Source organism: Adhaeribacter aerolatus, from assembly GCF_007991635.1.
In the GTDB taxonomy this organism is placed as follows: Bacteria; Bacteroidota; Bacteroidia; order Cytophagales; family Hymenobacteraceae; genus Adhaeribacter; species Adhaeribacter aerolatus.
Genome location: NZ_BJYS01000014.1, coordinates 1 through 115,343, shown reverse-complemented (window position 1 = coordinate 115,343; position 115,343 = coordinate 1). Strand labels below are relative to the sequence as shown.

Sequence of the window (115,343 nt, the reverse complement as noted above, 5' to 3'; positions counted from 1 at the left end):
TAATAACTGGTAAGCGCCAGGATGTGCCCTGGTGGTCGGGCTCATCCCGAGTTTACGCCTTGGAAAAAACCAAACCCCACATTACGCGTTTTGTACCGGGCCGCACTGGTCACGGCCTAACCGATGACCTGGCAGAGCTGACGGATAATATGAAAAAACAGGGACAAGTAGCCCTGGAACACAATTACGGCTTGTGGTACGAGCGCCGCCGCGACGACCACGAACGCATCCGCCGGATGGATGGCGAAGTTTGGCCGCCCTTTTACGAATTGCCTTTTGCCCGCAGTGGTAAAGAAACCGCCTGGGACGGCTTGAGTAAATATGACTTGACGAAACCAAATAATTGGTACTGGAGCCGCTTGAAAACCTTTGCCGACTTAGCGGACCAGAAAGGTTTGCTGCTGGTGCATCAGCAATATTTTCAGCATAATATTATCGAGGCCGGTGCCCATTACGCCGACTTCCCGTGGCGGCCAGCCAATAATATTAACGAAACTGGTTTTCCGGAACCGGTGCCTTATGCCGGTGACAAACGTATTTTCCTGGCCGAGCAGTTTTACGATGTAAACCACCCGCAGCACCGGGAACTGCACCGGGCTTACATCCGGCAGTGCCTGAATAATTTTAATGGCAATACCGGGGTGCTGCAATTAATCAGTGCAGAATATACCGGACCTTTACATTTTGTGCAATTCTGGCTCGATACCATTCGGGAATGGGAAAAAGAAACCGGCAAAAACGCGCTGGTTGGTTTAAGCACCACCAAAGATGTGCAAGACGCTATTCTGGCTGATCCAGCTCGGGCGGCAGTAGTAGATGTAATTGATATCCGGTACTGGCATTACCGCGAAGATGGCACCGCTTACGCGCCTGCTGGTGGGCAAAACCTAGCCCCGCGCCAGCATGCCCGCCTCGTAAAACCGGGTAAGTCTTCTTTTGCCCAGGTTTACCGCGCGGTGTACGATTACCGCCAAGCCAATCCCAGCAAAGCCGTCATGTACTCCGCCAGTAACTACGATCACGAGGGCTGGGCCGCTTTTTTGGCAGGTGGCTCTTTAGCCGAGATTCCGGTTGTGGCTCACCCGGGTTTCTTGCCGGCTGCTTCTAGCATGCAACCCTTGGATTTACCTAATCAACCTGCCGGACAATATGCTTTGGGTAATAAAAACGGGGAATATATTATTTACCAGGAAACAGCCGATGCAATTCCGGTCGATTTGAAAACGGCTAGGGGTAAGTTCCGGGTACGCTGGTTCGACCCGGCAACCGGTCAGCTCCAAAATGAAAAAAATAGTAGCAATGGGAAATTAACCGAAACAACAAACCTGCCGTCTGGTCCGGTGGTGGTGTGGATTTCCCGGCTTTAAGGCATACGCAAATATTTATGTGGTTTAAGACTAAAAGAATTTTGTTTGTTTGTTCCATTTGGGTGGTAAACTTATTAGTTGCAGCCTGTGCCTCGCAAAGGTTGCCTAATAAGTCTTCAAGCTTACCCAAACTGCGCATCTCCGAAAACAACCGTTATTTCATGACAGAAAAAGGCGAACCCTTTTTCTGGTTAGGCGATACAGGCTGGCTGCTACCTGCCAAACTTAACCGGGAGGAAGCCGAAAAATACCTCGAAAACCGCCGCCAAAAAGGCTTTAATGTGATTCAGATTAGTGTGCTGCATGGCATTGGTGCCGTAAATAGTTACGGCGATAGCGCTTTGATAGCCAGAAATCCGGCCAAACCTAAAGATACTGAAGGGAATAATTTTACCGACCCAGAACAATATGATTACTGGGATCACCTGGACTACATCGTGGATAAAGCCGCCGAAAAGAACCTTTACCTAGGCCTGGTACTTATGTGGGGCAACAATGTTAAAAGCAAGCAGGTTACGCCGGAACGCGCCACGCAATACGCTACTTTCCTGACGGAGCGGTATAAAGACCGGAATAATATTATCTGGTTAAATGGTGGCGATATCCGGGGCAGCGATTCGGTGCGGGTGTGGCAAAATATTGGGCAAGTCCTGCAAAAAACGGTGCCGGATCATTTGGTTACTTTCCATCCGCGCGGCCGTACTTCCTCCACGGCCTGGTTCCACCAGGAGCCCTGGTTAGATTTTAACATGTTCCAGTCGGGCCACCGCCGCTACGACCAGGATACCTCGGCCACCGACCTGCAATACGGGGAAGACAACTGGAAATACGTGCAGGTAGATTACCAGAAATCGCCCACCAAACCTACTTTAGACGGTGAGCCATCCTACGAAAAAATAGTCCACGGCTTGCACGATTTTACCCAACCCGTTTGGACCGACAGCGATGTGCGCCGCTACGGTTATTGGTCGGTGTTTGCGGGTGGAGCCGGGTATACCTACGGCCACAATGCCGTGATGCAAATGTTTAAACCCGACGATAAGAAAGGTGCCTTCGGGGTAAAAGATTTTTGGTATAACGGCATCGACGACCCTGGTGCCGGCCAGATGGTACACCTGAAAAAACTAATGCTTTCGCGGCCTTATTTCGAACGGGTTCCGGACCAAACCTTAATTGCCGGTGAGCAAGGCGAAAAATATGATTATGTATTAGGTACCCGCGGGCAGGATTACGCTTTTCTGTATACCTATACCGGGCGGTCCTTTAAAGTAAATATGGGAAAAATTGCCGGCCAAGAGGTAAAAGCATCTTGGTACAGCCCGCGTGATGGGCAGTTTACTGTTATTGGCACTTTCCCGAATACCGGGGTGCAGGAATTCAACCCGCCCGGCGAACCCCAAAACGGCAACGATTGGGTACTGGTTTTAGATAAAAAATAATGCTTCGGAAATTATTACCTGTTCTCTGCTTTTTAATATTTACCGCTTGCGGCAGCAAAGAAGTTTACCTATTTTCTTCTTTCCACGAGCCCGCGAACGAAGGCCTGCGCCTACTGTACAGCTACGATGGCTACAAATGGACCGACCTGAACAAAACTTTTCTGAAACCAGAAGCCGGCGCAAGTAAACTTATGCGCGATCCATCAGTGGTAAAAGGTCCGGATGGTACTTTCCACCTGGTCTGGACGACCGGCTGGCGCGGCGACCAAGGCTTTGGCTATGCTAGTTCAAAAGACTTGATTCATTGGTCGGAGCAAAAATTTATTCCGGTAATGCAGCATGAACCCACCACGGTTAATGTTTGGGCGCCCGAATTATTTTACGACGAGGACCTAAAGCTTTTTGTCATTATCTGGGCTTCTACCATTCCCGAACGCTTTCCGCGGGGCATCGAAGAAGAAAATAACAACCACCGGATGTATTACACCACCACGCCCGATTTTAAAACTTTTTCTGAAACTCGTCTTTTCCTCGACCCAGGCTTTAGCGTGATAGATGCGGTAATTGTAAAACAGGATAAAGGTAAATACGCCTTGGTGCTGAAAGATAATACCCGCCCCAACCGCAACCTGAAGATGGCTTTTGGTCCATCGGCTTTAGGGCCTTACACCGGCGTTACGGAACCCTTTACGGGTAATTTTATTGAGGGTCCTACGGTGGTAAAAATTAAAGACGAATGGCTGATATATTTTGATGTGTACCAGGAAAAAATCTACGGTGCCATGCGGACGAAAGACTTCAAAACCTTTACAGATATCACCAAAGAAGTAGACGTTCCCAAAGGCCATAAACACGGTACCATTTTTAAAGCTACTAAAAAACAATTGCAAAACTTACAGAAGGCAGCTGCCGCCAAGTAAATAAACCTGCAAACATAAATTTGTACCTGTTTTACTTTGATTATTTCATATATAAATATTATATTTATAAGTGATAAAACATTGATTAAATATTTTCCTTTGTCAGATTAACTTTTCATCCTCTTTAGAATGAAAATGGCAGTTTTCTTTAGGTATTGACAGAAGCTAATGATGCATATTTTCAAAAAGATTTCGGTAGTTGCTTGTTTAGGATTGGGTTTAATAACTGTGCAGGCCCAGGACACTGTGCGGTATACCGGCCAAACCTTATCTAACGTCGATTACCACCACGGACAACTTAGTCCGGCCGTTGGGGTGCATAATATTCAGGTATTTCGGGCCAACCGCGAGCACCCGGAACTGGCTGGCGGCCTGAACTGGACGTACAACCACGCGCCCATGCTGGCTTACTGGAATAATACTTTCTACCTGGAGTTTTTGAGTAACCCGGTAGGCGAGCACGTGCCACCCGGACAAACCTTATTGCTGACTTCCAAAGATGGTTATAGCTGGTCTAAACCCACGGTGATATTTCCGCCTTACCGCATTCCGGATGGCTGGAAAAAAGAAGGCTATCCCGGCGTTGCCAAAGATTTAGATGCCGTGATGCACCAGCGCATGGGCTTTTTTGTATCGAAGAAAAACCGCTTGCTGGCCCTGGCTTATTACGGCATAGCCATGGATGCCAAAGACGACCCGAACGACGGCAAAGGCATTGGCCGGGTAGTGCGCGAAATATTACCCAATGGAAAATACGGGCCTATTTATTTTATCCGCCATAACAGCACTTGGGACCAGAAAAAATCCAGCTATCCTTTTTACACCACCAGCAAAGACAAAGGCTTTGTAGCCGCCTGCAACGAATTACTGGCCAACCCACTCATGATGCAGCAGTGGGTAGAAGAAGCTGACCGCAACGATCAGCTTATTCCGCTGAAAAGAGAAATCAAAGCCTTTAATTATTACCATTTGCCGGATGGCCGGGTAGTAGGTTTGTGGAAACACGCCTTAACCTCCATCAGCAAAGACGGTGGTAAATCCTGGCAGTATAATCCCATCCGGGCACCGCATTTTGTAAACAGCAATGCCAAAATCTGGGGGCAAAAAACCTCTGATGGCCGTTACGCCACCGTTTATAATCCTTCGGAGTTTCGCTGGCCTTTAGCCATTTCTACCAGTGCCAACGGCCTGGATTATACCAATTTATTGTTGGTAAACGGCGAAATCACCCGCATGCGGTACGGTGGCAATTATAAATCTTACGGTCCGCAATACGTGCGGGGCATTGTAGAAGGCAACGGCACGCCACCAGATGGCAAAATGTGGGTGACCTACAGCATGAACAAAGAAGATATGTGGGTATCGTCGATTCCAGTGCCGGTAAAAGAAAAAGCCGAGGGCCCCGCCAACGAAGTATTTAACTTAATGCCGAACGGAAAAGAGTTAAAAGAATGGAATATTTACAGTGCTTTGTGGGCACCGGCTCAGATAGAAAAAACCGCGGATGGCACCAAAGCCCTGGCCCTGAAAGACTGGGACCTGTTTGAATACGCCAAAGCCGAGCGGGTGATTCCGGTTGCTAAAAAAGTTACCGCCGAATTTTCAATAACCCCGTCCCAAAACGACAAAGGTCAGTTAAATATTGAGTTTCAGGACGGCAAAGGTAATGCCGCAGTCCGGATGATTTTTGATGCCGACGGCAGCCTGAAAACCAAAGCCGGTTACCGCAATTCCAACCTCACGCAATACGAAGCCGGCAAGCAATACGATGTTAAGGTAGATTTAAACGTGGATACGCGCTCGTACGTGGTAACGGTAAACGGCAAAACCATTGGCACCCGCATCTTTTTTGCCCCGGTTCCTTCCATTGAGCGAATCGTTTTCCGTACCGGTGAAGTACGCCGCTTCCCCGATGCCGATACCCCCACCGACCAGAATTACGATGTGCCCAAAGCCGGCGAAAAAGACCAACTCGCTGCTTTTTACATCAAATCATTAAAAACCAGCGGGGCACCCTTGGAGACAACCTCCCGATAGCAACTTATTATTTTTGAATCAGGTGGTTTTTACAGATGCAACAGGGCTAAGCCAACGGAAATAAAAGAGGTAAAATGAATATTAAAATATACAAGAGCCGCAAATGGTTCGCTTATTTCGCTTTTGCTACCTTAATGGTAACAACCAGCAGCTTTAGCCCTAAAAGTTCAGCCGAAATCCTGCCGCTTAATATTGCAGTTCCGGTAGAAGGAGGAGAAAATATTCCGGTTAATCTAAAATGGTCGGAGCGGATGGCCCTCTCTACGGTTAAAAGAAATGCCTGGCTGCAGGATGTAAACAAGAACCCGGGCTGGGGCTACACGCAAGGCTTAATTGTTTATTCTTTTGAGCAAATCTGGAAGAAAAATCAGGATAAAAAATACCTGGATTATGTAAAAACCTACGGCACCCAAATGATTCAGCCGGATGGTACCATTAAAACCTACCAACCCGAAACCTATAATATTGATAATATAAACGCCGGCAAAAGTCTTTTTACCTTATACAAAGTTACCGGCGAGGAGAAATATAAAAAGGCTTTGCAACAACTACGGAACCAGATGAAAACGCATCCGCGTACCTCCGAAGGCGGCTTCTTTCACAAGCAAAAATATCCTTCGCAATTGTGGCTCGATGGCGCTTATATGGCAAGTCCTTTTCTGGCGCAATATGCTCAGGTATTTAATGAGCCTCAGCTTTTCGACGATGTAGCGCAGCAACTAATATTAATGGAGAAGCACCTCCGCGATGCCAAAACCGGCTTGCTTTACCACGGTTGGGACGAAAAGCGGGTGCAACCCTGGGCCGATCCGGAGACCGGCCGGTCCCGCAATTTCTGGGGCCGGGCTATTGGCTGGTATGCCATGGCTTTGGTAGATGTCCTGGATTATTTGCCTCAATCGCATCCGAAAAGAAAAGAATTATTAACCATCTGGCAGCGCCTGGTACCCGCCCTGCAAAAATACCAGGATACCGAAACCGGTTTGTGGTACCAGGTAGTGGACCAGGGTAACCGCGCGGGTAATTACCTGGAGGCTTCCGGCTCGTGTATGTTTGTGTACGCGATTGCCAAAAGTGTAAATAAAGGTTACCTGGAGGCAAAATATAAGCCAATAGCCCAGAAAGGTTTTAAGGGAATTATAGAGAAATTAGTCGAAGTAAAACCAGATGGTGAAATAAACCTGTTGCAGGTGTGCGAAGTGGCTGGCCTGAGCGATGACCGGAACGGCTCTTTTGCATATTACGTGAAAGAGCCCATTCGCATCAACGACCCTAAAGGTGTGGGGCCTTTTATTTTGGCCAGTCTCGAACTGAATAAATAATTTACTTTTAAAAGCTATTCCTATGAAAAAATTATGGCGTGCGATACTGGTGTTAAGCCTGCTTGTTGTTTACAGCGCTTCGGCCCAGGCCCCCAAATTCAAAAAAGGCATTCAGGTTGATGAATTTATTTTCGAGAAAGCTTCTTTTCCGGAAAGCCACGCGGCTACCATTGCCGAAACGCCGAAAGGATTAATTGCGGCCTGGTTTGGGGGCACGAAAGAAAGAAACCCGGACGTAGGCATTTGGGTGAGCCGCCAGGTAAATAACAAATGGACCGCCCCCGTAGAAGTCGCCAATGGCATTGTAAACGATACGCTGCGCTATGCCTGCTGGAACCCGGTGCTTTACCAAGTGCCCGGCGGCGAGTTGCAATTATATTACAAAATAGGTCCGAATGTGGCGGGCTGGACGGGCTGGTTAAAAACCTCGAAAGATAATGGCTTAACCTGGTCAAAGGCCCGGGCTTTGCCGGCTGGCTTTTTGGGTCCAATCAAAAACAAACCCGTATTACTCTCCAACGGTACCTTAATCAGCCCCTCCAGCACCGAAGGCAACGGCTGGAAAGTTCACTTTGAAGTAACGAAAGATTTTGGGAAAACCTGGGAGAAAATCGGGCCAATTAATGACGGTAAAACCTTTAATGCCATTCAACCGAGTATTTTGGTACACCGCGATGGCAAGTTGCAAATTCTTTGCCGGAGCAAAGACGCCGCCATTATCGAATCCTGGTCTTCGGATAATGGCCGTACCTGGTCGCCGCTGGCTGCCAGTGCCTTGCCCAATGCCAACTCAGGCACCGATGCCGTTACCTTAAAAGATGGCCGCCATGTATTGGTTTATAACCACGTTAAGCCACCGGTTGGCGCCAAGAATAATAAAGGTGCCCGCACCCCGCTTAACCTGGCCGTTTCTAAGGACGGCAAAAACTGGTTTGCCGCCCTGGTGCTGGAAGATTCTCCTGTCAGTCAATATTCCTATCCTTCGGTTATTCAGTCGGCCGATGGGATGGTGCACGTGGTGTACACCTGGCGGCGCGAACGCATTAAATACGTGAAAATAGACCCGAGAAAACTGGAGCTGAAGGAGATAAAAAATGAGCTCTGGCCCGGAACAACTACCGCCCAGAAAGCAGCCAATACCACCAACCCGGATAAAGATTTATAAGACTTAAGGATGAAACATAAAGAGAATCCTAATCCGGTAGAAGAAGTTAATCAGCATAAAATCAATCGCCGGGAATTTTTAGGTGCGACTGCTTTGGCCGTAATGGGTGGTTTATTGCTGCCGCGCAGTTTTGCTTTAGCAGGGCCAACTTCCAAATATTTCCTTCCGGCTGCGGTAAATAATCAGCGGTACAAAATTGCGGTAATTGATTTAATGATTCTGAAGCGGCAGAAGTTGAGCGCTTTGCAGTTAACGAAAGATATTGGTGCCGATGGGGTAGAGCTAGACATGGGTGGCCTGGGCAACCGCGAAACTTTTGAAAACCAGTTAGCCAACCCGGAAATTCGTCAGCAGTTTATCGATAAGGCGAAAGAACTTAACCTGGTATTCTGCTCGCTGGCTATGACGGGTTTCTACGCGCAATCTTTTGCCGAACGGCCCACTTACCAGCGCATGGTTGGCGATTGCATCGAAACCATGAAGCAGATGGGCGTAAAAGTTGCTTTCCTGCCGCTCGGTATTAAAGGCGATTTGGTGCAGCATCCGGAATTACGACCAGCCATTGTGGAACGGCTGAAAGTAGTAGGCAAAATGGCCGAAGCGGCCGGGGTTGTTATCGGCATCGAAACGGCGCTGGATGCCACCGGCGAAAAGAAACTGTTAAAAGATATTGGCTCACCGGCTATTCAGATTTATTTCAATTTTTCTAATCCCCTAAAGGCCGGCCGCGACTTGCATCAGGAATTAAAAATATTAGGCAAAAAGCGTATCTGCCAGATTCATTGCACCGACGAAGACGGCGTTTGGCTGCAACACAATACCCGCCTGAATATGCCTAAAGTAAAGCAAACCCTGGATAAAATGGGCTGGAGCGGCTGGCTGGTAGTAGAACGCTCCCGCGATGCGAAACAACCCCGCAGTGTAAAAGAGAATTTTAGTGCCAATACTGCCTACCTCAAATCAGTTTTCCAGACCGGATAACCTCTAATAATAAATTTCCACCGCCCATTCCTGATGAACCTTCAAACTCATTTAGTAAAAACCATATCCGGTTTATGCCTGCTCTTTACATTATTAGTTATTAACCCGGCTCAAGCGCAGCAGGCCACCTGGATTTGGTACCCCGGCGATTATGAAATCTGGCTGGCGAATGACATGCAGAACCGGCGCACCGAACGCGGCGCTTTCTTTCCGCCTTTCTGGCGCATGGACAGCCATTACGTGCTGATAGATTTTCACAAAGAATTTAACCTGGCTAAACCCGAGGAAGTAGAGCTTTATGCCGAAGGCCAGTATAATGTAAAGCTGGATAGTAAAATGCTGCCCGGTACTCCAACCAAGGTTACCATACCGGCCGGTAAACACAAGCTTAATATTAAAGTACACGCGCAGGATAAGGTACCGGCCATTTTTGTAAAGGGACCAACCATTGTGTCGGATTCGACGTGGTTGGTAACTTTCGAGGATAAAGAATGGATAGATGAAACCGGCAAAGTTTCGGGACAATCCGGTACTGCCTGGCTCAAGGCCGGCTCCTGGAATTTTAACGATCCTAATAATCTGCCCTCAAAATTTAAATTAGCAACCGAACCCTGGAAAGCCGCTAAAGTTACGCGGCAGCCAGGTTCCATCCTCGTTGATTTTGGTAAAGAAACTTTTGGTTTTGTAAAACTGCAAGGCCTGAAAGGCAAAGGCAAAGTATCGTTGTATTACGGTGAATCGCAGGAAGAAGCCCTAGCTACCGAAACCGGCGAAACCCTTGATCATTTGCAGGTAGACCGGCCGCAAGCGGTAGATATGGTACTGCCAGGTTCCCGGGCTTTCCGGTACGTGAATATTCAGTTTGATAATACCGTTAATATCGGCGATGTCTCGATGTTGTACGAATATTTGCCGGTAGCAGATCGTGGTAAATTCCGGAGCTCCGACCCAGAGTTAAATAAAATCTGGGACGTTGCTGCCTACACGCTACACCTGAACACCCGCGAATTTTTCATCGATGGCATCAAGCGCGACCGCTGGATTTGGTCTGGCGATGCTTACCAGAGTTACCTGATGAATTATTATTTATTGTTCGATTCGCCATCGGTAACCCGCACCCTTTTGGCCCAGCGGGGCAAAGACCCGGTTACGAGCCATATTAACACCATCATGGATTATACTTTTTACTGGTTCCTGGGCATCAACGATTATTACCAGTACACCGGCGATAAGAGTTTTGTAAAACAATTTTACCCGCGCATGCAGAGCCTAATGGAGTTTGCCCTAAATCGCCGCAACAAAAACGGCATGGTAGAAGGTTTGGCCGGCGATTGGGTTTTTATTGATTGGGCCGATGGCCTGAGTAAACAAGGCGAAGTGAGTTTCGAGCAACTGCTGCTTTGCCGGAGCCTCGAAACCATGGCGCTTTGCGCAAATATTGCCCAGGACCAGGAAGGTGCCCGGCGCTACAACGAATTAGCCGCCGAACTAAAAGCCAAATTATTCACGACTTACTGGGACCAGAACAAACATGCCCTCGTCCACAGCCGGGTTAATGGCCAGCCCACCGATAATGTTACCCGCTACGCCAACATGTTTGCCATTTTCTTCGATTACCTCAATGCCGGCCAAAAACAGGAGGTAAAGCAACATGTGTTGCTGAACGACAAGGTGCAGAAAATTACTACCCCCTACATGCGGTTTTACGAGTTGGAAGCTTTGTGTGCCATGGGCGAGCAGGATTATGTGTTAAAGGAAATGAAAGATTATTGGGGCGGGATGCTGAAACTAGGTGCTACCTCTTTCTGGGAAAAATACGACCCTAATGAAAAAGGGGCGGAGCATTATGCCATGTACGGCCGTCCGTTTGGCCGGAGTTTGTGCCACGCCTGGGGAGCCAGCCCGATTTATTTATTAGGCAAATATTATCTGGGCGTTAAACCCACATCCCCGGCTTATGCCACGTATTTGGTAGAGCCGGATTTAGGCGGTTTGGAGTGGATGGAAGGCAGCGTGCCTACTCCTAAAGGCGATATAAATATATATTGCAGCCAGAAGCAGATTAAAGTGAAATCCGGTGAAGGCACAGGTACGCTTCGCTTCCAAAGCAAAAACAAACCTTCCTCTAAAGGCAACAAAATAACGGCCAAAGGCAATAATACTTACGAAATGTTTATTGAGAAAGGGAAAGAATACGTGGTAGCTTATACCGCTAAATAAAGGTGCCGGACGTTATACTTTAGCTTTAAGATTCTATGTAAGCGGCAAAATATTGCTTTCCTTTTTGGTTTAGCGTCGCTAAATCAATTTAGCCTTTCTCAAATTATTGAAAAAGTCCCCCTTTGGAGGGGATAGGGGGAGGATTTAAAGATTAGATTGACAACTTTGGAGATTTCAGTCTAATTTTTTTTAGCATGTTATTAATAAAAAACTTTAACCATAGCTGATTTTTAAAGCATAAAGTTATTCGTGAAAAAAACCTTCCCTTGGGCTTATTTCTTAACATTCCTTTTTCTATGCTCAGTCGGGATAGTGCCCACACAAGCCCAGAATGTTGACGAAACCAAAGTGGCGCCTTACACCTTGCCCGATCCGTTGGTTTTTCAGGATGGTACCAGAGTAAAAACGCCGCGACAATGGCGCACCAAACGCCGGGCAGAAATATTGAAACTTTGCGAAAATGAAATGTATGGCCGTTCACCGGGGCGTCCGGCCAGCATGACTTTTAAAGTTTGGGAGCAAAATACCACTGCTTTAAACGGAACTGCTACCCGCAAACAAGTTACCGTTTATTTTAATGGTAAACCCGACGGACCCCAAATGGAAATATTGCTTTATTTACCCAATCAGATAAAAGGCAAGGTACCGGTGTTCTTAGGACTTAATTTCCAGGGTAACCATGGCGTTCATCCGGATACCGCAATTCGTATTTCGCCTAATTGGGTGTGGGCCGGAGCGGCAGGGGTGGTCAACAACCGTTCCACCGAAAAGTCACGGGGTTCTACCGCCAGCCGCTGGCCTTTAGATTTAATCCTGGCGCGCGGTTATGGGGTGGCTACCGTTTTTGCCAACGATATCGACCCGGATTATTTCGATAATTTTCAGAATGGTGTGCATGCCTTGTACCCTGAATTGCAAAACCGCGGCGATAATTTCAGTACCATGGCGGCTTGGGCCTGGGGTTTAAGCCGGGCGCTGGATTACCTCCAAACCGATCCCAATGTGCATCCGCAAAAAGTAATGTTATTTGGTTTCTCCCGCATGGGCAAAGCCGCCTTATGGGCCGGCGCCCGCGACGAAAGATTTGCCATGGTCATCAGTAATGAGTCGGGTGGCGGCGGCGCGGCCCTCTCAAAACGCAATTTCGGGGAAGATGTGGAACGGCTGAACCGGGGCAATCCGCACTGGTTTTGTCAGAATTTCCGGAATTACAACAAAAACGAAGCCGCCTTACCCTTCGATCAGCACATGGTTATTTCTTTAATAGCGCCTCGACCAGTTTACGTGGCCAGTGCTGAACAAGACTTGGGAGCTGATCCTTACGGCGAGTTTTTAGGCCTGAAGGGAGCCGATCCGGTATACCGTTTCCTTGGAACCCAAGGATTACCCTTAACAGAATTTCCAAAAATTCATCAGCCAATCTGGGGCCGGTTGGCCTACCATATCCGGGCCGGCAAACATGATGTTACACGCTACGATTGGGAGCAATTTTTAAATTTTGCGGACTATACCTGGAAGAAAAAGCAACAATAAATTAATTTGAAATGCCCTCCTTTCCAAAAAGTATTTCCTTCATCATTAATATGCCATTGCCAACTGCCGGTTTAGCTTTCATCTAGGAATCCTTTGTTATGGTTTTATGATTAGTTGGCAATTCCTCTAAAAATATCTTCATTATTCTGGTTTATTTTAAATATAAATAATTAATTTACAAATAAAATAATTGCACAGATCTCTTATCTGTTTCAAATGTTCTATTTTCCTAATGGAAACACAAGAGCGGTTCTTTAAGCAGATTAGATTTTTATTCTATTTAATTTAGTTAACGGCCAAAAAGCCTAAACCATGGAAAGAATTAAGGCTACTTATTTTATTGAAACGCCTTTACCGGTGGAGAAAGCCGCCGCTGTTTTAGCCGGGGAGCAATCTTCCGGTACTTTTGTGGCTGTACCCGGCGAAACCGAAGAATTAAAACAGCGGTTTGCCGCCCGGGTAGAATCTATCACGCCCGTAGAAACCGTTTCGGAACCCGGTATACCGGGTTTAAAGCTAAATGGCAGCGCCTACCACCGGGTTAATGTCGAAGTTTCTTGGTCCATCGAAAATTTTGGGTATAACCTGCCGGCCATGATTTCGACGCTGCAGGGCAACTTGTATGAACTAACCCAATTTACGGGTTTAAAACTGATGGATTTGGAGGTGCCGGATTCGTTTGCCACCCAGTTCAAAGGTCCCCGTTTTGGTATTGCCGGTTGTCGCCAGCTTACCCAGGTATCGGACCGGCCTTTAATCGGCACCATTATTAAACCCAGTATCGGCCTTACGCCAATCCAAACCGCTGACTTGGTAAAAACTTTAGCTGAAGCCGGTATAGATTTTATTAAAGATGATGAACTGCTGGTATCTTCGGGTAATTCGCCTTTTGAGGAGCGGGTAGATGCTGTGATGCGTGTGATAAACACTCATGCGGATAAAACCGGGAAGAAAGTAATGTATGCCTTTAACATCAGCGACGAAATAGATGTGATGTTGCGGCGCTACGAATATATTCTGGCGGCGGGTGGCACTTGTGCCATGATTAGTTTGAACAGTGTGGGATTATCGGGGGTAAAGAAAATCTGCGACCAGGGCCAATTGGCGATTCACGGGCACCGTAATGGTTGGGGCATGCTGAACCGCCATCCTTTGCTGGGGATTGAGTTTCCGGCTTACCAAAAAATATGGCGCTTAGCCGGCGTAGATCAGATTCACGTAAACGGCATTCAGAATAAATTCTGGGAATCCGACGATTCTGTGGTGCGGTCGATAGAAGCATGTTTAAAACCAATGTTGGGCGGGTTTTCAATATTGCCAGTGGTTTCTTCCGGGCAGTGGGGCGGACAAGCTCCCGAAACGTACCGCCGGACCAAAACCACCAATTTACTTTACATGGCTGGTGGCGGCATAATGGCCCACCCGGACGGGCCAGCCGGCGGCGTAGTGGCATTGCAGCAAGCCTGGGAAGCCGCCGTAGGCGGATTGACTGTAGCCGAAGCTGCGCAAAAATATGCTGAGTTTGGCAATTCTGTTAAAAAATTCGGCGCTACCAAATGAGTAGTCAGTCGAAAAATCTGATGCTGGCCTATTACGGTGATGATTTCACCGGCTCAACGGATGCGCTGGAATTTCTAAGCCGGGCGGGAGCCAGAACCGTGCTGTTTATGAATACGCCAACGGCCGCACAGTTAAGTCGCTATTCAGGTTTGCAGGCCATTGGGGTGGCCGGCATGACCCGGGCCATGGCTCCCGCCGAAATGGAACAGGAACTACGGCCGGCTTTCAGGGCTTTGCAGGCCTTGGGCATTACGCATATTCATTACAAAGTTTGTTCTACGTTTGATTCGTCGCCTACTATCGGGAGCATTGGTAAAGCCATTGAGGTCGGAGCCGTAATATTCCAGCCAGCTTTCGTGCCCTTGCTGGTAGCGGCTCCGGCGCTGGGCCGCCATTGTGTATTCGGAAATTTATTTGCCCGACTGGGTATTGGCAGCCAAGGCAATATTTACCGCCTAGACCGGCACCCTTCTATGAGTCGGCACCCGGTAACCCCCGCCGATGAAAGCGACTTACGCCTGCACCTGGCCAAACAAACTACAAAACAAATTGGCTTATTTGATATTTTGCAGGTAGACCGATCGGTTGAAGAAGGACAGAAAGTATTAGCCCAAATACTAGACCAAGGAGCCGAGATAGTATTATTTGATGCTTTGTATTCGGAACAAATGCCTACAATCGGACATTTGCTCGATTACTATGCTACCCCGGAAAAACCCTTATTTTCGGTAGGCTCATCGGGCATTGAAATGGCCTTGGGCCAATACTGGACGGAACAGAACCGCTTGCCGTTAACGCCAACATGGCATAATCCTGAAAAAGCTGAGCCGTTGCTAGTTGCTTCCGGCAGTTGTTCGCCGGTAACCGCCGGCCAAATTAGCTGGGCCCTGGAACAGGGCTTTGCTGAAATTGCCCTGGATACGGCTGCCCTTGCTCAATCTGGTCCGGATAATACGGCTAACTTAATGCAAAAATATTTAACAGAGGCGCTGGCGTATTTAGGTAACGGGCGCAGCGTAATTATTCATACCAGCCGCGGAGCTGATGACGAAAGAATCGGAAGAACAGGGGTTGTTTTAAACCAGAGAGGATTTACTCCGCAGCAAATTCAAAGTAAAACAGCCCAGCTTTACGGTACAGCTTTAGGCAACCTGGTACGGGTTATTCTGGAAAACAATACGGTGCAAAGAATTGTAATTGCCGGCGGCGATACCTCCAGTTATGCCGCCCGGGCGCTGGGTATTGAAGCCGTAGAAATGATTGCGCCGCTCTCGCCCGGTGCCCCGCTTTGTCGGGCTTATGCGCCGGGTTCTCCCGTAGATGGCCGCGAAGTAAACTTTAAAGGCGGACAGGTGGGGCGGGAAGATTATTTTGGTTTAGTAGCGGCCGGAAAATAGATATAAATATTTTAAAAACTATATAGATTTAGATAAAAGCCCTTCAACCTCTTTATTTCTGTTGAGCCCATTTCTGTCATTCAGGAAGAACCTATTTAGCAGGTAGCCAAATAGGTACCTCCTGAATGACAAAGGTGAGTTGCTTGACCTTTTTATTATCAAATTATAAAATATTACCGCACATAATTATTATTCACCACCAAATAGTACCTCATGAAACAGAAAACTTTAGGACTAATACATACTTCCGCTACCCTGGTACCCATGTTTCAGCAACTTTGCCAGCAGCAGTTGCCAGGAGTAAATGTATTTAATATTGTAGATGATAGCCTGATAAAAGATGTAATCAATCGGGGCGAACTTACGGCACTTACGGCCCGCCGGGTGGTGGATTACGTGGGTTCAGCGGAAGCGGCCGGTGCTGATTTTATCATGGTAACTTGTTCTTCCATAGGTGCCGCCGTGGAAGCTGCCGCTGCCCTCACCAGCGTGCCGGTGTTGCGGGTAGACCAGCCCTTGGCCGACCTGGCGGTGCAAACCGGAACTCGCATTGGAGTAATTGCCACTTTGCCCACTACTTTAGCCCCCACCAGCGATTTAGTAAAGCGGCGGGCTGCACTTGCTGGTAAAGAAATTCAGTTAACCTCCCGGCTATGCGAAGGTGCTTTTGAAGCGTTAATGAGCGGCGACACTGCTAAACACGATACCATGGTGGCGAATGCTTTGCGCGAACTCTCAAAAGAAGTAGATGTTATTTTATTGGCGCAAGCTTCCATGGCCCGCGTGGTGGACAGCTTAGCCGATAGCGATAAAAGGGTACCCATCCTGGCTAGCCCGCCCCAAGCCATTAAACACCTGGCTTCTGTCTTAATCTAGCTTGGTTTATGGAAAATTTCCGAAAAATCTGTTTGGGCCTAAGTGGGTTGTGTCTGCTGCTGTTATTAGTCGGTCTCGTTTTGGGGCAAACTATGCTTTGGCAACCAGCGGCAGTAGGGTTATCGGTTTCCCTCGCCATTGGCTTAGGAGCAGTACCCGCCCTAAAAGGCTTTCAGTATACCGCCTGGATTATAACGGCAGTGGTAGCCGGCATGATTTATCCCGCTGCATTCCTCAAATGGGGCGATTTTGACCTACGGAATAAATGGCTGATTTTAATAGTAATCCAGTTGGTAATTTTTGGCATGGGGCTTCACATGGGCATTAAAGATTTTGCTGGTTTAAAAAAATCCTGGCGCGGTGTGCTCATTGGGTTGCTGTGTCATTTTTCGATAATGCCGCTGGTTGGTTTGTTGTTAACGAAGGTGTTTTATTTTGAACCCGAAATTGCCGCTGGTATTATCCTGATTGGTTCCTGTTCGAGTGGGTTGGCATCCAACGTCATGGTTTTTATTGCCCGCGCAAACATGGTTTTATCCGTAACGGTTACGGCTATGGCTACTTTGGTGGCACCTTTCATCACTCCTCTATTAATGAAACTGCTGGCCGGAACTTTAATCCAAATCAGCTTCCTGGATATGATGGCCGAGATTATCAAAATCGTAATTGTACCTATTGGCGCCGCGCTTTTACACGATTACCTTAAAAATGCTTCGGCTAGTGGTAAAAGAAAGGTATACCTAATTACCGGGGCCTGTTCGATCTGGTTTGCGGTACTTGCTTTTGGCGGCTGGCAATATTTGGAGGCAAACACCGCACCTACTGTTTTACCCATAGTAGAATTATTAAGCTTTATGGCCGGAGCAGCGGTAGTTAGCGTTATCTATCATTGGTTAACGCTGCAATTTCCGAAACTCGACAGCATTATGCCGTTATTTTCCATGTTTGGGATTGTTTATTTTACAACGGTAACCACTGCGGCGGGTCGGGAGAATTTGTTGCAGGTAGGTTTTTTACTTTTCCTAGCTTCGGTTATTCATAATGGGGCCGGATATTTTTTTGGTTATTGGCTGAGCCGGTTTTTTGGCCTAGATAAAAACTCTGCGCGCACGGTGGCTTTTGAAGTAGGCCTGCAAAATGGGGGCATGGCTTCCGGGTTGGCCGGGACCATGGGAAAGTTAGGAACCGTTGGATTAGCCGCTGCGGTTTTTAGCCCGTGGATGAATATTTCGGGGTCTATACTGGCCAATTATTGGCGGCGTAAACCGGTGCTTGACGCTAATGAGCCTGCTGAAAAGAGACTTGAGCCAGCACCACAAGTGCCTGTTTAATATTTATTTTTTGGTGAGGAAGACAGGTTAGCCAGAAATATTCAATTATTCTCTTCTGTATGCTGATAGGTTCAAGATTAATCTTGAACCTATTTTTTTTAAAAGAATTCCTAATCCGTTGCGGATTATCTTTTGAAAGATTTCATCTTTCAATGCACACGTGCTAACTTCATTTAAAAGCCTAAGTTTGCTCAAGGCCGCGAGGCCCCGTTTGGTCATTCGGGCTGCTCATCTTTCCTTTGCTCGTACCTCGCAATGCTGCGCACCGGAAACCTGAAAGGCCCTCATCGCCCAAACTGATGTCAGTTGCTTGTAGCTACTGGCTTTTCGCATTAATGATGTTTTAAGTTCTAAACTGATATTATTATCTATACTATTAGCATTTGAAGGGTTAGGGGATGATAAGGGTATATTTATGGCATAGGGTTTAAACCTTCCCATTTTACCTTCCAACTACCATCCTTTGGAAAGCCAGGATTGTTGCCTTTGGAACCGGTAAAGCCGGCGCACATCATAGCTACAGCTGACAGAATTCCGCCGTTGCCGGGTAAATAAATGGTTAAGCGTTTGTCTTGATAATTATGGCCGTTGGGTAAATAGGTGTTGGTTGTTTGCTTCATGAACAGGGCATCAATGGCGCGATTGGGCTTGTTTAAACGGGCGGCGGTCATGGCTACCATAGGGAAATCCCAACCCCAGGTATGGTCCCAGTGCCAAACTTTCCAAACTGTATCAAAGGTTTTGTTCATGATGGCCGGGCTTAGGTTGTGGCTGGCCGGAATGGTACTGAAGGCTGCGAGCACGGCTGGGTGATCGATGGTGAATTTGCTTTCGGGCGAGTAGGAGTCAAGCGTGCTTTCGGTGGCCAAATATACGCCTTCATTTTGGGGCAGGGAGGCCAGTTTAGCTAATACTTCATCCCATTCTTTTTTGCGGGGCATACCTAATCGGGTTCGCCATTCCTGGGCAACATTTAGCGCCCAATCCCAGTAAGCCAGCTCGTAGGTGGGGTTAAAAGTGTTAAGCGGGTCGAAACATTCCTGCGCAGGGATCAGGCCTTTGCCTAAGTTATAGCGGTCCTGCTGTTTGTCATAAGCCGGGTAAGAGGCCATAAAATCAGCGGTGGCAAAAAGTAAATCTTTGTACTTGTCCAACACCTTTTTATCTTTCCGATTCCGGTAAACGAGCTCAGCCAGGTAAATAAAATGAGGCTGCTGCCAAACTAGGAACGCACCTACTGAGGAAGGCGCTTCGCGGCCATCGTGGTCAACCATTTTCTGCCACCGGAGGCCTTCGTAGCCTTGCCTTTTGGCTAGGGCTTTAGCTTCTTTTTCGGCTCTAAAATACCAATCCAGGCTTTTCTCCAGCAGCTCGGTGCGGTTCCAGAGGGCAAAGTGGGCGGCGTGCCACCAGAACATTTCCAAATGGGGTTTGCCGTACCAGCTGTTGTAGGTTAAACCTGTTTCCTGGGGCGGGTAATTGCCGGCGCATTGCACCCGGGTTAAATATTGCGATAACACCACACGCCGCTCCAGTTCTTTGGCCCGAGGGTCGGTGCTGCCGGCAAAATCCACGGCACCACCCGATTGCCAGAATTTTTTCCAGGCAGTTTGGCTATTGGTTTGGGTAGATGTAAAATCAGGGACAATTTTTTCTTTTGCCTCCGGCGTAAACAACACACTGAAGCTGAAACTTTCAATTTTGGTGTCAGGGGTCAAGGTAAAATAATGTGGCCCTTTTTCTTTTAGCTCCGCATTACCTTGCCATTGACTTACCAGGTAATAGGTGGTCGTATCAAGCGCATGTTTAATAATGGCGCCGGTATTTACTTTTTCCGAAATAATAGATTGGTGTTTATCGGGGGAAGCATAATTATTGCCGACGTCTTTGAAAGCTCCATTAGGGTAGGGCAGGCGCATTTTAATTTTCAGTCGGCCTTGCCGGATTAAAGGCGAGGTAATTTTTGCCGCAATGGCATCTTTATCGGCGTGACCGTAGGTAATTACTTCAACCGGTACGCCTTCCACCTGGAAGTGGCTCATTATTTGTCCCTTCCACAAATTTAATTCCTGCTTACTATTTTTAACGTCTTTAATTTTAATTAATGAGCCATCTTCTTTTGTTATTTCCAGGCCAATATTGCCTAATTGCAGGCGGTGTTGGTTAATCCGGAAATAATCGGCAGCATCCTTTTTTCTTTTGGGTTCTTTTACCTGCACCGAATACGAAACCTTTTTACCGTTCAGGTTATAATCCTGAAGCGTCTCCTCGAACTTATAATTTTCAGTGTTCAGCCAACTATGCCAGCCCCACTCGGATTGTGTGCCCAAAGCAACCCCGCCCTGGTAATTTTCCGGAAAAGTTTGCAAACCCGTTACATCGGCGGTAAATGCAAACCGGCCATTACCAACCGTTAAAGAAGCTAAAGAATCAACCTTAGTAATTTTGATATGGTGCCGGGCGACTACCGCCTGACGATCTATTTTGCTTTGACCATGCGCGTTATTAAAAATATTGAGGCACAGCAATAAAATTAGTAAGGCAGGCTTCATGGGTTTTATTTTATTTTTTATGTTAAATATTTAAATGGTTAATATAAAATCTTAACAGTAGGAGATCCCTCTACTAAGAAGTTTTTTAAATAAGTATATCTGATAATCAACGTGCTTAAAGGGCCTTGTTGCAGCAATTGCAAATAATATTATTGTTGGCTTAATTTTCAATATTTATTAACTGCTAACATAAGATAAACACTCCTCCACCATGTTTTTACTACCGATAAAAATAGGAGTGCGCTGATGCAAACTGGTCGGATGAATATCGAGGATTTTTCCGGAGCCACTTTCGGCTTTGCCGCCAGCCATCTCGGTAATGTAACCAAATGGGTTGCACTCGTACATCAGGCGCAATTTTCCTTTGGGATTATCCGTGGTGAGGGGGTACATAAAAATGCCGCCCTTTATGAGAGTACGGTGTAAATCGGCTACCATGCTGCCGGTAAACCGTTGGGTTAAAGGGCCGCCATCGGCTTTAGTTTTGTTTTGCAGCAAATCAATATATTTCTGTACACCTTGATCGTACTGCCGGTAATAGCCGCCGTTTACCGAAAATATTTTTCCATCTGCCGGGCATTGAATATCAGGATGGCTTAAGCAATATTCTCCGATAGGAGGGTCTAAGGTAAAGCCGTTTACACCCAGACGGGTAGCATAAACCAGCATCGTAGACGACCCATAAACAATGTAGCCGGCGGCAATTTGCTGACTGCCAGGCTGTAGAAAATCTTCTATTGTGCAGGGCTTGCCCAATTCGGTTACCCGCCGGAAAATACTGAAAATGGTGCCGATGGAAATATTCGTATCAATGTTGCTGCTGCCATCTAGCGGATCGAACAGGACCACGTATTTACTTTTATTGCTTAGTTCATCGTCGAAGATTTGGATATTTTCTTCTTCTTCGCTGCAAATACCGGCACAGCTCATGCCGTTTTTTAAAACGTAAATCAATTGGTTGTTGGCAAAGTCATCCAGCTTTTTTACTTCTTCGCCCTGCACATTTTTCACGCCCATATCGCCTAGAATGTCCTGCAAACCGGCTTTATTTACTTCTACATTTATTCTTTTGGAGGCCAGGCCAATATCGCGCAGAAGCCGGCTTAATTCTCCAGTTCCGCCCGGCACCATTCTTAATTGCTGTATCGTAAATTCATCCAGACTCATGTACTTGGTTTGCATAACGCTTAGTTTTTGTATTTAATAATTTGATATTATTTTTTATAAAAATTATCGGAGAAAAATTTGATCAGCATGGTATAAAATGGCAGTCATCTTAATTTTTCGGCCATAGCCTTAATCAAAATTTAAAACGGTCCTTGAAAGCAGTAGTTGAAAGTATAAAACAATATAAGGATTTAATTAGCTCACCCCTGTTAGGTAGTAAGAAACTATTAGCAACCTTCTAAATAGTTTCTTACTGCCTAACAGGGGTGAACACCGTACCTTGTTTAGAGTTAAAATGAAAATCTTTATAAACAAATATTATAAATTAACTATTACGAAGGACAATTGCTAACTAGGCAATTAGTTAAATCTTGGCAAATGCCTTCTTAATAACCTTCGTTTTGCGCGATAGCCGGATTTTGCTGCCGCACGATTTCGGGAATCGGTAAAACTAATTTTGCCGGTGTTACAGCTTTGCCTTTAGCGGTTAGCACCGGCAGAGCCCGGTCAGTTCTTTTTAAATCGAACCACCGGTGGAATTCCAGCGCCAGTTCTACCCGTCTTTCGTGTTCGATGGCTAAATCCAGGGTAGGGTATTTATTCGAAGGGTAACCGGCAGTGCCAAAAGCAGGTAATCCGGCACGGGTGCGTACCTGGTTCAGGTAAGACGCATTACCAGTAGCTTCGGCTAACATGAGTAGTACATCGGCGTAGCGCAGCACCATAAAATTATTATTGCTCAACTCCCGGCCGCCTACTACCTGGGCGGTGCGGTCCATCCATTTTATCGGGAATTTTATCGGAATAAAAGTGCCTACTTTGTTGGTGTAGCCGGTAGAGATAGAAGCGTCGCGCCGCGGATCACCGGGTTCATATTCGTTGTACAAATCGTCGGTTACCTGGTTCATTCCCCCACCAAACTGGGTTAGCACAAAATTTTCGGTAGGGGCAAAGGCTGTCCAGTAGTTGCTATAAGGATTACCGGCGCCACCTTTGTACTGAATTTCGAAGATGGATTCCTTTGTGTTTTTATTCGTTACAACCCACAAGGAAGCGTAGCTGGGCAATAAATCGTACTGTTTGCTGTTAACTACTTCCTGCAATATTTGGGCTGCCGCCGTCTTGTTTTTCTGAGAAAGGTAAACTTTGCCTAATAATGTTTGGGCAGCGCCTTTAGAAGCTTTGCCGGGAGCAGTTACGGCTGAGGCCAATGGTAGTTTTTCTGCAGCATACTGCAAATCTTCGGTAATAAGCTTGTACACATCCGCTGCCGGCGACCGCAAAACTGCATAGCTTTCTTCGGAGCTGAGTGGTTTGGTCACCAGCGGAATATCGCCCCATAACCTTACCATGTTAAAGTAATACAAGCCGCGTAAAAAACGCATCTGGGCTTTTACCTGCTCTTTGTAAGCTTCGTCTACGCTGGCGGTTTCTATTTTATCCAGCACAATATTTATGCTGAACAAAGACTTGTAGTTTTCCTGCCAAAACCGATAAACTTCTACATTGGAGGTCCGGAGCGAATAATCTTTGAAAGCCCAGCGGTCAGCTTGAATACCCGCCACATTATAAAGCGTGGCATTATCGCTTAACTGTTCGGTATAGGAAACGCTGCTTTCGGGTGCATAAACCGTATACAGCGTAGCATAAGCGGCATTGGCAGCTAGATCGAAATCTTCGCGGGTTTTGTAAAAATTATTAGCGTTGGAGTTAGAGATAGGGGCAAGGTCCAGGAAATCTTCCTTGCAGCCAAAAGCCATTACCGAAAGGCAGCCAATAGCAATTATTCTTTTTATCTTATTCATTTTTCAGCTCTTTATAAATTATTAAAATTCAAAGCGGGCACCAAGGGTTACAATGCGCGGTACCGGGTAAGAACCATAGTCGACGCCCAGCATGGTTCCGGAAGGAATACCGGAAGCAGAAGTAGCGGTTGGTGAATAAGTGGTAGCGGGATAAGTAGTATTTTCCGGATCGTAGTTCAGGTATTTGCTGAATAAATGCACGTTCTCGGCGTTCAGGAATATCCGCGCTGATTTAACCGGCAAACGGGTCAGCAGATTGGAAGGCAGGGCGTAAGACACCCGTACGTTTTTAATCCGTACGAAAGAGCCGTCTTCTACCCAGTAGCTGGAGAATTTCTCTTGTAAGCCTCTTGGCGCTACGGTTGGTTTAAAGTGTTTGCCGTCGCCGGGATCACTTTCGGAGCGCCAGTAATTAGCTACTTCGGCGTAAGCATTGCGGCCACCGTTCCAGATACCGTTGTACCGGATTAATTGGTTGGCTACCTCGCCGCCAAAAGAGCCCTGCAGCATAAACGATAACTCCAGACCTTTATAAGAGAAAGTATTGGTTAAGCCCGAAGTAAAATTAGGCTGATAGTTACCAATGGTCGTGCGGTCGGCTTCGGTAATTTTGCCGTCCCCGTTTACATCCCGTACAATCGGGTCGCCGGGGGTAGTAGTTGGGTCGTGCGGCGAAGCATCAATTTCGGCCTGGTTTTTATATACGCCATCGAATACGTAACCATAATAATTAGAGAGCGGCTGACCAACTTCGGTTTTTACAGTTACCACAAAATCGGTGTAAACAATTGGGGCATTACCCGGGCCTAACTGCAATACTTTATTGCGGTTTACCGAAAGGTTAAAATCGGTGGTCCAGTTAAAGTTACCTACCAGATTCCGGGAGTTTAAGCCGAATTCAAAGCCGCGGTTCCGCATTTTACCAATATTGGTCAACTGGGTAGAGAAACCGGTTAAATCGGGCACCGGTACAAACAAAAGCAAATCGTTGGTAGTAGAGCTGTAAACTTCGGCGGTCAGGTTGAGTCGGTTTGAAAGTAAGCCTACATCTACGCCTAAATTTAACTGGGTAGTTTTCTCCCATTTTAAATCCTGGTTGGCAATATTGGTTACGTTTAAGCCATTGGCTAAATTATTGCCGTACACGTAATTCTGGTTGCCTAATAAACCAATCGGGCCGTAGTTCGGAATCTGGTTGTTTCCGGCTACGCCGTAGCTGGCGCGTAATTTTAAGTTGTTAATTAGCGTTACATTTTTCAGGAAGTTTTCGTCGGAAACCAACCAACCGGCTGATACCGATGGGAAGTAACCCCATTTGGTGTTAGTACCAAAACGCGAGCTACCATCGCGGCGGATAGTACCAGTTAAAAAATACCTATCCAGGAAATTGTAGTTAACCCGCGCCAGGTACGAGAGCATCGACCATTCGGAGGCCAGCGAAGTTCCGCCGTTAACCGTACCGGCATTCAGGGTTTGTACCAAATCGTTCGGGAAATTACCGGCCGTTACCGAAGAATATTCGTCACGTTGTTTTTGAGCGGTATAACCTACCAGGGCCGTTACGCCGTGGCTACCAAAGTGCCGGTCGTAGGTTAAGGTATTTTCAGTTAGCCAGTTCAGCATAAAGCTGTTGTTCACGTCGCCCCGCGCGGCCAAAGCCGAGGAGTACCCGAATTTCATGTCTTTGTTCTGGTAAGCATTATAACGGGTGTTATATAAATTACCGTTGATGCTGGTGCGGAATTTCAGGTCTTTGATAATATTGTATTCGAGGTAAGCCGTACCCATTGTATTAAAAGATTTGTTTTGCTTGGCTATTTCGCGGGTAAGCGAGTACGGGTGCCACAACTGCAAGTCGGTGTAAGTAGCAAAACGGTACCAGGTAGAGTTCGGGTCTTTAAAGCCTAAATTGCCTAATTCGTTGTAAACCGGGAAAATCGGGTCGCTTTGTACGCCCAAACTTACCACGTCGCTTTTGCCTTGTGTACCATCGGTGCGGTCGTAAATGCCCGTAAAAGCCAGGTTAGCGCCAATGGCAATTTTCTCCGATATGGTTTGCTTAATATTGGTCCGGAGCGATAAGCGTTTGTAATAGTTGCGGTCCAGTACGGCTTCTTGATCGAGGTAAGCGCCCGAAAACAAGAACTGGGTTTTATCGGTGCCGCCCGAAACGGAGAGTTGGGTATTGTGCGAAGGCGCGGTGCGGTACATTACATCCTGCCAATCGGTGCCTTTGCCAAATTGCTGCGGATTGGTAACAAAATCTTCGGGAATCCGGAATTGCGTGGGGCGTACACTGTTCGGATCGCTGGCTAAGCGACCCGGGCCAGAGGCGGTCCAGGCATTATTATGTGCATCTACATAATAGTTTACAAATTGCTGCGCATCCATTAAATCTATTTTGCGGGTTACTTCCTGCTGGCCAAATTCGTAGCTGGCGTTAATGGAAGTTTTACCAACTTTACCCAACTTGGTAGTAATAATTACCACCCCGTTCGCACCCCGCGATCCGTAAATAGCCGCCGAAGAAGCATCTTTCAGCACCTCCACCGACTCAATATCCTGTGGGTTAATATTATTCAGGTTGAAGTTTTCCATGGGCAAGCCATCTACCACGTACAGCGGGTTGGTGCCAGCCGTAATGGAGCTGATACCCCGGATGCGGATAATGGGCGATTGTCCCGGTGCGCCCTGGGCCTGGGTAATATTTACACCGGGTAATTCGCCGGCCAAAGCTTGGGTTACGTTACTGAAAGATCGGTCTTTAAACTTATCGTAACCCACCGAAGCTACGGAACCAGTTACGGCTCTTTTGGTTTGGGTACCGTAACCAATTACCACTACTTCGGACAAAGCTTTGGCATCCGGCAGCATGGCTACATCTACGGTAGTGCGGTTGCCTACCGCTACTTCCTGCGAGGTAAAACCAATAAAAGAGAATACCAGCGTAGCATTATCCGGCACATTTAACTGGTAATTGCCGTCGGTGTTGGTAATGGTGCCGTTGGTGGTGCCTTTCACCAGCACGCTTACGCCCGGCAAAGCGCCGCCTTCTTCTTTAGACGTTACCTTCCCCGAAATAGCTCTTCCTTGGGCAAAAGCAAAATCAACGCTTAGCAAGGTAAAGAAGAACAGGGTGGTTGTTAGCCGTAAAAGTTTGTTTTTCATGTGTTTGGGTTTGTGTAAGTTTAATATTTGGTGGAAGCAGGTAAGCAATGGGTAGTGCTGTTAATAAAAAAAAGCATTACCCATTCGGGGAAGAAAATTATCTAAAATCTTCAGGAACTTGGGTTTATTAGCTTGATATACTAATAAATAGAAAATTTATTCCTGAAAAAGAAAATTTATTTACAAGTATAGAGAAAATAAACGAAAAAAAAAGAAGTTAAAAGAAAAAAAATAACTCTTTTGTTAGGTGAGTTCTATAATTTCTTTTTAGAATCTATTATTAGGCAGGTAGAGAATGTATCGCCCCTTTCATTGCCAGGGTGCTTTAGCCTCGGGTTTTTGGTAACGCCTGACTGAAGTCAGGGGCAATTCAAGGTTAGGCGATTGAAAAAAAATCTAACTAACAGAACTAATGAAATTATTGCAAAACGAAATTTTAATGATGTAACTTTAAAGTATTAGTCTGATTTAGTCTGATTAAGATTACAGGTAAACAGCTAAATATTAAGAGAAGAAGTTCGTCGGGTATTATTTCAGCCAGGCAAATCTTTTGGCCCAGTCCTGCAGAAATGCTTCCCGGAAACGGCCTATGGTGAGGGCACCCTGGCTGGTACCCATAAATAGAGCAGGGTCGGGGTTGTCGCTCCACCACTTGTTAAGCGGCGCAATATCATCGGCGTGTTTCTGGCCGGGCCAGGGGCCAATGCTGGTAAACTGGCCCTTTTGCCCGTTTATGGCTGCTACCGGACTGCTAATTACATAGCTCCATTCGCCCACCTTTTTCGGAACAAAGCGGGCGCGGTACTTGCCGTTCCCTTCGTAATAACCTTCGAATTTTTGGTTTTCTGTTTCCAGCCACAATACGGGCTTGTCGTGCGCAGATCTCTGGTCCGGACCTTGCATTACCCATTCAACCACCGCATACACGGGCACCTGGTCGGCTAGCGTGGTTTGACGATTATAAATGCGGCGGGAACTGTGTTTTAATGGTACAAAACTGCCGCCCCAATTTGGATTAGCCGGTTTTTCAGGGTCGCCTTGCAGCAGGTAAGTTACCGTAGGGCTATCGCCCATTTTAAGGGAGCCTTTATAATAATTACCAAAGTCCTTGCCCATGGCGCCGTTACCCCGAATAAATTTTTCGTAAAAAGCTTCATTCCCCAAATCGCCTTCCTGGTTATTATCGAGAAACCAACCGCTGTAAGTTGAGTTGGCTTCTATCATCCAAAGGTTCGGAAAGTTCTGAGCCACGTACTGGTAAGCGTCGGCGCTCCATTTTTTATTTGGCCCAGCTATAAAGTAAACCCGCAGCTTATCTGTAATATCCGGGGCATCGTGTAAAGCCTGCGCTAAATCATCGATGCCGCCCCACACCAAAACCCACAACGGCTGAGAACTTTTGCGCCGGGCACATTCTATAATCCAACGAGATCCTTCACTCGGTTTACTCCAGCCTTTGCCAGGTGCCCGGTCTAAGGCTCCTTGTTTAGTTACCGCCCGTAATTCGTCGGCCGAAGGAAAGTCTTTTGTATGGGCTTTAAGTTTTGGATAATCTTGCTCGTACAAGTCCAGGATTTGCAGAATGTGTTTTTTGCGGCCTTCTCCGTACGGCGAGGAAATCAAGCCTTCGGTTTGGAACTTGTCCGCATACATCAGATAATGAATCAAAGACTGAAAATCATCCGGATCGGTGCCGCCAATATCGGTGCTAACGATAACCCGGGGTTTAGCGGCAGAAGTAGGAAAATAAATTGCCACCAACAAAAGAAAGGCAACAGCTTTTAAAACAAGATCCAGGGTTTTCATCTTTTCGAATTTTTTATAAATCCTGCTTTTTTGTAAATAATTATTCGATAATTAAGTAAATTTTACTAATAAATAATAAAATCATATTTTATATAAGACAATAATAATAAAATTTTAGAAAGTAAAAATTATTATTCGAAAATAATTTATTGTCTAAATCTTAAATATTATATAAAATATTGACTTTAGGTAATTAATTCGAAAAAAATAGAAAATAAACGTAAATGTTAATCTTTTTTATTTATATTTGAGGCGTTGGTTTAAAGCTTTTCGTTTGTTATGGTTTGTTTACTTTTGTCTTGATATTTATATATTAGATAAAAAATAACCGCTAAATTTTTGAAAGCCTATGATGGCGAAACAACGACGAGAAAAAATTCTGGAATTATTAAAAGAAGATGGTTCCGCGAAAGTAAATAATCTGGCCAAAATCTTTAAAGTAACCGAAGTGACTATCCGGCAGGACCTTGAGAAACTGGAGAAAGGTGGTTTGGTGGTGCGGGAACATGGTGGTGGCTTCTTAAAAGATATGGAAAACCAGGTGCGGGCTATTTCGCTGGTACACCAGGATAACCTGGATAAAAAAGAATTGATTGCCAAAAAGTGCTTAGAATTTATCCACAGCGGCGATACCATTATTCTGGATTCGGGTTCGACCACTACCGAGATTGCAAAGCAGATAAAAGGCATAAAGGACTTAACCGTAATTACCAACGCTTTAAATATTGCTTTGCTGTTGGGAGCCCAACCGGGAATTGAAGTTGTAATGACCGGCGGCGAATTTAAGCCCCCTACTTTATCGCTGACGGGCCAGAAAGCCGCTGATTTTTTTGAAGGGTTAAACGTGCAGAAATTATTCCTGGCTACGGCGGGTATATCGCTCAAAGCCGGCCTGACTTACCCGAGCATCAGCGATTTGGTAGTAAAAAAAGCCATGATTGAGGCAGCCGAAACTACTTACCTGGTTGCCGATTCAACTAAAATTGGCAAGAGTGCCTTTGCGAGCCTCGGTGCGCTTTCGCTCATTAATTATATAGTTACCGATACGGGCATTACCGATGAGCATAAAAATTTGTTTCGGGAGCACGATATTGAATTAATAATAGCAGATTAAAAAATTATCCTTCGCACAAATACAGGAGCAAACACATAGTATGAGCATTAGTTTAGGTGTCATTATTGGTAATCGTGATTTTTTTCCGGACAGATTGGTAGCAGAAGCCCGCGTTGAAATTATCGAAACGCTGCAAAAGTTAAATATCCGGCCGATTTTGTTGGATGCGTTAGATTCAAAATTAGGTGGGGTGGAAACTTTTCACGAAGCGCAGAAATGTGCCCGCCTGTTTAAACAGCACGCCGATGAAATTGCCGGGGTGCTAGTGGTGCTGCCCAATTTCGGCGACGAAAAAGGCGTAGCCGAAACGCTGAAAATGGCCGGCCTGAACGTGCCCGTTTTAATACAAGCTTACCCCGATGATTTAGATAAACTGGATGTGGCCCGCCGGCGCGATGCCTGGTGCGGCAAAATATCGGTTTGCAACAACTTATACCAATACGGCATTAAATATTCCCTTACCACCAAACACGTGGTGCGCCTGAACGACCTAACCTTTACGCAGGACCTACTCAACTTTGTGGCGGTTTGCCGGGTGGTAAAAGGTTTGCGCAACGTACGAATAGGGGCAGTAGGTGCTCGTCCGGGCGCTTTTAATACCGTGCGTTACAGCGAAAAAATATTGCAACGCCATGGCATTTCGGTTACTACCGTGGATTTATCCGAAATATTAGGCCATGCCAATCGCCTGACGAAAGACGATAGCATTGTAAAAGAACGGCTGGATAAAATTAAAGCTTATACTTCTACGGGCCTTACACCACCCGATGCCCTAATACAAATTGCGAAACTGGACGCGGTACTGGCGAACTTTATGGAAGAACACGCCCTGGATGCCACGGCTATTCAGTGCTGGACTTCGCTGCAGAAAAACTACGGCTGCAATGTGTGTACCAGCATGAGCATGATGAGCGAAAACATGCTGCCCAGTGCCTGCGAAGTAGACGTTACCGGCACCCTCAGTATGTACGCCATGCAACTGGCCTCCGGCTCGCCGAGTGCTTTGGTTGACTGGAATAATAATTACGCCGACGACGAAGAAAAATGCGTGCTGTTTCATTGCGGCAACTGGGCCAAATCTTTCCTGCCCGATATTCAAATCAGTAATGCGCCTATTCTGGGCACAACGGTAGGCGTGGAAAATACCTACGGCGCTTTGGATGGCCGGACCCCGGCTATGCCGCTTACCTATGGCCGCATCAGTACCGACGATACCAAAGGCATTATTAAAGCCTACGTAGGTGAAGGCATGCTAACCGACGACGATTTAAAAACCTTCGGCAACCGGGCGGTAGCCAAAATAGATAACCTGCAGGGTTTGATGCAATACGTTTGCCGCAACGGGTTTGAACATCACGTGGTAATGAATGCCTCTAAAACCGCCGACATTTTAAAAGAAGCTTTAGAAAATTACATGGGTTGGGAAGTTTATCAGCACACTAACTGATTTTTTCCGGATTGCCTTTTAATTAATATCGTAAATGACGCCAAAAGAACTAGCCTTAAAATCCATCGGGTACCGGAAAAATATTCTTAAATATATCTACGGGGCCAATGCCGGCCATACCGGCGGTAGCTTATCCTGTATCGATATTCTGAATGTGCTGTACAATCACACCCTAAACGTAGGTCCGGATAATTTTAAATCGCCGGACCGCGACCGGTACATCCAAAGCAAAGGTCATTGTGTAGAGGCTTTGTTTGTGGTACTGGCGGATAAAGGTTTTTTCCCGGAGTCAGATTTGGAAACCTTGTGCCGGTACAAGTCGCATTACATTGGTCACCCTACGCGCAAAGTAAACGGAGTAGAACAAAATACCGGCGCTTTGGGCCACGGTTTGCCCATCAGTGTGGGTACAGCGCTAGCCGCCAAAATGGATAAAAAAGCTTACCGGGTATTTACCCTGTTGGGCGACGGCGAATTGCCGGAAGGCTCGAACTGGGAGGCCGCGCTTACGGCTGCTCACTACAAATTGGATAACCTCACGGCCATCATCGACCACAACAAATTACAAATTACCGGCCGGACCAGTGATGTTTGCAATACCGACCCAATTGACCAGAAATTCGAAAGCTTTGGGTGGGCCGTGCGCCACGTAGACGGCCACAACTTTAAAATGCTGCAGGAAACCCTGGACGAATTGCCTTTTACGGAGGACAAACCCAGTTTAATTATTGCGCATACGGTAAAAGGCAAGGGCATCAGCTACATGGAAGATGAGCTCAAATGGCATCACGGTGTTCCGAACAAGCAGCAATTTGCCCAAGCTATTGAGGAATTAGACAATGCAGTAGCGGCTCTCTAAAAAAACAAGTCGTGTCGGGTTAAACAGCTTTCCATAGTAAATATTTAGGTTCAATAACCATCTAATTATGGCTGGCATTTAGCGTGGTCAACAGCCAAAAGTAAAACTTTTATAACGATTAAAGAGTGGGAGCAATTATTGATAACGTTTTAGTAAGCGATAAAGCCAACCTGGAGGTTTTTTCCGGCACGCTGCAAAACCTCGCAGAACTCGATAGAGATATTGTGGTGGTCACCAGCGATTCGCGGGGTTCCGGTAAGTTAGGGCCGTTCGGTCAGAAATATCCGGCGCAAATAGTAGAAATTGGCATAGCCGAACAAAACCTGGTGGGCGTAGCCGCCGGATTGGCCTCGGCAGGCAAAAAGGTATTTGCCGTTTCCCCGGCTTGTTTCCTAACGGCTCGGGCTTTAGAGCAAATCAAAAACGATGTCGCTTATTCCGATAACCCGGTTAAATTAATCGGTATTAGTGCCGGCGTGAGCTACGGCGCCTTAGGCTCCACACACCACAGCCTCCACGATTTTGCGGTTTTGCGCGCTGTAAATAATATTACCGTAGTGGCTCCCGCCGATAATTTCGAAACCGAACAAGCTATTGCCCAGGCCGCTACTAGCAATCATCCGTTTTATTTAAGGTTCGGCAAAAAAGTAATGCCAGCCCTACCAGCTGATATTGATAATTCTTTCAATTTTGGTAAAGGGCGGATTATTCGGGAAGGAAAAGATTTAACTATTATCGGCACCGGCGAAACGGTGTACCCAGCCTGGCAGGCGGCCGAAAAGCTGGAGCAGGATTATAATATTCAAGCCATGGTTATTAGTATGCACACCATCAAGCCGCTCGATTACGAGTTGCTGGCCCGGGTAGCTGCTAATGGAAATCCCATTATTACGGTAGAAGAACACAGTGTTTACGGCGGTTTGGGCGAAGCCTGCGCATCCTTCCTATTGCAGCATAACTACCACAATCCTTTTAAAATTATGGGCATCCCGGATGAGTATACGGTTACCGGTTCCCAAAACGAAATATTCAACCATTACGGCCTGTCCGAAAGTGGTATTGCCGATACCGCTTTGAAAATATTAAAGCAAAAGCATTAATCCTTTCCAAATATTAGTCCTATGAAATTTCTAGTCAGCACCTTTTTTCTTCTGATTGCTCTTTTCCCGGTTCTTACCAAAGCGCAGGGAACGGATAAGAAACTCAGGGTGCTGGTTTTAACCGATATCGAAAATGAACCGGATGATGCGCAATCGATGGTTCGTTTCCTCACTTACTCCAACCAGTGGGATATTGAGGGGCTGGTTGCTACTACCTCCGTGCACCAGAAAGACCGGGTTGCCCCGGAACGGATTAAAGAAATTGTGGCAGCTTACGGTCAGGTTCGGAAAAATTTATTATTGCACGAAAAAGGCTTCCCCGAAGCAGCTTATTTAAACAGCATTATTAAAAAAGGATATGCGGGTTACGGCATGGGGGCTGTGGGCCAAGGGAAAGATTCGGAAGGCTCGGAGCTGATAATTGCGGCAGTAGATAAAAAAGATGATCGGCCTATTTGGATACCTATTTGGGGTGGCGCTAACTGTCTGGCCCAGGCCCTCTGGAAAGTGAAAATGACCCGCACCCCCGCCGAAGTAGAACAGTTTGTCTCGAAGCTCCGGGTGTATACCATTTCGGATCAGGATGACACCGGCCCCTGGCTCCGCAAAACCTTCCCTAATTTGTTTTTTGTGGCTAGTCCGGGGTATCATGCGGCCGGGGCTTACCATTATGCTACCTGGAGCGGCATTAGCGGCGATAAATTTCACGGTCGTTTTGTGGGTGCCGATTTCAGTATCGTAGATAATCCCTGGTTAGATGAAAACATCCGCAAAAATCACGGACCGCTGGGCGCCCAGCATCCTTTTACCAAGTTTCTGATGGAAGGTGACACGCCGTCTTTTCTGGGTCTAATAAGCAATGGCCTGAGTAACCCGGAGCACCCGGATTACGGTAGTTGGGGCGGCCGTTACGAATATTATTTGCCCCGCACGCAAAAATGGTTTTACGAACCCGAAACCCGGCCTTTATGGACCGACGCGGTAGATGAAGTATTAGGCGTAGACGGTAACTACCATACCAGCAACAAGGCTACCATCTGGCGCTGGCGCGAAGCTTACCAAAACGATTTTGCCGCCCGCATCGACTGGACCGTAAAACCTTACAAAGAAGCCAATCATCCGCCCAAAGCAGTGCTGGCGCATGCTAACGAACGAAAAGCCAAAAGCGGCGAAACCGTTAATTTAAGCGCCCTTGGTTCTTCCGATCCGGATAAAAATACCTTAACTTATAACTGGATTTTTTACGGCGAAGCCGGGACCTACAAAGCCAAAGATGCCTTAGCCATCAAAGATAATAAGAGCCAGCAGGCCTCTTTCGTGGCTCCAAAAGTTACCCAACCCGATACGCTGCACATTATACTGGCAGTAACCGATAACGGTAAACCAGCGCTAACCCGTTACCAGCGGGTAATTGTGACGGTGTTTCCCTGATTAATTTTAAGCGGAAAATATGAGAAATAAATTAACCATCCTGCTTTCGTTGTTACTCACCCTTTTGGTGGTGGGAAGCTGTGGTAAGAAAAATGGGGGCGATGAGCCGAAGAAAATAGCCGTTATTATTTCTACCCTAAATAATCCTTGGTTTGTGGTACTGGCCGAAACCGCCGCCGAAAAAGCGCGCGCTTTGGGCTACGAAGCTAAAATATTCGACTCCCAGAATAACACCGCTTTAGAAACCGACCATTTCGAGAATGCCATTGCCTCCGGTTTTAGCGCCGTATTATTTAACCCTACCGATGCCGATGGTTCTATTGTAAATGTGCTGAAAGCGAAAGAAGCCGGGGTGCCGGTTTTTTGCATGGACCGGGAAGTAAATTCGCCGGAAGCCGCCACTTCTCAAATCTTATCGGATAGTTATTCGGGTTGCGTAACCATTGGGAAGTATTTTGTGCAGCAAATGAATAAAAAGGGCAAATACGTGGAGCTGTTGGGGCTGGTAGGCGATAACAATACCTGGGCCCGCTCCAAAGGATTTCACAGTGTGGTAGATAATTACCCCGACCTGAAAATGGTAGCCCAGCAAAGCGCCGACTTCGACCGGAACAAAGCGATGGAAGTGCTGGAATCTATTTTGCAGGCCAACCCCGATATTACTGCGGTTTTTTGCGGCAACGATGCCATGGCTATGGGCGCTTACCAGGCCCTGGTAGCGGCCGGACTGGCGAACAAAGTTAAAGTTTTTGGTTTCGACGGGGCCCAGGATGTAGTAGGTTCTATTAAGGAAGGAAAAATTGTGGCTACCGGTATGCAATACCCGAAAGTAATGGCCCAGACCGCTGCCACCTTTGCCGATGAATATTTTAAAGGCAAACGGGATTTCCCGAAAAAGATGCCGGTGGCTGTGGAAATGGTTAACCAGCAAAATGTTTCGGATTACCTGGAAGTAGCCAAAAACTAAGAGCTATGCAAAAGAAAGTAATAAAATATACCGTTGCTCTTATCCTGCTCCTGGTTGTTGGCTATAACTCGGTTTACATCAAAAAGCTAAGCGAGGTAAAAGCCGCTTCTACTGTCGGTAAATTTGATGCAGCCGCTTATGCCCAAACTTTCTGGAAAGAAAAACTAACCCCCGGCTTAACCAAAGCCAACAATCTGCCGGAACTGCTGACGCTGCTTAAATCCGAAAAAGAGAACGCTTTCAAAAATTATTCCCATGCTTTGGGCATCGGCAACCTGCGATACTTTTTAATAAAAGGCGAAGGGAAAATAACAGCTATTAATGAAAACGATATTTCTGTGACACTGCTTCCGGATTCGGTAGGCAAGGATGTGAAAATAGCCACCGAGTTTGTTTACGGCAATGCGGTACGGGATGCCCTGGGGATTTTGAGTATCAACGACTTCAGCAATACCATGGATATGAATAATGTTTCGGCCGAACTGAATAAGAAAATCCGCACCGAAATAATACCGCCGTTCCGGGCCCAGGCTAAAAAAGGCGACGTGGTAGCGTTTACCGGGGCTATTGAGTTAAACCAGGCCCACCTGCGGCTAGACGAGATTGAAGTTATTCCGGTTTCGCTAAAACTGGTGCGGGATTAAATTTATGGTGCTGCTAAAATAATTCAAATACAACGAAATGGCGCCTGAATAAAGGGATGGTAAAAGACAAATGAATATTTATGATTAGCTAGAATACCAAACAGACTAAAGCCACCACCACTACTTAAAATCACCACAAAAAAATTGTTAGTAGCAGAAAATATAACCAAAAAATTTTCGGGCGTGGTTGCGCTGGAAAACGTGTGCCTGGAAATTGAGGCGGGTAAGGTGACGGCCCTGATCGGCGAAAACGGCGCGGGTAAATCTACCCTGATGAAAATTTTGTCGGGAGTTTATCCGGATTACGAAGGCCGTATTTTGTTCCGGGGCCAGTTGGTTAATTTTGCTAATCCGCGTGAAGCGCAACGTTCCGGAATTGCCATTATTCACCAGGAGCTAAACTTGGTGCCGTATTTAAGTATCACCGAAAATATATTCCTGGGTCGCGAAATTATTACCAACTGGGGTACCCTTAACCAAAAGGAAATGCGGCGCCGGACCCAATTGCTGCTGCATAAATTAAAGCTGGAAGTAGCGCCCGACACGCTGGTTGGTGAGTTGAAAGTAGGGCAGCAGCAGGTGGTGGAAATTGCCAAAGCCTTATTGGACGAATCGGAGGTCATCATTATGGATGAACCCACCTCGGCCATTAGCGATAGCGAGGTAGAGGTTTTGTTTGGTATTATCGAGGACCTCAAACGCGAAAATAAAGCCATTGTTTATGTGTCGCATAAACTGGATGAGCTGTTCCGGATTGCGGACAGGTTTGTGGTACTACGTGACGGCCGGTGCATTGAAGCCGGCGAAATGAAGGATGTTTGCCAGGAACGACTTATCCAAAAAATGGTAGGTCGCGAAATTATTATCAGCCGCAAGAAAACAAACAACAACCAGGGAAAGGAACTGCTTACCCTGGAGAATATTTGTTTAAAGCACCCGGTCCGGAAAGACCAGAACCTGCTAAAAACAATTTCTTTTACGCTGCACCGAGGCGAAATATTGGGACTTTTTGGGTTAATGGGAGCCGGACGAACCGAATTGCTGGAAACTGTTTTTGGCTTGCACCCCAAACTTTCCAGCGGCCAGCTAACTATCTGCCAACAGCCGGTAAAGCTAAAATCGCCAGGCGAGGCCATCAAAGCCGGCTTGGCCCTGGTACCGGAAGACCGGAAAAAAGACGGATTAGTATTAGGTCTGGACGTGCAAACCAATATTTGCCTGACTACCCTGGCGGATTTAGAAGACGCGGGATTTTTAAATAATCGCAAAGAATTACACCTATCAGAGAAATATATCCGCGAGTTAAAAATCAAAACCTCATCGGAGAAACAAACGGCCGGTAACTTGAGCGGTGGCAATCAGCAAAAAATTGTGCTGGCCAAATGGCTGGCTACTAAACCCCAGATTTTATTACTCGACGAACCTACCCGCGGCATTGATATTAACGCCAAAAGCGAAATCTATAAGCTAATCCAGGAGTTAGCCGATGCCGGCCTGGGCATTATTGTGGTTTCTTCGGAATTGCCCGAAATATTATCGGTTTCGGACCGCATTCTGGTGATGGCCGAAGGCCGTTTGACCGCCGAATTCGCGATAGAAGAGGCTACTGAAGATGGCATTTTGAAAGCGGCCATTCCCAACACTATTTAACTAAGCCACCACTATGAGCCCTAAAGTTTTTGTAAAAGAGGAAAAAGCCCAGGTCCAGACCCCATCCCTAAAGGCTTCAGCCTTATCTAGTTCGTACAGCCAATACCTCGTAAAGTTTCAGTCTTTAATTGCCCTCTTTATTTTATGCCTGATTATTAGTCTGCTATCGGATAAGTTTTTGACCGTGGCAAACGGCTGGAATGTGATGCGGCAAATCTCCGTAAATATTTGTATTTCGGTTGGCATGACCTTGGTGGTACTCACGGCTGGTATCGATTTATCGGTGGGATCGGTATTGGCGCTTTGCGGGGCTATTACCGCAGGCTTACTAAAGTTTGGGATTGAGTTGCCGTCGCAGGATTTATTTATTGGCTTTACTTTGCTAGGGGCGGTGATGGCCGGAATGCTGACGGGTACTTTGCTGGGCACTTTTAACGGCTGGACCATTACCCGGTTTAAGGTTCCGCCTTTTGTGGCAACTTTGGCCGTGCTCACCATTGCCCGGGGTTTAACCATGTTGTATACAAAAGGCTTTCCAATCTCGGGACTAGGAGCTGATTTTGCTTACATCGGTACTGGTTGGTTGTTGGGTATTCCGGTTCCGGTCTGGATTTCCGGCGTAATTGTGGTGATGGCTGTTATTTTAACGAACAAAACCCGGTTGGGCCGCTACATATACGCCATTGGGGGCAACGAAAGTGCCGCCCGCCTTTCGGGTATTAACATAAACAAAGTAAAAACTACGGTGTACGCCATAGCCGGCGGCTTAGCAGCTATAGGGGGCATTATTGTTACTTCCCGCCTCGATTCGGCCCAACCCAACGCTGGTATTAGTTATGAGTTAGATGCGATTGCGGCGGTGGTAATCGGCGGCACGTCTTTGTCGGGTGGCCGGGGCAGTATTCTGGGTACGGTGCAAGGAGCCATTATCATCGGGGTCCTGAATAATGGGCTGGTGCTGTTAAACGTTTCGCCGTTCTGGCAGCAGGTAGTTAAAGGCCTAGTTATTTTACTGGCGGTAATTATCGATAAAGCCAATTCTAAATCAGAATAATTACTGCTTAATCCTTCTGAAATATTCTAAGGTTAACCAGACCTGTAATTTTCCGGTTGTTCTATTTACTAAAATAATGTCTCTCTATTATTATTTGGTAGGTGATATATAAATATCAAATACAATGAAAAGCTCTTATATCCTGGCCATCGACCAGGGCACCAGCAGTACCAAAACCCTGATATTTGATGTCGAAGGAAAAGTAGTTGCCCGTGGTTCCGAACCTCTGAAAACCTATTATTCAGAAGGAGGGCACGTAGAGCAACAACCCAAAGAAATTTACCGGAACGTTTTGCAATCGGTGGGGCAATGTCTTACGCAATTTACGGCGCAGGGAGAGGAGTTAAGTAATATTCAGGCGATTGGCATTTCTAACCAGCGCGAAACTTTTGTGGTATGGGACGAAGCCGGAACGCCGTTATATAATGCGGTAGTGTGGCAATGCAAACGTTCCATTAATATTTGTGAGCGCCTAACCCAACAGGGATTAACTGAGACAGTACGGCAAAAAACCGGATTAATTATCGACCCTTACTTTTCCGGCACCAAACTTATCTGGCTTTACGAAAATATTGCTGCTGTAAGGGAAGCCATAGATGCCGGTAAAGCTTTTTTTGGTACCATCGATACCTGGCTGCTCTACAAATTAACAGGAGGTAAAAGTTATTTAACCGATTATACCAATGCCTCGCGTACGCTGTTTTTTAATCTTTCGGAACTTACCTGGGATCAGGAGCTATTGGCGCAATTTGGCCTTTCCCGTCTGAATTTGCCCGAACCTAAACCCTCCGCTGCTCTTTTCGGAGAAACTGATTTTGGGGGCTTGTTGCCGGAACCAATAAAGATTACCAGTATGATTGGCGATTCGCACGCGGCGGCCTTCGGTGAGGGCTGTTTTGCACCCGGCACGGCTAAGGCTACCATGGGTACGGGTTCTTCTATTATGATGAATATTGGAGAGGAACCAAAGCTCTCGGGCCGGGGCATGATTACGACTATTTGCTGGAGCACCGAAGAGCGGGTTGATTATGCTTTGGAAGGCGTAATAGTAACCTGCGGCGCTACCATTGAGTGGCTGAAAAATGAGTTGGGAATATTATCCGATAGCCGGCAAACCGAAGCCATGGCGCAAGCGGTGCCGGATAATAACGGCGTTTACCTGGTGCCGGCTTTCAGCGGATTGGGCGCGCCGCATTGGGATATGAGCCGGAAAGCTTCCATTACGGGGCTTACTTTTGATTGTAATAAAAACCATATTGTAAGAGCCGCGCTGGAATCTATCCCGTACCAGATTAAAGATGTGATTCAGGCCATGGAACTGGATGCCGGCATTGATTTGGCCGCTTTAATGGTAGATGGTGGTATTACCACTAATAATTTTGTAGTTCAGTTTCTGGCTGATTTACTAGAAAAACCAGTGGTAAAAATAGTGATGCCGGAGGTGTCGGCGCTGGGAGCAGCGTATTTAGCCGGATTAAAAGCGGGTATTTTCCAGAATATTGAACAACTAAAAACCCTGAATACTACTAAAACCCAGGTTAACCCCGGCGAAATGCAACCCCAAGTGCAAAAATATTACTTGGGCTGGCAAAAGGCGCTGGGTAGCCATTCTGTTGTGAATCCTAAACCTAAGATTATGGTAGAACCAGCTTTGGCTAAATAGAAAATATTAGGCGTGCTCCTAAACCAAAAATGCCCGGTAATCCGGGCATTTTTGTTTAAATAAACTTAAAAATAAAGTAACTTCATTCCCATGACCAAGATTTTGTATTTAAGAAAGTAATAGTTTTTCATTTAGATAACCGTAATAGAAAAAAATTAGAATACATTCTTGCTGCTTTAGACATTTTGAAATTCTAAAAAGGGTAATACGGTAAAGTAATTAAAGATAATTAAATACATCTTCTGAAACCTTAGTTAAGTCACAGGCATTAAAATATTAGAACTTTAAAAATGGCCCTAAAACATTATGAATTAGAAGTAACCCCTGGGAATCCATTCTCAAATTGCAAGTTAGATAGGCAGAAGTATGCAAGTGTTTTAACTGATTTGATAGATTCTTATTCACAAGGGTTCGTTTTAGCAATAAACAATAAATGGGGAACAGGTAAAACTACATTTGTAAGAATGTGGGAGCAGGAATTAAAAGACAATAATTATCAAACAGTGTATTTTAATGCTTGGGAAAATGATTTTGAGAACAATCCTTTAACGGCTTTAATGGGAGAATTGAAAGCATTAACGAATGTATCAAATGAACCAGAATTTAAGAATACTTTAAAGAAAGCTGCAATATTATCTAAACACCTTGTTCCAATTATTGCCCAAGCAATTGCAGATAGATATATTAATACTGAAGGGATTAAAGATGCTTTTCTTGGTGTAACCAAGGGGATAGCAGACGTTTTTGAACATGATGTCAATGAATATGCAAAAAAGAAAAGAAGCATTTCAGAGTTTCGAGATAGTTTATCAAAGTTTATTGCAAATACCAATGAGGAGAAGCCATTAATTTTTATTGTGGATGAACTTGACCGTTGCCGGCCAGATTATGCGGTATCAATTTTAGAACAGATAAAGCATTTCTTTTCAGTCTCTAACATTATTTTTATTCTATCCATTGATAAAACGCAACTTGGAAATGCTATCCGGGGTGTTTATGGGAGCGATAGAATTGACGCTGACGAATATTTAAGACGGTTTATTGATATTGAATATTCGATTCCAGAACCTGAAAATGATCTATTTTATACCTACTTATATGAATACTTCGAATTCGATGAGTTTTTCAATTCTTCAGAGAGGAAAAAGTATCCCGAGCTAAAATCTGATAAAGAAAGCTTTTTAAGAATATGCAAGTTACTTTTTACGAATGCATTTATTCCTCTAAGACAACAGGAAAAGATTTTCGCCCTTGCAAGATTAGCTTTAAGGACTTTTAATATCAATAATTATGTTGTACCAACTGTATACCTGTTTTTAATTTATATTAAAATAATTCATAATAATTTTTATGAGAATTTAAAGTGTAAACAATTATCAATTTCACAACTTCAAGAAGAGTTCTTTAAAATAATTCAGCCTAATATTAGCAAAGAGGTAGAATGGGAGTTAATGGACTTAGAAGTTCATTTATTGAATTTTTATAATAATTATCTATATCCTCGCTTTAATGGAAAGAAATTTTATGATTTTGATGGAAAAACAGGAGAAGATAAACTTCTAATAAATTCAATAGTTAATAAAGATGCTGGAAGTAACTTTCTAGATATTTTAAAAGATTTTAATAAAGGGCGTAGTAATATAGGAAATTTAGAGTTAAAGTATTATTTTGATAAAATTGATTTATCAGTAAGAATGAAATTTTGAAGTTCTAAGCTAACTATTAATCTCCAATAGAAGGGTTTATGTTTTAATTACAAACAAAATATTTAATCATATAAAGTCCCTTTTTCGTTTTCTAATTTATATTTTTATTTTGCATAATATTGTTTATCAATAATTTATGCTACTTTATAATCCTCTGGCCGCTTTAAACAACCGGCTAAGTATTATGCACTAACGATAGCGGCCAGAGGCCGGCAGAAGAAGACACGGGCGAGGACGCCCGCGCCATATACCCTCCGAGGCTTAATTGCCTCAGGCGCAGAACTGAAGCATTATAGGTATTATTACCGGCTCAACGGCATCCAAACCGACATTTCAGAATGGCCCCGGTTTCCCCAGGTGTAGTAGGGTACTAATTTTAGCTGAGTGGTTTTATTATCCCGGCTTACTTCTTTGTACAACTGATTTTTCCAGTCACCCGTTTGTACCAATTTGGCGGTGCCTTCTAAACTCATCACGTCGCTGTTCTGGATTTTGGTTAGTTTAGGAGTAAGCTGAATATCGGCCGGAATGGTTACTTTGAAAATATCCTGACTACCCATGTCCACCGATTCAACGCAATAAACCACTGGGCCACGCTTTACGGCTACCTGATTGCGGGTTTCTTCTACCAGCGGGTTTGCCTCCAGCAGTTTTACTTCCATAGGTAAGGTTAATTCTATTTTATCACCTTTTTTCCATTTGCCATTCAACTCGGCGTATTCGCCGGCGGTAAATTTGGTTTGGGTATAAGGTTTGCCGTTTACCAGAATTTTGGCCCCATTGGCCCAGCCCGGAATCCGCATAAAAAGCGAGAATGCTTTATTAGGAACCTGCTCCAAGTTTACTTTAATATTGCCATCCCAGGGGTAATTGGTTTCCTGGGTAAGTTTTACCACCGAGCCATCTTTTAGTTTGGTGTTGAGGGTATTGCCGCCATACAGGTTAAAATAAACACCTTTATCGGCAATGCTGTAAGCGTAATTATTTAACTCGGCAATAGTGCGCACCACGTTGGGCGGGCAACAGTTCGATTTTTTAATATAGCCCACCCGGTCCTTCGACCACCGCTGGCTGAAAGGCAGTTTATCGGAGAAACTAAGGGGATTAGTATATAAAAACTTGGTACCATCGAGGCTAATACCCGACAATACGCTGTTGTAGAGGGCTAATTCCATTACATCGGTATATTTGGCCTGGCCGGTGAGCTGCAGCATCCGCCAATTCCAGAGCACATTGCCAATATTGGCGCAGGTTTCGTTATGGGCGGTTAAGTTAGGCAACTGGTAATCGCGGCCGTAGGCCTGGTGTACTTTCTGTACGGTATCGGGTTTGTAAGCGGTGCCGTCCGGCGATACGCCATCGTACAAAGAGCCCGTAGCACCGGTAACGTACATTTTCCGGTTCACCACGTCGTTCCACATCAAATCCAGCGTCGACAACAAGGTTTTGTCGCCGGTTTCAGCGTAAACATCGGCTACACCAGCAAACAAATAATTAGCTCTTACGGCGTGGCCCGAAACTTTTTTCATGTCCCGGAACGGAATGCGGTCCTGGTTGTCGTCGGTGCCAATATCGCCGGCGTGACCCCGGATATCAATGAGTTTTTTTACTAATTCCAGGTATTTAGGATCGCGGGTAGTGCGGTACATTTCTACCACACCCATGTAGTGCGACGGGCAAATGGCGTTGCGGGCATATTCCGGCGAGGCATTTTTGTAGAAGTTGTACAGGTAATCGGTGGCTTTTTTGGCTACATCCAGGAATGAGGTTTTGCCGGTAGCCCGGTAATGCACACAAGCGGCCGTCATGAGGTGCCCAAAGTTATAGGCTTCAAAAAGTAACTTATCCTGCTGTACCTTGGCCTCAGCCGATTGCGATTTTTCCTTGATAATAACCGGTGTATGCAGGTAACCATCGGCTCGTTGGGCTTTGGCCATTACCGCAATGCTCTGGTCCATGAGTTGGTTCAGTTTTTCGTCTTTGGTTACGGCGTAAGCGGCCGCTACTGATTCAAAAACTTTGTAAAAATCGCCGTCGTGGAAGGAAGGGCCGGTGTGGGTTCCCTTTTCCAGACCAGCCGCAATTTCAAAATTCCGGAAGGCATGGCTGATTTCGGGGTCTTTGTAAATCCGCACAATATTTGGCACCATAGTTTCTTTGCACACCTGAAACCGGTCGGCCCAGAAACCTTTTGTCCAAACTACATCGACCATATCAACGTTGCGTAATTGGGCATAGGGACTTTTGGAATTATTTAGCAAGCCTTTATTCTGCGCCAGCAGATCTTTCTGCGGTAACAAGGCTCCCGATAAGGCCAATAAAACCAGGCGGAATGATTTATTCATAAGTGAAGAGAATTAAATACCAGTGGTGGCTATTAGGTTTAAGTATAATTACTTTGTTAAACCTCTAATTTATATATAAATATTAAATTTATAAAAGAATAAATGAATTTTATTCCAAGGAGCTCATAAAGCTAGAAGTAATTTGTTCTTAATGTGTTATGCTACTTCATAATTTATTGCACCACCACTTCTTTATTTGCTCGAATTAATTTCTTTTCGGCCCGGCGGTTTTCGAGCCAACCACTATATAGCAGATTTTTATCCAAAATTGGTTTCGGGAAAAACAAACTGGCCACATAACCCACCCCAATTACAATCAGGTGACTGTAAACGCCCAGCATATATTTGTGATGGGTAAAATTATAAGGGCCTAGGTCCAGGAGCAGGGATTTATTTTCGCCGATGCCAATTTCCGTGGACGACAGAAAAGCGTAGGCGGTGAACAGCACACAAACCAGGATGCCAATGTTAAGCCCTTGCTGGTTAGCCCGGGCCGAAAACAGACCCAGCAGAAAAATACCTACTATCCCCCCGGAAAATATCGCGTACAGCGTAAATATCATGCTCAAAACCCCTTCGTCGCCGGCCATTAAGTAAAGGGAGGCAATTAAAATAGCCACAATGCCCGAAACTACTACCATCCATTTGCCGGCCAGCAGATACTCTTTATCCGGGCGGTTGGGCTTGATTTTCTTGTAATAATCTTCCACACCAACGGCAGCTAAGCAATTTAAATCGGCGCTTAAACTGCAAACTGCCGCCGAAATCATAGAAGCCAGGAGTAATCCTACCACGCCTACGGGCAGCTTGGTCATGATAAAATAAGGAAAAACCGCTTCGGCTTTTATGCCGACTGGTAAAGGTTGTTGCTGGTAATAAACAAAGAGTGCCGTACCAATCAGCATAAACATGGTCCAGATTGGTACGGTAAGCAAAATGCCCAGCAAAGAAGCCCGGATTGCAGATTTATCGGTTTTAGCCGTTAAATAACGTTGCACCACAGTTTGGTCGGTGCCGTATTTCTGAATGGCATAAAAAGCGCCGTTTATGGCCATTACCGCAAAAGTAAGCCGGGTAAAATCAAGGTCATACGGCCCAAAACCAGTACGTCCGTTTTCCTGGGCAATCTCCCAAACCGTAGCCGGACCGCCGTCCACCGCGAAAACCAGAATACTTAAACAAACAATGCCGCTGCCAAACAGCATAAAACCTTGCAGCACATCGAGCCAGATTGCCGCTTCAATACCCCCCAGCAACGTTAATAAAATTATTACCGCCCCTACTACCGAAATCACCAACAGGGTGTTGGCCCCTATCATGTTATTTAAAGCCAGTGCCAAAAGGTAAAACACTGTGCCCATAGAAGAAAACTGGCGGAGCACAAAGCCAAAAGAACTGTAATACCGGGCAAATGCCCCAAAGCGTTTTTCGAAATATTCGTAGGTGCTTAAGCCAATTACGCGCCGGTACAGCGGCACAATAAACCAGATAGTGCCCAGGAGTACAATGGGTACCATCAGGCCTTGCACTAGCAAAATCCAGTTAGAGGAATAACCGGTACCCGGATAAGCCAGAAAAGTAACACTGCTGATTAAGGTGGCTAAAAGCGATAAACCAATGGCCCAGGAAGGAATATTGCCGTTGGCGGCAAAGTAGGTTTGGGTAGTTTTTTGTTTCCGGGCAAACCGCAAACCAAAATACAGCGATACGGCCAGGAAGAGGAAAATAATGAGGTAATCTAGAAAATGTAAAGTGGCGGTGGTGGTCATAGGTGTGGTGGTTGGGGTGTTAGTTGAAGTTCCAGACGGTGGGTGGCCAATCGTAACTGCCGGGCTTAAGGGTTAGGTGCAGGTTTGGCAAGCCTGCAACCTGCATCCGGATAACCCCGGGTGCCAGTTCCTGCTGCGGATAAAATTGGTTAAAACCCAATCGCTCGAATATTGCTGCTGCCGTAGAACCGCCTTCTAAATAAAGTTCTGTTAATCCAATCTGCTTAAAAACTTTTTGTATTGCTTGTGCCATTATATCCCGGAGGGTAACGGCATTAACCGATATATTAACAGTAGAATCAGGGTCAATGGCCAGAATAGCCTGATTGTTAGTTTGAATTAAAAAGACTATTTCATCAGCCCACAATTTTACCTGCGCTTCAGAAATATTGGGTTCTAATAATAATTCTGGGGGCAAATAGCTTATCGGCCCACCGCTGACATGCACTGCCTTAACCAAAGCCCGACTTTTAGCAAAAGTACTGCCGCAAACAAATAGGGCCGGCTTTCCCGGATTTAAGGTTGAACTAACGGTAGTCTCAGTTGCTAGGTAGCCTTTTGATTCTAACAATGCAGTAAAAAAGCCCGAAGCCCCGGCCAAAGCAGTTTCAGTGTCTAAGCTTTGCGCCCAGCCCTTTAAATCATCGGCAGAACTCACTTCCCCAACAAGGATTCTGGCTTCCGGCAGCGGTTGGTTATAGCTTTGTACCTGTACTACTTCATCTCCAGACTGCAAAATATTTACAACCCGCGACGATGTAAGCGGAAATTCGGGGTCCTGGGAAAAACTGGTCTCCTGAATAGGAACACCGTGTAAATAATAAATGCCATTAGTAATGGTGCGGCCCAAAGCCGGATTAGCCGGAACCAACAGAGCTCTTTGGAAATTCATCGCCCGCATCTGGGCCTGTATTTCGGGTAGCACATGACCCCGTAACACCGAATCCATTTTTTTATATATGAGTTCCGGTTTTAAGAGTAGTAGCTCCCGAAATACCTTCTCAGTTACCTTTTCGGCAGCCTCTTTATTTTTAGACCGGGAATCGGTAGAAATAATTAACAGGTCGGCCTTTGTTTGGGCATTTACCTGGGTACAGATTTCTACCTTCAGGTTGTAGCGCAACCCGATTCCCCCCAATTCGGCAGCTCCCGTTAAATCATCTGCTACTACGGCTATCATTCGGATACGGGAGCGGCTTGCAGTACTTTATGGCGGGCTAACTGCACGGCTGATTCGATGGCCAGCACCATGGCATCCGGACTGGCTACGCCTTTACCGGCAATTTCAAAAGCAGTTCCGTGGTCTACTGAGGTTCGGATAATGGGCAGGCCCATGGTAATATTTACGCCCTTAACGCTGTCCATTTGTTTTTTCTGGGCGTTCCACTTAAAGCCGGAGAGCTTAAACGGAATATGGCCTTGGTCGTGGTACATGGCAACTACGCCGCCATAGTAACCGGTAGCTGCTTTGGCAAACATCGTGTCGGCCGGTACGGGACCTTCTACATCGTAGCCGCGGCGCAACGCTTCCTGCACGGCTGGCAATATTTCTTCGTCGTCTTCGGTGCCGAACAAACCGGAATCCCCGGCGTGCGGGTTAAGCCCGGCAATGCCAATTTTGAGGTTGGTTTCGCCTAACTGTTGCATACCCAGGTGCAGCAAATCTACCACTTCCAGAATGCGATCTTTTTTTACCAGGTCGCAGGCCTGGCGCAGTGAAACGTGCGTGGAAACGTGAATTACTTTCATGTTTTCTTCTACCAGCAGCATCGCGTATTTGCGGGTTCCGGTATAATGCGCGTAAATTTCGGTGTGGCCAGCAAAGTGGTGGCCGGCTTCGTTGATGGATTTTTTGTTGATGGGCCCGGTAACAGTGGCATCTATTTCTCCGGCTAAAGCCAAGTCAATCACCTTCTTCACAGCTTCGAAAGAGGCATTACCCGCCATAGCCGATATTTCGCCAAAAGCTAATTGCGCCAGGTTTACATTCTGCAGGTCGAGTACATCCGGCTCTCCAAATTTAAACCTGGCTGACTGTACTTCCGAAACCGTATTTATTTGGGCTTTAAGGCCTAGTTTATTTATTGTTTGGTTAAAAACACCGGCATCGCCCACCAGCAGGGGCCGGCAAATGGCGTAAATCTTTTCGTCCAGGAGGGCTTTAATGGCAATTTCCGGCCCAATGCTGGCCGGGTCGCCCATGGTAATTCCGATGATAGGTTTGTTAGACATGTACTTGGAGTTCTTGGAGATTAATTTCTTCTTCGTTTAATAGGGCGTAAAAATTCTGTCGTAACTGCTCAGCTTCCGGCTCCGGTAAAGATTGAAGCGGGGGCATCATGTGGGGTTGGCAAAGGTTTACTTCCTGCATTAGCGCTTTCAGGGCCCATAAAGATTCGCCGAGGGTGCGGCCAGCCTGGTAAAGATTGCCCAGCCGGTCCGAAAGCTTCTGGAGCGCAAAAGCTGTTTCCCGGTTTCCGGCCTTTACGGCCAGTACCATTTGGTGGTACAAGCCCGGGTGCAGATTGCCGGTACTGGGTATTAGACCGTCGCTGCCGTTAAACAAGGCCTCCGCGGATTGAGCGGCCCAACCTAAAAAATGGCTGAAATCTTCACGGTGCGCCCACAACGCCAATGATTCCCGCAAACGTTCTTCGCTGCGTTCCGAATCTTTCGTGCCCACAATTTTCTCGTGGTAACTTAATTCCTCAATTAATTGCAGTGGAATGGAATAATGCGTAGTAGCCGGAATATTATATATAATTAATGGTCCAGGAACCTGGTCGGCCAGTTGCTCAAAATATTTCTTTACCTGGTTCTCCGTCAGCGGGTAATAGGAGGGAAGGTGGGCGGCCACCACATCTACGCCGGCGTCAAAGCAATATTTTGCCAGTTCCACCGATTCGGTCAGACAGTTAGAGGCAATGCCGCCGTACAGCACACTGCCCGGTTGTTTAAGTTTACCGGCCAGTTGAATAAATTCCTTTTTCAAGTTTAAAGGCAAGGAAGCCGCTTCCCCGGTGGTACCTAAAATAAAAGGCATTGCTTGGTTCCGGCGAAGATGTTTAAATATTTTTTCTACCGCCTCGTGGTCCAGTTGGTAATTTTCTCGCAGTGGGGTAACCGTTGGGACGACTATTCCCTGGTATTTTTTATGCTGTTTCATCTGTGTTTAATAAGCGGCTTGGTAAATATTAATGGCATCTTCTAAAGTGATAGGCCGGGGATTATTTTTAAGTAAGCGGGTAATTTTAAGGGCATCGGTGGCCATTTCCGGAATGGCGGTTTCGGGAATATTTACTTCCCGGAGCCGGGCCGGAATGCCGCATGCTTTTATCAGGTGCCGGATTTTTTCGATTCCTTTTTGCGCAGTTTCTTCATCGGTTCTACCCGGCGGGCAGCCCAAAGCCCGTGCCACATCGGCATAGCGTTGGGGAGCGGCCGACAAATTAAATTCCATCACAAAGGGCAGCAACAACGCATTAGAAAGACCATGCGGCAGGTGAAAAGTACTGCCTAATGGGTAGGAGAGGGCATGCACACCAGCGGTATTAACCGGACCTAAGCAAAAACCACCCAACAAACTACCCATTGCCACTTGCGACCGAGCTTCTTTGTTGGAGCCATCCTGCACGGCTTGTTCGAGGTGGGCGGCAATCAGGCGCATGCCTTCGTAGGCGTACATATCAATAAAAGGCTGGGCAAATTTATTCGTGTAGGCTTCCAGGCAATGGGTTAGGGCGTCCAGGCCGGTGGCGGCCGTAATCTGTGGCGGCACACTCATGGTCAGTAATGGGTCTACGTATACCACATCGGGCACGAGGTAAGAGCTAATAATACCTTTTTTCTGGTTATCCGCATCATCTATCAGAATCGCGTTGGGCGATACCTCGCTGCCCGTGCCGGAGGTAGCCGGCATACAAATTAATTTTTTGCTTCTTCCTTTTAGCAAACCTATTCCTACTATTTCGGCTAAGGTTTGGGTATTATCGAGCTGGGCGGCTACCAGTTTGGCTACATCCAGTACACTGCCGCCGCCGATTCCCACTACCACATCCGGTTTATGCCGGCCTGCTTCCTGCAGCAAAATATTAAAATCAGCAAAAGAGGGCTCCTGCACAATAGAAGTATCTACGGCTACGCTTATACCTTGGCTTTCGAGACTGCTGATAAGGCCCTGAAGTTTCGGAACCAAGGGTTCGATAGTTAACAGGAAAACCCTGGGCAGTTTAAATTTTGTTATTTCTTCAGCCAGATTATTCAGTGAGCCATTACCAAAAACCAATTTTCCGGGAAAGTGGATAGATAATGGCAGCGTAGCAGTCGTCATGTATTTTATTTCTTTTGGGTTGTTCCGTCAGGAGGGTTACTTTTTGGTAGAGGCCGTTTTTGCGTAAGACTGCAGGAGTTTGGTTACCGATTCGTCGCCCATCACGGCGTAAGCTGGCCGGGTATGCTCCGCATTAAATACCCGCAGTACTTCCGGTTTTTCTACGGTTACAAAGCTTTCATCAATTTCGCCTTGCGCATTGGTTATTTTGGCTGAGGAAAGTTTCAGGTGCTGTGCCAGGAACGGGTAAACGCCTTTGCGTTTGTTAATGCCGTAATTATGGCCTTCGGTGGGAAGATGATGGTTTTGCACCAATTTCTCTTTGCCGTACAAGCGGTACACGTTGCGGATATAAGGGTACTCTACTTCCGGGGTGTTGCTTGTCCAGTCTTTACCATCCGATACAAGCAGCATGGGGCGCGGGGCAGCCAAGGCGGCAATTTCTACGTTGCTGGTTTGGTGGTTGGGGCTTTTATGGATCGGCATGCCGCTCTCGCACACACAACCACCAAAATGGTAAGCCGATACCATTACCACCGGCACCGAAACCGAGATTCTTTTATCTAAAGCCGTTAGTAAAAAGGTCTGGGTGCCGCCGCCTGATTCGCCGGTTACGCCAATCCGTTTCGGGTCTACGTTGGGCAAAGAAAGCAGGAAGTCGATGGCCCGGCGGCTGTTGTGGGTTTGCAGTTGCAGTGCATACGGATGTTTATGAATGGTTTGGTCCGAATCGCCGGTACCTACCATGTCGTAAGCCAGTACGATAGCGCCCATGCGGGCGAGGGTAGCACAACGCTTCTGCATATCTTCGCTGAAGCGCGGATTAGTACCGTGGCCGTGGGGCGATAATATGGCGGCGTAAGATTTTTGCGGCTCCAATGGCCGGTATAAATTGCCGGTTACAAAGAAGCCGGGTAAACTTTCGAAGGCAATATTTTCGACGGTGTACCCATCGTAAGTACGTTTGCTGTGGATGATTGGCTTTAACGGGATATTGGTAGGCAGGCCTTCCAGATTAGCTCCTTCCCAAATGCCCTGGCGAATGCGGTCGGCTCTTTTCTCCCAGCCTTTTCGGTTGGCGTAAGTAGCCGCAAACTTTTCCAGCGCCGCTTTCCCTTCGGTTTCGGTGTAATAGCGCCCCTGGCACAGCAGCGATTGGTCAAAAGCCTGGGCCTTTAAATCGGAACTAAGCAGGAGATTAGCTGCCCAAAAAGCCCAACCGAAACATATTTTAGAGGTTCTTTTCATGTCTGTTATTGGTGACAGCTTAAATTTTTAGAGGCAATATTTTATTCCCTCTAAATCTCAAAGCCGAGTGCTTTCAATCATTTTTCTTGATTTTAGATTCGTTTCAGGTTGGCATCCAGTTTATACCGTTGGCCTTTTTTCGTTTTAAAGCTGATGGTTTTGTCGCCGTAACGAAGCTGGCAAGGTGTGCCGGCTTTGGAGAGCACTTCCAAGGCCTGTAGTTTCCCGTTATTCCACTTTAGGTTCAGGTCGAAACCGCCACGGGCACAGATGCCGTTTATTTCGCCGGTGGGCAATTCGGAGGGTAAAGCCGGCAATATATCGATGAGACCGGTGTGGCTTTGCACCAGCATTTCCCCAATGCCGGCCGCACCCCCAAAATTGCCGTCGATCTGGAAAGGCGGGTGAGCATCGAATAAATTCACGTAGGAGCCACCGCCTTTGGCCGCCGGGCTAATAAGCATTTTTACCATTTTGTCGGCATGATCGCCGTCTTTAAACCGGGCCCAAAAATTTATTTTCCAGGCCAGGCTCCAGCCGGTGCCTTCATCGCCCCGGAATATTAACGACTGGCGGGCCGCTATCATTAACTCGGGTGTTTTATCCCAATTTATTTCGTTACCCGGGTGCACGCCCCAGAGGTGCGATACGTGGCGGTGCTTATTTTTAGGGTCATCTACATCTTCGAGCCACTCCTGCAATTGCCCGTGCTTCCCGATTTGGTTAGGCGCAATCTGGCCGTATTTCGTTTTTAAAGAATCCCGCAGGCTTTTATCCGTTTTCAGTAACTCGCTGGCCTGGATGGTGCTCTGGAAAAGCGCCCGAATTAGCTGGTGATCCATGGTAGGTCCGGCTACCAGGCCGCCTTGTTCCGGGGAATTGGAAGGCGTGCTGATGAGCCAGCCGGTTTTCGGGTCTTTTACCAGGAAATTATTGAAAAAACGGGCCGCCTCTTTCATAATGGGGTAAGCTTCCTGCTTCAGAAATTTCTGATCCTGGGTATATAAATAGCGCTCCCATAAATGCTGACTGAGCCAGGCCCCGCCGGTAACCCAAATGCCGTGATTAGAAGCATTGATAGGAGCCGTGCCCCGCCACAAATCGGTGTTGTGGTGTAAAACCCAACCGGGCGCATTGTAATGCACTTTAGCGGTTTGCCTTCCGGCCTCAGCCAGCTCCGCAATCATCCCGAACAAAGGCTCGTGCATCGGCGATAAGTTCAGGGCTTCGGCCGGCCAGTAATTCATTTCGGCGTTGATGTTGGTGGTATATTTACTGCCCCAGGGCGGCGTGAGTAAATCGTTCCAGATACCCTGCAGGTTGGCGGGCCGGGTGCCGGGCCGGGAACTTGAAATAAGCAAATAGCGGCCATATTGCAGGTAAAGAGCGGCTAAAGCTGGGTCGGCAGATGACGCAAACTGCTCAATACGTTTATCGGTTGGCAGCTTTTCGTTTTCGCTGCGGCCCAAATTAATGGAAAGTGTGTTAAAATAGCCCTGATATTCCCGGATATGAGCTTGTCTTATTTGCTCATAATTTTTCTCCTGAATGGAAGCGAGTGCTGATTTACATGGTGCTGCCGGGTCTCCTGAAACATCTTTGTAATTTTTGTAGTTCGTGCCGGCTGTCAAGTACAAAGTCACGGCATCGGCGTTGGTTACGGTAATTTTATCTTCGGAGACACTGGCTTGCCCCTTTGTGGTAACTACCCGTAAATAACTTTCACCTTTTAAGGCACCATTGCGTACTTGCAAAGCCAGCGCAAGCGTTTGGTTGTCTACTCGCCGGGTAGCAGCTTTTTTATGCGGGCTGGTTAAGCTGGTTTGGAAGCTAATACTGCCGGGTTTACTGGCGGTGAGATGGATGGCAATCACCTGGTTGGGCTGACTAACCAAATATTCGCGGGTAAACTGAACGCTGCCTACGGTGTAAGTGGTCCGGGAAGCTGCCTGGGTCAGGTCCAGTTCGCGCCGATAATTTTGGGCATTGCCGTGGCCCGAAAAATTTAGCCATAAATCGCCGAAAGGCTGGTAATCAGCCTGGAAGCGGGGAACGGCTGGGGGCTCGTCGTTTTGAATTTTGTACTTCCAAGCCTTTACCAAAGAAATTCCGTTCTTTTCTGAAGCACCTTCGGGATAAATTCCAATTGGTCGGGAGGTATCTTTGTAGCCGGCAATACCGCCCTTATCGAAATAATTAAGAACCTGGATGGCCAAAATATTCTGGCCCTGCTGCAGTACTTCTTTCGGGATAATATATTTCCGGCTTTCAGTGCCATCGGTGGAGCCAACCAGTTTACCGTTTACATAAGTAAAATCCTGGTCGCGGATGCGGTTTAAATTTAGTACCAGGTTTTTCCCTTGCCAGTTAGCAGGTAAATCAAAAGTGGTTCTGAACCAAACGGCTCCGTCCAGGCCTTCCATGCCGGTACTTTCCCAGCCTTCGTAGGTGGGCACCGGAAAAGTTTTCCATTGGCTGTCGTTGTAATTAGTTAATGCCGGGTTACCGTCCAGGCCTTCAAAAGCCCGCATATTCTTAAACCAAGCCTCCCGTTGACCCTCACTGCTTTTCAGGCCCATAAATTTTTCACTAGCTAGCTTTTCGGCTTCAGCCTGTTTTCCTTCGGCCAGTAATTTTCTTATTTCAGGTAAGTAGGCGGCGGCTCCTTCGCGGTTATGGTTGCGGGGCTCACCAGTCCAAAGGGTTTCTTCGTTAAACTGAATACGGTCCTGCTCTACGCCGGCAAATACCATAGCGCCTAAGCGGCCATTGCCGATGGGTAAGGCGTCCGTCCATTTGGCGGCGGGTTGGGTATACCAGAGTTTCAATTCCGGCTTTGGGCCTGACTGACCAAAACTGCTTACCAGCATTAGGAATAATAAACAAAAGGTAAGAATTCCGGCTTTATTTAGTTTGGTCATTTGTGGTGGAGGATTTTTCAGGATAGTGTAATTCTTGGGTTTTGGCAATTTTCTAAGTCGAGTTCGGTGGTGAATTTGAATGGTGTAAATCAACCACCCCCAACCCCTCCTCATCTGAGGCGGGGAGCTTTCGGATAATTTGGTGAAATATTAACTGAACCTTCAGGTTTCTTAACTTTTATTTAAAAGGTTTATTCAACAGCAATTTTAGAGGCGTTCATTTTAGGTGAATCGGTTACCTCTTTATCTTTTAACACCGGCGTTTTTACGTGCCTGAAATTATTTCCTTCCAGAATTATACTTTTTGTTTTATCGCCAGTCAGTTGTAAGAATATTTCGGTGCCGGGCCGCGGTGAAGAATTATAGATAAAAGCATCCGCCACATTGGTTAATTTAACTACCGGTAGGCCTGGTTGGGGCGAATAAGTTTTTACACCTTCTATCTCGATATTATTAACGTTTTCGGCGGTTATGGCCGGTCCGGTGGCAGCATTTATCTGTACATTATGAAACTCAATATTTTTTGCTTCTTTGATGGTGAACCCTGTTTTGGCCTGAATATTCAGGTTGCTAAAAGTAATATTTTCGATGGGCATTTCGGCTAAACCGTTCAGGAAGGCGGCCTGGTTGCCCTCGGCGGTAATATCGCTGAAGTGAATATTCCGGAACCGCGGGGTCCGTTCCGATACCGGCTCGGGTTGGGTTTTGGCGTACTGCAAATCCAGTACAATGGCTTGCTCGCGAATATTTTTCATGATAATATTGTCTACCCGGATTTCTTCTACTATGCCGCCGCGGCCCCTGGCCGATTTTATCCGGATACCCCGGTCAGTGCCGTCGAAAATACAATTAGAAATAGTTATTTTTCGCACATCGCCCGACATTTCGCTGCCAATTACAACGCCGCCGTGGCCCGACAGCATGGTGCAGTTAGTAATGGTATAATTTTCGGCGGGTGCTGCCATTTTCCGGCCGGCCCGGTCTTTACCGGATTTAATAGTAATGCAGTCATCGCCGACGCTGATGTGGCAATTGGATATATGCACGTTTTTGCAGGACTCCGGGTTAATGCCGTCGGTATTGGGCGAAGGCGGATTGTTGATAGTAACACCCGTAATGGTTACATTCTCGCAGAACTCCGGGTTCACGGTCCAGAAAGGGGAGTTGATGATGGTGATACCTTCGATGAGAATATTTTTGCAGGACATAAATTGGATAAAGGGCGGCCGCAAGAAACCCCGCTCAATCACGCCGGGCAAATCGGGCCGCAAAATATCCTGGTTCAGCCGGTGAAACTCTTTTTGCCACTTCGAATCATTGCTTTTCCGGGATTGGCCTTCGGCAAAGTCCCACCATTTTTTGCCCTGGCCATCGATGGTTCCCCGGCCCTGGATGGTAATATTTTCGGCTTTGTTGGCGTAAAACAAAGGCGAAAAACTGGTTACATCAATGCCTTCGTAGCGCGATGGAACCATGGGCAGGTAATCATCGAAGTTATCGCTGAATTTGATTAGGGCGCCGGCATCAATAAAAATAGTAATATTACTTTTCAGGTGAATGGGGCCCGTCAGGTATTCGCCGGCCGGGAAATAGACGGTACCACCACCTTTGGCGGAAGCGGCCGCAATGGCTTTTTTAATGGCCTCGGTAGCTATTTTACTCCCGTTATTTTTGGCGCCGTAGTCGAGCACATTGTAGTAAATATTGTTTTTTACGGGCGTTTTCCAGGCAGTAAAAGCTATGGTGCAAAATATAAGCAGAGATAAAATATTGATGCTGCTGAATCTCATGAGGTAGAATTTAATGCGTATAATAAATATTGCTTCAAAAACGGTAGAGGATTAAAACTGAGGGAATCTAACTTGCCTGCCGGGGTAATTTGGCCTGAACCGGAGCCAGTTTTTTAGCGTTGTGAATTTGCTTGCCGTTGGCAAAAATCCGGAAGCCTTTGCCTTTACCGTATTTTTTACCGGTTTTGTCCCACAGAATAGTTATTATTTGGTTGTGGTATTTTACATTATCGAGGCAAAACCAATCCCATTTTCCTTCCGGTATTAAAGGTTTAACTTCCAGAATATTGTCCTCCCGGGGTTTCAGGCCAATCAGGTCGTTTATAACCAGGTCGCAAAAGCCGGAGTGGTTGTAGTAGCTGCTGCGGGGGTTATCGCCTTTTAACCAATAACCGGTGGTTTCGTCCTGGTATTCGCCCAGGTAAGGCTTCCCATTTTTCTGGTGCGATAGGGCATAGGTGCGCAAGGTCTGGAAATATTGCTCTTTCGTCTGGTCGTGGCGCTGGTAATTATTTAGTAAATTGGCTAAACCTTTCAGGGTTTGGGTAGAGGCAAACGGCCATATCGGACCATCCCACTCGCAACCATGGCCGGAACCGCGGGTCTGGAAAGTGGGGTCGCGGCGCTCGGCGGTGGTTAAGCCCCACGGCGAAGAGAAACCTTCGGGATCGGTTAGCTGCTCCCAGGCTTTGGCATATTTCGGGGAGTCTTCTGGCAAGTTAAAATACCACGGAATATACCCGATGGCCTCCCGGGCTGGATGCAAACCGCCTTTCTCCAGCTTGGTTTTAAAGAAATTTTCCTCCTCATCCCAGAGCTGCGTTAACACCACCGATTTTACCTGTTTTGCTTTGTCGGCGTAAGCTTTGGCCATCTCGGGTTTGTTAGCGATGGTAGCAATGCGGTTCATGGCCTGGGCGTAACCGTACATGTAACTGTTGATAGTCGGGCGGGCATTTTTATCTTTGCGCGAGCCACTCATCGATTCTTCCATGCCATCGCGCACGTCAAACTGCCAGTAAAGGCCATTGCCCAAGCTTTTTTCCTGGTCCCAAACTTTATAATCGGCATCCAGATTATCTACCAGCGAGAGCAGAAACGTTTTGTTCTGGTTAACGAGGTAACGATTGTAAACTGCGTCGCCCACCCAACTGCTGAACTGGTGGAAACGGGGTTTGGCTTGGTTTTTATCGCCGGTAAACCAAAAGCGGGTGTACTGGTCGATATATTCGGAGTTGTGGAGCCAGCGCCCCTCGTAAATATGGTGGCCCAACGCGCAGGAAATAGAATTGTGTTTGCCCGCATGGCCTACCGGGGTAATAAATTCGGTAAAGATAAAGCCGTCCGGGGTTTGTTTCAGGTGTTTCCGGAAGCTCCACCAGCGGTAATAATAAGTGGCTTCCATCACCGAATCGGGGCACTCGAACAAAGGAATATTTTGAGAAAGCCAATCAAAGGCCTGATCGTTAGGAACAAAGTTTTTCACATCTTCGGGCTCCATCTGGTTAAAATAATTAACGTGCTGTTGGAGTTTATCGGTTCTTACAACCTTACCCTGTGCCAGGAGCAAAGTGGGGCCGGTTAAAAGTTTAACCAAAATTAGAAGTGAACAAAACAAATATACTTTTATGCGCAACTGTATCATTTGTGGTGGATAAAGATACTATTTGGTTTAAAACTGATTTTATTTCTAACGCTTTTTAAGCAAGTTAAAAGTTTAAATATAAATATAAATTTCAATAATAAATAATTAACAGTAGATGAAGTTGATTAAAATGGGTGCGTAATGGAATATTTAGCTTATGAATTGGTAAGTGGGTGCAAAGCTATTTATCGGTTAATTGTAATTGTTATACCGGAATAAGGGTGTTACATAAAACAAATGAAGAAGTTGTAGCAGGTTATTTCAGGTTCTTCCTGAGGAAAATAATTGACATTTTACCCACCTTTTTTAAATACCACTTGCCGGCTAATTCTAATAAATTCATAGTAAGGCATTGCCGGTATTTTTAAGCATCTGGTTGGGAGTAATAGCCTTTTTTTCTACTTTTAGCAGCAATGAAGCTATTTATCTATTCGCCGCTGAACGAATCTTTACGGTCCTATTTAAGGAGTGCCTTACCCGCATCGTTACAACCTGTTTTTAGAAAAGAATTACTTGGTACTGCCTTAACCGAAGCTTTTGCCGAAGCCGAAATAATCATGGGCAATCCGCCGGTTGATTGGTTCGCGCAAATTCCACCCCGTTTAGTTTTCTGGCAACTAGATTCGGCCGGCTTTAACCAGTATCAGCACCTGCTTCTGGATGCCCAAGTGGCAAATATGGGAGATTTTTATGCGAAACCTTGTGCCGAAACCATGGTAGGTGGTATTCTGGCTTTTTACCGGGGTTTGCCTTTGCTGGTGAAATGCCAGGAACAGAAACGGTGGTTAGGCGGTAAAATCAGGCCCAACCTGGATTTACTCAGCAATAAAAAGGTCATTATTTTAGGGGCTGGCTCCATTGGCCAGGCGGTGAAACAAATGCTGATGGGGTTTGGCTGTGCGGTTCGGATGACGGCCCGCCGTAATCCGCAGGCCCAGATTTATACTTTTGAAGCTTTACTGGAGGCTTTACCAGAAACCGACCTGGTAATTAATACGCTGCCGGGCGGCTTAGATAAATATGTTTCCGCAGCTTTTTTTCAGGCAATGAAACCCGGCAGCCTCTATGCCAGTGTAGGTCGGGGAAATACCACCGATGAACAGGCCTTGATCCAAGCTTTACAATCCGGCAAATTAGCCGGAGCCGTGTTAGATGTAACCGCACAGGAACCGCTACCCGAAACCAGCCCTTTGTGGGAAATGGAAAATGTAATTTTAACCCAACACACGAGCGGCGGCTTTAAAGCGGAAGAAGAAGGTAAGGTTAGATTATTTTTACGAAACTTAAACAAGTTCCTGGCCGGTGAACCACTTGAAAACCTAATAAACCTGTCACAGGGCTATTAATAAAATATATAGTCCAAAAAGCGGTCACATATAACTTACCGGTACCTGCCAAAATAATTCGTTAATTACCCGTTCAAATAAAATATCCACCACTAAGTAATAATTTGTTTTATGTCCAATGATAAAAAATTCAGGAGTTACGATTGGTTTGGCAAATCTGATAAAATGGGATTTGTGCACCGGTCCTGGTTGCGGAACCAAGGGTACCCGAGTGATTATTTTGATGGCCGCCCGGTAATCGGGATTTGCAATACATGGTCGGATTTAACCCCGTGTAACGCCCACTTGCGCGATTTTGCCGAGGTAGTTAAAAGGGGCGTTATTGAAGCCGGTGGGTTTCCGCTGGAGTTTCCGGTAACCTCTCTGGGTGAAACTATTATGCGACCATCTACCATGCTTTTCCGGAACCTTGCCAGCATGGATACCGAAGAAACTATCCGGGCTAACCCGCTGGATGGGGTTGTGCTGCTGACCGGTTGCGATAAAACTACGCCTTCTACTTTAATGGGTGCCTGTAGCGTAGACCTGCCCACCATTGTGGTGCCGGGCGGCCCCATGCTGAACGGCCGCTATAAAGGCGAATGCGTGGGTTCCGGTTCTTTTAACTGGCTGATTAAAGAAAAACAAACCGTAGAAAATTATACCGCGGCCGATATTCTGGAAATGGAAATTGGCGTTGCGCGCAGCCAGGGCCATTGCATGACCATGGGCACGGCCTCAACCATGGCCTGTATGGTAGAAGCACTGGGGCTCACGTTGCCGGGGGCGGCGGCAATTCCGGCTGTTGATTCACGCAAAAAAGTAATGGCACAGCTTTCCGGCCGCCGGATTGTGGAAATGGTAAAAGAAGATTTAAAACTGTCGAAAGTACTCACCCGCGAAGCTTTCGAAAATGCCATTGTGGTGAATGCGGCCGTTGGCGAATCTACCAATTTTATTATTCACCTGCTGGCCATTGCCGGTCGGATTGGCGTGGCGTTAAACCTCGATGATTTTGATGCACTTGGCAGTAAAATTCCGCTGCTGGTAAACCTGAAACCTTCGGGCAAATATTTAATGGAGGATTTTTATTATGCCGGCGGCTTACCCGTGGTGCTACAGGAAATAATGCCTTACCTGCACCCCGATACTATTACGGTAAACGGCAGCACCCTGGGCCAGAATAATGCCGAAATGACGTGCCACAATAAGGAGGTAATTGCCACCCTGGCGGAGCCGTTGCAAACCGAAGCCGGGATAGCGGTGCTCAAAGGAAATCTGTGCGAGAATGGTGCCCTCATCAAGCCATCCGCCGCCTCACCGGCCCTGATGAAACACCGCGGCCGGGCTGTTGTTTTCGAAACCATCGAAGATTATCACGCCCGGATTGATGATCCGGATCTGGATATTGATGAAACCTGCGTTATCGTGCTGAAAGGAGTGGGGCCGAAAGGTTACCCCGGTATGCCCGAAGTAGGCAATGTGGATTTACCGGAAAAACTCCTGAAAAAAGGAATCCGGGATATGGTGCGGATTTCGGATGGCCGCATGAGCGGCACGGCCGCCGGTACCGTGGTGTTACACGTATCGCCGGAATCGGCCGTAGGTGGTACTTTAGCGGTAGTGCAGAATGGTGATATGATTGAACTGGACGTGGAGCAGCGGAGATTGCACCTGGATATTTCGGACGAAGAATTACAGCGCCGCAAAGCCGCGTGGGTACCACCGGCTCCCCGGGCTGTCCGGGGGTACGTAAAGCTGTACATCAACCATGTGCAGCAGGCCCATTTAGGCGCCGATATGGATTTGTTGCAGGGTGGCTCCGGTTCAGAATTAACCCGGGATCTTCATTAAGAACCAAAAATTTACCTTATCTTTCTATCTAGGAAAGTTAATCAGGCGCAACTGGCAAATACCGGCTGCGCCTGATTTATTACTTTTCAGTTTTTTATTGCTACTGACCAGTTGATTCCCGAGTTGTCCTGGCTTTCCCCTCGAAAATATTCCCGGTTAAACTGTAGGTTTATGCTAATATTTTGTAATTAAGCTTATTCGTAAACTAAATTATAAGTCCCTATTTATCTTTTGTTGTTAAGCTGTTTTCTTTTGGACTGCTCAACCAACTCATAGGTTAAGAACCGACGCCAAATTAATCTGGCTATTCCCCACATTTAAAAAAATCTAAACAGATATCTTATTTGTATAATAAAATTTTATATTTTACAATTCCCTAGCCAACCGGCGCTATTTTTTTGGGTGGCATCTTTTTCCGCGTTTGTTTTATTAAAACTAATCCTGCCCATGAAACCAGTTGTGCAAATATCCCTCGACCTAACCAATATTGACGAAGCACTGGAAACCGCGGCCTTAGCTATGCGCGCCGGGGTGGACTGGCTGGAGGTAGGTACACCTTTGATTCTCGCGGAAGGGCTGCACGGCGTCCGGAAGTTACGGGAAGCTTTTCCGGGAGTGCCGTTGGTAGCTGATTTGAAGACCATGGATGGCGGCTACCTGGAGGCCGAAATGATGGCCAAAGCCGGGGCTACCCACGTGGTGGTAATGGCCCGCGCCCACGCCGAAACCATAAAATGTGTGGTACAGGCGGGTCGCGATTTTGGGGTGAAGGTTATGGGTGATAACATGGTTTGTCCGGACATGGTAGCCGGCGCTAAATGGCTGGAGGATTTGGGCTGCGATTATGTAATTCACCACATTGGCTACGACGAACGCCGGGGTATTGCTGCCCAAGGCCAACGGATGCCCAGTCCGCTGGACCAATTGCGCGAAGTGGTGCAGGCGGTTCAGGTGCCGGTGCAGGCGGTGGGTGGCCTTTCGCTGGAACAAGCCATTCGCTGTCCGGAATACGGTGCCCCACTAGTAGTACTCGGTGCGCCGCTCACGATAGATGCCGATGCCTTTCGCACTGCGGACGGGGACCTGGAAAGCTCGCTGCGGTTGATATGCGAAAAAATTCATGCCTACGGCGATGTTCCGGTGGGCCAGGTTTAAATATTTAAAATATTCTTTGCCTTATGAAATCAGCTGCCGTTGTAAACTATGCCCCGGAAAAAGGCTCCGTTGAGATCCGGGAAATTCCTAAACCCACCATTGGAGAAGACGATGTACTGTTAGAAGTGGCCAACGTGGGCGTTTGCGGCAGCGATCTGCACCAATGGACCGCCGACCACAGCTGGCCGGTGAATTACCCAGTAGTGCTGGGTCATGAATTTGGTGGGCACATTGCGGAAGTAGGCAGCCGGGTAGTGGGTTGGAAAGAAGGGGACCGGGTCGTAAGCGAAACGGCAGCGGTTATCGATCCCAATAATCCCTTGTGCCGCCGGGGGCTTTATAACCTCGATCCTACCCGCAAAGGTTTTGGCTACGGCGTTAATGGCGCCATGACCCGCTTTGTCCGGGTGCCGGCCCGTTGCCTCCACCAGGTGCCTGACACCTTATCTTTTGAACAAGCTTGCCTCACCGAGCCTTGCAGTGTGGCCTATAATGCCGTAGTAGAAAACTCCCGTATCAGGCCCGGCGACCGCGTGGTAGTGCTGGGGCCGGGTACCATTGGCATATTGTGTGCAGCCGTAGCCCGCTTGTGCGGGGCCGAAGTTGCTATTGTAGGTTTAGAAGCTGACCAAAACCGTTTAGAAATTGCGGCGCAATACGGCTGCGTACCGATTATCCGGGAGGCTACAGAATGGGCTAAACAGCGCGATGGCTTAGGAGCTGATTGTATCATAGATGCGGCCGGAGTGAGTGCTACCTTAAATATTGCCCTGCAACTGGTTCGGCCCAACGGCCACATTACCAAGGTAGGGTGGGGCCCGCAGCCGCTGAATTTTTCCCTCGACCCCCTGGTGCAAAAGAATGTAACATTGCAAGGTAGCTTCAGCCACAATTGGCCCATTTGGGAGCGGGTTCTGGCTTTGCTTGCCAGCGGGACTTTAGATGTAAAACCTATAATAGGGGGCGTTTGGCCAATTACCGAATGGCATGAAGCTTTTGAGAAAATGCACCGGGGCGAAGTGGTAAAAAGTGTGCTGAAACCCGTCTGAGCCATGCGCCTCCAGGATAAAGTAATTATTATAACTGGCAGTTGCACCGGCATTGGCAAAGCTATTGCAGAGCGCTGTGTGGCCGAAGGCGCAAAAGTTATCATTCACGGGCTGGAGCCGTACTTAGGCGAAGCCGTAGTAGAAAGTTTAGGTCCGGAAAATGCCCGGCTGCACATCCAGGACCTTACAGACTCTGATGCCCCGGAACAATTGGTGGCTTTAGCTTTGGCGGCTTTTGGCAAACTGGATGCTATAGTTAATAATGCGGCTATGGTGGTGTCTTCGGATATTAATAGCACAGATGCGGAGTTTTTGCGCCGGGTGCTGGAGGTGAATACCGTGGCTCCCTTCATGCTTATTAAAGAATCTTTGCCCCATCTTTCCCGAACCCGTGGCTGTATCCTCAATATTGGATCGGTGAATGCCTGGAGCGGCGAACCGAATCTACTGGCCTATAGCATTTCGAAGGGTGCTCTTCAGACTTTAACCCGCAACCTTGGCGATACCTTGCACCGCGAAAACCGGGTACGGGTAAACCAAATTAATCCGGGTTGGGTGCTGACTGAAAAAGAAGCGCAACGTAAGCAGGAGCAGGGCCTGGCGGAAAACTGGTACGAAGCGGTGCCACCGGTATTTGCACCAGCCGGCCGGATTTTGTGGCCCGCCGAGATAGCCGCTGCCGCCGTATATTGGCTGGCCGATGAAAGCGGCCCCATCAGCGGTCAGGTGGTGGATCTGGAGCAATATCCGTTACAGGGGCGCAATCCACCCAAAGATACTTCCACGCTAGCAACTACTACCAAGTGAAGATTCGATACGGCATCAACTAAACGCATTTACGTACAATATTTCTCATCCTATTAAATATTATTATGCCCCAACTCGCTGCTTTTCCCAAAGCTTTTATGCAGGCCCTTTGTAAAGACGGTACCATGCGGGTTTCCGAATGGATAGATTTAGCTACAGAACTGGATATTGATGGGTTAGAGTGGTATGCAGGATTTCTGGAGATGGCCGATGAAGCAAACTGGCTGCTCTTTCGCCAACAGGTGGAAGAAAAGGGCAAAGTAATTCCCATGCTCTGCTGCTCCCCGGATTTCACGCATCCTGATAAAGCTTTCCGGGACAAGGAAATAGCCAAACAGAAACACTGGATTGATATGGCGCAGGCGCTGGGTTGCACTTATTGCCGGGTGCTCTCCGGTCAGCGCCGGCCGGAACTGAGTGTTGAAGCGGGTATTCAACTGGCCGCTGATTGCATCAACGCGTGTTTGCCTTATGCGCAGGAGCGGGACATTACGCTTATTATCGAAAATCATTATAAAGACGACTTTTGGGAATACCCGGAATTCGCCCAAAAGATGGACGTTTTTTGTGATTTGGTAGACCGCTTGCCGCACCAGAATTTCGGCGTAAACTACGATCCCAGCAATACCTATTTAGCCGGCGAAGATCCCTTGGAATTATTGAGGCGGGTTTCGGACCGGGTAGTTACCATGCACGCCAGCGACCGCTATTTAATAGAAGGTACCCTGGAAGATTTACGACGAGAGGAAGGTGGTGCGTCCGGCTACGCCAGGCGGCTCCGGCACGGCGAAATTGGAAAAGGCCTGAACAATTACAATGCAATTTTTACTGAATTAAAACGTGTCGGCTTTAATGGCTGGATCAGCATTGAAGATGGGGTAGAGGGCATGGACCAACTGGAACGCAGCGTTACCTTTTTGCGCAAAAAAATAGTTGAATTCTGGCCTGAAAATTCAATAAATTGAAATATTTACCTTAAATAATATTAATGTGGAAGCTGTATAGAATTCTAATAGTTGGATGAAACCGCTGTCCTCTGAGAGTTTTTACCAGCAGGTAGTCGGGCAGAAGCTTTAAGAATAGGCGGGCATAACCCGCTAATGGCGCCAGATTCTGTTCTAAACAGAAATACGAAAGAGTATCTCCAGAAATTTAAACTACTTTCCTCTCCTAAATTATTATTCTGCCTAATTATTTTGGTCTGAAGAAGCCATTTGCCGTATCCGGAAGAAAGCCTAAATAAAAACACATGTCCTTTCTGCTTTACGGCGCCAATGGCTATACCGGAAAACTTATTATTCAAAAAGCATTACAACAAGGGTTAAGACCAATACTCGCCGGTCGGTCCGAAAGCAAAATAAAGCCGTTGGCCGAGGCTTACAATTTGCCGTTTCTGGTTTTTTCGCTCGATAATATTTCCGAAGTAGCCGGCCACCTCCAAAATTTTTCGCTCGTGCTAAACTGCGCCGGCCCATTTAGCCAGACGGCCCGACCAATGGTTGAAGCCTGCTTATTAACCAAAACCCATTACCTAGATATTACGGGTGAAATTGAAGTATTCGAAACCATTAAATCTTATCACTGGCAAGCACAGGAAAAAGGGATTGTACTGATGCCGGGCGTCGGGTTTGACGTAGTGCCGACTGATTGTCTGGCCGTTTATCTGAACGAAAAACTACCGGATGCTACCCACCTGGAGCTAGCGATTTGCAGCCTGGGCGGCAGCATTTCCCATGGTACCCTCAGTACCATGATTGAAGGACTAGGAAAAATGGGCGCTGTACGGGAAAATGGTAAAATAATAACGCAGCCGCTGGGTCAGCAAGGTAAATGGATAAATTTTGGCCGGGAGAAAAAATTTGCGGTTACCATCCCCTGGGGCGATGTCTCAACCGCCTATACCTCAACGGGTATTTCCAATATTAAAGTGTATGCAGTTGTTCCCCAACCTATGTTCTATATTCTGAAACTGCAGGGGTTATTCAATCCATTGCTTCGTTCTAAATTGATTAAAAGCCGCCTGCAACAGTATGTCGATAAAAAGGTAACAGGACCTTCCCAAATGCAAAATCAACAAGGCAAATCTTTGGTGTGGGGGCAGGTTAGTAATGGAGAGGGAATATTTGCGGCGGCGCTCCTGCAGTGCTCGGAAACGTATTTATTAACTGCCGAAACAGCTTTAAACATTGTAAGGAAATTGCTTAACCAGCATGATTATTCGGGCTATTATACCCCAGCCAGCTTGTTCGGCTCTTCCTTAATATTGGAAACACCTGGTACCCGTTTAACTAATTTATAGAAATCAGGCGCCAGGGGTATCTGTAACACTCAACAGGTAATATTTGCAAGAATATAGGCTTCCAAATAATTTGGCTGATTTTAGGTAATAGATTTTACCTGCACCAGTTCTTCTTTTTCGGCAGCCACTTTAATTGGGTTTAGTAAGGAGCGTCCCAATCCGGCCCATTCAATAGCTATAATATCGCCGGATTGCAATTGTACCTTTTCGCCAAAACTGAAAGCATCGGCTCCGTAAAAATGAACGTGCGCCTGTCCGGGAACCCGGTGACCCGCGTATTTGAAATGGTGATGTTCTAAATTCTGCAGGCTGTGGGCCATGTTTTTCTCACCGGTTTTTATTTCCTTAGACCAGATTATTTCTTTATTTCGTAAGATGCGCACGCTGCCCGAAATATCCTGGAAGTTGGTGTCTAAAACTAATTCCGGACCTATAGCACAGGTTCGCAATTTAGAAGGAGCGAGGTACAGGTAATTTTTTTTCTCCATCACGTGATCCGAGAACTCATTGCCGGTACAAAAACCTATGCGCCAGGGATAGCCTTCGGAATCTACGAGGTAAGCCCCGGCAATTTCCGGTTCTTCGCCGCCATCGTTGGCGTAAGAAGGTACTTCCAAGGTTTCGCTGTGGCCCCGCAGCATGGCCCCAATCCCTTTGTAAAACCATTCCGGTTGTACACCAACAGTTCCGGCTTCGGGTTGTCCGCCAGCTAATCCCCATAGGTACATCTGCATGCTATCGGTGGGTTTATCTGTTGCAGCCTGGTGCATCATCTGGCGGTTTAATGCGCTGTTTTTATGCGTAAGTCCGGTACCCGAAACAATACAATTCATTGGGTTCTCCGGGTGGTCAAAAGCCGGGAGCAGCCGCCAGTCGGAAAGGCCCTGGTAAACCGCATCATAATCCAGCGTTTCTGCGGACAAACGCGATTGAATAATTGCCGCAACTTTATTTTTTGTGTTAATCGCTTCTAAAGCTAAATTATAAACCGAACGCACCTGCTGTAGCAATACCAGAAAAGGTTCCTGCACCAGGCCCACCTGCCGCCCCAACTGCGGATGCATAATCTGAACCAACCGGATAGAAGTGGTAGTCATTTCTTAAGAATTTGCCTTTACATTAATTGTAATGAGTGATTTCGGAATAAATTTTTTAACTAGATTTTTCCGACCGAGTTTTCAATTCAGGACTTTCTCATTTGTCCATCTTTTTACTTTTAAAATAATAATGGTGTCAAATAGAATCAGATAGAATCTAATTATTTATATTATGAGCTTAATATATTCTACAGCTTGAAAATATAATATTCTAAAGTCAGAACCAACTTAAACTTAAAATATGCTTCTTGCCCTGACTGTTTTATTCGCGTTGGCTTTAATTATTATTGCAATAATTAAGTATGATATTCATCCTTTTCTGGCGCTGTTTGTAGGAGCTATTGTTTATGGTTTACTAGCTGGCATGTCGCCGGATCTGATTCTCACCTCTATTACTGATGGTTTTGGGGGCGTCCTCGGAAAAATAGGATTAGTTATCTTGCTTGGGGTTATTATTGGTACTTTCCTGGAAAAAACCGGTGGCGCCTTTGTTATTGCGCTTCGGGTTTTAGCCTGGATCGGCGAAAAATCGGTGCTGCTGGCTATGATGATTACCGGTTGGATATTGTCCATACCTGTTTTTGGAGACAGTGCCTTTATTATGATGAACCCCATCAGTAAATCACTGGCGATAAAAGGGAAATTGCCTTACGCCGCAACTACGGTGGCTTTAACATTAGGGGTCACGGCTACCCATTCCTTGGTGCCGCCTACACCCGGGCCGATTGCTGCTGCCGGTATTCTGGGGGCGAATTTGGGAATGGTAATTTTCTGGGGCATTATTGTTAGTTCTGTGGCTTTGATTCCTTGTTTCTTTTTTGTTAAGTATTACGTTACCAGGTTCCATCTGGAGCCGCTTTTTGTTCCGGGTGCAGATACCGCCGAAATAAAAAAATATCCTTCCTTAGGAAAAGCAGCCTTACCCATTATTGTTCCTTTGTTATTAATTGTGCTTGCCTCCATTGCCAGTTATCCTTCCCATCCTTTTGGCCAGAATACCTTTACTTCCATTTTAACTTTTATGGGGAACCCCGTAATTGCCTTGCTGCTGGGCGTATTCATGTCTTTTGCGCTACCGGAAAAGTTTGACCGGCAGCTTTTATCCTCGACCGGTTGGATTGGCGATTCGTTAATGGTGGCAGCCCCGGTTATTTTAATTACCGGGGCGGGCGGCGTTTTCGGCAAGATGTTGCAGAATTCCGGCATTGCCGAATTGGTAACCAACAACCTGAGTGGCGCCAACTGGGGACTTTTATTGCCGTTCCTGATGGCACTGGCCTTAAAAACGGCCCAGGGTTCTTCAACGGTGGCTATGATTACCACGGCTTCGATTGTGGCACCGCTGTTGCCGGCTTTGGGGCTGGATACCGAAACTTTACGGGTGTTTGCCGTTCTGGCCATTGGGGCAGGGGCTATTGCTATTTCGCATGCCAACGACAGTTTTTTCTGGGCCATGACCCAGCTTACCGGCATGAATATAAAGGTGGGAAATCAAACCCACAGCCTGGGCACTTTAATCCTGGCCCTGTCATCAATTGTGTTGATTTATATTATTACTTTTTTTATCTGAGGTTAAAAAAACCTCGAACCGCAGCGGCTGCCCGAATAAAATAATCAACGGGCGGTCCAGCCACCGTCAACCGTAAGCATAGAACCGATCATGTAACTGGCGGCATCGCTGGCCAGGAAAATAGCCGCGCCCTGGATTTCCCGCATTTCTCCCCAGCGGCCCAGGGCGGTAGCGCCTACCACAAACTTTTTTCCTTCTTCGGTATCGGCAATAGGCATATTCATTTCGGTTAAAAATGGTCCCGGGCAGATGGCATTTACCTTAATATTATAAGGGGCAAGTTCCAGGGCAAGGGCACGGGTCATCTGCACCACGGCGCCTTTACTGGCCGTATAAGGGGTCCGGTTTGCCAGCCCAACCAGTCCGAGGGTGCTGGCCAGGTTAATAATGCTGCCGCCTCCGGCTTTTTTCAGGTAAGGCGTAACGGCCCGGCAACAGAGCCAGGTCCCGTTTACATTTACCGCCATCACCTGGTTAAATTCAGCCGGGGTTAGTTCATCAATCGGGCCGCGGATATTAATGCCGGCGCTGTTAATTAAAATATCTATTTGCCCAAAAGCTTCCATTGCGGCGGCCGCCATGGCTTCGGTTTGTTCCTGGCTGGTAATATCGGCCCCGAACGAAAGAGCTGTGGTACCATAAGATGCCCTTAATTGTTCAGCGGCCAAGGCACCTTCGGCCGCATTTCTGTTTACCAGCATAACGTTAGCCCCGGCCGATGCCAGACCGGCCGCCATTGCCAGGCCCAGGCCCTTGGAGCCACCCGTTATTATTGCAGATTTGCCGCTTAAATCAAACTGTTTTATTCCCGGGAGGATTGTTGTACCCATTTGGTCGGTTCTGATTTTTATTTTAATGCTAGAGTGTTTTTACTATATTCCAGACAAGCGTTAATATTCTGCTCCTCCACCACCAGTCGCTCTTCGGGTGTTAAATGCGAAACCCGGGGCAAACCCGGGGCATATTGGTGCTGCCGCACCTGCCGGAGCGCCCGGGCCAGTTCGGCTCCGGTTACCCCGCCCAACGTTGGCCAATAATTTTCTTTCAGGCAGGGTATTTCCAGTGGGTCACGGGTAATCATTTCGAGGTTAAAAGTTACCTCCGGATTGTGTTTCTTACAAAGTGCAATAATTTGGGGCAGGTCCAGAATTCCTTTACCCAGCGGCACCTCCGATAATAAAAAACCATCGGCATATTCCTCCAGGGCCATGTCTTTTACATGCGTCGAGAAAACATAAGGTACCAAAGTTTGGATAACTGTATTCGGGTCTTCCAGCAAAGCAATGCTGTTTCCAAAATCAAGGGTTACACCTATCCAGGGACTGTCCAGTTTTTTAAGCATCGCTACCAGCTCATTAGCCAGCCAGTCTTTGTGGTTTTCTAGCGCCAATTTCATTTTATGCTGCTGCAAAACAGGTTCTGCTAATTGCAGCGAAGCCAGGGCTTTTTGCTGCAATTCCCGGAAAGCGGCTTCGGAGTGATAATTTTCGTAACGGCGACCGGAGGAGCATACCGTCCGGAGAACATGGACGCCCGCTGCTTTGGCATTTTTTATTTCCTGGTCAAAACGACCAACATCACTTCTATCTTGCGGTACCGCAATAGAGCCTTCCAGGTACATACCCAGTTTCTCCCGCCGGCGGTTCAACTTTTTAGCAAAGTCAGGGGTCCAGTCTTTTACTATTACCTGCACCCCGCCGGCGCCCAAAGTATGGCAATGCTCCAGAAGGTCTAGCGCATCTTTAAAGCCCGGGTATTTGGGGCTGTTAAGTTTAGATTGCCACCGTTGGCCATAAGAATGCACCACCACCCCCATAGGCCTGTCCTTAAAAAAGCCATTTACTTCGGGTAAAGCCAGAACCATTGTTCCGGCGGCTGCCTTCTGCAAAAAATCTCTTCGGTGCATCTTTAAGCTTGATTTATTAGGTGGCCTGGTATAATATACTTTTATTTTAAGGAATATTATTTCTGGTTTAAATTATTTACTTTCTATGTTTTTGGATTGGCTAATATAATTATTCAGTTCATCTGGTTTCCAGGGGCTAACCCGGCCCTGGGAAGTGTTGCGTGTGCTACCTACGGTGCGTTTTCCTACTGGCCCGGCTTGGTTGCCCCATTCGTTCCGAATATAAGTTAAAATTGCTGTTATCGTGGCATCATCCAGGGTAGAATGGGCAGGCATTACCGGCAGAATTTCCGGCGCATCATAAATTTTGCCGGCTACTTCTACGGGCCCTTCCAGGCCATGTAATAGGATTAAAGCCAAACGTTTTTCATCCCCCAAAACCCAATCGGAGCCTACGAGTGGCGGTGCAAACCGGCTCATGCCCGCGCCATTGGTACTGTGGCAACCGGCGCAGGAGGTAAGGTAATGCTGTCGGCCCAGGGCAAACTGCTGTTGTTGTTCTTCGTTTAAAATATTCTTTTGCTGGGTAATATTAACCGCAGCATTATGGCCGGGCCACCTAAATAAGTCCGTTACAGCGGCTAACCTGCTGGCATCTAGTTTACCGGCAGCCTGCTTAAATATTGCCGGGGCGGAAGTTAGCTGCATAGGTTCCTGTTTATTCAGGCCTCCCATCGATAACCCGGTGAGGACCGCTTTGTGTTGCCAGCCAAAATAAGCTTTCTTATTTTGGTCCGGCTGCTCTAATAAAGCCAGTAAGGAAGCCAGTTCAGCTGATTCGTGCTTGCGGATAATAGCGGTGGCCAGCATCTCCAGGAATATTTCTTTACCTGGTGTGGCAATTTGCCAGCCGGGTAATTTCCAGAGGCGTTCTAAAAAAACAAATTCCTGGTCATCCAAACTACTCAGTATTGCATCCCGCATTAAGGGCAAGTGGTTGTATTTTTCGGAAATCCCGGCTAACAATTGATGCGAAATTTCTGGTTCAAGTACCCGGGCCGTGAGGGCGGTTTGTAATATCTGTTTGATAGGCGTATTCTCCCATTCGCCCATCAGCCTGGTTCCTAAATTTGAGCGGATATTTTTATTTTCCCTGGCCAGCGGTTCCAGTAATCGTAAAGCGGAGGTTCGTATTAGCAGGCTGCCATCATCTAAAGCTTTAAAATATACCTCCGGGCTGTTTACTTGCATACCGGCCAACGCCCAAAGGGCATGTAACCGGCCAAACTCACTTTTGCCGGTTAAAGCCATTTGGGTCAAAGCCGGGATAATGTCCTGGTCATTCCGCTCCACCAACAGCCGTTGCGCCATATCCCGGTGCCAGCCATTGGGGTGCGATAAGTAGGGAACCAATTCTCCGGCCGATAAACCGGAAAGTTTGGCTGAACTGGTGGGTTGCCAGTTTTCCGGCACCACCCGCCAGATGCGCCCCCGGTTAATGGGTTGTACCAATTTCCTGGAGAGGGTTTGTTCCCGCAGGTAAGGGGTAATATAAGCGCCATGCTGCACCAATCCCCGGTACATATCTGCAATATATAGCGCCCCATCCGGACCAGTAGCCAGGTGAACCGGCCGGAACCGTTCATCGGTAGAAGCCAGGAATTCGGTTCCCGGATGCGGATCCTTTGCCGAAAGAAGTAAATCCGCTTCTGTCACTAAATTCCTTTTAATCAGGTTACCCGATGGCTCACATACGAAGACATTGCCGTAATACGCCGGTGGCAAAGCGGTGCCGCGGTAAAATAGGGGAGAACAGGCCGCGGTAAACTCACGCAAACGGCCAGCCTCATCGAGCGTACCCGGAATATAGCCCCGGTTTACGGCCGGATTCGGACGGATAGGATATATACGCCGGTCGATGGTGAGGCCGTGATCGATGCCGGTGGTGGGGCGATGATTTTTGTTTCGGGAAAGATAGTTGGGCGGAACCAGGTCAGCGTGCAACTGCGACCAATTGTAGTTGTAGTATAAACGGCCTTCGTCGTCGTGGCTGATACCCCACTGGCCCCGGTACTCGGTGCTGTCGCGTACCCACTTACCGGCTTGCAGCCGGTACCGGTACCTGGATTTAGCATTATAGTACCAATTATCCAGGCCTCGCCATAAACCATTGCCGGCGTGCTCCGGCAAAGGACTACCGGCATAATCTTTATCAATTAAAGTAATTTTGTCTGCTTTCAGATCGTGGTTAAAATCCTCCGCCAGCCAAAGCGCTTCGTTATGGGCCACCAAGGCTCCGCCCGGCACCAGGGCCAGGGCTCTGGGCATTACCAGGCTGTCGAGAAAAATCCGGCTGGCATCCATTTTCCCGTCGCCATCTGAATCGGTCAGCACCGAAATCCGGCCAATGGGTTCTTTTTCTCCCGTGCCATTTATATCCGGCATAAATCCCCGCATTTCCACCACCCAGAGTCGTCCATCGGCATCAAAAGTTATAACTACCGGGTCTTGTACCAGGGGCTCTGCCGCCACCAGCTGAATTTTTAGACCGGGTTCTAGTTTAAAAGTTGTTAACTCTTGGGCGGGTGTTTGGGCGGGGGAGGGTCCTTCCTCTAAAATATTGCCAGGTTTAGTGGTGCAGCCAACCAGGCCCAGCAGGCAAATATAAATCAAGCAAAACTGATAAAGGTGATTTATCATAAATCCTGATATTTGCTACTTTAGTATTACCTGGTAGAATTACCCAGTTCGCTATTTCAATACCCTTTCGGATGCTGGTTTCTCCAACCTATGCGTTTCCTCTTCTAAAGTCAGCAGGTCAGAATTGAAAATGATAATTCTTGAGATTTATGCCTGGTAAGTTTTTCCATAGCCTTCATTAAGGCTTGGCTACTAAAGCAATATACAAATAATAACAGGCGCTGATATATTTGTTCGGATTAAAATTATATTATAGTAATGGTAGCATTTACAAATAACTACCAGTTGGTAAATGACATCTATTATTTAAAGTTGGCTTTCCTGGTTTTCAGATTTTGTTTTGTCCTGGGCTGTTATATCCATGAAGTTCAAAAATTAAAGAACATACTTTGTATATTTAAGAAGTATTCTACCTGATGCTTTAAACTGATGTTAATTATGAAAGCAAAAACTTCTATTTTATTTTTAATATTCTTCGGGCTGGTGCTTGGATTTAATTTTGCCTGGAGCCCCTGGCTGAATCTGCAGGCCTCTACTGTAGGGTTGGCCCCAAAGGCAGGACGTTTTTTATATGTAGCTGTGCCGGGAATCCGTAATTACCTGGGCTATGGCGGCCACGGCTTGCTGGTTTTTGATATGGATAATGGGCATAAATTTGTGAAGCGCATTAAAACCCAGGGCTTAAGCCGGAACGGTAAACCAGCGAACGTGAAAGGAATAGCGGTCAGCGTGCCACTTAATAGTATTTATATCAGCACATTGGGTACCCTACAGCGCATAGACCTCACTACCGAAAAGGTATTGTGGGAGAAACCCTACGAAGGTGGCGCCGACCGGATGGCCATTTCTCCGGATGGTAAAACCATGTATCTTCCCTCTTTAGAGAAAACTTTCTGGAACGTGGTTGATTGCGAAACAGGGAAGTTGCTAAAGAAAATAGAAGTAGTGGGCCGGGCGCATAATACCATTTATGGTCCTTCCGGAGATTTCGCTTATTTAGCCGATATTGCTTCGCCGTTGCTGCATGTAGCCGATACCAAAACCCATACGATTGTGAAAAAGGTAGGTCCTTTTAGTAATGGCATTCGCCCCTTTACCATCAACCATAATGAAACGATGGTTTTTGCGACGGTGGATAGCCTGCTGGGTTTTGAAGTAGCCGACCTGAAGACGGGTAAGTTCCTGGACCGGGTAATAGTAGAAGGCTGGAACAAAGGTCCGGTCCGGCGACACGGCAATCCGAGTCATGGGATTGGCCTCACGCCGGATGAAAAAGAAATTTGGCTGGCCGATGGCCATAACATGCGCCTGCATATTTTTAGTGCCGAAAAACCTTATCAGCAATTAACCACCATTGCTTTACAGGATATGCCCGGTTGGATAACCTTTAGCATGGATGGTAAATATGCTTACCCATCGAGCGGGGAAGTAATTGAGGTTAAAACCCGTAAAATCCTGATGACGCTGAAAGATGAGTTTTACAACCAAGTAGCCAGCGAGAAAATGGTAGAAGTTCAACTAGCCGGCAATAAAGTAGTTAAAGCGGGTGATCAGTTTGGCATTGGGCGAGCCACCAAAAAAGTAGTTGTTAATTAATAATATTTTGATTGAGGTTTTCGGCAAGAAATCTGGTCCAAATAATATTTAGGATAAATAGTTCTCTTTAGCCCATTAAACAGTAAAATTTATCAATCATTTTCCTTTTTCGGCTGTTTGCTTGATTGGTTGGCAATTACTTTTCTCTTGGAAGATATTAACCCTTCCGCCCTCCGGGCACCATCCATAAATTAGGGAAGAAACTGCGGCCAAACCGTACCATTGCCCATTAGCTACGAGGAGGATTATTTTTTAAAATGAATGCGTATCAGATAGCAATAGCTACTGGCAACTGACAGCAGTTTGGGCGATGAGGGCCTTTTGGAAGATGCTCTTCTGAGTTTACGGTGCGCAGCATTCCGACGCAGGAGGAAAGGAAAGTTGAGCGGCCCGAGTGGCCAAACGGGGCCCGCTGGCCGGGAGGCTTCTTAGACCTGTAAAGACAGTTAGCACCTGCCCATTGAAAGATGTAATCTTTTAAAAGATATACAGATAAAACTGGCCATTTGTGGAATACCATTTAGGAGATTAGTTTATAGCAACCGCTATGGCTATCCAGAGGAAAAAACAAAAGCATGGGAAATATTCCAAGCTTTTGTTTTTAAATATATTTCCTATTACCTAAAGGTAAAATGCTAATCTTTTATTTCTTACCAGTAGCGCTCGGCACTACTTTCATGTTTCCTTTCATTACAAAATAATGACCCGGAAAGGTACAAACGTACGGGTAATCTCCTGCTTTGGGAGCAGTAAAATAAATGCTTTGGGAGGTTTCTGGTTGGAGCAGGCAAGTATTAAATAGCACATCTGGTGAGGGCGGCACGTAACCTAATTTAGAACCGTTGATGCCTAACTCCATAGCCATTTTTCCAACCGCCTCGGCCTTACCTTTTTTAACAATAACCAGGTTGTGCAGCATATCGTCGGTATTGTTGAAAACCAGTTTTACGCGGCTGCCTTCGGGTACTTCAAAATTTTCAATCGCGAATTTCAGGCCGGGTTTGGTGCCAATATTAATCGTTACTTCTGGGCCGTTTGTCCAATTGGCAGGCTGAACCGAAATATTTTTACTGTCATCTGGTCCGCAAGGAGAATTATCGTTAGTAGATGTGGAAGTTTTTTGAGCAGCTAACATAGCAGCGTGGTCGTGGTGGTTGGCGCCGCCACCCGGAATATTATTCAGGGTGTAATAAGCCACCGGGTGCAGCAGTTCTTCTCCGGCTTGGTTTTGCAAGCCTTTAATTTTTAGTTCATGGATATAGCCGGCCCGTAAGCCATTAACCATAATTTTTACCTTTTTTCCGTCGCCCGAGACAACGGCTTTGGAAACCGGCAAGCTTAATGTATTAATTATGGGGCTGCCGTAGGTGCGGTGGTAGGCATACGTAAAGCTGTTTAGCTGGTAATTGGCCAAACTGGCTGCCTGCATTTTGTTAATGGGTTGGGTAAATTCTATTTCAAAGCCATCTTTTTGCGCGCGGACGGCTTTCATTTCGAAAGGGGTTTTACCGTTGTAGGTTAGTCGTTGCAGGCCGTACAAATCTTTACCGGTGGATGCCCAGCCCCGGCTGGTCATGCCCACAAATAAAGAATTATCGCTACCCCAAGCCATGCGCAAAATGCCCGATGAAAAACCTTCGCGGAAAGGGAAGCAGGCGCCCTGGTATTCACCGTTAACTTTTTCCAGGAATACCCGCATTACTTTGCTGTGGCCTTGGTCGCCCACCAGCATTTGCCCTTTAAACGGACCAAAAGCATCATTATCAATATTCAGAATAGCTGATGTTGAAATACCCATAATAGTATGAGGAAACCAAACGGTGGGCAACTTTACTTTATCGTGTTTCTGGGCGAAATCATACATCAACCCAATGGAATCAGCGAACATCTCGGGCTTAAGCTGTAGCGGGGAATTAGGTTCGCCAGACCAGCGTAATCCTGCAGGATTGCCGGCAAAATCACCTAAGTTCAGTTGCGTTATACGACCCGATCCAATCCAGTCGCCCTGGTTTTCGGCGTAAAAAATATCGCCGGCGGCGTTCAGGCCAAAGCCGGCTGGGGAGCGAAGCCCGGTAGCAAAAGGCGACATTTCACCATTCTCGGTTATCTTCAGCATCCAGCCCCGCCATTTGGTTAAACTGGCACCCCGGCCTATCCACGATAGGTTCAAACTAACCAGCATATCGCCATTGGGCAAAAACAAGGGGCCGTAAGAATATTCGTGGTAATTGCCCGATAAAGGCCAGGCGTAAATCGTTTTAAATAAATCAGCTTTGCCGTCCTGGTCGGTATCGGTTATTTTGGTTAGCTCCGAACGGTGGGTGGTATAAAAGGCATTGTTGCGGTAGGCCAGGTACAAAGGTTCGTGCAAACCCGAGGCAAACCTGGTATATTTAGGCGTTTTTAGCTTTTTACCATACGGGTCTTCTATTACCCAGATTTCGCCGCGGCGGGTAGCTACGCCTAACTTGTCGTCGTGGGTAAAAGCCATGCCGCCAACCTCCAGCATCACACTATCGGGAATGGGTACATTTTTAATTCCGTAATATTTACTTTCCCGGGCGGCATCTCCTTGTTGGGCTTTAATTAATAGCGGCGATAAAGCAAAACTAAAAAATAGTAGCAGGTGGTGAAATCTTATTTTCATAAAAGGATTGGTCTACCAAATAATGGAATATTTAACCTGCGTACTGTTAGCACTGGCAGGTAGCGGTAATAACAATTGGGTCTGGCCATTGCTGGTCCGGAGAATGGGTTTGATATTGCCAGACTGGATATCTTCGAGGTAATAGCGTTTATTATCTACGGCATAATTCCCGTTTGGCAATAATTGGATATCGCCGCCACTAGCCAGCAGCAAGTAAATCGGCTCTCTGGTGTTGCCGGATTTCACGGTTAACTCCCGGGTTAAGCCTTCGTGGGCAGCGGTTGGGGCGATATAATCTTCTACCGAAACGTTGGCTATGTTATAAAAGAAGGCTGGTAACCCATTTGGCCGCAACTGATAACCTTTTTTTGCATAAGGACTGCTGTCGGGATGGACGGTGTCGGGCCAGGCGGCTTCCTGCCCACTTAAAGTAGTAATAGTGGGTAAACCGGAAAATTGTAATTCCGGACCTAAGGGTTGTGCCAGTTGTTTTTCCCCGCGTTCCACCCACATAAGCCCTACATCCAGGAAGTTGCCGTGCCAGGCGCTCAATGGAGTATACGCATTTAGGTCATAGGCAAAGTTTATACCGCCCGGCATGCCCACCGCCATCGCATAAGCATTCTTACCTTGCTGGTGCAGCATAAATCCGCGCTGGAGTATCGGTTCTTTTTTAACGGTTAACAAGAGGCTTTCCTGCCCCGAAACTTTTCGTTTAGAAGTAGGGGTGGTTAAAGTTGTCCAGGGAATATTTGGCCCTTCGTACCCCAGCACCAGGCTTTGATCGTGGTTCGAAAAAATAACCTTAAAAGGGTGTTTGCCGGCCGTTAAATTAGTGCTTCCGTAAAAAAAACGTTCAAAATCGCGGGTGCCTTTATTTTCTACCACTAATTTATTGTCCAGAAAAACCCAGGTTGGTCCGGCCGCTGCGACCCGAAATAAATAATCACCACTGCGTGGCGCCTCAACTTCGCCTTCTACAATTAAGAGTTCATCTTCGTCGCCCAACCGGTGCGATAGGGAGTCCGTTTGGCCGGATTTAATAGGGGCGGTAGTTGGTAATTTATTCAGTTCCCGGAAGCGGCCTTTGTGCAACTGGTACTGCATGGTTGATAATACCAGCCGCTGATCGGCGTAAGCTTTATATTCTAAATTTCTAAAAGCCGCCGGCCCGGAGCTGCCTAAGAGCATAAAGGGGCCGGTTGCTCTTTCCTTCGAATGAGGTGCATTGGCCGAAGGAGCCGGTAACGTAATATTTTGCTGCACTACTTTACCGTTTATAGCAACGGCTATCAGTTGGGCATTGGCAATTTTTTTGCCGGCGGCATCGAACCGGGGCGCTTTAAAACTAATGCGCAGGTGCTGCCATAAACCCGGTGCTTTGGTAGCATTCAGGGCCGGAGCCACGCCGCCGGTTGCCTGCGAAATACCACCACAATCGGTAGCGGTTAAATTGTTTTGCAGCCAGCTATCTTTTAGATTAATAATATACCGGCCTTGTAAAGCAATAGCTGCAGCGGTTCCTTTTGCTAATAAAAAATCCAGCTCCAGATCTAAATCGCCGTGCTGCAGTTTGGTTTGGATAGGGGTATTTTTCGGCTGCGGCTGCAATACCAGTATGCCCGTCCCTCTGCTAATTTCCAGGTGCTTATCCTTTTTACGGTCGGCAAAAACTTGGCCGGCCAGGCGCCATTGTTTTTTCTTAACCGGACTAAAAGCTTTTAAATCAGTGAGATGAATGGTTTGTGCCGGTAATTTTTCCTGGGAAACTGATTTGGCCAGGGCTTGGGCCAATCCTTTTTCCGGCGAAAGTATTCTGACCGCGAAAAAGGTTATGCAAATAAATAAGAAAAACTTTTGGCGCATGAGGGGCTAATTTATTTTGCCGTTTATAATCTCTCTATTGGGGTACAAGCAAACTGCCGAAAAATTTAAGCCAAAAAGGCATAACTATTCATCCAAATTTCAGCAGATTAAAAATAATAAAATAATTTATATATAAAAACTATTTTCATTATTAAAATAATATATTCAGTTGTTTGCCGCACTGCGGTTACTTTCGTTTTTATAAAATTATAGATAATTCTATAACACAGGTGAATCAATATCTTCTAAGCCAAAACCTATGTTGCTGTGTCGTATCGTTTCAAAATTGATATTAAATAGTTGATAATGGATTTTAAACTTTTAACTTTTAATTTAACCATCCTATTTCATTCTGAGGTTTTAAAAATAATGCTTAAATCGGCACTTTAACGCACAATATTTTACACCTAAATAATGAAGCAACTCAAATTTTTAATTTTCTTTTTCACGCTCTGGAGCACCCTGTTATCAGGGCTGGCCCAGGGATTTACCTGGCAGGAAGTAGCGCCGGGTGTTTGGAAGGGAGTGGCCGGCAAGCCGGAAGCCTATGATTTGCTAAAAGCGGCGGGCGCTACCCCTTACCAGGAAGGACTGGCTAAAATAGGGAAAGCGGCATTTCCCCTGCCTCTAGATCAGCTTTCGGCCATTGTAAAAGATCATAAAACTTACTTGCGGTTTCCGCTAGAAAAAAATGAACAGCTATACGGGTTTGGTTTAAATTTCCAGACTGTACACCAGCGGGGAAAAGTATTAGAACTGCACGTTGATCATTATGGTGGCCGCGATAATGGCCGCACCCACGCCCCAACCCCCTTTTATGTATCCTCTAACGGCTACGGCATATTTGTGAATTCGGCCCGGTACATTAAAGTTTGGGCAGGTACCGGGGTACGGCAAGACAGTGAAAATTTTCCGACACCCAAAGACCGCAATACCGATAAAACCTGGGCGGCCCGACCTTATTCCGATGCGGTAGAGATGCTGGTGCCGGCCGAAGGGGTAGAGGTTTACGTATTTGCCGGTCCGCGCCCCCTGGATGCCGTAAAACGATATAATTTATTTAATGGTGGGGGGTACCTGCCGCCGCGCTGGGGCCTGGGTTTTACCCAACGGGTTATGACCAAGTTTACGGCCGCCGAGGTAGAGCAGGAAGTTAATACTTTTGCCGAAAAAGGCTATCCGCTGGATTTTGTTGGGCTGGAACCGGGCTGGCAAAGCAAAGCTTATCCGGGTAGCTTTACCTGGGATAAAACCCGATTTCCGGACCCGGCAAAATTTACCCAGGCTATGCTGAAGAAAGGAATTCGCCTGAATTTATGGATAAACCCGTACGTATCGCCGGCCGCGCCTTTTTATGATCAGATAAAGCCTTTAACTGCATCGCATACGGTCTGGTTAGGATTGGTGCCAGATTTTACCCTACCTGAAGCCCGGCGGATTTTCTTTTCGCAGTTGCAACGAAACCAGGTAGACATTGGCGTGAGCGGGTATAAAATTGATGAAGTAGATGGCTATGATTATTGGTTATGGCCCGATGTGGCCCTATTTCCGTCGGGCACCAGCGCCGAGCAAATGCGCCAGACATATGGCTTGTTAACGATGCGCTACAGTGCCGAAATGTTTAAGAAACACAACCGGCGGACGTTTGGCCTGGTGCGGGCTTCAAACGGCGGCGGCACCTCTTTCCCGTATGTGCTTTATAACGATTATTACAACCACGAAGATTTTATTACAGCTTTGATTAACAGCGGCTTTGCCGGGGTGCTCTGGACGCCCGAAGTACGCGCTTCCAAAACCGGGGAAGAATGGTTGCGCCGCTTCCAGTCGAATGTGTTCTCGCCGATGGCCATGATTAACGCCTGGGCCAGCGGCACTAAGCCCTGGACCTACCCGGAAGTAGAAAAGCAAGTAAAGGAATACGCTTTGCTGCGGATGCAAATGATGCCTTACTGGTATACCGAATTTGCCAAATATCATTTTGAAGGCACGCCGCCATTTCGGGCCATGAACCTGGAAGACGGCTACCAACCCGATACTAAAACTGAAAAGGTTACCGCAGTTGCCAATAACAACCTGGAAGAAAATCCTTACCTGGAAGCGGTAGCCAAAGAAGTGAAGGACCAGTATATGGCCGGTGAATATTTGCTGGTAGCTCCCATGTTTGCCGGCCAGACCAGCCGCAAAGTTATTTTACCCAAAGGCCGCTGGTACGATTTTTATACCGGCGAATACGTGGGCAATGGCCAGGTACTAACCATTACACCCGGCTTAGATAAAATACCCGTGTTTGTTAAAGATGGCGGTATTATTCCGATGATGCCACCCTTGCTGCAGGCGCCCAAAGCTGGACAGAAAGTAAACCTGGAAATTCACCATTATGGCGAAAAGGACGGCGCTTACCGCTTGTACGATGATGACGGGGAAACTTTTGACTTTGAAAAAGGCCAGTTCACCTGGCGTAATATTAAAGTAAGCCGTCAGAAAAATGGCCAGTTTAAAGGCTCTATTTCAAAAGCCCCAACGGGTAAACCAAACTCCGTTGGCAAAGTTACCTGGAAGTTTATGACCACTAAATAATATTACCTGCTTAATATCTTTCTTTACCGAAGCGGAATTTTTATAATTTCGCTTCTGCAACCATTATCCGCCATGAACTCAAAATTAAAATTTACTTTTCTGTTACTACTGGTATTATTAGGAACCGGAACTGGCTGGTCGGGACCGGTAAAGCCAGCCAAAAGTTTACAAAAACAAGCTATTCAGGTTTTAAAATCACAAATATTAAATGAGGCGGCCTGGGCTTTGCAACAGCAACCTGTTACGGTAACGGCCAGTGTATCGCCCCGTAGTAGCGGTACCGCCCACGATTTTTTCTCCGAAGGTGATTATTGGTGGCCGGATCCGCAAAACCCGGAAGGCCCGTATATTCAGAAGGACGGCATGACCAATCCGGAAAATTTTGTAGCGCACCGTCTCGCCATGATTCGATTCAGTCGCATTGTGAGTGCGCTGGCCTCGGCCTATAAAATTACGAACGACAAAAAATACGTGCGCCATGCTCTGGTGCACCTCAAAGCTTGGTTTACGAATCCGGCTACGCTGATGAACCCATCTTTGTTGTATGCCCAAGCCATTAAAGGCCGCCACACGGGGCGCGGCATTGGCATTATCGATACCATTCACCTGATGGAAGTAGCCCAGGGCATTATGGTAATGCAAAACGCCAAAGCTTTTGCGGCGGCCGATCTGGCTGGTTTCAAAAATTGGTTTTCCCAATACCTGACCTGGCTCACTACGCACCAGTACGGTAAAGACGAAATGAACGCCAAAAACAACCATGGTACTTGCTGGGTAATGCAGGTCGCCGCTTTTGCCCGACTAACCGGCAACGAGGAAATTCTGAAATTTTGCCGGGAACGCTACAAAACAATTTTATTGCCCGACCAAATGGGGCCGGACGGCTCTTTCCCGCTCGAACTCCGCCGCACCAAGCCCTATGGTTATTCTATGTTCAACCTCGATGCCATGACCATGGTTTGCCAGATTCTTTCGACGGAAAAAGATAATTTGTGGACTTACGAAACCCCGGATGGGCGCTCGATTAAAAAAGGGTTAGCGTATTTGCACCCGTATGTGGCGGATAAAAGCAAATGGCCTTTTCAGCAGGATGTAATGTACTGGGAGAACTGGCCGGTTGCGCAGCCTTTCCTGATTTTTGGGGCCGTTCGGTTCCAAAATAAATACTGGTTCAACACCTGGAAAAAACTGGACCACCATCCGCAGGTAGAAGAAGTAGTGCGCAATTTGCCTATCCGCAACCCAGTTATTTGGTTTTGAGGAAACAGGTTCACCTGTTTATATCTTAACCCCAGTGGAAAATTTATTTTTAATTTTTTATTTTTTTTAAAGCAGCGTGCCGGAATTAATTCTGGCACACTGCTTTAAAAGAATATTCTAAGGCTCTCAAAATCTTTGTAAACATAATGGAGAATTGATTTACATGGCCCACTCAGGCATTTACTAATTTCTCAATATCAAACTTCTTCATTTGCATAAAAGCTTGCATTACCCGAGGTGCTTTATCCGAATCAGTCATAAGCTTGCCTAAAATAGCGGGCACAATTTGCCACGATATACCATATTGGTCCTTCAGCCACCCGCACCTGTCTTCTTTTCCTCCTTCGGTGAGCTTACCCCAGTAATAATCAATTTCTTCCTGGGTTCTACAATTTATTACCAAAGAAATGCCTTCGTTAAAGTTAAAGGCATGCGACCTGGAACTATCCATGGCCATAAACACCTGGTCTCCTAATTTAAATTGCGCATGTTTTACATTGCCTGCGATTTCATTATCATTAGCATCGTATTTTAAAATGCCTACTACCGATGAATTGTCGAACACCGAGGTATAGAAATGAATAGCTTGTTCGGCTTTGCCGGTTTGCTGGCCGGTAAACATAAGGCAGGGCGTAAATTTCTGTCCTACTTCCGCTAATTTACCCAGCGATAATTGCCAGCTAATGCCGTACATATCCTGCACCCAACCGTATTTTTCGCTCCAGGGGTATTGGTCTAAGGCCATCAACACAGAACCGCCTTTCGATAACTTTTTCCAGGCATTTTCGACTTCTTCCGGAGTTTCGCAAACCACAAAAAAGGAAATAGAGGGATTGGGTACATGCGCTGGCCCACCGTTTAGCCCCATAAATTTCTGACCGGCTAACGAAAAGTTTACCACCATTGGCGTGTTAACTGTAATTTTTGCGTTCGGAAAAACAGAACAATATAATTCGGCGGCCTCTTTGGCATTCCCATTAAACCAGAGGCAAGGATATATTTCGTTAGTCATTTTTTAAACTTTTTGGTTCTGAAGGTTAGTTTTATGGCTGCTAAAGCCTACAATAGTTTGGGCAGTGAACTTTTATTCAATTCGTGCAGGTGCAAAATTTCTTTATGGGTGGATTGTAGTGGTTGTTAGCTGCTGGTGATACCTTTAGAAAGGCATTACTTCTTTTGGTCACAGTTAAACATCCACTGTACCCCAAATTTATCCTGGCAACTGCCATAATAATCCCCCCAGAACATATCCTGCAATTCCTGTTCTACTTGGCCACCCTCCGAAAGGGCATTAAATAAGCGTTCGGTTTCTTCGCGGGTATCGGGTTGCAGGGTAATATAAACATTATTGCCTTTAGTTAACCGAAAGCCCATAGATTCGGGCGCGTCGATTCCCATGATTACATGGCCACCCAGAATAGGCAAGGCTACATTCATCACCAGGTTTTTATCAGCTTCTGGTATGGGCGGCATATCATTAGAAGGTGGAATATCGCCGAAGCGGGAAATACCTCCTATAAACTCGGTGCCGAATACCGTTTTGTAAAAATTAAAGGCTTCTTCGGTTTGGTTGGTAAAGTTTAGATACGTGCTTACTTTTGCCATCATTGAAATATTTTTTGGTTTTTAATTCCATTTTCCGTCTTCGCAAATTTCTTTAAGTTTTTGCAAAGCTTGCGGCCAGGTTTGGGTAAAATAATCTTTGTATTCTTGGTTAACATCCAAATCTACTAATAGCAAGGTTTGCCCGTTTGCTTCCTTAAAAGTATAATTCTCCAAAGCTCCTGCCCAACCCTTTACTTCCGCACCACTCGTAATTTCCTCCTCATTACGAACCATGCCTAAATGTTCGATGCTAACAAATTGATTGGGAATATTTTCTTTAATTCTGCTTATCATGCCTTCGGTATTGCCATCTTTGTCTACTCCTAAGAACAAGATTTTAGCGCCTTTTTCCCAGGAGCCTTTATAATGCGACGTCGGGTTGAATACGGCTGTCCAGGCAGCATAATATTTTTCATTCAACATGGTGCGATAAACTTGTTCTGCATTGGCCTGGATGTTGATTTCGAAATGCAAATTTTCAAATTTGTTTGAAGCTTCTACATAGTTTTTGAAATTGTTCAGGATTGCTTGCCAGCCGGCTTGTTGCATCTCAGGCGAGTGGTTGGTTTCTGCATCAAAAGTTTCAATTACAGTTGTTTCCGGACCGTTGCCTTCAAATAATATCTGCACTTTTCTACCGTCTTCCATGGTGTAACTGATTTGCTGGTGCTCCTGAACTTCAGTATAGTTACCGGTAAAATCAAACCCGAAACTGCCATCTTTCGCTTCCATGCGCGAGAGAAAGGCGCCACCTACCCGTAAATCATTTTCTGCGCGTGGGGTATGCCAATCGTCAGAAGCCTGATTCCATTGGGTGATGTGGCGGGGTTCGGTCCAGTACTGCCAAACTTTTTCTACCGGCGCCTGAATGGTGGTTTCTACTTTAATGCTGGTGCTGTTAGTTGTTTCCATCGTTATTATCTTTGATAGTGTTAGTGCCTGATTGACATCTTAATAGCACAAATATAGCGGGAACAGACGGAACACAGCAGGGGCAATAATGACAAAAAGAAGGGTTAATTGCGACAAAATAAATTGTGGCAGAAAACCCTCCTCAGGTGTTTAATAGAGCTGACACTTCTGGAGGTGGATTATTAAATAATATCATTGGAAAACCTAAAAGCAACCATATTTCAGGATCAGGAGGCCCTATTCTTTGTACCATTACTTTTCTTTTAAATTTTACCGACAGCCAGCGTTAGTAGAATAAAAGCAGGAGCCATAAAAGATCAGATTTAGGTATTAAAAGCTTTTATTCCAGGCTGCTCAATTTGGTAATAAATTCGGTAGGTGTACTGGCCGGAATGCCATCCCATTGTTTCAGCACGTTGCCATTTGCATCTAATAACAAGGTAAGCGGGAAAGCACCTATTTGGTTGTATTTTTTTTTCAGGGCTTCATTTAAAGCTTGCTGCTCTTTAGCCAACTGATTTTTTTTTGGCGCGGGAAGTCGGCTTTTACCAGTACCAGTTTATCAGCTGCATATTTCTTGAACGCTTCGGTTTCAAATATTCCTCTTTCTAACTTAATGCAGGGCACGCACCAATCCGATCCGGAAAAATTAAGCAGTATAAGTTTTTGTTTTGCTTTAGCTTCAGTTTTTGCCTTTTCTAAATTAGTTAGCCAAGTAGGTGTTATTAGCGATAAAAAAGAGGTTAATAGAACAAATATAAATTTCATGTTTAAGGCCAGCCAAGTTTTATTGGCAAAATTTTAATGGTTATAATTTGTATTAATTAAATCGGGTATTTTAAATTCTTTTGGGAGGAACAGGAAAGTACCATTTTGTATTTTTTAAATGCCTTGCGTAGCCTTATATTTACTAATTCTGTTGTTTATTTCCTGATCTTTTACCGCTATGTTCTGGAAAAAATCAAATGCTTTCCTGGAGATAAAAGCATTTTCATTCAGCAATAATTCCGAAATACTAAGCAAGGTTTCTTTATTTAAGTTTTTATGCTGTTTAAAAACATCTAACACCCGGCTTAATATTTCACCGTTCAGTTGATTTAAACTTTTAGCTAAGTTTGCTTTTACCTGGTTATCTAATTCCGGCGCTTGTTTTAGTTTATCGATGATCAGTTTTTTTAAGCTGTAATCAGTCGAATAGAATTTATCGAGTAGTAAAAGTTGCAAAGTTTTGGAGCCTAGATCCTTTTTGTTGATGGCGTTTACGGCTCTTTCGGCGAGGCTGAAATTTTTATCATCTATTAATGCTACAACTTTGTTTTGCAACTCCGGCGTTAGTTCTACATAGCCGTTGATGTGGTTTAAGGCCCACATTTTGTCTTTTTCGTCCGGACTGGCTAAGATTTCCTTCATCAGGGTGGGCGTGAGCGCTTTTAAGGTGGCATTCCGGACTTCGGTTTGCGTACGGCCGTAAATAAAATGCCATAACTTATAGGTGGTATAGGCCGCCCCCTGCACAATATGTTCGGCAACCAAGGGCGGGATGGGTGAGGTGGTGGCATCTACGCCCGGGCTGTTTTTAGGCGGTTGTAGCGTTAGTTGCTCGTAAGTAAAAGTGCCCATCGGCGAGTTGGGATCGGCTAAAACCTGGTTTAATTTTTTATACTCACCAGGCTGGAAAGGATCGTGGTCGGTTTTACTCAAATATTCACCATCGGGCATTTCAAAACCCAGGTACCGGCCTGTAATGTTCCAGTAGAGTACAATATCCAACAACCGGCATTTGTCATCGAAGCAGACGCTGGCTTGGATTTTACGGAAATATGATACCGGGTAATTTTCTTTTGATCTAATTTGAAACAACGTATCGTTAAAAGTAGAATCCTGAAAATCTACGATAATAGGTACTATCTTATGGGGTTTAAAGGACACCGTTTGGGTTTGGAAATACCTGATTTTGCCTTTATTTTGAAACCCACAGAGCAACAGGAACCACACCAGTATAACCGTGAATGCCCGCTTGTTGCTGATTTTATTATTCATTTTTTATAGTACGTTCTTGCTATTATTTCAAACCCAAAAGCTAAAATTAAGGTACAATTCCGCCGTGCTCCTGAATTAATTTGCGGATATCGCGCATGGGCACCTCGTGGGGCGTTTTGTTACTTTTATGGGCCAAAACGGCTACGGCGCCGGCCGCCTGTCCCATTCCCATACACGAAGCTTGTACCCGTAAGGCCGAATTGGCCAAACGATCGCTGCTGATGCTTCGGCCCGCCACCATAAAATTGCGGCTGTTTCGGGGTATTAAGGCGCGTAAAGGAATGGTGGGTATGGTGCCTTTATTTAACTGATTGGGAACCACGCCGTGTTCGTCGTGTAAATCAATGGGGTAATAAGAGTAAGAAACCGCATCGTCGTATTTTTTGCCGGTTACGTAATCTTCCTGCGTTATTTTATATAAGCCGTCTATTCTAAAAGTTTCGCGTACGGCCGTTTCTTGCTGCATGTCAACAATTTTCATTTTTTCGCAACCAGGTAAGGTTCTTAAAAAACGCAGGTGTTTTATTAAGGAAGCTCTGCCTTTAATATTGGCCAAGGTATGGGTTTCGGAGGTAGTAGAATCGGCGCCGGCAATATGCTGATTGTTATCGCCTTTATGCTGAAGTAAAGCTATAATATTACCCTTAAAATCAGGTTTGCTCAATTCTCCTTTTTTTATGGCCTGCAAATAGGCCTCCTGAATCTGCTTCTTATCGAGCGCGTCAAAATCGTAACCACCTAATTCAAAATTAAGGGTACCGGGTTGAGTTTCGGCCTCCCTTAGCAACGGGAAACCGGCAATAGAAGCCGCGTAGGCATTGCCGGTGCAATCAATTAGCTGGTTACAGGTTATTTCGGTGCTGGTTCCTTTTCCTACGGTTTGCACCACCCAATTATTGTTTTTAAACGAGCAACTGATGGGGGTTTCGTAAAACCGAATCTTAACGCCGGCATTCAGGCATTTTTCTTCGGCCAGAATGGTATATACCGCTTTATTAACCCGGACCTGGTGCTTCCAATGCTGTTTGCCGTGCGGAACCGAAAAATCGGGCAAAACATCGTCGTTAAACGCTACTGCCTCCTGCACCAGTTCCCAGCCAATACCCCCAATTACTTGCTTGCCCCAGGCGAAAAATATTCCCGGAAAATTAACCCCGCCGGTAGTTGTGGTACCGCCTAATTGGCTGCCATTTTCTACCAATATAACCTTGGCCCCGGCTCTGCCGGCCTGAATGGCCGCAATAACACCAGCCGTACCGCCGCCTATAACCAATACATCGGTTTGAAGTTTCTGGGCTTTTACCTGGTAAGGTTGGCTTAATCTTTCTCCGTGCAATAAATTGGGGGTAACAGCTCCTACGGAGGCCAAACCAATTGATTTAAGAAGCGTTCTTCTGTTAATATTTGTCATAAAAGATATAGCTTAAACTTATAAGTTAGGGCTCTTTATTTTAATTCTTATTTGCTTTGCCCGCTTTAAAAAATAACCTGCTTTGAATTTTTTAATAGCCTGGATTTTGGTCTTGGGTAGCATTTAAGGCAGTATTAAAACTTAATTCATCAAGCGGAATGGGCCATAAATAATGCGCCTCAGCTATGGTTTTGCCTTTGCCTTTTAAAATGGCTTCCTGGGCTTTTCCGGTTCGTTTTAAATCCAGCCAGCGTTTGCCTTCAAAAATAAATTCATAAGCCCGTTCCTGTAATACCAGGTCCTGAAAGGTTTGGGCGGTATAATCTTCCCGTTTAAAATCTATGGCCGCAGGTTGGGTAGGGTTCTGACCATAGGCCCGGCGGTGCACCTGGTTCAGCGCCTCCACGGCTTCCGGGGTTGGGCCCTTATCGGCCTGGCTGGCGGCCTCCGCAAAAATTAACAATACTTCGGCGTAGCGGTAAATAGGTAAATCGTTGCCGGCATCGTTCTGACTAACAGCGGCCGGTTCTACGTACTTGCTGCTCACCAGGGTAGTAGCGCCCAAACCAAAGTTTACCACATCCCACAGCGATTTCCGGATATCCTGATCATCCTAGGCTTTGTAAAACGGGGTGTTTTGATCGGAATAATGGGCATAAGCGCCGCCAAAATTGAAAAGTTTGGTGTTGGGGTGGTTTAAGATCCAAAGCATAAAATTGCCTTGGCCCACCTGGCGCGCATATTTAAAATAAAATATTTCTTCGGGGGTAGTCAGCAAATCGGGGCCAAAAAGCTTTAGCTGAAAATCTTCTTTTTTGGTTACGGGTACCAAAGAATATTTATTTGCTTTAATTACTTCGTTGGCTTTGTCGCGGGCTTCGGGGTAGCGCTTCAGGGTTAAATAGACCTCGGCCAGCATGGTTTTGGCGGCTAATTTAGTTGGCCGGCCAACATGCTTGGGTTCATCCGGTAAGTTCTTTTCGGCTTCTGCTAAATCAGCCAGAATAAGCTCGTAAACTTCCGGTACAGTGCTTCTTTTAACGCCTATTTCGGTATAATTACTTTCGGTCCGAATGGGTACGCCGCCCCAGTTGCGCACCAAATCAAAATAACTTAAAGCCCGCAGAAACTTAGCTTCCGCTACGTATTTAGCAATATCTGCCTCATTAATATTTTTACCGTTGGGGGCATTACTTATTACCAGATTGGCATTCCGGATGGCCTGGTAAAAAGAGTTCCAACGAGCAGTAGCCGCATTCATGTTACCTGAGTTTAAACCCGCAAAGTCGTTGTACTGGGCCCGGCTGCCGCGGCCGTAACCCCAATCGGTATGGGCATCCAGCACGGCAATTTGCTCCGCCCGCGTAGAACGCAAAGGACTGTATATGGCATTGGTGGCGGTTTCTACTTCCTCGGCGGTGTTGTAAAAATTTTCTACCGCAACGGTTTTAGGCGCTTCTTGTAACTCATCTTCGCAAGCCGGTAAGGTAAAAAGCACAGAAAGTGTTAAAAGGCCATAAGCCGCTCTTTTTAAACTTCTTCCCGGTTTAGCCGAAATTATATTTAGCATTTTCATTTCCTCTCGCTTTAAATAATATTTTATCTGTTTCGCTAATACCCAAAGAATTAAAAACCAATCCGGATACCGGCGGTAACCACTTTGGAAATGGGGTAGCTGTAATAATCGATACCGGCGCCGCGGGAGTTAATTTCGGGGTCCCACCAGGAATATTTGGTCCAGGTAACTAAGTTTTGCCCGCTCACACTTACCTGGGCATTTTTAATCCAGCCCAAGCTAAACTTCTCGATGGGGAGGTTGTAGGCTAACTGAATATTCCGGAGGCGCAAATACGAGCCGTCTTCTATCCAGCGGTCGGATGCCCGGGCGGAAGTGGTACGGCTGATGATGGGATATTTGGCATTAGGATTTTCCGGGGTCCAATGATTTTGAAATACTTCGCGGGGCATGTTCAATCCTTGGCCGTAATCGAGGGTGCTGGGAATGGCGCTTACATTAAAAATATCGTTGCCGTAAGAACCCTGGAAGAAGGCGGTTAACTCAAAATTGTTAAACGACATGTTTGAGTTCAGGCCGTAAATAAATTTAGGATTCGGGTTGCCGATGTAGGTTTTATCGTCCGCCGAAATGGCGCCATCGTTGTTTAAATCTTTAAATTTAATTTGTCCTTTATCGGTATAGCCATCTTCCTGGTAGCCCCAAAACTGGCCAATGGGTCGTCCTTCACGCAGAATGGTAAGATTATCGGATAATACCAGCACATTAATAGAGGTGCCTAAAATATCTTTGCCATCGTTTAAGCTAACCACCTTGTTGCGGTTAAAGGAAATATTCCCGAACAAATCCCAGTTAAATTTGCCCTGAATGGCTTTTGCTTCCAGCCCTAATTCCAGCCCCTTGTTTTGTACTTCGCCTACGTTCCGGATGGTGGTGGTAAAGCTCAAAGAATTAGGTAGCCGCACGGTATTTAATAAATCGCGGGTATTTTTAATGTAATAATCGGTAGTCAGGTATAAACGGTTCTCCAGAATACCTAAATCGAAACCAAAATTTATTTGCTCGGTGGTTTCCCATTTTAAATTACCGGGTAAAACCGTGCTGGGGGCAAAAGTGGTGTACAGCGAATTGCCAAAAACGGTATTGCCGGATGATAATTGATTTAGCGTGGTGTATGGGCTAATGGCCTGGCTACCGGTTAATCCCCAACTGGCGCGTACTTTCAGGTCCGAGAAAATATTGCTGGATTTCAGGAATTCTTCTTCCGAAGCCCGCCAGGCCAGGGCCGCAGAAGGGAAACTGCCCCACTTTTTACCGTCGCTGTACCGTGAAGAACCATCGGTACGGAAACTTACAGTAAGTAAATATTTATTGTTGAAGGAATAATTAAGCCGGCCTAAATACGATAATAAAACTGATTTGGCATAGCCGGAATTTGCAATTCCGGGCGTAGCCGCAGCTTCCAGGTTATAGGTTTCAAAAGCATCGCTCAGGAAACCGGTACCGCTACCCGATAAAGAAGTGGTTAAAAAATCCTGGTAGGTAAAACCCGCTACCGCCGAAATCTGGTGATCTTCGTTCAGCGTTTTTAGGTAGCTGATGGTGTTTTCACTTAATAAACTGGTAAATTGGCTGGTGCTTACACTGGCGCGGCCTTCGGAGTTTAAGAATTTGCGGGTGGTGTAATTATCGGTGCGGTCGTCGCGGTTTTCTATGCCCCCGGATATTTTAACTGTTAGTTCCGGAATGGGATTAAACAAAAGCGAGGCATTGGTTAATAAGACATTAGCTTTTATGGTATTAAATTGCTCATTAATATAATTCAGCGGGTTTCTGATATCAACTGCTACAAAAGGATAATCCTGCGACAAGATGGAGTAAGAACCATCTTCGCGGTAAGGAGTAGAAATGGGCGCGGCCGAAATAGCTGCCCCAATCATAGAATTACCCCGCGAGCCGCCTTCGCTATCTTTTCTTTCGGTAGCTAAACGGCTGGCATTATTAGAAAAATTTATTTGAAATTTATCGCTGATCTTGTGATTGATCTTGGTGCTTAAGGCGTAGCGGTTATAATCGCTGCCTTTAATAATACCTTCCTGGCCCAAATAACTGCCGGTTACGGAAAACTGCGTTTTCTCATTGCCACCGTTTACGCTTAATGACGAAGAAGCCATGGGCGCTTTCTGAAAAACCACGTCCTGCCAATCGGTGCCTTCGCCAAAATTATTTATTTGTTCCTGGGTAAAATACAGGGCAATTTTATCGTTGGCAGCCTGCAGGTTATTCAGCATGGCGTACTCTTGCCCATTCATTAATTCCAGCTTCTTGCGTAAAGTCTGCATGCTGTAAGTGGTTTCATACTCTACGCGGGTCTGGCCGGCTTTACCTTGTTTGGTGGTAATCAGTACCACCCCATTGGCACCCCTGGAGCCATAGATAGCCGTGGCCGAAGCATCTTTCAGCACTTCTATGCTTTCAATATCGGCGTTGTTTAAATTGGTGGGATTGCCCGAAAAAGGAAATCCGTCTATCACATAAAGCGGTTCGTTGCCGCCCTGGATAGAATTAGTACCTCTGATCCGGACATTTAAGCCGGCCCCCGGCGCCCCTGTTGTTTGCAGCACCTGTACGCCGCTGGCCCGGCCCGAAATGGCCTGTAAAACATTATTGGTGGGGAAAGAGCGGATTTCCTGTGTTTTAACCTGCGATAATGACCCCGTTAAATCACTTTTCTTCACTACGCCATAGCCTACCACCACTACTTCGTCCAGGGCTTTGGCATCGGGCGCCATCTGGATGGAAAGGTTGGCCTGGCCGTTTACGGGCACTTCCTGCGAAGAAAACCCAATAAAAGAGAATATTAAAATACTGTTTCTCTGGGGCACCGATAAAGTAAAAGTACCGTCAGAATTGGTAGTTGTGCCAAGGGTTGTGCCTTTGACCAAAACGCTTACCCCGGGTAAACCGGTACCGCTTTCGTCGGTTACTTTGCCGTTAACGGAGAAATCAGCCGCTATAATAGTTGTGTTTACGGAGTTATGGGGGCTTACTTGCGTGTTGGTTTTACTTTGGGGCTTACCCTTTTCGGGTTGACTTAAGATTAAAAATAAATTATTATTAATTTTTTCAACCTTCAGGTTTAAAGGATTTAAAAGTTCGTTCAATGTTTTTGCCAGATTCGTTATCCGGCCAGCCGGAAGCTGTATTACTTTATCGGTAACGAGCGCTTCTTCGTAGGCGAAATTTACTTTGTACTGCGATTCCAGTTGTGAAAGAATTTTCTGGAGGGATTGGGCTGCCTGGGATTTATTTTGCGGTGTGTTCGCTTCAGGTTTCGAAAGTGCTAATTCCTGGCCCTGTATATGGCCGTGAGAAAAAAGTACTATCGCACATACCCATAAGGCAAGTTTGTAGCTGTTTTTCATAAAAGTGGTGGATAAAAGTTTATAAAAAGTTTGTTTTAACGCAGCAAAATTTAGAGCCTGGCAGCTAACGCACTTCCTTTCTATGAAGAGCTTACCACACAAGCCTTAATCGTAAGTATTTCCTTATAGGAAAATATCAGCTCAAATATTTTAGAGCTTAAATTTGGTTGTGTAGCTATAAAGAGAGAGTGAGGTATTGTTTGTACTCTTCACTCAGGATAAATTTTTTTAATTTTTATCCTGAATGAAGGGAACAAGCTTAAAAAGCAAGTATAAAATCTGGAGCGGATTATTAAATCTTGCGAAAAGTTAAGATCTGACCTTGTTGGCTTATATTTAACTGAAATGCTTTTTCTAAGGTCTGTAACAGTACCGGTAAATTATTATTCGGGAAAGTGCCGGTAAAGGTTCGGTCTACTAAACTGGTATCAGTTAAAATAATTTTAGTACCGTAAGTCTGTTCTATTTGGGCGATAATTTCGGCCAACGGCGTATTTTTAAATACCAATTTTTGTGAACGCCAACCCGAAAAAGCTTCCGGATTAACTTTTAATTTAATGATCTTTTCTTCGTATTTATCTAAAGCTACATAATCACCGGGCAACATGGTTAAAGCCGTGGGCTTACGGGTATCATTAACCATTAATTTAATTTTGCCGGAATTTAAGATTACCTGGGTTTGAGAAGCCCGGTCGGCAACATTAAACTGCGTGCCCAGCACTTGAACCTGAACTTTGTTTGCATGTACCGTAAAGGTTGGCATACCTTTCAACGGCTTTTTAGTTACCGAAAAGAAGGCTTCACCCTTTAACCAGACTTCCCGCTGGCTTTGGTTAGTCCAGGTCTTTTTAAAAGCTAACGATGAATTGGAATTGAGCATTACCGCTGAACCATCGGGCAAAGTAATGGGCAAAACCTGGCTGTTAACAGAAGTATACGTAACTGTTTTATGCTGCTCCCGGAAGTATAGAAAACCAAAGGTTAGCATTAATATACCGGTAATAGCCGCCGCCACTAACAGCCAGCTAACAGGTTTTTTGGGGTGCGTGCCCGAATAGGAGGGACTACTGATTGGAATTACATTTGGTTGGATATTTATATTTAATTGTTCCCATGCTTCTTTAATTTGCGCCTCTGGTACAATTAATTCCTTTTCAACATTCTCATTCAAGAGAATTTCGATGGCAGCCGAAACGGTTTTTTCTTTTTCCGGATATAGCTCCATCCATAATTCCCAAAAAGAATTTGCTTCCGGATCGTCCTGTAATACCCAAACCTGAAAATACGGATCTTTAACAAAATCTTCTGTATTAAAATCTGAATAGGGCATAACTATTCTATTATAATTACTAAGTTAACTTAAAAGAGAGTATTTTTTAGTTTTGTACCCTAATATTAAGATTTAAATTACGGCAGATATAGAGATATATTAATAAGGAGTGAAGGAGATAAAAAGTAGCGTTCTTCTGATTTTCAGAAACCTATCTTGAAACTTTCTCTGAGTTTTTGTACGGCTTTGTGAATAAGATTACGACTTGACTGATAACTAATGTCTAAAGCGGAGGAGATTTGGTCGTAATCCATTTCGCAAAAATATTTTAAATGAAGTGCTTCCTGCTGACGCTCGGGAAGCTTCTTGATTTCCTCCTGAAGCCGCATTAATTGTAGTTGACTTTCTTGTTGCTCTATGAGTTTTTTTTCAACAGAAGGCTCGTGCTCTCTTATTTTTAATTCATCAATATCCGAAACAGAAACCAAAACAGAAGATTTAGAAACTTTGTTTAAGAGTAGGCGCTTAAATGATTTGACTAAATATAACTTTGGGAACCTGGCATCACTTAAGTTTTGCCGGTGCTGCCATAAATATTCAAAAAATTCCTGTAAAGTATCTTTTACCAGTTCTTCCTCTATCTGCATCTGCTTTCCGGTACGGAATAAAAAGGAATAATGACGGAAGAACAGCACGGTAAAAGCTTCCAGGTTATTATTTCTAAAACTATCCCATAACGCACAATCTTCCCATTCATTAAAAGCATTTTTTAGAGGCATGCTTAAAAATTTAAATTAATTAAGGAAAACAGGTTTTTTAAATATAAAATAAATAAAATATAAATCCAATCATTTTCTTATCAACCCATATTGAACGCACAGCCCCGGATTAACCAGAAGCAAGCTGAGCAATAGGGGGTGAGCATCTGCTGCCAGGAAGAGAGGAAGCCTTCTGATACATATATTTATAGTGCGAAAACCCTATTAAAATTCAGCTAAAGAGAATTAGTTGCAGAAACCCAATGCGTAAATACTGTGAGATAAAGTAGCCGGTAGGTATTGCTTGCTTTGAATTAGGTGCTAACCATGGGTTATTACCGCCTATGCTAAAGTTTCTGCCAGACTACTTGTTCGTACTCCCGCAGCATGGGTAACAGCATATGCCAACTTATTAAATGTTAAACTGCTTCAGGGTAAATTTAAATCAAAATATATTTATTAAGATATAATATCAAAAAGGAATTTTAAAGAAAAAGGGATTAATGAAATAGCCGCGCAAAATGGTTTTCCAGGTGATTACGCATGGCATTTCTCAGCATTTCAGCGGAGCCGTGTTCAATAATATCAACCAAGCCTTTGTGCGAAACAAATTTGCGGATGATAGCATCTTTTTTCAAAAGGCCACTTTGGTGCACATAATCAAATACCGGCAACAGCATCTTCTGAAACTTTTTCAGGGTTTCGTTACCAGATATGTCATACAATTTGCCGTGGAAATTAATTTCGTGCTGAATCTGAAACTGGTACGATTCGGTTTGGTTGGGTTCGTTGGCTACAATTTCCTTAAGTTCGGCTATTTGCTCCGGCGTTACTCTTTCCATAATGAGATCAGCCATACCTATTTCCAGCACCAAACGCAATTCAAATATTTCGCGCAGCGTTCCATCATCCAGCACCTGCGGAATCATTCTTTTCTCCAGCAGAGCCAGCAGGTCCGGGTTGGTAATAATAGCGCCCCGGTGTTTTTTAGATTCAATCAACCCTATCATGCGCAGCCGCACCAGAGCCTCCCGAATAACGGAGCGGCTCACTCCCAAGGCGCCAGCCAGTTCAATTTCGGTCGGGATAGAGCTGCCCACCTTTAAATTCTTTTTAACCAGCAATTCAATTAAATTCATTTCGACTCTATCTACCAGCGAGCTGGTGTCAATCATCTCTAATTTATTAATTATATTCTCCATTAACGGTATATATTCAGATGTACCTCATTCTAACCCGACCTACTTATTAAGCCAGATTAAGGTTATGTTAAAAAATATTTAAGATTTTGTTTGGAATAGCTGAAAGTAATTTTTACCTTTCTTATGTCTTACATAAAGCAATATGTTATTTTGGCTTTAAAGACTCTCGGCATCAATTGATATGTCTATAAAATACTTGTACAGAAAATTAAGTTCCAATTTAATAATCATCTTTAGCGTCAGAAGAATTTTTCCTGTCCTAAATTTTCCTTTTTAGGGCTGCAAAGATACAGATTTTTTAACATATATAATTTTTTACTGCCAAAGTTGTAAGACTTTTGCTTAAAATTTAAATGATTTTTAGTTAAGGAATGCTTTTTATTTAATTATGTCTTACTTAATACAATAACCTCCACCCATGAAATCAAAAATTTTACGCCGAATTCTATTACTGAATATTGGCTTTCTCATCAGTCATTTTTTAAGTGCCCAAGCCCCGGGCGTGAGTGGGCGCGTTAGTTCCGGCGAAGATAACCAGCCGCTGATTGGCGTAACGGTACTGGTAAAAGGCACCACCCAAGGTGCCTCTACCGATTTGGAAGGTAAATTTACGGTGCCGGCTAAGGCGGGCGATGTGCTGGTTTTTAGTTATACCGGTTTTGATGCGCAGGAAATACCTGTTAAAAATGCCGCCGAAGCGATTACGGTAACTTTAAAACCTTCGGCCAAAATGCTGGGCGAAGTAGTAGTGGTGGGTTATGGAACCCAGAGTCGCGAAACTCTGACCAACTCGGTGGCCAAAGTAGATACCGAGGTGCTGGAAAGTGTACCACGGGCCAATGTGGGCAGTGCGCTGCAGGGAACCGTTTCCGGGGTGCAGGTGGTAAACAGCACCGGTCAGCCAGGTGCAGGACCGGTAATTTTGTTAAGAGGTGGTGCCTCAATTAACAGTCCGGGAGCACCACTGGTAATTGTGGATGGCGTTGTGCGCTCGCTCAACGACATTGCCTCGGAAGATATTGCTTCCATTGAACTGCTGAAAGATGCCGCCTCAACGGCCATTTACGGCGCCCGGGCCAACAACGGGGTTATTCTAATTACCACCAAACAAGGTAAAAGTGGTACCGCCCAAATTTCTTATAAATTTACCGGTGGTTATAACAAGGGCCGGGAAGGATATAAATATTTAGGCGCCCGCGATTATATATATTATACCCGCCTTGGTTATTTAAACGCCGGCCGCACCTTGGCGCAGGTAAATTCTTCGCGGGGCCTGGGCATGCTGACTGACCCTGCTAACCTGGCTACTTTTGATATCCAGAAACTCAGCGGCAGCAACCGGGGCTTACTCGCCGAAGGGTGGGAGGTAATGGCAGATCCTTATAACACCTCCGCCGATTCCATTATTTTCCGCGATCACGGCGGCGAAATTGAAGACCTGGTCTTCCGGAATACTTATACGCGCGACCATTACATCAGTGCGGTGGGCGGGAACGAAAAAGGTAAATATTTTGCCAGCTTCGATTATTTCGATGAAGACGGAGTTATCGTTGGCTCCAGCTACAAGCGTTATTCCGGCGTGTTGAATGGTTCCTACAAAATTCGCCCCAATGTAGAAGTAAGTACCGGCGTTACCATGTCTACCTCTTCGCAGGTGGGTGTATTAGGTGGCGAGGCCAATACCCTTTACCGGAGTCTGGCCATCTGGCCTACCTTCAACCCGTGGATAGATGCGGCCAAAACCCAACCGAACCCGGGTAACAGCATCAGCGACGGGAACCCGCTTTACTGGCTGAACCGGGCGGAACGGAACAACGAAGTGAACCGGATAACGGTAAACGGTGCCGTAAACTGGGAAATATTGCCGGGCTTTTACTTTAAAGGAACCGGTAACGCCTACCTGTTCGAAAATCTGAACCAGTCGTTCCAGAAATCGACACAGACTTACGCCAATATTTTTGCTAATCCGCCTTCGTTCAACAATACCAGCCGTACTTCTACCAACGGCTTTGCGCGCGATTTTCAGCAGCAATACAATGGTTTATTAAACTACGTCCGGACAATAGGCAATAAACATAATGTAGATGCCATGGTGGGCGCCGAATATTTTAGCGTACGCTCGAACGATATGCAGGTATTGGGTCAGAATGCACCTACCGATGATATTCCTACGGCCAATGCCTCTACTATTTTTGCAGCCGGCAGTAATTACAGTAATATTTCGGAGTACCGCATTTTGTCGGCTTTTGGCCGGTTTAATTACGATTACGACCAGCGTTACCTGTTTACCGCCGTGTTCCGGCGCGACGCTGTTTCGAGCTTAGCCCAGGATAACCGCGCGGGTTTCTTTCCGGGCATGTCGGCCGGCTGGAATATTCACCGCGAACCTTTTTTCCAGAACCTTGGCTTGCAGAAATATGTGTCATCGCTTAAGCCGCGGGTAAGCTACGGCGAAAACGGCAACGTGGCCGGCTTAGGTCGCTACGAAGTGCAGGGCGTTTATGGCCTGCAAGGCAATTACAACGGCAACGCCGGTTTCCTGAACACCGAATTCCCGAACCCAGGCCTGCGCTGGGAAAAAAGCAAAACCATAGATGTGGGGGCCGATATAGGTTTCCTCGACAACAGAGTTTCGGTGCTGTTCGATTATTTCGACCGCCGCACCAGCGATTTATTAACTAATTTAACCCTGCCCAGCTACATTGGCTTTAACACGGTGCGGACCAATTTAGGTACTTACCAGAACCAGGGATACGAGTTTACCGTGAGTGCCGATGTGCTGCGCTCGCCATCGGGGGTTAACCTGACCATTGGTGGTAATGCTTCTTATATCAAAAACAAAATTCTGCAACTTCCCTTTAATGGCAACGAAAGAAACCGCCAGGGCGGTATTCAGGTGTACGACCCCAAAGCCGGTGAAGTAGTTTGGGTAGGTGGTTTGCAGGAAGGTGGCCGCTTAGGCGATATTTACGGATTCCGCCAGGTATCTATCTTTAAAGATGCCGAAGAAGTAGCCGCAGTAGCCGGCAACCGGACCGATGCGATTGCCCGCATTACCGGTCCCGGATTACCCGTCGGACCGAACGGCCGCATTACCCCGGGCGATGTAAATTGGGAAGACGTTGACCAAAACAACATCATCGACTCCCGCGACCAGGTTTATCTGGGTAATATTTTCCCGAAATGGACCGGCGGTTTTTCTACTACCTTGTCGTACAAAAACTTTACCCTGTACAACCGTTTTGATTTTGCCGTAGGCCATACCATTTACAACGATTTAGTAGCCCGGACACTAGGTAATTACCAGGGCACATTCAATTACATCGATTGGCAGAAAAATGCCTGGTCACCAACAAACACCGAAACCGATATTCCTAAGGTATATTTTGCCGACCAGGTAGCGGGCTCCAAACAAAACTATACCCGGGCCAACAACGCCGGCTCCGTATTAAATGGTAATAACTCACGCTTCTACGAAAAAGGTAATTATTTAGCCAGTCGCGAAATTACCTTGTCTTACGATGTATCTAAATCCTTGCTGGCCCGGACTAAACTAATTTCGCAGGCCCGGATTTATACCAGCTTAAATAATTTATTCTATGTCACGCCGTTCAGCGGTCCCAGCCCCGAACCACCAGCTGTTAGCGGTTCTATTACCGGAATTTACACCGGTACTTACCCAACTCCCCGGTCAGCAGTATTAGGCGTGCAGGTTTCATTTTAATAAAGTCAGAGGCAATTCATTATGAAAAAGAATATAAAAAATATATTAATTATTGCCGCCGGGATGGTAATGCTGAACACCTCCTGCTCGGATAAATTAGATTTGGCGCCAGTCAGTTCTATCAGCGATGCCAACTACTGGCAGTCGCCGGATCAGATCGAAGCTTTTGTAACCGGCGTACATACCCGGTTCCGGAGCCACAATGGCAATTTCCTGTTCCTGGGCGAACTGCGGGCCGATATTTTTGGAACGGAGCCCGGCTCCAGCGCTTCGTTTACCGGCGAAGCCTCGCAGGGCCTGGAGCGCATGTGGCTGCAAACCCTGGACCTGGACAACCCCGGGATTAGTAACTTTGGCGGATTTTACACCAATATTAACCAGCTGAACTTACTGATAGAGAAATTAAACACCACCAATGTGGTAACGGAAGCAAATAAAAGCTATTACCTGGGTCAGGCTTACGGCATGCGCGCTTTTTATTATTTCCAGTTGTTGCGGTCCTGGGGCCAGGTGGTTATCCAAACCGAGCCGGTAATCGAAATTGATATTGCCAATTTGGCCAAGCCAGCGTCGTCGGAAGCCGAAGTAATGCAACTGATTAAGTCCGATTTAGATAACTCAGTGACCAGCTTCGGCACTAATTATTCATTCCGTCAGACAAAATCTTACTGGTCGAAGGCGGCTACGCTCATGCTCAAAGGCGAGGTTTATTTATGGACGGCTCATCGGGGCGGGGGAGCAGCCGATGCCACCATCGCCAAAAATGCGCTGACCGATATTCAGACCAACGTGCCGGGATTGGCTTTACTGCCTAATTTTGCCGATGTATTTACCACTAAAGGCAACCCCGAGATAATATTTGCCAGCCGCTACTTGTTAAACGAGTCAACCCAAAGTTTTATCCCGAGTAGCTTTGTACCCCAGTCCGGCTTAATCGCGAACTTTTACGATTCGCTGGCCAACCGGCAATTTAATGTTACCACCGATAACTGGGGTGGTTTGCTGCGGGCACCGGTAAGGGTAGCCGCTTTCCGGAAGTTTAAAGATGACGATACCCGCAAACGGGTTACCATCCAGCCGGCTTCCCAGCGGGTAGGCGGCAATTATGTTATTGCCGGCGCTTTTGTGAAGAAATATCCGGGCGAACAGAATGCTGGTGCCCGCCAGTATACGAACGATTTCCCGATTTACCGGCACGCCGATTTGCTCTTGCTGCTGGCTGAAGCCAAAGTGGTGCTGGGCGAAAATCCGGCCACTGAAATAAATGCGGTAAGAACCCGGGCTTTTGGTGCTAATTATAAACCGGCCGTTCATGCCTACCCTAATCAATCCATTGATGCCAACCCCCGGGAAGCCCTGCTGCAGGAACGCTTTTACGAGTTTATTTTTGAAGGCAAACGCTGGTACGATTTACGCCGCATGGGAGACAATTACGTGTATGCTCATACCACCTTATCGCCTACCGAAGCTTATAAAGTGCTGTGGCCCATTGACCGGAACTCTTTAACTAATAACCGGGCCCTGGAACAAACCCCTGGCTACGCTAAATTCTAAAGCCTGCTAAAAATTACAGAGAATTTTTAGTACGGGTGGATTACCGGGATGGCTAAATAATTCCTGGCAGCAAATACGAAACTGCCAGGTTTAGCCACCTGGTTCCTCCGCACGATTAAATGCCGGTTTTCTCAGTTTAATCACAGGGAAAGGGTAGTAAGGAATTACCTGTTCTGCAGGAAAAAAAATAAATTTCTGATTATTAATTAATTAATTAAAATCAAATGAAAATCAATCAATTAACCGGGCTTATTGCGGCTCCTTTTACGCCCATGCACCCCGATGGTAGCTTAAACCTGGATATTATTCCGGATTATTACCGCATGCTGAAAGCCAACGCTAATACCGGGGCTTTTATCTGCGGCTCTACCGGCGAAGGCGTGTCGCTTACCCTCGAAGAGAAGAAAAGCGTAGCCGAAGCTTGGGCCAGCGCTACGGAGCAGGATGCTGATTTTAAAGTTATCACGTTGGTGGGTGGTACCTGCCTACAGGATGCCATCGACCTGGCCCGCCATGCCCAAAGTGTAAATTTATACGCTGTTTCGTTTACCGCGCCTTTTTATTTTAAACCGGCCAATGTGCAAATGTTGGCGGCCTGTTGCCAGGCTGTTGCCGAAGCCGTACCGGAAATGCCATTTTATTATTACCACATTCCGGTGCTCACCGGCGTAAATTTTGCCATGATTGACTTGTTGCGGGAAGTTGACGGCCGCATTGTTAATTTTGCCGGCATTAAATATACCCACGAAGATTTTATGGATTTTCTCTCCTGCCTGCATTTTGCCAATGGTAAATACGATTTGCTCTGGGGCCGCGACGAGAACTTGTTGTCGGCGTTGGTACTGGGAGCCAAAGGTGGGGTAGGAAGCACCTACAACTATGCTGCGCCCTTATATAATCAACTGATTGATGCGTTCAACAAAGGCGATCTCAGCAAGGCACAGGCACTGCAGCAGCAATCGATTGACATGATTAGTTTGTTAGGCAAATACGGCGGCATTGCTACGGGTAAAGCTTACATGAAATTAGTGGGACTGAATTGCGGCGAATTTCGCCTGCCGGTAAAAAATATGAGCCACAATGCGTTTGAGGCCTTTAAAAAAGAGGTACAGGCTCTTCCGTTTGAGACTTATAAATCCAGAAATCCGCAGCTAGTAACATCTTAGCTTATTGCTGATGAAAATAGAGCTATTCCATACAATTGCTTTAATCTTAGTAATGATAATGCATAATCAAACGATGGCCCAAAGCCAAACCGTTCAGGCTATAAACTGGAAAGTGGCCGTTGAACTGCCAGCCCTAACCGGACAAGCCAAGGCCTTAGGCCTGGCAGGTCCGGTTGCGGGCGTTCACCACCAGGTGCTGGTAGTAGCGGGCGGCGCCAACTTTCCGGATAAGATGCCCTGGCTCGGTGGCACAAAAAAATATTACAACGATATATACGTGTTTGAAAAAGAGGCTAAAGGAAATACTATTAAACCCTACCCAAAGCTTTTTCATTTGTCCAACCCGGTGGCGTACGGCGCCAGTTGTTCCACGCCTTCAGGCATAATTTGCGCCGGTGGCGAAAACGATAAGGGCATCACCAACCAGGTGCTTTTAATACAATGGGATACAGCCACTAAAAATATAGCGGTAAAAAACCTGCCTGACTTGCCCATAGCGGTTACGAATGCCGCTATAACATCTATAAATAATAAAGTTTATGTGGGTGGAGGCGAAATGGCAGACGGCGTATCCAATCAGTTTTTTAGCCTTGATTTAAACCATCCGGCGGCTGGTTGGCAGCAATTGCCCCCATTGCCAAAACCAATTTCCCACGCCGTAATGGTGATGCAGTCCAGTGGTGAACATCAATATATTTATTTAATCGGCGGCAGAAAGAAAAACAGCAATGGCATCAGCGACTTATATGATTCGGTTTACCAATATGATTTGAAAAGTAGCCAGTGGCAGCAAAAGCAATCCTTACCTTATGCTTTATCAGCTGGAACCGGTATGGCAACCCGAGCCGGCAATATATTATTATTCGGTGGCGATAAAGGCGAAACGTTTCATAAAACCGAACAGTTGCTAGCGGCTATTGCTGCCGAAAAAGGCGAAGCGAAGAAACAGGAATTAATTCAGCAAAAAGCTAATTTACAGTCAGCCCATCCGGGATTTAGCAAGGAAGTGCTGCAATACAATGCCCATGCCGATACCTGGAAAAAATTAGGCACGATTCCTTTTGAGGTGCCGGTTACGACCACAGCGGTTAACTGGGCCGACGGAGTACTTATACCCAGTGGTGAGATAAAAGCCGGCGTACGCACCCCGCAGCTATTACTCGGGAAATTTATTCATAAATAATATAGGTGTTGGCGCCGGTAGGTGCTGACAGAAACATCTTTTTTAACAAATGCAGATGGTGGCTACACAATCAAAATTCCGAAAATATTACCCCTGGATAGTGGTAGGTTTATTATGGGTAGTAGCCTTGTTAAACTACATGGACCGCCAAATGCTGTCTACCATGCGGCCTTCTATGGAAGTAGATATCTCTGAATTACAGTCGGCTACCAATTTCGGTTATTTAATGGGTATTTTTCTGTGGATCTATGGCCTAATGAGTCCGGTAGCGGGCATAATTGCTGATAAATTCGACCGGAAATGGATTATTGTGAGTAGCTTATTTGTTTGGTCGGGCGTTACGTATGCCATGGGCTATGCCGATACCTTCCAGGAGCTATATTGGTTGCGGGCCATTATGGGCGTAAGCGAAGCCTTGTATATACCCGCGAGCTTATCGCTCATTGCCGATTTCCATGAAGATAAAACCCGTTCCTTGGCCATCGGTATTCACATGACGGGGCTTTATATGGGGCAGGCATTAGGTGGTTTCGGGGCTACGATTGCCGCCACTTATTCGTGGCATACCACTTTTCATACATTTGGCTTAATAGGTATTGCGTATTCTGTTGTTTTGATATTTTTTTTAAGAGAGAAGAAAGATGCGGCAGCCACAGCAAATATTAATAGCCTTAATCCGGAAGATAAGACCTCTGTTTTAAAGGGACTGGGCGTCTTATTTACGAATATATCCTTTTGGGTCATCCTGTTTTATTTTGCCATTCCCAGTCTGCCGGGCTGGGCTACTAAAAACTGGCTGCCTACCTTGTTTGCCCAAAATTTAAACATCGACATGGCCACGGCCGGTCCTTTGTCTACCATTACCATTGCGGCCTCTTCGTTTTTGGGAGTCATCTTCGGCGGCATTTTATCCGATAGATGGGTGCAAAAAAATATACGCGGCCGGGTTTACACCAGCGCTATTGGCCTGGGGTTAACTATTCCGTCTTTATTGCTGATTGGTTTTGGTGATTCCTTATTTAATGTAATGGGAGCTGCCTTTTGCTTTGGTTTTGGCTACGGTATGTTCGATGCGAATAATATGCCTATTCTTTGCCAGTTTGTTTCGGCCAAATACCGGGCTACCGCTTATGGTCTGATGAATATGACCGGGGTTTTTGCCGGCGCTTTTATTACTGATTTATTAGGTAAGTCGACCGACGCCGGCAATCTGGGAAAAAGCTTTGCGATGCTGGCGGGAATAGTAGTGGTGGCGCTCCTCGTACAATTATATTTCCTTCGCCCGAAAGTCAACAATTTTGTAAATGCTTAATAATTAGATAAGCTGAACAGATGATGCTTTCTATTATAGACCTCCTACCACCAGTACCAGTTTTATAGAAGAGTTTCTTTCAAAGAAGCTGATTATCAAATAAAACAGCCTTTATACTTTTTGGTATTAGAAGCGCTGATATTTTAAAAAATAATGAGAAAGATAAAAGAACATAAGTTACTATGCTTTATGCTGGTTGCATTAATCAGCAGTTTTGGTTTTGTGGGAAAACAGCATAACCGGGTGTTCGAACCGGAAGTAATAATAACCAGTACGGCCCCGGCCAATCCGGTGTTATTGGGTGTAGCCGCCAATCCGTTGGTGCGAATTGGCATTTACGTACCGGCGGGTGTTTCGAAAGTAACCTATACAGGCATCCAAACCAGTATTAATAAAGCGGCGGTACTGGCCATCCGGGAGTTGAACGTTTATTTCACCGACCAGGAGCCGAAATTTGCCGCTACCAAACCGATAGCTACGTTTACCCCAACCAGTACTGATTTTAAAATTCCGGTACAACTGACCCTCAAACCAGGATGGCATTATATCTGGCTGAGCGCCAGCTTAAAAGAAACAGCCAATATTAAAGAAAAGATTGAGGTACACTGCACCCAGCTTTTTAATAACCAGAACAAAGGCCAAAAAATCACCGAAGATAAATCGGCCTACGTGAAAAGAATTGGGGTTCCGGTACGGCGGGCCGGCGACGAAAAAGTAAACACTTACCGCATTCCGGGCATAGCCACCACCGATAAAGGCACTTTGATTTCGGTATACGATATCCGCTACGAAACTTCCCGCGACTTACCCGGCAATATTGATGTGGGCATGAGCCGGAGCACCGACGGTGGCAAAACCTGGGAACGTATGAAAATAATAATGGATATGGGCGCGCCGCACGAAAACAACGGTATCGGCGACCCGGCTATTCTGTTTGATCCGGCAACCAAAAAAATATGGGTGGCCGCTCTCTGGAGCAAAGGCAACCGGTCTATTGCGGGTTCTAAACCCGGCCTCTCGCCCGACGAAACCGGCCAGTTTGTACTGGTAAGCAGCGCCGACGACGGAAAAACCTGGTCGGAGCCCATGAACATAACCTCCCAGGTAAAAAATCCGGCCTGGAATTTATTCTTTAACGGACCAGGTAACGCCATTGCCATGAAAGATGGTAAACTGGTATTCCCGGCCCAGTACTGGGACGAAAAAGGCATGCCCCATTCTACCATTATTTACAGCGCCGACCACGGTAAAACCTGGGTTGGCAGCCTGGCCGGACCCAAAGCCAACACCACCGAAAGCCAGGTAGTAGAAACCACGCCGGGCACCTTAATGCTGAACATGCGCGATAACCGGGGCGAATTCCGGAGTGTAGCCACTACCACCGATTTAGGTAAAAACTGGGTAGAACACATTACTTCTTATAATACCCTGATCGACCCCGTTTGCATGGGCAGCCTGATAAAAGCCAACGTTAAAGTGAAAGGCAAGCTCCGGGAGGTATTATTTTTCAGCAACCCCGATAATTCTTACAGCCGGAATAATATTGCCATTAAAGCCAGCCTGGATTTAGGCGAAACATGGTCGCAAGTGAATAAAACAATGGTAGACGAACGCCCCAGCTACGGCTATTCTTCGCTTACCAAAATAGATGATAACACCATTGGCATTCTTTACGAAGGCATCAAGGATTTATACTTTGTAGCCGTGCCGGTAGATGAAATAATAAAATAACGGAACCAAGAACCCCGGGCATGAAGAGAATTTTCCTGATTCTGCTTACCGGTTTGCTTTCTCTCCCTTGCCTGGCCAGACAAAGCCAGGCAAAGGAGAAAGTAGCCTGTATTGGTAATTCAGTAACCTTTGGGGCGGGTATTGAAGACCGGGAGCATAATTCTTATCCGGCCCAACTGCAGAAGCTACTCGGTACCGGTTATGATGTTGGTAATTTTGGTTTAAACGGGGCAACTCTGTTGCAGAAAGGCCACCGGCCCTACCATAAAACCCAGCAGTATAAAGATGCCCTAACCTTTAAACCCGATATTGCTATTATTCACCTGGGCCTGAATGATACAGATCCCCGCAACTGGCCCAATTATCAGGACGAATTTACCGCCGATTATTATAGTTTGATTGATACCCTGCGGGCGGTAAATCCGAAAGTGCGCATCCTGGTTTGCCGGCTCACCCCAATATTTTCGGGGCACCCGCGCTTTAAATCTGGTACCCGCGACTGGTACTGGCAGATCCAGGACCTGATTCCGGTAATTGCCCGGGCCCGATCGGTGGAATTGGTAGATTTAAACCGCCCGCTGCATAACCGCTCCGATTTATTTCCGGATGAATTGCACCCAACCGCCGAAGGCGCTTCTATTATTGTCCGAACGCTTTTTGGTCAACTGACAGGCAAGTACGGCGGGTTGCAATTGGCTCCGGTATTCACCGACCACATGGTTCTGCAGCAAAAAATGCCGATACCAGTACAAGGCACCGCCGATGCCGGCGAAGAGATTACGATTAAGTTTGGCAAGGAACAGCTAAAAACCAAAGCCAGCGCCGATGGCCGCTGGAAAGCCATCCTGGCCCCGAAAAAAGCGGGAGGTCCTTACCAATTGGAAGTAGCTACGACTACTAAAAAAATTATGGTGCAGGATATTCTGGTGGGGGAGGTCTGGCTGAGTTCCGGCCAGTCTAACATGGCATTTCCGCTTAGTGCAGCCCAACGGACCGATGATGAGATGAAACGTGCGCAACAATCCGGCAACATCCGCTTGCTCCGGATGAAACCTTTAGCCGAAACCGGCAATTTTGCCTGGGATTCCGCAACGCTCCGCCAGGTAAACCAACTGCAATATTTTTCCGGAAGCTGGCAGCGTTGCGATTCGGTAAGTGCCCGCGATTTTTCGGCTGTTGCTTACTTTTTCGGCCAACAGTTGTATCAGGAACTAAATATTCCCATTGGCCTGATTCAGGTGGCCGTAGGCGGTTCTAATACCGAATCGTGGATTGACCGCTATACTTTAGAGCATCATCCGCAACTGGTAGATTTGCTCCCCAAATGGCAAACTTCCGACTTTATTATGGACTGGTGCCGGGAACGCGCCGGGGTAAATTTAAAAAACACGACGGTGGCAAAACAGCGGCACCCGTATGAGCCCGCTTATAATTATGAGGCCGGTATAGCGCCATTCACCTCCTTTCCCATAAAAGGGGTAATTTGGTACCAGGGCGAAAGTAACACGCATAACGAGGCGCTGCACGCCGAATTATTCCGCACAATGGTGCGTAGCTGGCGGCAGCATTGGGGCTATGATTTTCCGTTTTATTATACCCAGCTATCCAGTCTCAGCCGCCCCAGTTGGCCCCATTTCCGTGATAGCCAGCGCCGGCTGCTCCCGCAACTTAATAAGGTGGGTATGGCGGTAACCAGCGACATAGGAGATTCCACGGACGTACATCCGCGCCAGAAACGGCAGGTAGGTGAGCGTTTGGCCGCCTGGGCCCTAGCGCAGACTTACGGTAAAAAAATAATATACAGCGGACCGCTGCTCAAAACGGGAAAAATAAAAGGCCAGGAAGTAATCTGTACGTTTGCGTTTGATAATAAACTGCAAACCAGCGACGGGCAACCTTTGCGCGGCTTCGAAATTGCCGGCAGCGACCTGGTATTTAAAAAAGCAAAAGCCAATATCCGCCGGAATAAAGTAATGGTTTCTTCTCCGGAAGTGCCGCGCCCCAGGTATGTTCGCTACGGCTGGGAGCCTTACACCCGGGCCAACCTGACCAACGGAGCAACTTTACCGGCCTCCACTTTTAAAACAGAAGTACAAAATATTGATTAACCAGGCTTAATAGTATTATAAGCGGATATTAGAAAAATAAGCAGGAACATCAAACGCTGCCAGAAAAAAGAAGCGTCTTGAATAATGGTCTAACTAATGGTACGCCATACTTACTAAAGCTGAGGAACCCACTTGTGTCATTCAGGAGGAAACTATTTAGCAGGTAGCCAAATAGTTTCCTCCTGAATGACACAAGTGGGTTCCTTAAACCGCAACTTTTAGACATTAGGATAACATCATATTTTAAGTCAAAATAATAGAATAATATAAGTCAGATATGGAAACCCCATTCGAACCGAATTTAGAACATTATAAGAATTTTTATAAGAAACAGCTGCTGGAAGATACCGTTCCATTCTGGTTTCCTCGCTCGATTGACGAAGAATTTGGTGGTTATTTGCTGATGCGTGACGCGGACGGCAGACTGCTCGACGACGACAAAGCCGTGTGGATACAGGGGCGAGCAGCCTGGTTGCTGTCTACCCTGTATAATACCGTGGAGCCCAGGCCCGAGTGGCTGGCGGGCGCCAAAAAAGGCATCGACTTTCTGCGTAAATATTGCTTCGACACCGACGGCCGGATGTTTTTTCACATGACCCGCGAGGGCGCGCCTATCCGGAAGCGGCGTTATTTTTTTTCGGAGACTTTTGCCGTTATCGCTTTCGCGGCCTATGCCAAAGCCTCCGGCGACGAAGAAATTGCCGCCGAAGCCCGGCGTCTGTTTGGTAAATGCCTGGAATACGCCACCACGCCCGGCCTGCTGATACCCAAATATACCGATACGCGTCCGGCTAAAGGCATCGGGGTACCCATGATAATGATTAATACGGCTCAGCAGCTGCGCGATACGATTGGCGATGACCGGTGCGACGAATGGATTTCGAAGTGGATTACCCAAATTGAGCAGGATTTTGTGAAGGACGATATCCGGTGCGTGATGGAGCAGGTAAGCCCCGAAGGGAATATTATTGATCATTTTGACGGCCGAACCCTTAACCCCGGCCATTCCATTGAAGGTGCCTGGTTTATTTTGCACGAAGCCAAACACCGCAACAACGATCCTCATTTGATTAACCTTGGCTGCCGCATGCTTGATTACATGTGGGAGCGGGGCTGGGATACCGAATATGGAGGTATTCTTTACTTCCAGGATGTATACAACAAGCCTGTTCAGGAATATTGGCACGACATGAAATTTTGGTGGCCCCAAAACGAAACCATTATCGCCACGCTCCTGGCCTATCTGATGACCGGTAACCCTATATACGCCGAATGGCACCGGCAGGTACACGATTATGCTTACGAGCATTTTCACGACCGGGAAAACGGGGAATGGTTCGGCTACCTGCACCGCGACGGGCGTTTATCATCCAGTATCAAAGGAAATTTATTTAAAGGACCATTCCATTTGCCGCGCCAGGAGTGGTACTGCTGGCAGACGCTGGAGGCTTTTTTACAAAAGGAACCGGTCAGCTAAAGTATAATTTTTCTCTGAAAAGGAAGATTCTTTGCCTCGGTTACCTAATTAAGCCGGGCGAAGAGTCTTTTTGGCAAGTGCCGTCATTATCCATTCAGGTCAGTTTCTAAAGATAATTTTCATAAGGTAATCAGCAGGAAAGAATAAATATTCCCCTGTCGCTGGCCCCATGAGCCAGTTAATATATCTAAAATTTAAAAATTCTTAATCAAACCTAATAAACCGTGATATTCAGGAAAATAATTGCTTTGTTCTGGTTGTTAACCTGGTCTTTTGCTGGTTGGTCCCAGTCTGTCCAGCCGGCAAATCCAGATTCAGGTCATTCACCCTACTACCACCAACGGGTTAGCCATTTTGGTTCCCTGCCGGCCACATCCAGGGATATTGTTTTCCTGGGAAATAGTCTCACCGATGGCGGAGAATGGGGCGAATTGTTCGCGGATAACCGCGTTAAAAACCGCGGCATCAGCGGCGACGTATCAGTTGGTGTTTTAAAAAGATTGCCCCAGGTGGCTGCTGGTAAACCGGCTAAAGTATTCCTACTGATTGGCACCAACGACCTGGCCCGGAATATTCCGGCCGATACCGTGTTGCAAAATATTTTCCGCATGGCCGCCTACCTGCGTCGCGAATCACCCCAGACCCAACTTTTCGTCCAAAGCATATTACCAGTAAATGCTGTGTTCGGTAAATTTGCCGGCCATACAGGTAAAGGAGCGCAAATTAAAAATATAAATACGCAGCTGCAGCAAAATGCCAGCACGTATAAATATTCCTTTATCGATTTAACGGCGGCTTTTGCGAACGATAAAGGAGAACTAGCGCCCGCCTTTACCAACGATGGCCTGCACCTGACCGGCCAAGGCTATGCTTTGTGGAAGCACCTGCTTTATCCGCACGTACTGGGGCTGGAACCCAAACCGGCCCTGATTCCGTTACCGCAGCAATTGAAATGGAACCCGGGTTATTTCCGGTTGCAGGGCGCAAACAATATTGTGGTAAAAAAAAAGGCCTTACGTCCGGAAGCAGAACGGCTCCGCCAGGTTTTATCAGCCAAAGGAGTGACGGCCACTATTGCCAACACCGCTCCCCGAAATGAACCCTATATACAACTGCGGTTAGGAAAAGTAAAAGCCCCTCAAAATGCCACAGAAGCCTACCAGTTAGAAGTAACCGAAGGAAAAATAGTAATAACGGCCAATGCGGCGCACGGTGTGTTCAACGGTATTCAAACCCTGAACCAACTTATCCGGGACAACGAGCTGGTAGATGCCTGCCATATCACCGACTGGCCGGCTTTTGCCTGGCGCGGGTACATGGTAGATGTAGGGCGCAACTTCCAGTCAGTGCCTTTGCTGAAACAGCAGATCGATAAAATGGCGCAGTACAAGCTTAATATTTTTCACTTTCACCTGACCGAAGATATTGCCTGGCGCCTGCAAATTCCGAAATATCCGCAGCTAACCGCGCCCGAAAATATGCTCCGCAACAAAGGCGCTTATTATTCGGAGGCCGAGATGCAAGATTTAATTCAATACTGCCGCGACCGCCACATTACGCTGGTACCCGAAATTGATGTTCCAGGCCACAGTGCCGCTTTTACCCGCGCCATGGGCGTAGAAATGCAGAGCCCGGGGGGGCTGGCCCTGGTGAAAGAAATATTTACCCATGTAAGTAAAACCTACGACGTGCCTTATATTCACATAGGCGGCGACGAGGTAAAAATAACCAATCCGGAATTTTTACCGGCTATTACCAAATTGCTTCACCAACTGGGCAAAAAAACCATAGGCTGGGATCCGGGCGGGAATCTGGCCCCAACCACTGTCCGGCAACTCTGGATGACCGAAGGTCCGCGTCAGCCGGAACTTAAATATATTGAATCGCGCCACCTTTACCTGAACCACATGGACCCGCTGGAAAGTGTAACCACCATTTTTAACCGGCGGCTGGGCGATACCGATAAAGGCAGCGACCAGGTTATGGGCGCCACTTTTTGCGTGTGGCACGACCGTAACGTACTGAAAGAAGAAGATGTGCTGCATATGAACCCGGCTTACCCGGCTATGCTGGCCTTTGCCGAACGCAGCTGGCAGGGGGGCGGCTACCCCGGCTGGATTTCGAATATTAATCCGCATGCTCAAACGCAACTCGCCGCTTTCCGTAATTTCGAAAACCGGTTATTAAACCACCAGCAGCAATATTTTACCGGTCTTCCTTTTCCTTACGCAGCACAATCGGGGTTAAACTGGCAGTTATTAGGGCCTTACCCGAACGAAGGCGATATTACCAAGGCTTTTGCGCCGGAGCAAAAGGGCTTTAAGCCTGAAAAAGCAGCTTTACCAGCCGTAGGAGGTACGGTTGTTCTGCGGCATTTCTGGCACCCGTTGGTTACGGGCGTCCTGGAAAATCCGCAGGAAAATACTACCTGGTACGCATATGCCCAATTCTGGAGTGAGGTAAGCGGCCCGAAAAAGTTTTGGGTAGGTTTCAATAATTTATCCCGGTCCTATAATTCCGATTCTCCGGCGGCCGGCACCTGGGATAACCGCGGCAGCGCCGTTTTCCTGAACGGTAAACCTATGCCTCCGCCGGTCTGGAAACGGCCCGGTCAGAAAGGCAACAGCGAAATTCCGCTTCTGGATGAAGGTTACGAATTCCGGGAGCCCACCATTGGCAATGTTCGCCAGGGGTGGAATACCATTTTAGTGAAACTGCCGGTAAAAAGCTTTAAAGGCACTGATTGGCAAAATCCGGTTAAATGGATATTTACCGTTGTTCCGTTAGGTGAAGAATAGCAAAAAAGAACGTTATTCAAAAAGGACAACTATTATTAGTTAAGGCTGCCTCACCATAAATTATATTAAAGTAGATTCATTTATTTAGATAAACATAACAGCTGAAAGTGGCACATTGACTATTCGGTAGGAGTTTAAAGAGCTATTTAACATAATATAAATTATAAGACTTTT

78 protein-coding genes (1 of these 78 running past the window's edge) are annotated in these 115,343 nt (G+C 46.3%); 44 read left to right on the top strand and 34 right to left on the bottom strand.

What is annotated here, in order from left to right; all coding sequences use genetic code 11:
* The 13 genes from AAE02nite_RS10505 to AAE02nite_RS10445 all read left to right on the top strand — a co-directional run.
* On the top strand, nt 1–1,367 hold the 3' end of the coding sequence (locus tag AAE02nite_RS10505; protein ID WP_218033465.1) for a DUF6298 domain-containing protein. 1,783 nt of this gene lie to the left of the window's left edge; 1,367 of the gene's 3,150 nt are visible here — the last part of the coding sequence; the start codon falls outside the window, past its left edge; the stop codon is at nt 1,365–1,367.
* Between the two features lie 17 nt (nt 1,368–1,384).
* Entirely contained in the window at nt 1,385–2,806 is a 1,422-nt protein-coding gene (locus AAE02nite_RS10500) for a glycoside hydrolase family 140 protein (protein ID WP_146897682.1), read from the top strand.
* Nucleotides 2,806–3,726: a glycoside hydrolase family 43 protein gene (locus tag AAE02nite_RS10495; protein ID WP_146897681.1), complete on the top strand. Its 921-nt coding sequence runs from the start codon at nt 2,806–2,808 to the stop codon at nt 3,724–3,726. The genes AAE02nite_RS10500 and AAE02nite_RS10495 overlap by 1 nt, the downstream gene beginning before the upstream one ends.
* 168 nt (nt 3,727–3,894) lie before the next feature.
* Nucleotides 3,895–5,763, top strand: coding sequence for a sialidase family protein (locus AAE02nite_RS10490; protein WP_218033464.1), 1,869 nt, complete (start codon nt 3,895–3,897; stop codon nt 5,761–5,763).
* A gap of 74 nt (nt 5,764–5,837) precedes the next feature.
* The gene (locus AAE02nite_RS10485) at nt 5,838–7,085 is read left to right on the top strand and encodes a glycoside hydrolase family 88/105 protein (RefSeq protein WP_246150942.1); all 1,248 of its coding nucleotides are present in this window, start codon (nt 5,838–5,840) and stop codon (nt 7,083–7,085) included.
* A 22-nt stretch (nt 7,086–7,107) separates the two neighbouring features.
* Entirely contained in the window at nt 7,108–8,250 is a 1,143-nt protein-coding gene (locus tag AAE02nite_RS10480) for a sialidase family protein (RefSeq protein WP_146897680.1), read from the top strand.
* Between the two features lie 9 nt (nt 8,251–8,259).
* Nucleotides 8,260–9,231 (top strand): sugar phosphate isomerase/epimerase family protein, encoded by a 972-nt coding sequence (locus AAE02nite_RS10475; protein WP_246150941.1) that lies wholly within the window; start codon nt 8,260–8,262, stop codon nt 9,229–9,231.
* A 33-nt stretch (nt 9,232–9,264) separates the two neighbouring features.
* Nucleotides 9,265–11,451: an alpha-L-rhamnosidase-related protein gene (locus AAE02nite_RS10470; protein WP_146897679.1), complete on the top strand. Its 2,187-nt coding sequence runs from the start codon at nt 9,265–9,267 to the stop codon at nt 11,449–11,451.
* 312 nt (nt 11,452–11,763) lie between these two features.
* Complete coding sequence (locus tag AAE02nite_RS10465) at nt 11,764–12,984, top strand: glucuronyl esterase domain-containing protein (protein ID WP_218033463.1); 1,221 nt, start codon at nt 11,764–11,766, stop codon at nt 12,982–12,984.
* A gap of 312 nt (nt 12,985–13,296) precedes the next feature.
* A complete protein-coding gene (locus AAE02nite_RS10460; protein ID WP_146897677.1) occupies nt 13,297–14,544 on the top strand; it encodes a ribulose-bisphosphate carboxylase large subunit family protein in 1,248 nt (415 codons plus the stop codon).
* Nucleotides 14,541–15,941 carry a four-carbon acid sugar kinase family protein gene (locus tag AAE02nite_RS10455; protein WP_146897676.1) on the top strand — a complete coding sequence of 467 codons (1,401 nt, stop codon included), beginning with the start codon at nt 14,541–14,543 and terminating at the stop codon, nt 15,939–15,941. The genes AAE02nite_RS10460 and AAE02nite_RS10455 overlap by 4 nt, the downstream gene beginning before the upstream one ends.
* Before the next feature lie 213 nt (nt 15,942–16,154).
* Nucleotides 16,155–16,817, top strand: coding sequence for an aspartate/glutamate racemase family protein (locus AAE02nite_RS10450; RefSeq protein WP_146897675.1), 663 nt, complete (start codon nt 16,155–16,157; stop codon nt 16,815–16,817).
* 8 nt (nt 16,818–16,825) lie between these two features.
* Entirely contained in the window at nt 16,826–18,148 is a 1,323-nt protein-coding gene (locus AAE02nite_RS10445; protein WP_146897674.1) for a bile acid:sodium symporter family protein, read from the top strand.
* A 413-nt stretch (nt 18,149–18,561) separates the two neighbouring features.
* Here the strand turns inward: AAE02nite_RS10445 and AAE02nite_RS10440 are convergent, their stop codons facing one another.
* From AAE02nite_RS10440 to AAE02nite_RS10420, 5 genes are all read right to left on the bottom strand, one after another.
* A complete protein-coding gene (locus AAE02nite_RS10440; RefSeq protein ID WP_146897673.1) occupies nt 18,562–20,700 on the bottom strand; it encodes a hypothetical protein in 2,139 nt (712 codons plus the stop codon).
* 177 nt (nt 20,701–20,877) lie between these two features.
* Complete coding sequence (fbp, locus tag AAE02nite_RS10435) at nt 20,878–21,882, bottom strand: class 1 fructose-bisphosphatase (protein ID WP_146897672.1); 1,005 nt, start codon at nt 21,880–21,882, stop codon at nt 20,878–20,880.
* Nucleotides 21,883–22,253: 371 nt separating this feature from the next.
* Nucleotides 22,254–23,672: a RagB/SusD family nutrient uptake outer membrane protein gene (locus tag AAE02nite_RS10430; protein ID WP_146897671.1), complete on the bottom strand. Its 1,419-nt coding sequence runs from the start codon at nt 23,670–23,672 to the stop codon at nt 22,254–22,256.
* Between the two features lie 21 nt (nt 23,673–23,693).
* Nucleotides 23,694–26,840: a SusC/RagA family TonB-linked outer membrane protein gene (locus tag AAE02nite_RS10425; RefSeq protein ID WP_146897670.1), complete on the bottom strand. Its 3,147-nt coding sequence runs from the start codon at nt 26,838–26,840 to the stop codon at nt 23,694–23,696.
* A 528-nt stretch (nt 26,841–27,368) separates the two neighbouring features.
* Nucleotides 27,369–28,646, bottom strand: coding sequence for a nucleoside hydrolase-like domain-containing protein (locus AAE02nite_RS10420; protein ID WP_146897669.1), 1,278 nt, complete (start codon nt 28,644–28,646; stop codon nt 27,369–27,371).
* Between the two features lie 349 nt (nt 28,647–28,995).
* Between AAE02nite_RS10420 and AAE02nite_RS10415 the strand changes: the two genes are divergently transcribed.
* The 11 genes from AAE02nite_RS10415 (at nt 28,996) to AAE02nite_RS10365 (ending at nt 42,281) form a co-directional block, all read left to right on the top strand.
* Nucleotides 28,996–29,760 (top strand): DeoR/GlpR family DNA-binding transcription regulator, encoded by a 765-nt coding sequence (locus tag AAE02nite_RS10415; RefSeq protein WP_146897668.1) that lies wholly within the window; start codon nt 28,996–28,998, stop codon nt 29,758–29,760.
* 40 nt (nt 29,761–29,800) lie between these two features.
* A complete protein-coding gene (locus AAE02nite_RS10410; RefSeq protein ID WP_146897667.1) occupies nt 29,801–31,207 on the top strand; it encodes an L-fucose/L-arabinose isomerase family protein in 1,407 nt (468 codons plus the stop codon).
* Nucleotides 31,208–31,241: 34 nt separating this feature from the next.
* Nucleotides 31,242–32,066 carry a transketolase gene (locus AAE02nite_RS10405; RefSeq protein ID WP_146897666.1) on the top strand — a complete coding sequence of 275 codons (825 nt, stop codon included), beginning with the start codon at nt 31,242–31,244 and terminating at the stop codon, nt 32,064–32,066.
* Between the two features lie 125 nt (nt 32,067–32,191).
* A complete protein-coding gene (locus AAE02nite_RS10400) occupies nt 32,192–33,166 on the top strand; it encodes a transketolase family protein (protein ID WP_146897665.1) in 975 nt (324 codons plus the stop codon).
* A gap of 21 nt (nt 33,167–33,187) precedes the next feature.
* The gene (locus AAE02nite_RS10395; RefSeq protein ID WP_146897664.1) at nt 33,188–34,597 is read left to right on the top strand and encodes a DUF1593 domain-containing protein; all 1,410 of its coding nucleotides are present in this window, start codon (nt 33,188–33,190) and stop codon (nt 34,595–34,597) included.
* Between the two features lie 19 nt (nt 34,598–34,616).
* Entirely contained in the window at nt 34,617–35,564 is a 948-nt protein-coding gene (locus AAE02nite_RS10390; RefSeq protein WP_146897663.1) for a D-ribose ABC transporter substrate-binding protein, read from the top strand.
* Between the two features lie 5 nt (nt 35,565–35,569).
* Nucleotides 35,570–36,208, top strand: coding sequence for a DUF2291 domain-containing protein (locus tag AAE02nite_RS10385; RefSeq protein WP_146897662.1), 639 nt, complete (start codon nt 35,570–35,572; stop codon nt 36,206–36,208).
* A 144-nt stretch (nt 36,209–36,352) separates the two neighbouring features.
* Nucleotides 36,353–37,858, top strand: a complete 1,506-nt coding sequence (locus tag AAE02nite_RS10380; RefSeq protein ID WP_146897661.1) for a sugar ABC transporter ATP-binding protein — start codon at nt 36,353–36,355, stop codon at nt 37,856–37,858.
* 13 nt (nt 37,859–37,871) lie between these two features.
* Nucleotides 37,872–38,912 (top strand): ABC transporter permease, encoded by a 1,041-nt coding sequence (locus tag AAE02nite_RS10375; protein ID WP_146897660.1) that lies wholly within the window; start codon nt 37,872–37,874, stop codon nt 38,910–38,912.
* A 124-nt stretch (nt 38,913–39,036) separates the two neighbouring features.
* Entirely contained in the window at nt 39,037–40,575 is a 1,539-nt protein-coding gene (locus tag AAE02nite_RS10370) for an FGGY family carbohydrate kinase (protein ID WP_146897659.1), read from the top strand.
* Between the two features lie 290 nt (nt 40,576–40,865).
* On the top strand, nt 40,866–42,281 hold the full coding sequence (locus AAE02nite_RS10365) for a KAP family P-loop NTPase fold protein (protein WP_146897658.1): 1,416 nt from the start codon (nt 40,866–40,868) through the stop codon (nt 42,279–42,281).
* A 302-nt stretch (nt 42,282–42,583) separates the two neighbouring features.
* Here the strand turns inward: AAE02nite_RS10365 and AAE02nite_RS10360 are convergent, their stop codons facing one another.
* The 10 genes from AAE02nite_RS10360 to AAE02nite_RS10315 form a co-directional block, all read right to left on the bottom strand.
* Nucleotides 42,584–44,626, bottom strand: coding sequence for an aceric acid hydrolase (locus tag AAE02nite_RS10360; protein WP_146897657.1), 2,043 nt, complete (start codon nt 44,624–44,626; stop codon nt 42,584–42,586).
* A 173-nt stretch (nt 44,627–44,799) separates the two neighbouring features.
* Nucleotides 44,800–46,395: a sodium:solute symporter family protein gene (locus AAE02nite_RS10355; RefSeq protein ID WP_146897656.1), complete on the bottom strand. Its 1,596-nt coding sequence runs from the start codon at nt 46,393–46,395 to the stop codon at nt 44,800–44,802.
* A gap of 19 nt (nt 46,396–46,414) precedes the next feature.
* A complete protein-coding gene (locus tag AAE02nite_RS10350; protein ID WP_146897655.1) occupies nt 46,415–47,575 on the bottom strand; it encodes a four-carbon acid sugar kinase family protein in 1,161 nt (386 codons plus the stop codon).
* Nucleotides 47,572–48,627, bottom strand: coding sequence for a 4-hydroxythreonine-4-phosphate dehydrogenase PdxA (gene pdxA, locus AAE02nite_RS10345; RefSeq protein ID WP_146897654.1), 1,056 nt, complete (start codon nt 48,625–48,627; stop codon nt 47,572–47,574). Before pdxA ends, AAE02nite_RS10350 begins: the two co-directional genes overlap by 4 nt.
* Nucleotides 48,620–49,561 (bottom strand): dihydrodipicolinate synthase family protein, encoded by a 942-nt coding sequence (locus AAE02nite_RS10340; RefSeq protein ID WP_146897653.1) that lies wholly within the window; start codon nt 49,559–49,561, stop codon nt 48,620–48,622. The genes pdxA and AAE02nite_RS10340 overlap by 8 nt, the downstream gene beginning before the upstream one ends.
* 6 nt (nt 49,562–49,567) lie before the next feature.
* Nucleotides 49,568–50,725: an iron-containing alcohol dehydrogenase gene (locus tag AAE02nite_RS10335; protein ID WP_146897652.1), complete on the bottom strand. Its 1,158-nt coding sequence runs from the start codon at nt 50,723–50,725 to the stop codon at nt 49,568–49,570.
* 36 nt (nt 50,726–50,761) lie between these two features.
* Nucleotides 50,762–51,973: an alpha/beta hydrolase gene (locus AAE02nite_RS10330; RefSeq protein ID WP_146897651.1), complete on the bottom strand. Its 1,212-nt coding sequence runs from the start codon at nt 51,971–51,973 to the stop codon at nt 50,762–50,764.
* A 92-nt stretch (nt 51,974–52,065) separates the two neighbouring features.
* On the bottom strand, nt 52,066–54,894 hold the full coding sequence (locus tag AAE02nite_RS10325; protein WP_246150939.1) for a glycoside hydrolase family 95 protein: 2,829 nt from the start codon (nt 54,892–54,894) through the stop codon (nt 52,066–52,068).
* Nucleotides 54,895–55,085: 191 nt separating this feature from the next.
* Entirely contained in the window at nt 55,086–56,684 is a 1,599-nt protein-coding gene (locus tag AAE02nite_RS10320) for a glycoside hydrolase family 28 protein (protein ID WP_146897650.1), read from the bottom strand.
* A 67-nt stretch (nt 56,685–56,751) separates the two neighbouring features.
* Nucleotides 56,752–58,281, bottom strand: coding sequence for an MGH1-like glycoside hydrolase domain-containing protein (locus AAE02nite_RS10315; RefSeq protein ID WP_246150936.1), 1,530 nt, complete (start codon nt 58,279–58,281; stop codon nt 56,752–56,754).
* 461 nt (nt 58,282–58,742) lie between these two features.
* Between AAE02nite_RS10315 and AAE02nite_RS10310 the strand changes: the two genes are divergently transcribed.
* The 7 genes from AAE02nite_RS10310 to AAE02nite_RS10280 all read left to right on the top strand — a co-directional run bounded on the left by AAE02nite_RS10310 (nt 58,743) and on the right by AAE02nite_RS10280 (nt 66,818).
* Nucleotides 58,743–59,675, top strand: a complete 933-nt coding sequence (locus AAE02nite_RS10310; RefSeq protein ID WP_146897648.1) for a D-2-hydroxyacid dehydrogenase — start codon at nt 58,743–58,745, stop codon at nt 59,673–59,675.
* 111 nt (nt 59,676–59,786) lie between these two features.
* A complete protein-coding gene (locus tag AAE02nite_RS10305; protein ID WP_146897647.1) occupies nt 59,787–61,508 on the top strand; it encodes an IlvD/Edd family dehydratase in 1,722 nt (573 codons plus the stop codon).
* Nucleotides 61,509–61,955: 447 nt separating this feature from the next.
* Complete coding sequence (locus tag AAE02nite_RS10300; RefSeq protein WP_146897646.1) at nt 61,956–62,663, top strand: orotidine 5'-phosphate decarboxylase / HUMPS family protein; 708 nt, start codon at nt 61,956–61,958, stop codon at nt 62,661–62,663.
* Between the two features lie 23 nt (nt 62,664–62,686).
* A complete protein-coding gene (locus AAE02nite_RS10295; RefSeq protein ID WP_146897645.1) occupies nt 62,687–63,712 on the top strand; it encodes a zinc-binding dehydrogenase in 1,026 nt (341 codons plus the stop codon).
* A gap of 3 nt (nt 63,713–63,715) precedes the next feature.
* Nucleotides 63,716–64,519: an SDR family NAD(P)-dependent oxidoreductase gene (locus AAE02nite_RS10290; protein ID WP_146897644.1), complete on the top strand. Its 804-nt coding sequence runs from the start codon at nt 63,716–63,718 to the stop codon at nt 64,517–64,519.
* A 65-nt stretch (nt 64,520–64,584) separates the two neighbouring features.
* A complete protein-coding gene (locus AAE02nite_RS10285) occupies nt 64,585–65,484 on the top strand; it encodes a sugar phosphate isomerase/epimerase family protein (protein WP_146897643.1) in 900 nt (299 codons plus the stop codon).
* A 284-nt stretch (nt 65,485–65,768) separates the two neighbouring features.
* Nucleotides 65,769–66,818 carry a saccharopine dehydrogenase family protein gene (locus AAE02nite_RS10280; RefSeq protein ID WP_146897642.1) on the top strand — a complete coding sequence of 350 codons (1,050 nt, stop codon included), beginning with the start codon at nt 65,769–65,771 and terminating at the stop codon, nt 66,816–66,818.
* An 80-nt stretch (nt 66,819–66,898) separates the two neighbouring features.
* Here AAE02nite_RS10280 and araD1 read toward each other — a convergent pair whose 3' ends face one another.
* A complete protein-coding gene (gene araD1, locus AAE02nite_RS10275) occupies nt 66,899–67,915 on the bottom strand; it encodes an AraD1 family protein (protein WP_146897641.1) in 1,017 nt (338 codons plus the stop codon).
* A gap of 241 nt (nt 67,916–68,156) precedes the next feature.
* On the opposite strand from araD1, the gene AAE02nite_RS10270 reads away from it, so the two are divergent.
* Nucleotides 68,157–69,485: a GntP family permease gene (locus tag AAE02nite_RS10270; RefSeq protein ID WP_146897640.1), complete on the top strand. Its 1,329-nt coding sequence runs from the start codon at nt 68,157–68,159 to the stop codon at nt 69,483–69,485.
* A gap of 44 nt (nt 69,486–69,529) precedes the next feature.
* Here the strand turns inward: AAE02nite_RS10270 and AAE02nite_RS10265 are convergent, their stop codons facing one another.
* From AAE02nite_RS10265 to AAE02nite_RS10255, 3 genes are all read right to left on the bottom strand, one after another.
* Nucleotides 69,530–70,315: an SDR family NAD(P)-dependent oxidoreductase gene (locus AAE02nite_RS10265; RefSeq protein ID WP_146897639.1), complete on the bottom strand. Its 786-nt coding sequence runs from the start codon at nt 70,313–70,315 to the stop codon at nt 69,530–69,532.
* A 17-nt stretch (nt 70,316–70,332) separates the two neighbouring features.
* Nucleotides 70,333–71,391, bottom strand: a complete 1,059-nt coding sequence (locus AAE02nite_RS10260) for a sugar phosphate isomerase/epimerase family protein (protein ID WP_146897638.1) — start codon at nt 71,389–71,391, stop codon at nt 70,333–70,335.
* Between the two features lie 72 nt (nt 71,392–71,463).
* Entirely contained in the window at nt 71,464–74,031 is a 2,568-nt protein-coding gene (locus tag AAE02nite_RS10255; protein WP_146897637.1) for a DUF7133 domain-containing protein, read from the bottom strand.
* 438 nt (nt 74,032–74,469) lie between these two features.
* Here AAE02nite_RS10255 and AAE02nite_RS10250 point away from each other — a divergent pair, with 438 nt between their 5' ends.
* On the top strand, nt 74,470–75,627 hold the full coding sequence (locus tag AAE02nite_RS10250) for a YncE family protein (RefSeq protein ID WP_146897636.1): 1,158 nt from the start codon (nt 74,470–74,472) through the stop codon (nt 75,625–75,627).
* Between the two features lie 643 nt (nt 75,628–76,270).
* Here AAE02nite_RS10250 and AAE02nite_RS10245 read toward each other — a convergent pair.
* Nucleotides 76,271–78,274, bottom strand: a complete 2,004-nt coding sequence (locus tag AAE02nite_RS10245; protein ID WP_146897635.1) for a plastocyanin/azurin family copper-binding protein — start codon at nt 78,272–78,274, stop codon at nt 76,271–76,273.
* Between the two features lie 12 nt (nt 78,275–78,286).
* Nucleotides 78,287–80,140 carry a 3-keto-alpha-glucoside-1,2-lyase-like domain-containing protein gene (locus AAE02nite_RS10240; RefSeq protein ID WP_146897634.1) on the bottom strand — a complete coding sequence of 618 codons (1,854 nt, stop codon included), beginning with the start codon at nt 80,138–80,140 and terminating at the stop codon, nt 78,287–78,289.
* Nucleotides 80,141–80,554: 414 nt separating this feature from the next.
* Between AAE02nite_RS10240 and AAE02nite_RS10235 the strand changes: the two genes are divergently transcribed.
* A complete protein-coding gene (locus AAE02nite_RS10235) occupies nt 80,555–82,717 on the top strand; it encodes a glycoside hydrolase family 31 protein (RefSeq protein WP_146897633.1) in 2,163 nt (720 codons plus the stop codon).
* A 72-nt stretch (nt 82,718–82,789) separates the two neighbouring features.
* Nucleotides 82,790–83,977, top strand: coding sequence for an alginate lyase family protein (locus AAE02nite_RS10230; RefSeq protein WP_146897632.1), 1,188 nt, complete (start codon nt 82,790–82,792; stop codon nt 83,975–83,977).
* Between the two features lie 172 nt (nt 83,978–84,149).
* On the opposite strand, the gene AAE02nite_RS10225 is transcribed toward AAE02nite_RS10230, so the two are convergent.
* The 13 genes from AAE02nite_RS10225 to AAE02nite_RS10175 form a co-directional block, all read right to left on the bottom strand.
* Nucleotides 84,150–84,989: a VOC family protein gene (locus AAE02nite_RS10225; protein WP_146897631.1), complete on the bottom strand. Its 840-nt coding sequence runs from the start codon at nt 84,987–84,989 to the stop codon at nt 84,150–84,152.
* A 155-nt stretch (nt 84,990–85,144) separates the two neighbouring features.
* Complete coding sequence (locus AAE02nite_RS10220; RefSeq protein ID WP_246150934.1) at nt 85,145–85,585, bottom strand: VOC family protein; 441 nt, start codon at nt 85,583–85,585, stop codon at nt 85,145–85,147.
* Between the two features lie 18 nt (nt 85,586–85,603).
* Nucleotides 85,604–86,494: an SRPBCC family protein gene (locus tag AAE02nite_RS26945; RefSeq protein ID WP_146897630.1), complete on the bottom strand. Its 891-nt coding sequence runs from the start codon at nt 86,492–86,494 to the stop codon at nt 85,604–85,606.
* 340 nt (nt 86,495–86,834) lie between these two features.
* Nucleotides 86,835–87,008 (bottom strand): hypothetical protein, encoded by a 174-nt coding sequence (locus AAE02nite_RS26940; protein WP_307725533.1) that lies wholly within the window; start codon nt 87,006–87,008, stop codon nt 86,835–86,837.
* Entirely contained in the window at nt 86,984–87,262 is a 279-nt protein-coding gene (locus AAE02nite_RS10210; protein ID WP_307725532.1) for a thioredoxin family protein, read from the bottom strand. Before AAE02nite_RS10210 ends, AAE02nite_RS26940 begins: the two co-directional genes overlap by 25 nt.
* Nucleotides 87,263–87,376: 114 nt before the next feature.
* On the bottom strand, nt 87,377–88,534 hold the full coding sequence (locus AAE02nite_RS10205; RefSeq protein ID WP_146897629.1) for a hypothetical protein: 1,158 nt from the start codon (nt 88,532–88,534) through the stop codon (nt 87,377–87,379).
* A 46-nt stretch (nt 88,535–88,580) separates the two neighbouring features.
* Nucleotides 88,581–89,945 (bottom strand): FAD-dependent oxidoreductase, encoded by a 1,365-nt coding sequence (locus AAE02nite_RS10200; RefSeq protein WP_146897628.1) that lies wholly within the window; start codon nt 89,943–89,945, stop codon nt 88,581–88,583.
* A gap of 91 nt (nt 89,946–90,036) precedes the next feature.
* Entirely contained in the window at nt 90,037–90,525 is a 489-nt protein-coding gene (locus AAE02nite_RS26935; RefSeq protein ID WP_307725531.1) for a RagB/SusD family nutrient uptake outer membrane protein, read from the bottom strand.
* 33 nt (nt 90,526–90,558) lie between these two features.
* Nucleotides 90,559–91,521 carry a RagB/SusD family nutrient uptake outer membrane protein gene (locus tag AAE02nite_RS26930; protein ID WP_307725530.1) on the bottom strand — a complete coding sequence of 321 codons (963 nt, stop codon included), beginning with the start codon at nt 91,519–91,521 and terminating at the stop codon, nt 90,559–90,561.
* Nucleotides 91,522–91,571: 50 nt separating this feature from the next.
* Nucleotides 91,572–94,886: a SusC/RagA family TonB-linked outer membrane protein gene (locus AAE02nite_RS10190; protein ID WP_146897627.1), complete on the bottom strand. Its 3,315-nt coding sequence runs from the start codon at nt 94,884–94,886 to the stop codon at nt 91,572–91,574.
* Between the two features lie 292 nt (nt 94,887–95,178).
* Complete coding sequence (locus tag AAE02nite_RS10185; protein WP_146897626.1) at nt 95,179–96,216, bottom strand: FecR family protein; 1,038 nt, start codon at nt 96,214–96,216, stop codon at nt 95,179–95,181.
* Nucleotides 96,217–96,359: 143 nt separating this feature from the next.
* Complete coding sequence (locus AAE02nite_RS10180) at nt 96,360–96,935, bottom strand: RNA polymerase sigma factor (RefSeq protein ID WP_146897625.1); 576 nt, start codon at nt 96,933–96,935, stop codon at nt 96,360–96,362.
* 479 nt (nt 96,936–97,414) lie between these two features.
* Nucleotides 97,415–98,089: a FadR/GntR family transcriptional regulator gene (locus AAE02nite_RS10175; protein WP_246150928.1), complete on the bottom strand. Its 675-nt coding sequence runs from the start codon at nt 98,087–98,089 to the stop codon at nt 97,415–97,417.
* A 445-nt stretch (nt 98,090–98,534) separates the two neighbouring features.
* Between AAE02nite_RS10175 and AAE02nite_RS10170 the strand changes: the two genes are divergently transcribed.
* The 9 genes from AAE02nite_RS10170 (at nt 98,535) to AAE02nite_RS10130 (ending at nt 115,169) form a co-directional block, all read left to right on the top strand.
* Complete coding sequence (locus tag AAE02nite_RS10170; RefSeq protein ID WP_146897623.1) at nt 98,535–101,840, top strand: SusC/RagA family TonB-linked outer membrane protein; 3,306 nt, start codon at nt 98,535–98,537, stop codon at nt 101,838–101,840.
* A gap of 21 nt (nt 101,841–101,861) precedes the next feature.
* Nucleotides 101,862–103,394, top strand: coding sequence for a SusD family outer membrane lipoprotein NanU (gene nanU / locus AAE02nite_RS10165; RefSeq protein ID WP_174761942.1), 1,533 nt, complete (start codon nt 101,862–101,864; stop codon nt 103,392–103,394).
* A gap of 224 nt (nt 103,395–103,618) precedes the next feature.
* Nucleotides 103,619–104,560, top strand: coding sequence for a dihydrodipicolinate synthase family protein (locus AAE02nite_RS10160; protein WP_146897622.1), 942 nt, complete (start codon nt 103,619–103,621; stop codon nt 104,558–104,560).
* Nucleotides 104,561–104,618: 58 nt separating this feature from the next.
* The gene (locus tag AAE02nite_RS10155) at nt 104,619–105,743 is read left to right on the top strand and encodes a Kelch repeat-containing protein (RefSeq protein WP_170252571.1); all 1,125 of its coding nucleotides are present in this window, start codon (nt 104,619–104,621) and stop codon (nt 105,741–105,743) included.
* A 55-nt stretch (nt 105,744–105,798) separates the two neighbouring features.
* Nucleotides 105,799–107,055: an MFS transporter gene (locus AAE02nite_RS10150; protein ID WP_146897620.1), complete on the top strand. Its 1,257-nt coding sequence runs from the start codon at nt 105,799–105,801 to the stop codon at nt 107,053–107,055.
* A 153-nt stretch (nt 107,056–107,208) separates the two neighbouring features.
* Nucleotides 107,209–108,786 (top strand): sialidase family protein, encoded by a 1,578-nt coding sequence (locus AAE02nite_RS10145; protein WP_218033462.1) that lies wholly within the window; start codon nt 107,209–107,211, stop codon nt 108,784–108,786.
* Between the two features lie 20 nt (nt 108,787–108,806).
* Nucleotides 108,807–110,894, top strand: a complete 2,088-nt coding sequence (locus AAE02nite_RS10140) for a GDSL-type esterase/lipase family protein (protein WP_146897619.1) — start codon at nt 108,807–108,809, stop codon at nt 110,892–110,894.
* Between the two features lie 277 nt (nt 110,895–111,171).
* Nucleotides 111,172–112,371 (top strand): AGE family epimerase/isomerase, encoded by a 1,200-nt coding sequence (locus tag AAE02nite_RS10135; RefSeq protein WP_146897618.1) that lies wholly within the window; start codon nt 111,172–111,174, stop codon nt 112,369–112,371.
* Nucleotides 112,372–112,595: 224 nt separating this feature from the next.
* The gene (locus AAE02nite_RS10130) at nt 112,596–115,169 is read left to right on the top strand and encodes a family 20 glycosylhydrolase (protein ID WP_146897617.1); all 2,574 of its coding nucleotides are present in this window, start codon (nt 112,596–112,598) and stop codon (nt 115,167–115,169) included.
* Nucleotides 115,170–115,343 lie beyond the last annotated feature (174 nt).

Excerpts from the sequence above, each read along its gene's own strand:
- AAE02nite_RS10500 (WP_146897682.1), top strand. The coding sequence starts at position 1,385 with ATGTGGTTTAAGACTAAAAGAATTTTGTTTGTTTGTTCCATTTGGGTG.
- AAE02nite_RS10495 (WP_146897681.1), top strand. The coding sequence starts at position 2,806 with ATGCTTCGGAAATTATTACCTGTTCTCTGCTTTTTAATATTTACCGCT.
- AAE02nite_RS10490 (WP_218033464.1), top strand. The coding sequence starts at position 3,895 with ATGATGCATATTTTCAAAAAGATTTCGGTAGTTGCTTGTTTAGGATTG.
- AAE02nite_RS10485 (WP_246150942.1), top strand. The coding sequence starts at position 5,838 with ATGAATATTAAAATATACAAGAGCCGCAAATGGTTCGCTTATTTCGCT.
- AAE02nite_RS10480 (WP_146897680.1), top strand. The coding sequence starts at position 7,108 with ATGAAAAAATTATGGCGTGCGATACTGGTGTTAAGCCTGCTTGTTGTT.
- AAE02nite_RS10475 (WP_246150941.1), top strand. The coding sequence starts at position 8,260 with ATGAAACATAAAGAGAATCCTAATCCGGTAGAAGAAGTTAATCAGCAT.
- AAE02nite_RS10470 (WP_146897679.1), top strand. The coding sequence starts at position 9,265 with ATGAACCTTCAAACTCATTTAGTAAAAACCATATCCGGTTTATGCCTG.
- AAE02nite_RS10460 (WP_146897677.1), top strand. The coding sequence starts at position 13,297 with ATGGAAAGAATTAAGGCTACTTATTTTATTGAAACGCCTTTACCGGTG.
- AAE02nite_RS10455 (WP_146897676.1), top strand. The coding sequence starts at position 14,541 with ATGAGTAGTCAGTCGAAAAATCTGATGCTGGCCTATTACGGTGATGAT.
- AAE02nite_RS10450 (WP_146897675.1), top strand. The coding sequence starts at position 16,155 with ATGAAACAGAAAACTTTAGGACTAATACATACTTCCGCTACCCTGGTA.
- AAE02nite_RS10445 (WP_146897674.1), top strand. The coding sequence starts at position 16,826 with ATGGAAAATTTCCGAAAAATCTGTTTGGGCCTAAGTGGGTTGTGTCTG.
- AAE02nite_RS10440 (WP_146897673.1), bottom strand. The coding sequence starts at position 20,700 with ATGAAGCCTGCCTTACTAATTTTATTGCTGTGCCTCAATATTTTTAAT.
- fbp (WP_146897672.1), bottom strand. The coding sequence starts at position 21,882 with ATGCAAACCAAGTACATGAGTCTGGATGAATTTACGATACAGCAATTA.
- AAE02nite_RS10430 (WP_146897671.1), bottom strand. The coding sequence starts at position 23,672 with ATGAATAAGATAAAAAGAATAATTGCTATTGGCTGCCTTTCGGTAATG.
- AAE02nite_RS10425 (WP_146897670.1), bottom strand. The coding sequence starts at position 26,840 with ATGAAAAACAAACTTTTACGGCTAACAACCACCCTGTTCTTCTTTACC.
- AAE02nite_RS10420 (WP_146897669.1), bottom strand. The coding sequence starts at position 28,646 with ATGAAAACCCTGGATCTTGTTTTAAAAGCTGTTGCCTTTCTTTTGTTG.
- AAE02nite_RS10415 (WP_146897668.1), top strand. The coding sequence starts at position 28,996 with ATGATGGCGAAACAACGACGAGAAAAAATTCTGGAATTATTAAAAGAA.
- AAE02nite_RS10410 (WP_146897667.1), top strand. The coding sequence starts at position 29,801 with ATGAGCATTAGTTTAGGTGTCATTATTGGTAATCGTGATTTTTTTCCG.
- AAE02nite_RS10405 (WP_146897666.1), top strand. The coding sequence starts at position 31,242 with ATGACGCCAAAAGAACTAGCCTTAAAATCCATCGGGTACCGGAAAAAT.
- AAE02nite_RS10395 (WP_146897664.1), top strand. The coding sequence starts at position 33,188 with ATGAAATTTCTAGTCAGCACCTTTTTTCTTCTGATTGCTCTTTTCCCG.
- AAE02nite_RS10390 (WP_146897663.1), top strand. The coding sequence starts at position 34,617 with ATGAGAAATAAATTAACCATCCTGCTTTCGTTGTTACTCACCCTTTTG.
- AAE02nite_RS10385 (WP_146897662.1), top strand. The coding sequence starts at position 35,570 with ATGCAAAAGAAAGTAATAAAATATACCGTTGCTCTTATCCTGCTCCTG.
- AAE02nite_RS10375 (WP_146897660.1), top strand. The coding sequence starts at position 37,872 with ATGAGCCCTAAAGTTTTTGTAAAAGAGGAAAAAGCCCAGGTCCAGACC.
- AAE02nite_RS10370 (WP_146897659.1), top strand. The coding sequence starts at position 39,037 with ATGAAAAGCTCTTATATCCTGGCCATCGACCAGGGCACCAGCAGTACC.
- AAE02nite_RS10365 (WP_146897658.1), top strand. The coding sequence starts at position 40,866 with ATGGCCCTAAAACATTATGAATTAGAAGTAACCCCTGGGAATCCATTC.
- AAE02nite_RS10360 (WP_146897657.1), bottom strand. The coding sequence starts at position 44,626 with ATGAATAAATCATTCCGCCTGGTTTTATTGGCCTTATCGGGAGCCTTG.
- AAE02nite_RS10355 (WP_146897656.1), bottom strand. The coding sequence starts at position 46,395 with ATGACCACCACCGCCACTTTACATTTTCTAGATTACCTCATTATTTTC.
- AAE02nite_RS10350 (WP_146897655.1), bottom strand. The coding sequence starts at position 47,575 with ATGATAGCCGTAGTAGCAGATGATTTAACGGGAGCTGCCGAATTGGGG.
- pdxA (WP_146897654.1), bottom strand. The coding sequence starts at position 48,627 with ATGTCTAACAAACCTATCATCGGAATTACCATGGGCGACCCGGCCAGC.
- AAE02nite_RS10340 (WP_146897653.1), bottom strand. The coding sequence starts at position 49,561 with ATGAAACAGCATAAAAAATACCAGGGAATAGTCGTCCCAACGGTTACC.
- AAE02nite_RS10335 (WP_146897652.1), bottom strand. The coding sequence starts at position 50,725 with ATGACGACTGCTACGCTGCCATTATCTATCCACTTTCCCGGAAAATTG.
- AAE02nite_RS10330 (WP_146897651.1), bottom strand. The coding sequence starts at position 51,973 with ATGAAAAGAACCTCTAAAATATGTTTCGGTTGGGCTTTTTGGGCAGCT.
- AAE02nite_RS10325 (WP_246150939.1), bottom strand. The coding sequence starts at position 54,894 with ATGACCAAACTAAATAAAGCCGGAATTCTTACCTTTTGTTTATTATTC.
- AAE02nite_RS10320 (WP_146897650.1), bottom strand. The coding sequence starts at position 56,684 with ATGAGATTCAGCAGCATCAATATTTTATCTCTGCTTATATTTTGCACC.
- AAE02nite_RS10310 (WP_146897648.1), top strand. The coding sequence starts at position 58,743 with ATGAAGCTATTTATCTATTCGCCGCTGAACGAATCTTTACGGTCCTAT.
- AAE02nite_RS10305 (WP_146897647.1), top strand. The coding sequence starts at position 59,787 with ATGTCCAATGATAAAAAATTCAGGAGTTACGATTGGTTTGGCAAATCT.
- AAE02nite_RS10300 (WP_146897646.1), top strand. The coding sequence starts at position 61,956 with ATGAAACCAGTTGTGCAAATATCCCTCGACCTAACCAATATTGACGAA.
- AAE02nite_RS10295 (WP_146897645.1), top strand. The coding sequence starts at position 62,687 with ATGAAATCAGCTGCCGTTGTAAACTATGCCCCGGAAAAAGGCTCCGTT.
- AAE02nite_RS10290 (WP_146897644.1), top strand. The coding sequence starts at position 63,716 with ATGCGCCTCCAGGATAAAGTAATTATTATAACTGGCAGTTGCACCGGC.
- AAE02nite_RS10285 (WP_146897643.1), top strand. The coding sequence starts at position 64,585 with ATGCCCCAACTCGCTGCTTTTCCCAAAGCTTTTATGCAGGCCCTTTGT.
- AAE02nite_RS10280 (WP_146897642.1), top strand. The coding sequence starts at position 65,769 with ATGTCCTTTCTGCTTTACGGCGCCAATGGCTATACCGGAAAACTTATT.
- araD1 (WP_146897641.1), bottom strand. The coding sequence starts at position 67,915 with ATGACTACCACTTCTATCCGGTTGGTTCAGATTATGCATCCGCAGTTG.
- AAE02nite_RS10270 (WP_146897640.1), top strand. The coding sequence starts at position 68,157 with ATGCTTCTTGCCCTGACTGTTTTATTCGCGTTGGCTTTAATTATTATT.
- AAE02nite_RS10265 (WP_146897639.1), bottom strand. The coding sequence starts at position 70,315 with ATGGGTACAACAATCCTCCCGGGAATAAAACAGTTTGATTTAAGCGGC.
- AAE02nite_RS10260 (WP_146897638.1), bottom strand. The coding sequence starts at position 71,391 with ATGCACCGAAGAGATTTTTTGCAGAAGGCAGCCGCCGGAACAATGGTT.
- AAE02nite_RS10255 (WP_146897637.1), bottom strand. The coding sequence starts at position 74,031 with ATGATAAATCACCTTTATCAGTTTTGCTTGATTTATATTTGCCTGCTG.
- AAE02nite_RS10250 (WP_146897636.1), top strand. The coding sequence starts at position 74,470 with ATGAAAGCAAAAACTTCTATTTTATTTTTAATATTCTTCGGGCTGGTG.
- AAE02nite_RS10245 (WP_146897635.1), bottom strand. The coding sequence starts at position 78,274 with ATGAAAATAAGATTTCACCACCTGCTACTATTTTTTAGTTTTGCTTTA.
- AAE02nite_RS10240 (WP_146897634.1), bottom strand. The coding sequence starts at position 80,140 with ATGCGCCAAAAGTTTTTCTTATTTATTTGCATAACCTTTTTCGCGGTC.
- AAE02nite_RS10235 (WP_146897633.1), top strand. The coding sequence starts at position 80,555 with ATGAAGCAACTCAAATTTTTAATTTTCTTTTTCACGCTCTGGAGCACC.
- AAE02nite_RS10230 (WP_146897632.1), top strand. The coding sequence starts at position 82,790 with ATGAACTCAAAATTAAAATTTACTTTTCTGTTACTACTGGTATTATTA.
- AAE02nite_RS10225 (WP_146897631.1), bottom strand. The coding sequence starts at position 84,989 with ATGACTAACGAAATATATCCTTGCCTCTGGTTTAATGGGAATGCCAAA.
- AAE02nite_RS10220 (WP_246150934.1), bottom strand. The coding sequence starts at position 85,585 with ATGATGGCAAAAGTAAGCACGTATCTAAACTTTACCAACCAAACCGAA.
- AAE02nite_RS26945 (WP_146897630.1), bottom strand. The coding sequence starts at position 86,494 with ATGGAAACAACTAACAGCACCAGCATTAAAGTAGAAACCACCATTCAG.
- AAE02nite_RS10210 (WP_307725532.1), bottom strand. The coding sequence starts at position 87,262 with ATGAAATTTATATTTGTTCTATTAACCTCTTTTTTATCGCTAATAACA.
- AAE02nite_RS10205 (WP_146897629.1), bottom strand. The coding sequence starts at position 88,534 with ATGAATAATAAAATCAGCAACAAGCGGGCATTCACGGTTATACTGGTG.
- AAE02nite_RS10200 (WP_146897628.1), bottom strand. The coding sequence starts at position 89,945 with ATGACAAATATTAACAGAAGAACGCTTCTTAAATCAATTGGTTTGGCC.
- AAE02nite_RS26930 (WP_307725530.1), bottom strand. The coding sequence starts at position 91,521 with ATGAAAATGCTAAATATAATTTCGGCTAAACCGGGAAGAAGTTTAAAA.
- AAE02nite_RS10190 (WP_146897627.1), bottom strand. The coding sequence starts at position 94,886 with ATGAAAAACAGCTACAAACTTGCCTTATGGGTATGTGCGATAGTACTT.
- AAE02nite_RS10185 (WP_146897626.1), bottom strand. The coding sequence starts at position 96,216 with ATGCCCTATTCAGATTTTAATACAGAAGATTTTGTTAAAGATCCGTAT.
- AAE02nite_RS10180 (WP_146897625.1), bottom strand. The coding sequence starts at position 96,935 with ATGCCTCTAAAAAATGCTTTTAATGAATGGGAAGATTGTGCGTTATGG.
- AAE02nite_RS10175 (WP_246150928.1), bottom strand. The coding sequence starts at position 98,089 with ATGATTGACACCAGCTCGCTGGTAGATAGAGTCGAAATGAATTTAATT.
- AAE02nite_RS10170 (WP_146897623.1), top strand. The coding sequence starts at position 98,535 with ATGAAATCAAAAATTTTACGCCGAATTCTATTACTGAATATTGGCTTT.
- nanU (WP_174761942.1), top strand. The coding sequence starts at position 101,862 with ATGAAAAAGAATATAAAAAATATATTAATTATTGCCGCCGGGATGGTA.
- AAE02nite_RS10160 (WP_146897622.1), top strand. The coding sequence starts at position 103,619 with ATGAAAATCAATCAATTAACCGGGCTTATTGCGGCTCCTTTTACGCCC.
- AAE02nite_RS10155 (WP_170252571.1), top strand. The coding sequence starts at position 104,619 with ATGCATAATCAAACGATGGCCCAAAGCCAAACCGTTCAGGCTATAAAC.
- AAE02nite_RS10150 (WP_146897620.1), top strand. The coding sequence starts at position 105,799 with ATGGTGGCTACACAATCAAAATTCCGAAAATATTACCCCTGGATAGTG.
- AAE02nite_RS10145 (WP_218033462.1), top strand. The coding sequence starts at position 107,209 with ATGAGAAAGATAAAAGAACATAAGTTACTATGCTTTATGCTGGTTGCA.
- AAE02nite_RS10140 (WP_146897619.1), top strand. The coding sequence starts at position 108,807 with ATGAAGAGAATTTTCCTGATTCTGCTTACCGGTTTGCTTTCTCTCCCT.
- AAE02nite_RS10135 (WP_146897618.1), top strand. The coding sequence starts at position 111,172 with ATGGAAACCCCATTCGAACCGAATTTAGAACATTATAAGAATTTTTAT.